This window comes from Chryseomicrobium palamuruense (assembly GCF_042649045.1).
Classification (GTDB): Bacteria; Bacillota; Bacilli; order Bacillales_A; family Planococcaceae; genus Chryseomicrobium; species Chryseomicrobium palamuruense.
The window spans coordinates 57,672-173,014 of the sequence record NZ_JBHSEF010000011.1 but is presented as its reverse complement, the minus strand read 5'-3'; the positions used below and the strand labels follow the sequence as shown (position 1 = coordinate 173,014).

Sequence of the window (115,343 nt, the reverse complement as noted above, 5' to 3'; positions counted from 1 at the left end):
CTGCAGCCATGATAACGTCGTCCTCATACCCTGGCATATAGGCAGGAATGGGTGCGAATTGTGCATTGATCGGTGAGGAGGATTGAATTTTTTGACAAAACGTAATCATTGGCTCTGCTTCCTCAAAAATAACGGATTGAATCAAGTCCGTCCGTATCTCTGTTGAAGATGGAGATGCACGATACCCCTTGTCCTCTAAAGCCGCTGCTGTAAAATATGCACCTTTCACAGCTTGCATCACCGTATGAGGAGCCATAAAGAATCCTTGATACATGTCTTGAAGGGTATGTAAAGAGGCCCCCGCCTCTCCCCCTATACCCGGAGAGGTCATGCGATAGGCACATTTTTCAATAATTGCTGCATTTCCTACGATATACCCACCAATTTTAGCAAGACCCCCCCCTGGATTTTTAATCAAAGAGCCTGCCATAAAGTCTGCCCCTACTTCAGTCGGTTCTAATTTTTCAACAAATTCACCGTAGCAATTATCAACAAATACTAGTGTCTCCGGACTATGGTTTTTAACGAATTGTATCATTTCCTTGATTTCTGCTATGGTAAAGGACGGTCGGTTCGCATACCCTCTTGAACGTTGGATAGCAATGACTTTCGGGTGAGTCATGCAGGCATGCTTCACTTCTTCCCAGTCAATTTGGTTATCTGTTGTCAAATCAATATGACGGTATGAAATTTGAAAATCCTTTAATGAGCCAGTATCCTGCTCTCCCCCATCTACAATAGAGGCTAATGTGTCGTAGGGTTTTCCTGTTATATAAACAAGTTCATCACCCGGACGCAAGATGCCAAATAATGCAATCGTAATAGCATGCGTTCCTGAAATAATTTGTGGACGGACTAGAGCGGCTTCTGATCCAAACACTGTTGCATATACATTTTCAAGTGTGTCTCGACCTTCATCGTCATAGCCATACCCAAAACTCGGCTTTAAATGGTGCTCACTTACTTGATGTTGCCAAAAGGCATCAAGAACTTTTTGTTGATTGTAAAAAGCAATCGCCTCTGCCTGTTCATGTTGACTCTCAATGCGTTGCTCTATATACTTCGCAAATGTTAATTGTTCTTCTGTTAAATACGTTCTCATGATGAAAATCCTCTCTTTACATAAAATAAAGCCCGTCCAACTGGACGAACTTAATTAATTTGTTATAGATAGATCGATACGTTTCGTTGGTGCAAATGTGGAGATAGCATGTTTGTAAATTAAATGCTGCTTACCATCTGACTCTAATAGAACCGTAAAATTGTCATACGATTTTATCAGGCCTTTTAACTGAAACCCATTCAATAAAAATACCGTAACAAATACCTCATTCTTTCGTAATTGATTTAAAAACACATCTTGCATGTTTGCGTTTGCCATTGTGAATCCTCCCTTTCCCCTACTTCTTCATACTATTCGCTATTTATTTTCATTTCCCTTTAAAAACTCGTTGCAACGCTCTACAATTTTTACATAATCTTCTTCCGGGTGCACCCACTCGACCGGTAGTTTATTCCGAAAATACGTAAATTGTCTCTTGGCATAGCGCCGCGAATTCTGTTGAATCTCTGCTATCATTTCTTCATGTGTCAGACGGCCTTCCAAATGGGAAATGACTTCTTTATATCCGATAGCTTGAAAAGCTTGTGCATCTTTTGGCGTGCGCTTTAAAAGTTCTTTTACTTCTTCGACAAGTCCATTCGCAATCATTAGATAGACTCGTGTGTTGATTCGCTGATAAAGTTCTTGGCGATCTCGTTCTAATCCAAAGATGACAAATGAATACAACGTATCTTTCCCTCTATTTTGTTCCGCTTCTTGCTTATTCACTCCAGAAGCTATCACTCGTTCAAGTGCACGTACGACGCGCTGTTTATTATTAGGGTGAATCTCCTGTGCAGCTTCTGGATCCTGCTCACTTAACTGGCCCCACAACTCTTCACTCGTAAGTTGCTCAAGTTGTTGGCGCAATTCCGTATCCACTGCTTGTTCTACGAATTGAAAATCATAAAGTACAGCTTGAATATAAAGACCTGTTCCACCTACTAGAATTGGGACGTGACCTCTAGACGTAATATCTTCAATGGTCATGCGGACAAGTTTTTGATACTCCGCGACAGAGAAAGCTTCTGAAGGCTCTCGTAATGAGAGAAGATGATGAGGAATTCCTTCCATTTCCTCTGTTGTAACTTTTGCTGTACCAATATCTAATCCCTTATATACTTGAAAAGCATCCCCATTGATTATCTCTCCGTTGAATCGCTTTGCCAGTTCAATACTTAAAGCAGTCTTTCCGGAAGCAGTAGGCCCTGCGAGTACCAATACTTTTTGTTTCTTCATTCTTCCAGTAGCCACCTTGTAATTTCATCGTAGACCGAAATTCTTTCATGACCATTTAAAATTTCATGACGATGATTTTCAATTAACACGAGCTTTACTTGTTCCATGCCGGATTTGGCAAAGTTTTTTGCTACGTCTCGAACACCTTTGCCGTAATTACCTACTGGATCTTCTGCTCCAGCGATTAGTAATACGGGTAAGTCTTTACGCATTTTTTCTAAATTCGTAGATGAGTGTATGGTGCGTAAACCCGTTAACAGGTCTTTATACAGTTTATTCGTTGAAACAAACCCGCACAATGGATCTTGGTCATAGGCTTGCACGACTTCCCCATCGGTCGATAACCAATCAAATTCATGAGAGACATTAGGAATTCGTTTGTTATAAGAACCGAACGTCAACTTGTTTAACTGATTCCCAGGGAGTTTAGCTTTTTCACCTCTTGAAGAGACTTTTGCAAGTTGCAATCCAACAAACCCCATTATTCCAGGGTCTCCTCCTGTTCCGACAAGAACTAACTTGGAGACTCCATCGGGATATTTCTGAACAAAACGTCGTGCGATAAAAGAACCCATGCTATGGCCAAGAAGAATCAGTGGTTTATCTGATAAACGACCTTTCAAAAGGTGGATCACTTCATTGACATCATCTGTCACTCGCTCAAACCCCTCACCATCGGAGAAATACCCTAACGTACCTTGTTTCTGTCCCGTTTCCCCATGTCCTCGGTGGTCATGGAGGGAGACACTGTAACCTTCGCTGATTAAATGGCGCGCGAAATCATCATATCGACCTGAATGTTCCGCAAGGCCATGAAGGATATGGACATGTCCCATACCCCTGTCATTAGAATAAAACCGAGTAAAGATTTCATGACCATCTGTCATAGTAAACCAAAATGTTTCCATTTCTACCTCACCTCTGCTTCTGCGAGAAGTCGTTCAAGTTCTTCTTCACCACGCTGCTTTTGTTCCTCACTTAATTGCAATTCATCGGTGAGTAGTTGACTAACATCACCATAGGTGGATTTCACTTTTTGAATATCAAAATATAAAAGACCTGTGCGTCGAACAAAGTAATCGGCAAGAGAGGTTACCATCTCATTTTGAATGGTGTAATAAAGCATGATTTTATCACTTAGATTTAATGAGGGTACATCCCATTTTTCAACATACGGAATATACCCTAACGCAAGTTCACAATTCTTCCCTAAAAATTTCACTAGATGTCTGGCTTCACTCAAGGATAGTCCATAGTAAATTAATTGTTTTGAACGTTCATAGATATATTCATCGTAATCAAGCAATCCGAAATCTCCGCCAGATAGAGGAAGATGTTTCGTTTGAGATGGAGGAAGTTGTTTTGTAAAGAATGACTGCAATTGATCAACGGTATCTTCCGCCATTTTTCGATAGCCTGTCAACTTTCCACCAGCGATGGTGATTAGACCGCTGTCAGATTTCCAGATTTCGTCTTTACGAGAGATTTCCGATGCGGATTTCCCTTCTTCTGATATCAATGGACGTACTCCTGCCCACGTAGATTCAACATCTGTTGAGGTCAACCCGACATTTGGAAACAAAGAATTCACAGCATTTAGTAAGTAGGATACATCTTCTTTTGTCGCAAGTGGATGAGTTGGATCTTGATCATAGAAGGTATCTGTTGTACCAACATACGCTTTTCCATCACGAGGTACTGCAAAAATCATTCGTCCATCTGGTACATCAAAATAAATGGCTTGTTGAAGTGGAAAACGTTGTTGATCGACGACGATGTGGACTCCTTTTGTCAATTGAAGATGTTTTCCATTATCGATGGAATCTTTCTTTCGCACATTGTCTACCCATGGCCCTGTCGCATTGATCACTGCTTTCGCTTCAATCGTTAGTTTGTCATTCGTCAACTGATCCTCGGCAACAACTCCTGCAATCTGTCCATGTGTATAGATAAACTCTTCCGCTTTCATATAATTCAGGCAAACAGCACCAAGTTCGATTGCTTTTTTTAACACTTCAATGGTCAAACGAGCATCATCTGTGCGGTATTCAACATAATGTCCCCCGCCACGAAGTCCTTTTTCTTTTAACAGAGGCTCAAGTTGCAAGACTTCTTGTTTAGAAAGCATCTCTCTGCGTTCTTCTTTTTTAACCCCCGCTAAATAGTCATAAACTTTTAACCCTACGGAAGTAGAGAGTGGACCAAAATTCCCTTTTTTGTAAAATGGCAATAACATCCATTCGGGTTCTGTCACATGCTTCGCGTTATTGTATACAATTTCTCGTTCTTTTCCTACTTCACTAACCATTTGTACTTCAAATTGCTTAAGATAGCGCAAGCCCCCGTGGACCAGTTTCGTCGAACGTGATGAAGTTCCTCCTGCAAAATCCTGCATTTCAATTAAAGCAACAGTGAGTCCGCGTGAAATGGCGTCAAGAGCTATTCCCGCTCCAGTAATTCCTCCACCGATGACAAGTACATCGAACGCATATGAATCAAGCGTGTCTTTTAAATAGGTCCGGTCAAGATAGGATTTCATTTGGCTTGCCCCTTTCGTGTCATTTTAAATGCGCGAGCGGCTGCAACCGCAATTTTCCAACCTTCATATAAGGATTCACTCTGCTCTTGATCCATACGAGGTTCATATGTTTGTTTTGTCTTATGAAGCTTGACAATTTCGTCTGTAGATTCCCAGAATCCAGAACCGAGTCCTGCCAAGTACGCTGCTCCGAGGGCAGTCGTTTCATTTAATCGAGCTCTTTCTACTCCCGCTTGTAACATATCGGACTGGAACTGCATGAGAAAATCATTTTCTACAGCACCACCGTCGACTCGAAGTGTCTCAATCGATATTTCAGCGGCTTCTTCCATGGCAAGCAATACATCTTTCGTTTGGTACGCGAGAGATTCAAGCACAGCTCGAATAAAGTGTTCTTTTTCGGTTCCTCGAGATAATCCAAAGATGGCACCACGAACGTCTGAATCCCAATACGGAGTACCTAGCCCTACAAAAGCCGGGACAACATATACACCCTCTGTTGAATCAACACGTGCGGCATACGCTTCCGAGTCGGCTACGTTTCTTAGCATGCGTAGACCGTCACGCAGCCATTGAATCGCTGACCCAGCTACAAAGACACTTCCTTCAAGGGCATACGTCACTTTTCCATCAATTCCCCAAGCAATGGTAGTCAGGAGTCCGTCATCTGAAGCCACTGCCTGGTCCCCTGTGTTAAGAAGCATAAAGCAACCTGTTCCATATGTGTTCTTTGCCATTCCTTTTTCAAAACAAGCTTGCCCAAATAAAGCAGCTTGCTGATCACCTGCTGAACCCGTTATCGGGATTTTTTTTCCGAAAAAGACGGAAGGATCCGTTACAGCGAGTTCACCTGAACAATCTATCACTTCAGCAAGCATGGAGGTAGGAATTTGGAAAGTCTGTAATAATTCCTCATCCCACTTTACGTCATGTATGTTAAAGAGGAGCGTACGTGATGCATTGGAATAATCCGTGACATGCGTAGCATTCCCACTCAATTTCCAAATCAACCAGCTTTCAATGGTTCCAAAAAGAAGGTCTCCTTGTTCAGCGGCATCACGTGCCCCTTCCACTTCATTCAAAATCCATGCGATTTTACTCGCTGAAAAATACGGATCGAGACGCAGACCTGTTTTTTCGATTACCATTTCCTCGTGTCCCGCTCGTTTCCATTCCTCGATAATGTCATTGGATTGGCGAGACTGCCAAACAATTGCATGATAGATTGGCTTACCCGTTTTTTTGTTCCACACAACCGTTGTCTCTCGTTGGTTTGTGATTCCAATGGCTTGAACTTGTTCAGGCTGAGCATTTGTTTCAGTTAAAACAGACGCGATACAGGATAAGACAGAACCCCAAATTTCTTGCGCATCATGTTCTACCCAACCAGATTTTGGAAAATATTGTTTGAATTCTCGTTGTGCGGAATGTACGATTTCACCTTGCTTGTTAAAAAGAATTGCTCTCGAGCTCGTCGTTCCTTGATCAATCGATAGAATGTATTCCACCTGAAGCACCCCTTTACATAATTCGTTTGAACATCTTCTCTGTGTCATAACTTGAAAAATGAATCGCAACAGGACGACCATGTGGACATGTATAAGGTTGCTCACATGTGCGAAGATCTTCAATTAATGCATGCATTTGATCTTTGGTTAAATAATGATTCGCTTTAATTGAAAGTTTGCAGCTCATTAAAATGGCTGCCTCTTCACGTAGTTTTGCAACTTGTATTTGTTTCTGATCAAGCACCAGTTCAATCATTTTTTCAATGACGATGCGTTCTTGATTCTTTGGGAACCATGTCGGATATTCTCTCACGACAAAGCTCGCATCACCAAACTCTTCCAACACCACTCCAACAGCTTCTAACTGCTCCCTATTCGCTTTTAAACGTACAGCTTCATCTAACGTGAAATGAAAGGTTAAAGGCAGTAAAAGTGTTTGACGTTCATGATGATTTACTTCCCCTACTTTATCTCGGTAAAACTCGTACTTGATTCTTTCCTGTGCCGCGTGCTGGTCCAGTAAGTAGAAACCGTCCTCGGCTTGTGCCACGATATAGGTACCATGAATTTGACCCACAATTTCAAGATACGGAAGTTGAGGAGCACTCGGAACGATGTCTTTAGCAGATAACTCTTCGCTTAATCTCTCCTCAATTATTGGTGAGCTGACTTCTCTAGAATTTATCGGCTCAGGATCTTGATGAATACTCTCTTTTATTTCATGTACAGCTTCTTGTTGGCCAGATGGAATCGATTCAAAGAAGTTGGGTTGAGATGACACAGTCTTAGGTTTTGGTATGACAACCTTTGGAATCTCTTGTTCTCCGCGAACGATGTCACGTAGCGTCTTAGTAATCAAAAGTTCTAACTCTTTTTCTTTACTTAACCGGACTTGGTGCTTTGACGGGTGCACATTGACATCCGTTAAAATTGGGTCCGTTTTAATAGAGAGCAGAGTAATCGGAAAGCGTCCAATGGGTAGAAATGTATGATACGCCTCTTCAATTGCTCGGATGATGCCAAAGTGACGAACCCATCTCCCATTGATGAAGAGACTTATGTAATTTTTAGATGCTCGGTTTACTGTTGGTTGTGATGTAAGACCAGAAACCTCAAAGTCTTCATTCGATGAATGAAACGGGACCATTTGCTTCGCTGCTGCAACACCATAAACCGAACTTGCGACTTGCTGAAGATTTCCTCTGCCAGTCGTCTGAAGAAGTGTTTGTTCATTATGGGTCAGCGTGAATGCAACATCCGGATGACTTAAAGCAAGACGGTTCATTAAATCAATACTATGGCCCAGTTCCGTTTGAATCGTTTTGACATATTTTAACCGAGCCGGGGTGTTGTAGAAAAGCTGTTCCACTCGAAATATCGTGCCCTTCCGTAACGGTCCGTCAGCGGTTTCTAAAAGCTTTCCACCTTCTATTCGCACAATAGTCCCTTGCTCTTCGCCAGTCGACGTTTGCATAAAAACTTTTGACACCGCTGCAATACTCGCTAACGCTTCCCCTCGAAAGCCGAGTGAACGGATACGAAACAGGTCATGTTCAGATAAAAGTTTGGATGTCGCATGACGCGAGAAAGCGAGAAGTGCATCCTCTCTGTCCATTCCCACCCCGTTATCCGTCACTTGAATTTTCATGAGGCCTGCTTCTACAAGATCCACCTGTATGGATGTACTTTTAGCATCGATGGCATTTTCCACAAGTTCTTTCACAACGCTTGACGGTCTTTCGACAACTTCTCCAGCAGCTATTTTGTTGGATAATCGCTCATCCATAATGTGTATATTCGGCATGGATTATCTCCCTTTCTGCACTTCCTTCTGCATCTTATAGAGGACATTCATTGCTTCAAGTGGCGTCATTTCCATTACGTTCAATTGTTGAAGTTTTTCGACCACTGGATGGAGAGTCTGTGGCTTGTGTACCGGTTCAACTCGTTCAAAGTCAAATATAGACAGCTGCCTATCTTCTTGCTCTTCATATCCTGCAAGTAGTTCCCTCGCTCGTTCCACGATACTTGGAGGGAGTTCTGCAAGCTCCGCTACGTGAATCCCGTAACTCTTATCCGCCGGACCTTCTTTTACTTTGTGTAAAAACACAACCTTTTGATCTTGTTCTGTCGCAGCGACATGAACATTTTTCAAGTGATCAAGATGTCCTTCAAGCTCTGTTAATTCATGATAATGTGTCGAGAATAATGTGTTCGCGCCGATATGGTCATGGATATATTCCATCATGGCTTGAGCTAGACTCATGCCATCATATGTAGAGGTTCCTCGACCGATTTCATCAAATAATAATAGACTATTCGCTGTAGCTCCGTTAATGGCGTTCCGTGATTCCACCATCTCGAGCATAAACGTACTCTGTCCACCAGCCAAGTCATCTGCAGCTCCAATTCGGGTGAAAATCTTATCTGTGATTGGAAGAATTGCTTCCTCAGCGGGTACAAAACTTCCCATTTGAGCCATAATAATTGTAATGGCAATTTGACGCATATAGGTACTTTTCCCTGACATATTTGGTCCAGTAATCAGTAGCATATTCGCTTTTTCAGTTAAGATACAATCGTTGGCCACGTAATGCTGATTATTCATCATTTTTTCTACAATCGGATGTCGTCCTTCTTTAATGATCATCTCTCGATTAGTCGTAAAAGTTGGACGTGTGAGCTGATACCGATTTGCACAGACGGCAAACGCTTGTAGAACATCAATTTCACTCAAACCATCCGCCGCCGCTTGAAGGTCAGCCATGTAAGACTGTACTTTCAACCGGACTTCTTCGAATAATTGAGTTTCGAGTAGAAGCGCTTCTTCCTGAGCGTTCAGTATGAGTGTTTCTTTTTCTTTTAGTTCTTCTGTAATAAATCTCTCAGCATTGGCAAGGGTTTGTTTACGAATATAGCGGGATTCATCTGCTAAGTGCACAACTGACTTCGTCAATTCGATATAGTATCCAAAAATTCGATTGTACCCAATCTTTAAATTTTTCGCTCCAAGACGCTCTCGCTCTTTTTGTTCAAGTTCGGCTAACCAATCTTTCCCGTTCGTTGCCGCATAGCGAAACTGATCGAGCTTTTCATGATAGCCGCTTTGAATGACGCCACCTTCTTTTAACGTTAGAGGTGGTTGCTCAGCGATAGCCTCTTCCAAAAGCTCTCGACAACCTAAAACATCTTTTAACCGTTCACCAAGTATTTGAAGCTCGTGGTGTGTGGAATTTTGAAGCAATTGTTTCAGTTTTGGAAGTTGTTGCAATGTTTTTCGTAATTGCGCGGCATCTTTACCGTTTAACGTCCCGAAGCTCACTTTACCGAGCAGTCTCTCCATATCGTAAACATGTGTAAGCAGCTCTTTAATTTCTTCATGCAAAAGAAAATCGTCTAGCAGGGCTTCCACTTGATTCTGTCTTTTTTCGATAGCCAACCGATTCGCCAGCGGTTGATGAATCCATTGTTTTAATTTTCTCGAACCCATCGCCGTTTTCGTTTCATCAAGAAGCCAGACAAGTGTCCCTTTTTCGTCTCCTGAACGAAGTGATTTTAAAAGTTCTAGATTACGTTTGGATGCACTATCTATGCTCAGAAATTGTTGCTGTTCGTAGTATATAAAATCTTGTAAATGACTGAGGGACCGCTTTTGTGTGGTCGTTATGTAGGAAAGTAATAATTGAGCCGCAAGACTGTCTTCCTGCACTTCTCTCTCTGGTAGATTCGTATGAACTGCTAGAGGAAGATCAAATGATTCCCCCAATTCCTCTAAAAGGATGGCATCTGCTTCTCCAACAACTAATTCTTTAATGTTAAGTTCTTGGGCTTTCGCAAATAACGTCTTATGAGAACCAGACAATATCGTTGCGTAGGCTTCTCCAGTGGCGAGGTCCACATAGGCAAGTTCAATCGGGTCTGTCAGGACGACTGCTCCGAGATAATGGTTCTCAGAAGAGGCAATCGTTTTTCCTTCGAGTAATGTACCCGGTGTAATAACTTGAACGACTTCACGTTTCACAATTCCTTTCGTGTGTTTCGGGTTTTCAACCTGCTCACAAATAGCGACACGGTAGCCTTTTGAAACCAGTGTTTCAATGTAGGAAGCAGCTGAATGATAGGGTACACCACACATGGGAATACGTTCTTTAGCTCCAGCGTCTTTTCCGGTTAGCGTGATTTCTAAGATAGCCGAAGCTTTCTTCGCATCTTCAAAAAAGAGCTCATAAAAATCACCCAATCGGAAAAACAGGAACTCTTCCGGATAATCTTTCTTAATGGATAAATATTGTTGCATCATTGGTGTATAGGTCACGTAGATTCCTGCTTTCTTAACGGTTTCATGTAGTGTAAGTATAGCAGACTTTCCGGAGCGAATAAAAAAAAGGAACCTGTGAGACAGGCTCCAAATTTCTTAAAAAGGGGAAGAACTTTCTTCCTTGTCGTGAAAATCAAATGACTCTACACAAACTGTTGTTTCACCGACCACTTCAATAAGTACGGAATGACATGTCTCAACGCATACTTTACCGTCCTCTTCAATAACGGCTTTTTCACATTCTGGATCGTCAATCGATTTGATGTAGACTTCATCTTTAGATAGAGAGGCATTTTCATAGTGAACATTGACATGTTCCTTGTATGAAATCACTTCTGCATGGACCGCCGTCTTTTTTGAGCCTCCGTGCGCGTACCAAATATTTAATTCAAAATGACCGGAGAGCTCTACATCATTTTTCTGTTTGCGAGCTTGGTAATGATGATTCACAATCCAACAACCTAAGATTCGATTAGGTCTTTGAGGCAAGCTAAGAGTAGTTTTCGTCTCTACCTTCTCTTTTCCTTTCCCAATAATCGCCTTCGTAATTATATGGCGATAGCTTTTCACATACACGCCTCCTTCTCTTCAACGTATGCGTCAAATTGAAAAACGTGCACTCAAAATGAGTGCACGCTGATAAAATTATGCGGTTGCTGGTTTTTTATCAAATTTATTTTTTGTCATGAATTGGATTGCAAGCAAGATAGCGAAGATGATTAATCCAATTGTGTCAGAAAGACCTTCTGGATAAATCAGTAACAAACCGGCAATAATCGCCACAATACGCTCGTACCAAAACACCTTGCGATACCAATATCCAATAACCCCTGCACCAATTGCAATCATTCCCGAAATGGCTGTAAAGAGAACCCATATTATTTCCGGTATAGTCGTATCAATCATTAACAATTGGGGTGAGAAAACTATCATATATGGAATGATAAATGCCGCAATTGCAAGTTTAGCTGCATTGACACCGGTCTTGATTGGATCTCCACCGGACACCCCAGATGCTGCAAAGGCAGCAAGTGCGACGGGCGGCGTGATATCTGCCACGATACCGAAATAGAACACAAAGAAGTGAGCAGATAAAGCAATAACAAGTGGTACTGCTGCGCCTGCAGGCTCATCCATCATTAGCAATGTAATAATGGCCGGTGCTGCAATGGTTGACGTAATTACGTAGTTGGCTGTTGTTGGAGAACCCATACCTAAAACAAGGGAAGCAAACATAGTAAATACAAGTGTTAATAAGATACTTCCACCTGCTGCATCAATTAATCCATTCGCAAGTCCTAGCCCTAGTCCTGTCTTTACGACTACCCCAACAATCATTCCAGCGGCTGCAGTAGCGGCTGCAACAGCAAGTGCAGTACGTGCTCCATCCACCAAGGCATCTACAATGTCTCTGAAGCCCATTCGTGTAGACTTATCTAGAGCACTTAATACGACAGCAAGTACAATACCCCAAAGGGCCGCTTGCATCGTGGGAATTCCTACAAATAGCATCACAATGATGGCAAGTATAGGAACGAGAAGATATAACTTTTTCAACACTTCTTTCCGGTCAGGCATTTCTTCTGGAGGAAGGCCTTCAAGTCCAACACGTTTTGCCTCAAAGTGCGTCATTATCCAAATTCCCGCAAAGTATAGGATAGCTGGAATGGCTGCGGCTTTTGCAATCTCCCAGTAGGTTACGCCACCAATAAATTCAACCATTAGAAAGGCAGCTGCCCCCATGATAGGTGGCATGATTTGGCCCCCAGTGGATGCAGCAGCCTCGACCCCACCAGCAAACTCTTTTCGATAACCAAGCTTTTTCATCATCGGAATTGTATAAGAACCTGATGTAACAACGTTGGCTACTGACGATCCAGAAATAGTACCTTGTAATGCACTCGAGAAGATGGCTACTTTGGCAGGTCCCCCTGTCAAACGTCCAGCAAACGATACAGCTAAATCATTAAAATACTGTCCTACTCCTGTTTTAACTAGGAAGGCACCAAATAGCAAGAAGACGAAGATAAATGTAGCTGAAACACTAATAGGTGTTCCTAAAATACCATCTGTTGTAAAGAACATAACTTGAACGATGGTGTCGATGTCTTGTCCACGGTGTGCTAAGAATCCTGGGAAATAACGCCCGTAATACGCGTAAACAAGAAACACAGCAGCGATAATGGTGATTGGTAACCCTACAGCACGTCTTGCCGCTTCAAGAGTTAACAAAATGGCAAGTACACCTACAATGAGGTCCACCGTGGATAGACTACCTGCTCTAAATACGATATCATCATAAAAAATTGGCCAATACAATCCTACAACAACAGAAAGTAGAGCTAACAAATAATCGTACCAAGGGATAGAAGGTTTATGTACCCAGATTCTTCTGGCTGGGAAAAGTAAGAAAATTAAAGAGAGCGCAAAACCTAAGTGAATCGAACGCTGGATATAGGCCGTGAACTGCCCATTAATTGCTGTGTATAATTGAAATAACGTAAAAGCAAGCAATCCAAAATAAACGACTTTCCTCATGATCCCTTGATGGTCCCGTGTATTTGATTCGGGATCATATTTTGCTAGAATGGCTTTTTGTTCTTCTTCAGAAAGCGTTTCCACTTGTTCTTTATCTGTATTCTGTTTATTTTCTTCCATTCAATTGTTCTCCTTTCATTCTAGAAATCCAAGAATACTCTTTAATTTGAATAAGATAGGAACCACCTGTTGGCAATTCATTCTTCAAATCGAAGATTCTATTATCGTATACTACTTCAAGTTTTTTGTGAATGGATGAATTATACAAAGTAAAAGACTCCATTGTCTGACCAAATGTAGTCAATACCCATTTTCCGTCAATCTTTTCAAACGTTTGGGTTTTTTCAGCAGCACCAGGCATACCAATTGCCAAATCTTCATAGATCATTTGATAAGGCTCAATCTCATTCGTTTGTGTAACTCTGTAAATCTCCTTGACATCTGAGAGATGAATCGAATGAGTAAATGTGAGAGAGAACTCGCGGTGTTCATTCAGAGGAATATAATACTGCTTACAACTTTCAGGTCGAGTCTGTTTAAACTCGATAACTTTTTCAATAGGTACAAATAGCAATATAATGGCCAAAATGCCTGTCCAAATAAGCACTATTCCCTTGTGCATCATGATCATCACCTTTAGGGACATAAGCCCAAATCCTAAACTAATTTACGAGTTTCGGCTTATGGCCTGTCTCATAGGTTGGAAAAAGCAATGGCCGAAACCATTGCTTTTTTTATATCTTATTGTTCGTCGAAGTATTTCTGTGCGCCAGGGTGTACATCAATACCAATTCCGTCTAGAGCTGTTTCTGCTTTGATGAATGCACCTTTTGCATGTGTAATTTGGTCTGTATTGCCATAGATAGCTTTCGTAATTTCATAAACGAGGTCCTCAGGAAGCTCATTTGATACTGCAAGCATTGCAAGTACAGATACAGTCGGTACATCAGCCGTTAAGCCGTATGTTCCTTCAGTAATCACGTCTTCTGCATAGTATGGATATTTTTCAATGAGCTCTGCAGCTTTTTCAGCTGATACAGGAATAATATTAACGCCTGCTACTGCATTCAATGCTTCAACGGCCCCTGTTGGTGTTCCTGAAGTTATGAAAGCTGCATCAATCTGTCCAGCCTGTAAGCTTTCTTGAGATTCACCGAAATCTAGTGCTTGAGCATCTATATCTTCCATTGTCATTCCGTGAATTTCAAGAATTTGTTCCGCATTTGCATACGTTCCTGAGCCTGGTGCACCAACAGAAACTTTTTTTCCAGCTAAATCTTCAACAGATTCAAGACCTGAATCTTTTAAAGTAACGATTTGAATAGTTTCAGGATATAGTGCGCCAATTGCTGAGATTGTATCAATGGCGCCGTCTTCAAACATGAATGTTCCTTCTGTTGCATAAAACGCCACATCTGTCTGAACGAAAGCGATTTCTGCATTGCCATCTTTAAGAGCTGTCATGTTCGCTGCAGATGCTTGTGACGATTCTGCAGTCGTTTTAATCCCTGTCTCTTCGGTAATTAAGTTAGCGAACGTTCCACCTAGTGGATAGTACGTTCCTTGTGTACCACCAGTAACGATACTTAGGAAATCAAAATCCTCTTTCGTTTTTTCACCGGAAGATTCTCCACCGCCTGCTCCTCCACACGCTGCTAGTAGCAGCGCTGAAGCTGCAACAGCTGTGCCCAGAAACTTAAACTTTTTGTTCATGTTGTTTCCTCCCTTTTCTCTTATAGGTTTTGGACCCGCTATCATTTTACCATAAATAAAAGGCAGTGTGTCGAACTAACTAAGACACACTACCTAAGCTATTTACAATAGAATTATTGGTTTTTTTTCATAGCTGAACCCGTAACTCCTTGAAGAAGGTCGCCACCTGTGGATTCAATAATTTCATTTGTTACTTTATTTGAAATCGAATGTGCTACGAGTTGAAGAAGATTATTTACTTCTCCTTGCGATTGTTTGAATTCCTGTACAATTGGAATCGCATCGATTTCTGCTTCTACATTAGCGATTTTTGACTCAATAAGTTTCAAAGCTTTTTCTTTTCCTAGATGTTGAAAATTCACGGCTTGTTTTTGAAGACTTTTCAAACTCGCTATTTTTTCTTTTACTTTTTGATTTTCATTAATTTGTGCTTCCGCACGTTTAAAGAAATCGACTTCTTCTGTTTGGGCAATCATGCTTGCAATTTCATGTGCTTTTTCAATAATTTGTTGCTTTGTATATTGACTCATACGAGTTCCACCTTTTCTGTTTCTGCGATTTCTACAAATTCACCTGTCAGTGACCATGTTTTCGCATCTGTAATTTTAACAAGGACGAGCTTACCAATCAATTCTTTTGGTCCAGTAAAGTTAACCAATTTGTTTTTGCGCGTGTAACCAGCTAACACATCGGCATTTTTTTTACTTTCGCCTTCAACTAATACTTCGACAATCTGATCTTGATACGCAAGCATTGCTTGGGCAGACATATCATTCACCAATTTATTTAAGCGCTGAAGTCTTTGTTTTTTTACATCCATCGGTACATTATCTGTCATTTTTGCAGCCGGTGTGCCATCACGTGGTGAATAGATATAGGTATACGCAATTTCAAAACCTACTTCTTTGTACAAAGAAAGGGTGTCTTCAAATTGTTCTTCCGTCTCATTGGGAAAACCGACAATTATATCTGTCGATAGGGTCAGGTTAGGAATTCGTTCTTTCATACGTTTTACGAGATCTAAGAACTGTTCGCGTGTGTATTTACGCGCCATAATCTTTAAAATGTCAGACGAACCTGATTGAACAGGTAAGTGAATGTGTTCTACTAAGTTTCCACCTTGAGCGAGAACATCAATGAGGTGATCATCAAAATCACGTGGATGACTTGTTGTAAAGCGAATACGTGGAATATCAATCTTGTGAAGGTCACTCATTAAATCTGCTAATCGATAAGTGATGTCCTCAAAATCTTTTCCATACGCATTCACATTCTGACCGAGTAACGTAATTTCCTTATAGCCAGCTGCAGCAAGTTCACGTACTTCTTGAATGATTTCTTCCGGACGACGACTCCGTTCCTTTCCGCGTGTATACGGAACGATGCAATACGTACAGAACTTATCACAACCGTACATAATATTGACCCATGCTTTGATTTGGCCTTTTCGTTTTCGAGGGAGATTTTCAATAATATCTCCTTCTTTCGACCACACTTCCACGACCATCTCTTTAGATAGATAGGCTTCGTTTAAAATATGTGGCAGTCTGTGAATATTGTGCGTCCCGAAAATCATATCCACTTGATCATAGGTTTTTAATATTTTGTTCACGACGGCCTCTTCTTGGGACATGCATCCACACACACCAATCAAGACGTCAGGATTCTGGCGTTTTAAATGCTTGAGATGACCCAGTTCCCCGAACACCTTATTTTCTGCGTTTTCTCGAATAGCACATGTATTCAATAAAACCACATTCGCATCTTCTACAGTATCGGTAGGTTCATACCCCAGATTCATGAAAATTCCTGCCATGACTTCAGTGTCATGCTCGTTCATTTGACATCCGTAGGTTCGTATATAGAATTTTCGGTTTTGTCCCATGCCCCGGAATTGTTCGTCGATCTGAAAATCATTGTGGTATTGAATCGCTTCTTTCCCACGTTTTTTTGCATTTTTTAACGAAGGTGGCTGATAGACCGTTTGAAAATACTGACTGTAATCCTTTTCTTTAGGCTGTTTCACTTGAGAGCTGTGCAATCTTGATTCTTCATTCATGTACACGCTACCCCTTTCCTAACGATGTCATCCATTTATTATACCGAATATGGTTGATGATTGAAACCGTGTTCACAGCTTTGTGCCAATCGAAAACCGCCCCAAAATGGGACGGCTGGATGATTATAGGAATTCAGCTTGTAAAGATTCAAATTGCTCTTTTGTCATTGTAAGGTTTTCTTCAAATAATGGCGTTTGTGCATAGGAATTTAATTGTTCTTGGTAGGATGGTGTTTCTTTATCTTGATAAATGATTCCGGTCACGAGTCCTTCCGTCTCCATAACCACTTTCATCGCTTGTTCTCTGCTTGTGAAATCATAATCTTCACGCTCTGAGAGCTTCACGAGATTTTCTTTAAACCAATCGTACGTATTGATTTTGTTATAGGTTACACACGGACTGAACACATTGATGAACGAAAATCCTTTATGTTGAATACCCGCTTCAATGATTGCTGTTAGTTCCTTGATATCGGATGAGAATCCTTGAGCGACAAATGTAGCACCTGCAGATAAAGCCATCTCCATAGGTTTCAACGAAGGTTCAATCGCACCGCCTGGAGTAGATTTAGTTTTAAAGCCTGCTGCCGAGCGAGGCGATGTTTGGCCTTTTGTCAGGCCATAGATTTGGTTATCCATCACGATATAAGTCAAATCGATGTTGCGGCGTAAGGAATGAATCGTGTGACCCATACCAATTGCAAACCCGTCACCATCTCCGCCAGAGGCAATGACATGTAGGTCGCGGTTCGCCATCTTAAGGCCTTGTGCAATAGGTAACGCGCGCCCATGAATCCCGTGGAATCCATAGGAATTAATATATCCTGAAATACGTCCAGAACAACCAATTCCAGAAACGACTGCCAGTTCATGTGGCTCTATTCCTACATTTGCAGCTGCCCGCTGAATTGCTGCTTGAACAGAGAAGTCACCACAACCTGGACACCAATTCGGTTTGACATTATTACGAAAATCTTTAAAAGTAGCCATTTAGAGCATCTCCTTCACTTGAGTTTCAAGTTGACGAGGTAAGAATGGGGTCCCATCATAGCGCAAGACCGATTGAATCTTGTGATGCGCACCTACATTCATTTTTAAAATTGAAGCCAGTTGACCAGTCGCATTGTTCTCCACCACTAACACTTTTTTCGCCGATTGTACATAGTTCATCATCTCTTCTGCAGGGAATGGTTGAATGAGACGAATGTGTGCATGGTTTGTTTTAATGCCTTGATCGTTTAACGAACGTTGTAGCTCTTCAAGTACACCTCGTGTCGAGTTAAATCCAACAAGTAGTATATCTGCTTCATCATGTGGAGCGTTAGCATAGACAGGTAAATTAAAACGTATATTTTCAAGCTTTTTCATTCGCTTGTCCATCTGTTTCTTACGGTTACCTGCTGCTTCCGACGGTTTTCCTGTTTCATCGTGTTCAACACCTGTTACATGATGAATCGCATGTTTCATACCTGGAAGGACACGTGGAGACACTCCGTCTTCAGTCACTTCGAAACGCTTGAAGTATGACTTCTCTTCCGCTTCAGGAAGGGATTCTCCAGATAGCAGTTTTCCTCGTGTGACTTGAATTGATTCATAATCAAATGGTTCAACCGTTTGTTTCCCAAGTGAAAGTTGTAAATCAGATAAGAGAATAACCGGACACTGTAATTCTTCCGCTATATTAAATGCTTGAATTGTATCATAAAATGCTTCTGTACCTGTACTTGGTGCAATGACGACTTTTGGAATCTCACCATGTGTCCCGTAAATCATCTGCATCAAGTCAGATTGTTCTTGTTTCGTTGGCAGACCTGTAGATGGCCCCCCGCGCTGTGTATCCACAATGACAAGAGGTTGCTCAGTCATACCGGATAGGCCGATCGCTTCCATCATCAAGGACAATCCAGGACCTGCAGATGCAGTGAATGCACGTACACCCCCATAGTTTGATCCGATTGCCATTGTTGCAGCAGCAATTTCATCTTCTGTTTGGATGACGGTTCCACCAAACAGAGGGAGTTTCTTAATCAAGTATTCCATAATCTCTGAGGCTGGTGTAATTGGGTAAGCGGCCATAAAACGCACACCTGCTGCGAGAGCACCAAGTGCGATTGCATCATTTCCAATCATATAAAGACGACGCTGCCCGTCAGCTGGTTCAAGCGCGTACGCTCCTGCTTTTTCTGGAACAAGTTCAAGAAGCTGTGCATATCCTTGTTCGATAGCCAGCATATTTTTAGCGACGACTTCATCGCCTTTTTTCGCGAAGATTTCCTTTACAACGGCTTCAAATACCGTTTTATCTAGTTGAATCAGAGCGGCAGTTGCACCAATTGCCACCATGTTTTTCATTAACGATGTGCCTAGTTCGGACGCAATCGTCGTAAATGGAATGGCAATGACAGGCGCTTTAGAATCTTCCGGTTGAACTGGTTCAAACTTGGCATCAGCTAAAATGATGCCGTTCTCCGTTAATTCTTTGTAGTTCACGTCAATTGTTTCTTGATCGAATGCTACCAATATATCTAAATCGTCCGGAATGATACGTACTTCCGTTGGGCGAACTGTAATTTTATTGTTGGTGTGGCCACCTTTAATACGTGAAGAAAAGTGACGGTATCCGTACAAGTAGTACCCAAGGCGATTCATGGCCATTGAGAAAATTTCACCTGTACTCTCAATCCCTTCACCTTGCTGCCCTCCTACTTTCCAAGCAAGCTGCTGCAACATAGTAATCTCTCCTTAATCGTTCCAATGTTTAATCCTTCATTAGTTTATCATGAAGGTTCTGTTTCCTCTATGTATAGTCCTTGAAAATCCATAATTTCAGTCTAATGGCGGAGAAACCCACAGAAAAAGCAGAGGAATCCCTCTGCCCAGATTGCTATTTTCTTTTTTTCTCCACCAGTAACTTTAAAGCGGTACGTTCTTCTCCACCTATTTCAATGTCTGCAAACGCTGGGGAACAAGATAGGTCATGACCACTCGGTGCTACGTAGCCTCTTGCAATGGCAATCGCTTTTACTGCCTGATTCAGCGCCCCTGCCCCTACGGCTTGCATTTCGACGAATCCTCGCTCCCGAATGACCGCTACAAGTGCCCCTGCCACTAAATTCGGATTGGATCGTGATGAAACTTTAAGTGAGTCCATTTCTCTTTCCTTTCTCTAGGTCCTCGGGGTAATGACCCCTAGTTAAGAGTATGAAATGGGTTTCTAAAGTAGACTAATTCTGAAAAGGTGTATCTTCATTAATATAAATCCGCTCTTGATGGACGGCTTTACCTTGCTCATTCAGTTCTACAAAATATCCACTGATGATCGCTCTGCCTCTCTTCGGTACTTCAAAACGAGCTGGCAAATTGGTTTTAAATTTATATAAAACACTTTCCTTATCCATCCCAAGTACCCCGTCATAAGGACCGGTCATTCCCACGTCTGTAATATATGCTGTGCCACCTGGTAGAATCCGATTGTCTGCTGTTTGTACATGTGTATGTGTGCCCACTACAACAGAGGCACGGCCATCTAAATGCCATCCAAACGCAATCTTTTCACTTGTGGCTTCCGCATGAAAATCGACGAAGATATATGGACTGTTCTTCTTTGCTTCCTCAACCATGTAGTCAACCATTTCAAATGGACAATCATGCGGAGGTAAAAATACGCGACCATGCAAATTCATTACAGTCAACGTTTTGCCATTCTTTGTTATCGTGATTTCACCCTTTCCAGGTGCTTCTTTTGAGAAGTTTGCTGGACGTATCAAATAATCTGCTTCGTCGATAAAATCAAAGATTTCTTTCTGATCCCAGGTATGGTTTCCCATCGTGATGACATCAACTCCCATAAATAGCAGGTCATCATAGATGCGCTTCGTAATTCCTCTTCCAGCTGCAGCATTTTCTCCATTCGCAATAATAACATCCGGTTGATATTTTCGTTTTAAGCGTGGGAGGTAATCTTCTAATGCATCTCGACCAATTGAACCGACGATATCTCCAATAAATAAAATCTTCATGTATTCCACTCGCCTTCCTTCACTTCCATAAGTATAGCGTAACATTATGACACAAGAAATTTTTAGATTTTTCGTACCACAAAAAAATGCATGCAAGAAACTCTTGCATGCATCCCCTTTATTTAGCATATTCGACTGAACGTGTCTCCCGAATAACGGTCACTTTAATGTGGCCAGGATAGTTCAATTCTTCTTCAATACGTTTGCGAATGTCGCGTGCGAGGCGATGCGCAGAAATATCATCAATAATATCTGGTTTGACGATGATGCGAATTTCTCGACCTGCTTGGACAGCAAATGATTTCTCCACTCCGTCATATGACTCGGAAATTTCTTCGAGCTTTTGTAAACGACGAATGTAGTTTTCAAGTGTTTCACTTCTTGCACCTGGTCGTGCGGCAGATAAAGCATCTGCTGCGGCAACTAGTACGGCGATAACAGATGTTGGTTCCGTATCTCCATGGTGAGAAGCAATACTATTAATTACAACTGAATGTTCTTTATATTTCGTTGCAAGCTCGACACCAATCTCAACGTGGCTTCCTTCTACTTCATGGTCAATCGCTTTTCCGATATCGTGAAGCAGTCCTGCACGACGCGCGAGTGTCACATCTTCACCTAGTTCAGCAGCAAGTAGACCAGCTAGGAAAGCAACTTCAGTTGAATGTTTGAGCACATTTTGACCATAACTCGTACGGTAACGTAATCGACCTAAAATCTTAATTAAATCCGGATGTAAATTGTGAATACCGACATCGAATGAAGTTTGTTCGCCGACTTCACGAATGTATTCATCTACTTCACGTCGAGATTTATCGACCATTTCTTCGATGCGTGCCGGGTGAATACGACCATCTTGAACCAATTTCTCAAGAGCAAGTCGCGCCGTTTCACGTCGAATTGGATCAAACCCAGATAAAATAACCGCTTCTGGTGTGTCATCAATAATTAAATCAATTCCAGTAAGTGTTTCAAGGGTACGAATGTTTCGACCCTCACGTCCAATAATGCGGCCTTTCATTTCATCATTTGGTAGATTCACGACAGATACTGTCGTTTCAGCCACATGATCGGCAGCAAAGCGCTGAAGGGCAAGTGATAAGATTTCTCTCGAACGTTTGTCGGCTTCTTCTTTGGCACGTGTTTCGAATTCTTTCGTCATCACAGCAATATCTGTTGATAATTCATTTTCAACTTCCTGCATGATGAGTGTGCGTGCTTCTTCTCGCGTTAATGCGGAGATTCGTTCTAGTTGAAGCTGCTGTTCTTGTACGAGCTCTTCCACTTTACTTTCTTTTTGTTCAATATGCTGTTGTCTTTCGGCTAACGCGTCTTCCTTCCGTTCGAGACTCGCCTCTCGCTTGTTAACTGTTTCATCTTTGCGGTCAAGGTTCTCTTCTCTCTGCAATAAACGATTTTCTTGTTTTTGCAGTTCAGAACGTCTTTCCCGGATGTCCGCTTCAGCTTCTGTACGCAATGTGTGTACTTCATCTTTAGCCTCTAGAAGAGCTTCTCTTTTCAGGGCTTCTGCTTCCCGCTTTGCTTCATCTAGAATAAGTTCAGAGGACTGTTTTGCTCCAGTGACTTTGGAATCATTAAGTTTTTTAAGATACCAATACCCAACAACGGCACCGACAAAAAGACCAATCAAAGCGGAGATGATGATTTCAACCATGCAAACACCTCCTCTTGCTATTTGTTGTTTTCAGTCGGCTGATCTTCGTCTGCCTGTTTTCGTTTCGCATGAAAATAAATTGAAAATACAAATTCATTGTATCGATACAAAATACCACTGTCAAGTTGACAAAAAAGCGCTTGTCCGGAGACAAGCGCACTTCATCCTATTCTTCTTTTAACAGTAGTTCGAAATCCTCATCTTCTTCTTCCTCTACATTCGCTGCAATTGTATATGAACTTGCTGCCATTCCAAGGGATTGACGAATCTGAGAAGCAATCGTTTGTTTGATTGACTCATTATCTTTCAAGAATTGTTTCGCATTCTCACGACCTTGACCTAAACGATCATCATTGTATGCATACCAAGAACCACTCTTTTGAACGATGTCGAGGTCAGCACCCATATCGATGATTTCCCCTTCTTGAGAAATCCCTTCACCGTACATGATGTCGACTTCCGCTGTACGGAATGGTGGAGCTACTTTATTTTTCACGACTTTAATCTTTGTGCGGTTTCCCATGATATCTGTACCTTGCTTGATTGCTTCTGCACGGCGAACCTCTAGACGAATCGTGCTATAGAATTTCAAGGCACGACCACCTGGTGTCACTTCTGGGTTACCGAACATGACACCGACTTTTTCACGAATTTGGTTAATGAAAATAGCGATCGTGTTCGATTTATTGATTGCACCTGAAAGTTTACGCAAAGCTTGAGACATCAAACGCGCTTGAAGACCTACGTGAGAGTCACCCATCTCGCCTTCAATTTCTGCTTTAGGTACAAGAGCTGCAACGGAGTCAATGACAAGAATATCAACAGCACCACTGCGTACAAGTGCTTCTGCGATTTCTAATGCTTGTTCTCCTGTATCTGGTTGAGATAAAAGTAGTTCATCAATATTTACACCTAATTTTTGCGCGTAAACAGGGTCAAGCGCATGCTCAGCATCAATAAAAGCGGCTGTGCCGCCCGATGCTTGTGCTTCTGCAATAGCATGCAAAGCAACCGTTGTTTTACCTGAGCTTTCTGGTCCGTAGATTTCAACAATACGTCCACGTGGATATCCACCCACACCAAGAGCCGCATCTAATGCAAGTGAGCCACTAGAAGACGTTTGTATTTCACGGTCAGTCTTCTCTCCAAGTTTCATTACAGAGCCTTTACCGAATTGTTTTTCTATCTGTTTGAGAGCCATATCTAAGGCTGCTTTACGATCTGCCAAATGAAATTCCTCCTAAGAAATCAAATGTTGTTTCTATACCTACTATACTCCTTTCAACGAAAAAATACAAGAAAAAAGCGAACGTTTATTCGTATTTTTTCACACAATGGCAAATTTGTAATTTGAAGTTTTGTACAAAATAAAAAAAATGAAGAGAAATGTCCCTTCAGTCTATTTTTCATCGCTATTTTTATATAAAAGAAGCTGCAGTAAATAATGTATAGCAAACTTGACGGCGCGGATTCGGTTTGTATTGCGCATGCCAGATAAATGAAGTTCATAGCTTGTCACTTGATCTTCAAAGGCAATTCCGATCCACACAGTTCCTGCAGGTTGGCCCCCGTGAGCATCCGGTCCAGCAGCTCCGGTAATTCCGACACCGATATCGGATCCGAAGATGTTTTTTGATTGGGTGGCCATTTCTTCAGCTACTTGCTTGCTAACAACTGAGTACTGATCAATCGTTTGTTGGGATACACCCAAGTTCTCCACTTTCACTTTTTCGTTATATGTGACCATGCCACCTACCAAGACTTCAGCCATTCCTGGAATAGCTGCGAGTTCCGCTTGGAAAAGTCCTGCAGTCATACTTTCCGCTGCAGAGATGGTCAGTTCAGCATCTGACAACTTTTGCTTCAGTTTCAATGCAAGGGAATCATTGTTATAGCCATAGACATACTTCCCGACACGGTTCAAAATCTCGGCTTGCACTTCTTTGATTTTGGACCATGCATCCGCTTCCGTTTCACCGACGGCAGTCAAACGAATCGTCACTTCGCCATCTGACGCGAGAGGAGCAATCGTCGGATTCGATTGGGTATCAATGAGATCTTCTAGTTCTGTCTCCAGTTCCGCTTCTCCAATTCCATAAAAACGGATGACATGCGAGAAAATTTGCTGGTTTTTAAAGATTTGCTTCGCAACTAAAGGCTTTGCTTCAAATTGAAACATAGGCTCCAGTTCTTTCGGTGGTCCAGGCAATAGAATATACGTATGGGAAGATGACTGGTAGAACATTCCTGGTGCCATTCCGTGGTGATTGGCAAGAACTTCCGCTCCTTCAAAAACGAGCGCTTGCTTTTTATTATTCTCTGTCATCGGTCGATTGCGCTTTTCGAAGAACTCGGTAATAAACTGCATGGCTTTCTCATCCGTGACAAGAGATAAGCCTAAATGCTGGGCGATGGTATCTTTCGTTAAGTCATCCTTTGTTGGTCCTAGACCGCCGGAAAAGAGAATAAGGTCTGCTCGCTTTTCGGCTATCTGAATGGCATCGCGTAAGCGGTCCGCATTGTCACCTACAACTGTATGGTAGTGAATGGAGATGCCCATCTCTGCCAGTTGTGTTGATAGGAACTGCGCATTTGTATTAACGATTTGTCCAAGCAGCAGTTCTGAACCAACCGCAATAATCTCTGCTTTCATAGCATTGCCTCCTATTTCGAATCTAAGAGTACACGACGGTTTAGATAGAAATAATCATATCCAGACCATAGAGTGAAGAAAAGGGATATATAAAGCATAATGGTCGCAAATGGGAATCCAATCATTTCAAAACCGATATTCCCTAGGAGTAATGCACTGATAGCTACTATTTGCGTCCACATTTTAATTTTTCCAAGCTGATTCGCTGCGACGACCTCTCCTCCACCTGCAAGGATGAGACGTAACCCAGTTACAGCAAATTCACGGCTAATGATTAAAATAACTACCCATGCTGGGGCTAGATCAAACGCCACCAAAATGATGAGCGCAGCAGAGACCAACAATTTGTCTGCAAGAGGGTCTAAAAATTTCCCCATATTTGTGACGAGGTTGTGTTTGCGTGCAAGATATCCATCTATAAAATCGGTAATTGAGGCGAATATAAAGAGGACGGCACCGATGATATGTTCGACTGGCAACGCTGCCCCGAGTAAAGTCACGGTCCCAAAACCAAAATCAACAAGCATGAAGAGCATAAAAACAGGTATTAAAAAAATGCGGAACATCGAAATTTTATTTGGTAAATTCATGTGTGAAACTCCTTTCCTTAAGAAAACAGGCCTTGCCCGAAGAGGACAAGGCACATGTTTATTGTGTCCAGTTAATATAGAGATTTTCTGAGTTCATTCCAGTTTGGAATGGCAGAGGTTCATCATTAATAAACACTTTTGAGTTAGCTGTAACTCCCAGGCGAATTCGGTACACGCCAGGCTCTGGCGCCTCAAACGTAAATGGGCTATCCGCGACAGAGTAGACTCGTTCAGAAGGTATCAATAGCTCCCCTCCGAGGTCATTACGCAGGATTGACAACCAAGATTCACCAGTAAACTCGATACGGACAGTCAATGCCTCTGTACCCGTTACGTCTATATATGCATTTTCACCCTGCGTCCGCGTAGGAGTAATCGTCACAGTTGGTTCAGGCTCGACTGGTTCTTCTTCCACAGTCTCTTCCTCTTCTTCGATAGGTGCTGCTGGCTCATCTTCTTGAGGTTGTGTTTCCAGAACAATTTCACTGTCTTCCGCTTCCTCGACAGGAGAATCTACCGGTGCCCGTTGCGATAATACGTAAGCAATCGCAATGATGGCAATAACAAACAGTGCTACGAGTATCATAGGGAAGATTTCCATAAATCTTCCACCCGAGCGATACCCTCTTCGACTCACTGTCGCTGCATTCATTTGAGTTGGTGTTGATTTTTGAGCAGCAGGCAACTCATCTTTATAATCATTTAATAATTGCTCTCCGCTTAACCCCACCGCATCCGCATATTGGCGTACAAATGCACGAATGTAGAATGGGCCAGGCATGGAATCATAATTGCCTTCTTCTATACCAATCAAGTATCGTTTTTGTATTTTTGTTATGGACTGAACATCATCAATGCTTAATCCTTTTTCTGTTCTCGCTTGTTGTAAGCGAGTACCCAGTTCTGACACATTCCTCACCCGCCTTTCTAAAATTCAAATCCACCAAATCCACCGAAGCCTCCGAAATCATTGTTTCCTTGATTTCTTTCCATCATTTCATACGTGATTTCTTCATCAGGTGAATGGCGCAGTTCGATAATATAATCAAAATCATCAATTGTATATTCTGAATGCTGAACAAACATGTCTGGATGTTCGACGACTTTGATTGTTGGCATTCTCATCATTTCTTTTACGAGTTGGTGATGTCGCTCGTCACTTGATTTTCGTGTCACAATTCCATCTAAAATGAAAATGTTTTGTTGACTGAACTCGTCCCCCATCAACTGACTGCGCACGGTCTGTTTAATCATCGTAGACGATAAGAAAATCCATTTCTTATTCGCACACACACTTGCTGCTACGACAGATTCCGTCTTTCCAACACGTGGCATCCCTCGAATGCCTATCAATTTATGACCGTCTTGTTTATAGATTTCCGCCATAAAATCAACGAGAAGTCCAAGATCGTCACGGACAAATCGAAACGTTTTGCGATCATCTAAGTCCCGTTGAATATAACGTCCATGTCGCACAGCTAAGCGATCACGTAATTTGGGCTCTCGGAACTTCGTTAATTGAATCGTTTCCATCGTGGAGATGATATGCTCAAAGCGATCAATACTTTCTTTATTTTGCGCATTTAATAACATGCCGCGTCGACCTTCATCGACACCATTGATGGTTACAATTGTAATTCGCAGCATACCTAGAAGAGAAGCGATATCTCCCAGTAGACCTGGTCGATTGATTTGAATTTCATACTCAAAAAACCATTCTGTCGTCATGCAGACCCCTCGCTTTCTTATCTTCTTCTATCATAGCGGATTTTATGTACAGAGTGAAGAATCTATCCAAGAAGATTCCATCCACCATCAACAAAAATTGCTTGACCCGTTATGTATCGACTATCCTCCGATAGAAGAAATCTAACAGCAAAAGCAACTTCTTCAGGCAATCCTGCTCGTTGTATGGGTATTTCACTTATTGTTAGTGTTATATCTTCCTCTGATAGATGTTGATGGATGTTAGAATAAATGAGCCCTGGACTCACCATATTGACACGGATCGGATAAGTAGCCCATTCTTTCGCTAAGCTTTTCATCATGCCAATCTGACCAGCTTTCATTGTACTGTACCAAGCTTCCCAAGATGCCCCAAGATGCCCAAAAATAGACCCAATGTATACGACGCTTCCACCTCTTAATTGGTTCTCTACTAGCTTTAAAATTAGGTACGGACCTTCCATATATTGATTAAATAAGGAGTGTCTCTCCTCGAAAGAGGTTTCGCCAAACTCCTTATACACGGTCGTTCCATGAGCGAAGACAACTGATGACAGTTCAAAAATAAAGGACAGGTCCTCTTTGGTCAACGTTTCTAATCGAAATTGATGGGCACTGAACCATTGAGCTGGGTACTGTGTAGTCAAACGGTCTACCAGTTCTATTGCCTTACTTTCCGAATGTACATAATGAATATAGACAGAGTACCCTGAGGCAGCAAGCAGCTCTACGATTGCAGAACCGATTGCTCCTGTGCCTCCTGTAACAAGAACAAACTTATTTTTTTCCATTTGGTAAAATGACGAACTGCGTATGGGCATCCGTGCTTTGTAATTGAGAGTATGCTGCTTTTAAATCGTCAATTGTCAGCGATTCAAGTACTGGCAATACTTGAAACAGGTCCATTTCATTCAACCGATAGCGCGTGAACTGGTTGGCAATATATTCAATGGAATTGAGGGCACGTAAAAAGGTGCCAATCTTACGTTTTTTCGTACGTTCTAATTGATCAGTTACTTGATTGAACTCCTCAAACGGAGTAGTTAAAAAATGACGTATTGCCTTGATCAGTTCCTGAGGCTTATCAGTATCTGAACCAATCATCGAGAATCCGTAACTGCTTTCCATAGAAAAGTCTGCTGAATAGGATTCATCGATAAAACCGTTTTCATAAGCCGTTGAATAAAAGGCGGATGCTCGACCAAATAGAATATCGATTGTCACTTGCATGGCGAGTTCATACTTTAACATATCATTCCCAGTCAATTGATGAACAGGAGCTTTTATCCCGTAAATGACTTTAGGTTGAACAACGTCCATTTGTAGTTCCCGGTAAGGAACAGCCACATGATCGGGTTCCTCGGGTAGCAAATGTTGGACTTCCGGTTTATCAGTAAAATGTTTCGATTCTTGATTCTTTCGCACAAGTTCCATAAATGCATCTGGTTCAACAGCTCCCACTGCAAATAGCACCATATTTGATGGATGATAGAATGTTTGATGACACAAATACAAATGTTCCGCTGTGATTTCTTGAATCGAATCAACTGTCCCTGCAATGTCGATTTTTACGGGGTGATGATGATACATATTTTCAATCGCACCAAAATACAAACGCCAATCCGGCATATCATCATACATCGTGATTTCCTGAGCGATAATTCCTTTTTCTTTATTCACTGTCGCTTCCGTAAAATAAGGAATCTGGACGAAATCGATTAATGTTTTCGTGTGGTTCTCGATGTTTTCAGTTGCTGAAAATAAATAGGCGGTGCGAGTAAATGAAGTAAAAGCGTTCGCTGACGCCCCTTCTTCACTAAACTTTTGAAAGACATCGCCATCTTCTTTTTCAAACATTTTATGTTCTAAGAAATGAGCAATCCCGTCAGGTACACGGACTTCTTGTTGCCCCGGTGGAATAAAATGATTGTCGATTGAACCGTATTTTGTTGTAAAAGTGACATAGGACTTTGAGAAGCCATTCTTTGGAAGAACATAAACTTCTAAACCGTTCTCCATTTTTTCGTAATAGAGGGATTCATTTAGTTGCTCAAAATGTAAGTGTTCCATTTAGTTCTCCTCCTTGCCAGCTAAAAAAAACGTATGGACTTTCCGGATGTCTTTCGCTAATTGTTGAATGGATTCCTTTGAAACATTTTCCCACTTAGAAGCCCATCCTTCAATTGTGAATTCTGGATCGATTTCATGATAGGAATCATACACTTCAATCATCCCTCGAGCAGAGTCGCGAATTTCAAGCAGCTGATTTTTTAACATGGATTTTGTTTGAACAAATTCTAAATCGGAAATATGACCTGAACGGATTTCCTCAAGCTGCGCATCTATTAGTTTTTCCGCTTTGTCTTTTTGGGCAGGTTCAATTCCACTGTTCGCAAATAGCAAACCGTAAGAAGAAGCAAACGAACTTGATGCGTAATACGCGAGACTCTCTTTCTCCCGGACATTCGTAAATAATTTCGAATGCGGGTACGCACCGAATATTCCATTTAGTAATTGCATGGTCGGGAATAGTGGCGATGAGCCGGTAACAGGAGTCTCATACGCCATATGCAATTTTCCTTGTTTCATCTCTTGAATTTCAGTGGTTGACCCTTCAGCCGTTTGAATTGTATCTATGTCAGAATGGATAACGAGTGAAGTTCGCGGATCAAAACCTAAATAGGTTGGGAGCAATTCGTTCCATTGCTGTTCGTCAATATCTCCCACTACATAAATGGAAATTTTATCTTCCTGTATCATGGAATGATAAGCTTCTTTGAGATCTTCTAATGTCATTCTTTCAATACGCTCTTTGTTTCCTGAGGCGGACATCGAAGCCGGATGATTCGGACGAATGATTTCAAGAAGACGTTGCTGAGCGAAGCGTGCTTTGTCTTCATATAAAGAGTCTAACCGACTAATCACTTGTTTTTTTTCTCTCGTAAAAATAGAGTCATCGAATGCATCTGTTAAAAAGAGAGGTTTACGTACGATGGCTTGAAGCAATTCACAAACCGCCTCCGTTACTGACGAACCGTTTAAATAGGAGTCATTCACAAAATCAGCATTTAAATGAAGATAATGACGTGCACCACGTTTTGTGGAGTCTAAATAAATGGAAGCACCATATAATTCATCCAGAGCTTGTCTGAATGCGGTATTGGTTGGTGTAAGCTGATTACTGAACTGAAGTATATTAGAAAGCACTGTCCGTCGGCCTGCGGCTTCCTCTGTCAGAGGTGCCTCGAATTTAATGGAAAGTGTGATGGTTTTAAACTGTTTAGTTGGAAGTGAGTAGAATGTCACTCCTTCTGAAAGCTTGCGTGCTGTAAACAAAATGACTGCCCCTTTCTCTAACGTTTAGTGTACCACTAACGTCTTGCTACGACTATCTCTAGTCAAGAATTCCACTGAAAAAGGCCTCCTATACGGAGGCCCTGAAAAAAATTATCGTTTTCCTTTAATATACGGTTTTCCGATTGCTTTTGGTGCACTTGCTTTTCCAATAAATCCAGCAAGAGCCAAGATCGTCAAGACGTAAGGTAATATATCCAGGTAAACTGATGGCACTTGATCGATGAAATCAATCGAACCACCTACAATTTTCAATGATTGAGCAAGACCAAAGAATAATGCTGCTCCCATCGCACCAAGTGGATGCCATTTACCAAAAATCATCGCGGCAAGAGCCATAAACCCTTGACCATTGATTGTTGAGTGTGAGAACTCATAAGAAATGGATTGAGCGTAAGCAGCTCCACCGATCCCTGCGAGCATCCCTGAAATAACAACAGCGATATAACGCATACGATTTACTTTGATTCCCATCGTGTCTGCTGCCATTGGATGTTCCCCTACTGAGCGGAGACGCAATCCAAATGGTGTCTTATAAATAACAAACCAAGCTAAGATGGCAATCGCAATCGCTAGAATCGATGTTGCATAGACATCATTAAAGAACATCGGTCCAATAACGGGAATATCTTTAAGTACTGGTATATCAAAGCGAATAAATTGTTGTGACACATAGTCAGTTTGACCTTTATCGTAAATAAGTTTCACTGCAAAAATAGCGAGTGCAGCCCCAAGCATGTTTATGGCAACACCAGAAATAACTTGGTCCGCTCGGAAGGTAATAGAGGCAACGGCATGTAACAATGAGAAAATCCCTGACACGACCATTGCGGCAAGTAATGCGAACCAGATTGTGGCTCCGCCTAATTGCTCGGCAAATGTTAAGTTAAAGACAATCCCGACAAATGCGCCCATTACCATGAGGCCTTCAAGTCCTATGTTAACTACACCGGATTTTTCCGAAAAGACCCCACCGATAGCTACAAAAATAAGTGGAGCTGCATAGGCGATTGAAACAGGAATAATAAAGTAGAGTGCATCTAAAAAGGCGCTCATTTATTTCGCCTCCTTTTTCTTGCTAATTTTCTCGAGGAATAGGCGAATGACATAGCCCGATGCTACAAAGAAAATAATGGTAGCGATAACAATTGAAACAATTTCCACTGGAACACCAGCTTGGTTTGGCATGTTTAAAGAACCATATTTTAATGCACCAAAGAGTGTTGCTCCAAATACAACTCCGAGTGGTGTGTTGGCTCCAAGTAAGGCGACGGCGATTCCGTCAAAACCGATCCCAGTAAACCCGCCTTTAACGTTAGCGTATTGGAATGTTCCTAACGCTTCCATCGCTCCGGCTAATCCTGCAAACATACCGGCAATAACCATAGACATAATAATATTGCGACTTACATTCATTCCTGCATATTCAGAAGCATGTTGGTTAAACCCAACCGCTTTCAATTCAAATCCTGTTTTGGTTTTCTCTAAAATAAACCACATGACAAACACCATAACGAGGGCAACTATAATTCCATAGTGGAGACGAGAGAAATCTGTTAAGCCTTGTAGGAATGGTGATGCAAGAGACGCACTTTCCGCTATACGACCTGTGTTGTCTCCACCGTCTGAGATGGAACGAATGAGCGCATTTGTTACGTAAAGGGCAATATAGTTCATCATGATCGTGACAATTACTTCATGGACGTGCAACTTCGCTTTAAGAATCCCAGGAATAAGTCCCCAAAATGCTCCAGCAAGTGCTGCCGCAATCAATGCGAGTGGTAAGTGTACAATAGCTGGTAGGTCTGTAAATGTGACACCAACCCATGCTGCAGCAAACCAGCCTACGATTAATTGACCTTCTACTCCAATATTAAATAGTCCCGTGCGAAAGGCGAATGCAACAGCAAGCCCAGCTAGGATATAAGGTGTGATTTGACGAATGGTTTCACCCATCGCATAAATATCTCCGAAGATGCCATTCCATAATGCTACGTATCCTTTGATTGGATCATAGCCACTTAAAACCATTATGATAGCTCCCACAATCAAACCCAATACGACAGACACAGCCGGTACGAGGATATTAATCAGTCTATTCGACATGAGCTGTCTCCCCCTGTTTCGTTCGTTTCTTCTTTGCTTGTCCGGCCATCAACAACCCAAGTTCTTGTTCTGTTGTCTGTTTTGGATCAAGCGTATCAATAATGTATCCATCATACATAACTGCAATACGGTCTGATACATTCATCACTTCATCTAATTCATAAGAAAGTAAAAGAACTGCTTTCCCATTATCTCGTTGCTCAATTAAACGTTGATGAATGAATTCGATCGCACCAACATCTAGCCCACGTGTCGGCAATGCAGCAATCAACAAATCTGGGTCCCGATATACTTCTCGCCCAATAATCGCTTTTTGCTGATTACCACCTGAAAGTGAACGCGCTAAAGCATCTTCACCAGTCGTACGCACATCATAATCGGCAATAATTTTTTTAGCTAGCTCTGAAACTTTTGAGTAGTTCATAATTCCATTCTTAGCAATTGGTTCTTGATAATATGTTTGAAGTGCAATATTGTGACCAATTGGGAAATCGAGAACCAATCCATGTTTATGACGATCTTCAGGGATGTGACCAATTCCACTCTCCGTCACTTTACGTGGTTTGAATCCTGTAATATCGTTTCCATTTAGAGTAATTGACCCAGACTTTGACTTTCGAAGCCCCGTAATGGCTTCAATCAGCTCACTTTGTCCGTTTCCGTCAATACCCGCAAGTCCAAGGATTTCTCCTTTACGAACTGTCAAATTTAAATTTTTCACTTTGTCAATTCCGCGGTAATCTTGAACAACAAGGTCTTTAATGACTAGCGTGTCTTCACCTGGTGTAGCCTCTTTTTTAATTGTCTTAAATTCAACTTGACGCCCTACCATCAGTGAAGCTAATTCATCCGGGTTCGTCTCTGCTGTAACAACAGTACCAATTCCCTTACCTTTTCGAATAACAGTTACTCGGTCCGATACATCCATGATTTCTTTTAATTTATGAGTAATTAGGATGATCGATTTACCTTCTGCAATTAAGCGTTTCATGATTTGGATCAAATCATCAATTTCTTGAGGAGTCAACGAAGCAGTTGGTTCATCAAAAATGAGAATTTCCGCCCCACGAAAAAGCGTTTTCAAGATTTCAACACGTTGCTGCATTCCTACAGAAATATCTTCAATCTTCGCAGTTGGGTCTACATCAAGTCCATATGTTTCTGAAAGCTCTGTTATTTTTCGGGCAGCCACTCGTTTATCAATGACGCCACCTCTTGTTAATTCATTCCCTAAGATAATATTCTCTGTAACAGTAAAGTTTTCAACGAGCATAAAGTGTTGGTGAACCATACCGATTCCTAAATCATTCGCAATATTTGGGTTAGCAATAGAGACTTTTTCACCTTTCACTCGAATTTCTCCACCTTCTGGCTGATAGAGACCAAATAACACATTCATCAATGTGGATTTCCCAGCTCCATTTTCACCAAGCAATGCATGAATCTCACCCTTTTTTAATTGAAGGGTAATATTATCATTTGCAACGAAGTTACCAAACTGTTTACGGATGTTGAGCATTTCGATAACATACTCCACTGATCTCACTCCAATTCTATCTAAATAACACATGAAAGATTTTGAACACAAAAATCTTTCATCTATTATTTGGATTTTAGCTAAAAAAAGATCATAAAGACCGATAGATATCGGTCTTTATGATTCTTGCATTCACTTACTCTACAGTTTCAGGTACTACGATGTCACCATCAACGATTTGTTGTTTGAACTCATCGATTTGAGCCATGATGTCATCTGGAATCGCACCACGAGAATCTGCAAGGGCTACACCTTCTTCAGCTAAACCGTAAACTGTTGATTCGCCACCTGGGAATTCACCGTTCTTAGCCGCTTCAGAGATACGGATGACTGCTTCATCAACACGCTTCAACATTGAAGTCAATGTTACGTTTGTATCGCCAACAGCACCTTCATCGTACTGGTCAGAGTCAACTCCGATTACCCATACGTTTGCGTTCGCATCTTTGGTTTTACGCTCTTTCGCTTCTGCGAAAACACCGTTACCCGTACCACCAGCAGCGTGGAAGATAATGTCTACGCCTGAAGAATACATACGGTTCGCAGTTGTTTTACCAAGTGACGCATCGTCAAATGAGCCAGTGTACTGTACATCTACTTCGATAGATGGATCAACTGCTGCTACTCCAGCAAGGAATCCTGCTTCAAAGCGCTCGATTACTGGAATTTCCATTCCACCAACAAAACCGATTTGTTTTGATTCAGACATAAGCGCAGCAGCTACACCCGCTAGGAATGCACCCTCTTGCTCTTTGAAAAGAACAGATGCTACGTTTGGCTGATCAACAACTGCATCAATAATAGCAAGTTGTGCTTCTGGTTGTTGTTGAGCGATATCATTTACAGCAGCTTCCATTAAGAAACCAATTCCAAATACCACGTCAAAGTCACGACGAACTAAGTTGTTTAAGTTTGTTACGTAGTCAGCATCTGAAGCCGATTGAAGGTAATCATAACCACCATCACCCTGAGCTAGACCGTTGTCTTCACCGAACTGTTTGATACCTTCCCAAGCAGATTGGTTGAATGACTTGTCGTCTACTCCACCAATGTCAGTAACCATCGCTACAGAAAAATCAGCTGTTTCTTCTGTATCTGTGCTACCTTCACCAGCGTTACCATTTGTTTCTGGTGTTTCTTCATCCGAACCACAAGCTGCAAGTAAAGTACCTGCTGCCAACATTGCTGAAAGACCTAAACCGTATTTGCGTTTTGACACGTTAATTACCTCCAAAATTAGTTTCTTATTAGTAGGAATTGATCGTTACACCCGCTTACGAATCACATGGAAACTGAATTTGTCTGCTCGGAAATAGTTTTTCGAGTACAGAACCACTCGGTCTTGTTCATCATAATGAAGCTGCTTTAACACAAGAAGTGCTGTTTCTGGCTCACAATTTAAAGTAGGCGATGCCACGTCATGATACCCCATCGGATCAATGAATGTCACTGCGTGCGATACACGTAACTCCCCAGATTGTTCAAGAGCAGAAAAGAGAGAACCCTCTTGCCGACTCAAATAATCTTCCGGAAGATATTTAGCGGGAACTTTGTCGACACAATAGACGACAGGATCACCGTTAGCTGTACGTACGCGCTCAATAGTAACAATCATATCTTCTTCTGAGCAATCAAATCGCTGCACGTCTTCTTCTGTTGGAAGCGATTGCAAAGAACTTAAATAAATAACTCCAGGCTCCATTCCTGCTTTTTTGATCATGGATGAAACACTGGATAACTGTTCAATGCCAGAAGTGAAGACGGGCTTTGAGTTCACAAATGTACCGACTCCGTGTCTTCTGACAATCACATTCTCCTCTTCGAGTAACCGAAGAGCTTCTCGCAAAGTTGCACGACTTACGCCGAGCATTTTTGCAAGTTCGAATTCAGAGGGAAGTTTTTCCTTCTCTTTGAATACTCCATTGTCGATATCTTTTTTGATACGATCAATCACCTGCAAGTATAAATGTCGCTGGTCAAGCTTAATTGACACTTAAAACACCACCAATAAACAAAGAGATCAGACCTCTGATGTAAAACATTCCTACTAATCAGTCATACTATACCATTTAAAAACTTAAAAATAAATAGTTTTTTCAGATCAAATGCAAAACTCTTAATCTTTTTGTAACCTTTTTGTCATACTTCTTCATTTTCATATGTCACACGATTCATTAGAACTTGGCGTGGTTTTGACCCTTCGTACGGTCCCACAATTCCTGCAAGTTCTAATTGATCAATAATCCGTGCCGCCCGAGAATAACCTACACGGAACCGTCTTTGAATCATCGATACTGAAGCTGTCTGCATCTCCATAACAAGTGTAGCAGCGTCATCAAATAGGTCGTCTCTTTCTTCTTGTGAAATTTGTTCTTCTGATTCTGATGGAATCATCTCTTCCACATAGTTTGCCTTCTGCTGTTCAATCACCGCATCTACGATTCGTTCCACTTCTGCATCCGAAACAAATGCTCCTTGCACACGTACCGGTTTTGAATTTCCAGACGGATGGAATAACATATCTCCTCGTCCAAGCAATTTCTCTGCTCCACCCATATCTAAAATCGTACGAGAATCGATAGCAGATGATACGGCGAACGCAATTCGAGAAGGAATATTGGCCTTAATAATACCGGTAATCACGTCGACACTTGGGCGCTGTGTGGCAATGATCAAATGGATGCCTGAAGCCCGAGCCATCTGAGCGAGACGGGTGATGGAATCTTCTACATCATTGGATGCAACCATCATAAGGTCTGCTAACTCGTCCACAAACACCACTATATAAGGAAGTTTGGCGTGTTGTTCTTCGTTTTCGCTATTCCATTTGTCCACGAACTGGTTATAGCCTTCCATATTGCGTGTACCCGTGTGTGAAAACAAATCATAACGGCGTTCCATCTCAGAGACAATTTTCTTAAGGGCTTGCGACGCTTTACGTGGGTCCGTTACTACAGGAGCCAGTAAATGAGGAATCCCGTTATAGACATTTAATTCCACCATTTTCGGGTCAATCATCATCATCTTGACTTCATGTGGCTTTGCTCGCATCATCAAGCTCACAATAATACCGTTCATACATACACTTTTCCCAGACCCTGTAGATCCTGCGACAAGCATATGAGGCATTTTATTCAGTTCTGCGATGACAGCATTCCCTGTAATATCGCGGCCAAGGGCTACGGTCAGCTTCCCAGAGTTTTCTGTTTGACTTTCTTCAAGAACTTCACGCAAACTCACCATTGCGACTTCTGAATTTGGAACTTCGATTCCGATGGCTGACTTTCCAGGAATCGGTGCTTCTATCCGAATGTCACGAGCGGCAAGGGCAAGGGCTAAATCATCACTTAGACTGACTATTCGGCTTACCTTCACTCCAACGTCTGGCAATACTTCATATTTTGTAACCGCCGGCCCTAGGTGAACTTGTGTGACCTTCGCTTTGACACCGAAACTCAAAAACGTTTGTTCCAACTTTTTGGCATTGGACTGAATGGCGCCTAGCTCTGAACTTTGATCGGCATGAGGAGAAGGTGTTAGCAAATCCATAGATGGCAGTATGTATGCTTCATTCTCCGCTTGTTCTTCTGCCAGATTTATCGCAATATCAGGTAAAGGTTCTTGATCCACTTCAGCTGTCTCTTCCACTTTCGGCTTTGGTTTTGGTCGCTCATTAAACGCGGAGATAATCGGTTCTCGATCGACCTGTTCTTCGTGAGAAGGTGTCTGAAGCGGCACGTCCACAAGTACAAGTGGTGATTCGACAGTAGCTACTTCTTTTTTCGCTTGATGTTTTGGTATTGGCTTTGGTTTGGACTTTCTCTCAACGAATTGTTGCTGAATTTTTTCATAAGCACTACCAGATACGGTAGCTACCTGTTTTCCTGCCCATGGTAAAAGAGCTCTCCCCGTAATCAAAATCAATCCGATGCTTATAAGAATCCAAGCAAATAGCACGGCTCCTCCCTCCGCCATCAATCCACGGCTGAATGCATACAATACACCACCAACTAATCCTCCGCCCTTATTAGCAGTCGCTGTATCACTAAAAAGAACATTCATCGTTTCTTTCATGACCGACGCGTCTACATCGAATCCGACTTCTTGACGTGCCGTAAACATGACATGATGACGTATGATAAGAATTCCTGAAACGACAATTATACTCCCACCAGTGATTCGATTGGTCCACTTCGGAATGGACTGCTTAATCATCATCCATAAGGCGAACAGAATGAAAAAGAAAGGCAATACAAAGTGAAGGTCCCCAAAGAGACTCGTACCGATAAAGTGAAGTCCTCTACCAAGTGGCCCGTATTCAAATATCGCAATAATGGCTAGGCCTATTAAAATTAGTCCAAAAATTTCAAATAGCAGCGGATGCAGCTGCTGTTTTTTGCGTTTCTTCGTTGATTTCGCTTTTGCTTTTCTCGACACGCTGCTTCCCCCTCTAATTGTGATAAAAAGGGTTCCCTCCCCGAAAGGTGGAAACCCTCATTCATTTTAATATTCCATAATGATAGGAATGATCATTGGTCGACGTTTGGTTTGTTGGAATAGATACGAATGTAATGTATCACGAATTTCTTGTTTAATATTCGTCCACTCAAACGAATCTTTTTCCGTGTATTTCTCGACCACTGTCTTTACTTTCTGTTGTGCTTCTTGAAGTAACTCTTCTGATTCCCGCACATAAACAAAGCCACGAGAAATTACTTCAGGACCGGAAGCAATTTTCCGCTTCTTACGGTCAAGAGTGACAACCACAATAAAGATTCCATCTTGAGATAATAGTTTACGATCACGGAGGACAATGTTTCCAACGTCCCCGACACCAATTCCATCAATTAAAACATTTCCAGCAGTAACACGACCACTCATGCGAACTTTGTTGTTTTTAAATTCCACAATATCGCCTTTGTCTGCTATAAAGATTTGCGATTTATGAAGTCCCACTTGCTGTGCAAGTTTCGAGTGCGCAATCAACATGCGGTACTCTCCTTGTACAGGGATAAAGTATTTAGGCTTCAATAAGTTGATCATCATCTTTAAATCTTCTTGACTGCCATGACCTGAAACATGAACATTTTTAGCAGACGTTAATACTCTCGCGCCAGCCTTCGCAATATTATTCATGCTGTGATACATGCTTACTTCCATTCCTGGAGAAGGAGTGAATGTAATTAAAACGGTATCGGTTTGAATGATTTTGATTTCGCGGTGCTGCTTTCGTACCATTTTTTCAAGTGCTTCGAGCGGCTCTCCTTGTGTACCGGAAACGATGATTACGAGTTTATCGTCATCTACAGAACTAATTTCCTTCAGCGGAACAAGGACATCTTCCCCTACATTCATATAGCCTAAATCAATAGCGATTTTCATAATCGTTTCTAATGTTTTTCCTACTAAAGCGACTTTTTTACCTGTTTCTTGAGCTTTATCGAGCACTTGTTGGATACGAATAAAATTTGATGCATAAAGAGCAACGATGACACGGCCTTTTGCTCCATAAAATGTATCGGATAGTTGATTGGATACCACAAACTCCGATGTTGTATATCCTGGGCGTTCTGCTTCTGTAGAATCAGAAAGAAGCATAAATACTCCTTGTTCGCCAAGAGCAGCGAGCTTCCCTAGGTCAGGAGCGTACTTTCCTTGTGCCGATTGATCAAACTTAAATTCACTTGTATAGACAATCGGCCCTTCCGAAGTATGGAACACAATTCCCAATGTGTCGGGAATACTATGTGTTACATGGAAGAACGTCACATGCGTACGTTGGAAATTCATGCGACTTGAATTCGTCACTTCAAAAAATTTGACTGGTTGCTTTGGTTTTAAATCTTTTAAGTGGGTCTTTGCAAGAGCTAATGTTAATTTAGAACCATAGACAGGTGCCGAAATTTTCTGTAGCAAGTAGGCTACAGAGCCAATTGCGTCTTCATGACCATGTGTTAGAAAAATTCCTTTCACTCGGTCTTTATTTTCTTCTAAATACGTTAGGTCTGGAATGACAATGTCGATGCCGAGCATTTCGTTCTCTGGGAACATCAAGCCACTATCCACGACAAAAATCTCATCATCGATTTCAACTACGTACATTGCCTTTCCGATTTCTCCTACTCCGCCAAGCGGAATTACGCGTATTAATTCATTTACTGTTTTCAATTGATTTCCTCCTAAAATAAGTACCCGTACCTTCTCACTATTTTTCATTATAGCTTACTGCCACCGTTTTAGAAAGTACCACTACACCAAGAAAAAAAGACTGAGCTAAGCTCAGCCTTTCGCATTTTCAACGAGGTTATTCCATTGATCTTTAAAATCATCCCAAATCGAGTCAAATTGCTTCTTTTCATCCTCAGATAGACTTAGTAAAGGCAATCTTACAGCATCATGAAAACTTGCTACTTTAGAGAGGGCATATTTGACAACAGTCGGATTAGGTGATGTAAATAAAGCTTCAAATACGGGCAAGAGGAGCTGGTGCATGTGAGCCGCTTCCTGGACATTGCCCTGTTCAAACTTTTCTATCATTAGGGTCATTTCAGGACCCACTACATGTGCGGCAACTGATACTGTGCCACTTGAACCAATACTAAGTAGTGGAAGAGTCAGTCCGTCATCACCTGAATAGACTTGCAATGAAGAGGCGCTCTTTCTCATCACTTCTGAAATCTGGTTTAAGTTCCCGCTTGCTTCTTTCATCCATAAAATATGCGGATGCTGACTCAAGGTAACTGTTGTCTCAGTGTCCATATTGACTACCGAACGTCCTGGTATGTTATAGAGCATGATCGGCTTGGTTGCCACATCTGCAATCGCCGTAAAATGAGCAACCATACTTCGCTGATTCGGTTTATTATAGTACGGAGCAACAAGCATGGATCCATCAACACCTACTTGCTCGACTGCTCGAGTGAAATCAATGGATTGTTGTGTATTGTTGGATCCAGTTCCCGCAATGACAGGTACTCTTCCTGCTACATGTTGAACGGTAGCTCCAATTAGCTCTATTTTTTCTTCACCTGAGAGTGTTGGTGATTCTGCAGTCGTTCCATTGACGACGATGGCTGTTGTCCCTGTAGACAGTAGATGATCAATGAGTCTAGGAAGTTCCGTATAATCAATTGTAAGTTCTCTTGTAAACGGAGTTATCATCGCTGTCGGTAATTTTCCGAGGTTCATTCCTGCACCTCTTTTACGAGCCCAAGCTCAATCATTTTTTCGGCGATTTGAATCGAATTCAATGCCGCACCTTTCAATAAATTGTCTGCAACAATCCACAGGTGTATGCCTGTTGGTGTATGAGGGTCTTTACGAATACGGCCGACATAGACAGGGTCTTGATCTTCCGCATAAAGCGGCATTGGATACAATTGATTTGCAGGGTCATCTTGTAAAACAACACCCTCTGCCTCCGCTAAAACTTGGCGGATTTCATCTAGAGATAATTCTTTTTCTGTTTCGACATAAACCGATTCGGAGTGACCTGTCACTACGGGCACACGAACACATGTGGCCGCAATTTCCAAATCCGGAAGCTCCATAATTTTCTTTGTTTCATTCATCATCTTGAGTTCCTCAAATGTAAATCCATTGTCCTCAAATACATCAATCTGTGGCAATAAATTTCCAGCAATCGGATAATGCTTCTCTAAACTCTTCACTGGTAGGACAGAAGGATTAGGTGTCACTTCTCGCAATCCTCTACTTTCCTTTTCCAATTCATCAATGGCAGCTGATCCTGCACCTGAGACCGCCTGATATGTTGACACAATTACCTTTTTAACGCCTGCTTTTTTGCGAAGAGGTTCAAGTGCACAGACCATTTGAATGGTTGAGCAGTTGGGATTTGCAATAATTCCTGAATGTTGAGCAAGTGCTTGCGGATTCACTTCAGGTACGACAAGAGGCGTGTTCGGATCCATTCGGAATGCACTTGTATTATCTATGACAATCGCTCCGCGAGCAGCTGCTTCTTTCGCAAGGACTTTTGATACGGCTCCTCCTGCTGAGAAAAATGCAAATTGGACCCCTTCAAATGCTTCCGGTCTGGCTTCCTCCACAGTTACGGGATGTCCATTATAAGAAAGTTCAGTCCCTGCTGATTTCGCAGATGCTAATAGTTTGATTGATTTAACTGGAAAGTCCCTCTCGGCTAACTTCTCTGCTATTTTCCGGCCAACCGCTCCGGTGGCTCCTACAATGGCTACTGTATATCTTTTACTCACGTGTGAACTCTCCTTCCGTAATACATAATGGCGCTATTGTAACACAGGATGCATGAAAATTCATCCGGTTTGTGAAATAATTATTACTTATATTTGATTTAGTTATAACTAATAAATAAAGGCTGTAATTGCTTTCCATCTAACGCTTCTTCAACAGTTCTACTAATTTGATTAAAATCAGCTACAAGAGATGTCGGTTTTTTAATCGGGTCATCTTGACCAAGCGGTACAAGATACACGTGTTTCGCTCGCATTAGATTCATGAGATTCGTTCCATTTAACCCTAAGGCATCATTCGTAGAAACGGCAATTACGACAGGCTTACGATTTCGGAGTGTGGCTTTCGCTGCCATTAAGACTGGAGAGTCGGTCTGTGCATTGGCTAATTTACTGAGTGAACTTCCTGTAAGCGGGGCAATCACCATGCAATCAAGTGGAATGATCGGTCCAAAGGGTTCTGCATCTGCAATCGTGGATACTACGGACCGTCCACACAACCCTTCAATTTTTTGAATCCATTCTTCCCCCGTCCCAAATCTCGTGTTCGCATGAAGGACTGAATACGTGACGACAGGATGAACTTCAGCCCCTTCGTCAAGCAATTGAGTGATCATGGCTTCTAGTTCCGGAAAAGTACAGTGTGAAGCTGTCACACCAAATCCAATTCGTTTTCCACTAAGCGTTCCCACGCAAAATCCCCTTTCGTATCAGTAATCGTAGAAATTCAAACGCTGCATCTTCCGGATAGATTTTCCCAGGAAGTGATAGCAACGGATAATAATTCGCTTGCGCATCTTGCATCAGACACCCTGGTGCAGAGGCGAGGTCTAAAATGAGAGTAAGATTCTCAGCTTGTTGGCTCGATAACCAAGGTGCTGGAATTGTATTAATACATATAGAATTTTTAAAAGGTGCATCTAAATTTTTTGCATCAAATTGATGAAGCCTTGCTTCTGCTTGCTGACTTTTAGAGCGTGTACGTATGGACACATCAGCCCCTAAGAGATATAACTTTCGTGCCACTCGTTTTCCTACTCGTCCATAACCAGCAATATCAAAAGAGTAGCTTGCGATTCGCTTCTCTAAAGTGGGAATTAACCATTTTAAAAATGAATCAGCTGTCAGTTCCGCGTTACTCCATAGCCAATCCTCGTCTTCTGTATAGTGGAATAGCAATGTATTCGTTGTTCTGTGAAGTGGTTGTCTACTTCCTGACCATACATGTTTGACTGTACTAGGAATAGCAAGTTCATTTTGATTTACTAACTTGCCGATTGGTAAAAATAATAAGTCAATAGGCGCGGAACAATCGTCACTTGATGAAAAGTCTTCCCATGATTGAAAATAGGAAACATTCCCATAGGTTTGCAAAAGGACTGCTAAATGCTCATACCGGTCATCTGTTCCAATAATAACAATCTTCATGTCTCATCTCTTTCAAACAACACATATTCTTTTCCGATTACTTGAATGCTCTCCCATGGAACAAAGAAAAGCGTTTCCTGCTTTTTCGCACGCCATGATTTAGGACTTTTCACTTCAATGCCTTGCAATCGACCCGTGACTGGATCCACCACAAGTTCCGCTTCTTGAAGCAATCCATATTTTTTTCCATCCCGCATACCTGCCAGTTCCTTCTGAGTTAATTCGGATAAACGCATAAAACCCCCCTCCCGTTACTATATGCAGTAGCAGGAAGGGAGTTTCATTTAGCTCGGCAGGATAAGAGATTTCGCACTTTTTTGTATAAACAGCTGGCTCACTTGTTCAATATCATGGAGAGTGACCTGTTGATAACGGTTCACGTATTCATCTATCGACTTTTGATAGCCATAAAGAATTTCGTTTCGAGCCAGGCGGTTCATCCATGTCGTTGAATTTTCTAATGATAAATAGATGTTTGAAATAATTTGATCTTTGGCATTCTCAAGCTCTATCTCTGTAAATCCTGTTTCTAATAGGTGGTTCACGCTCTCATGGATAGCAGCCTCGAGTTCTTCTAACTGCTCAGGCGACGTTCCTCCGTAGATAGCAAAGACACCCTGATCAATATATGACGTATGGTACGAATATATGGAATAAGCTAAGCCCCGTGTTTCACGAATTTCTTGGAACAACCTTGAGGACATCGAACCTCCAAGCATCGTTTGCAGTAAAACTGTGGCATAGATTTGTTCATCCTTGACTCCGCTTGAAGGCCATGCGATGGTCAAATGGGCTTGTTCCACTTCTTTTGTATTTCTTACCTCAGTAGCATGAAAAAGAGCCGGCTGGAGAACTGATTTTTGGGGTTCCTCCCAAGAGACCTGTCCAAACACTTGTTCAAGATAAGGGATCATATCATCCTCGATATTTCCTGCAAGTGACACGATAATTCGGCTTGGGTGATAGGCATCCTTATAGAAAGCTAACACATCATCTCTTGAAAAAGATGCGAGTGTCTCTTTCGTTCCTAAGATCGAATGGCCAAGTGGATGATCTGGGTACATCGCTTCCCATAAATATTCATGGACACAATCATCTGGTGTATCTTCGACCATATGAATCTCTTCGATGATCACCTGCTTTTCTCGTTCCATTTCTTCCTCATCAAATACCGAGTTCCACAGCATGTCGGCTAATAAGTCGATCGCTTCTTTGGTATACCGGTCAAGAACACGAGTGTAATAACAGGTCTGTTCTTTAGATGTATACGCATTGCTATTTCCACCAATACGGTCAAATGCAATGGCTAGATCTTTCGCACTTCGCGTTTGTGTGCCTTTAAATAGCATATGTTCAATGAAATGAGCCATTCCAGCTTGTTCGGCTGTTTCATGACGTGATCCAGCCTCGATCCAAACTCCGATTGATACTGCACGTGTATGTGACATGGGATGCACAATGACCCGTACACCATTTTTAAGTATATGTTTTGTCATATTGTTCTTTACCCTCTCTAACGTTAGAAAAAGCTGCATGCCGGGGCATGCAGCTGGGACTTATTGTTGTTCTGCGCGTTCTTTTTCTTCTTTCAAGACGATTTTACGGGATAGATTGACGCGACCTTGATTGTCGATTTCAATAACTTTCACGAGTAGCTCGTCTCCCATTTTCAACACGTCTTCTACGTTCTTTGTACGTTCTTCTTGAATCTCTGAAATGTGCAACAAGCCGTCTTTACCTGAGAAGATTTCTAAGAAAGCACCGAATTTTTCAATGCGTCTCACTTTCCCCATGTAGTACTCACCGACGACTGCTACGCGGACGATGTCTTCGATCATCTTACGTGCTTTTGCAATCATTTCTTCATCAGACGATGCGATATAAATTGTCCCATCTTGTTCTGTATCAATTTTTACACCAGTTTCATCAATAATCTTGTTAATGACTTTACCGCCAGGTCCAATGACATCGCGGATCTTGTCCGGATTAATTTTGATGACATCAATTTTAGGAGCATACGCAGATAATTTTTCACGAGACGCCGGTAGTGTTGCAAGCATACTTTCTAAAATCTGCATACGTCCACTCTTGGCTTGTTCAAGCGCTTCTTGTAAGATTTCACGGGAAAGTCCGTCAATTTTAATATCCATTTGAAGGGCTGTTACCCCTTCGGCAGTACCTGCCACTTTAAAGTCCATATCTCCAAGATGATCTTCCATTCCTTGAATGTCAGTTAGTACTGTATAGTGTTCACCTTTTTTGATAAGTCCCATTGCAATACCAGCAACTGGCGCTTTGATTGGTACCCCTGCATCCATCATCGCAAGCGTCGATGCACAAATACTTGCCTGAGAAGTCGAGCCGTTGGACTCAAGAACCTCAGAAACTAAACGCATGGTATATGGGAATGTTTCTTCATCTGGAATGACGGCTTCAAGAGCGCGTTCACCAAGAGCCCCGTGACCAATTTCACGACGACCTGGCGCACGAATCGGTCCAGTTTCACCGACACTAAATAACGGGAAGTTATAGTGATGCATGAAACGTTTTGATTCTTCCACACCTAGACCATCGATGATTTGGACGTCTCCGAGAGGGCCAAGTGTACAAATACTTAACGCTTGTGTTTGCCCACGTGTAAACAGACCAGAACCATGCGTACGTGGAAGAATGCCCACTTCAGAAGATAATGGACGGATTTCGTCTTGTTTACGGCCATCTGGACGGATTTTTTCTTCTGTAATTAAGCGACGTACTTCTTCTTTAACGAGCATATCGACTGTTTGACGAACTTGTTTTAGTGTATCGTCATTTGCTTCTTGCGCTTCGAATGTCTCAATCACACGTGTACGAACTTCATTGATCGCTTCATCGCGCGCATGTTTTTCTGCAACAAGTACAGCAGTATTCACATCTGCCTCTGCCATTGCGCGAACTTGAGACACTATCATCTCATCCAATTGGTAGAGAGTAACTTCTGTTTTTGGCTTCCCAATTTCAGCCACAATCTCTTCTTGGAAAGCAATTAATTTTTTGATTTCATCGTGACCACACATGATCGCTTCTAACATGATTTCCTCTGAAACTTCTTTTGCTCCCGCTTCTACCATGTTGATTGCATCTTTTGTTCCTGCAACGACTAGATCCATTAATGAATTTTCCATTTGCTCCGTTGTCGGGTTGATGATAAACTCTCCATCTACATACCCTACTTGAACACCAGCGATCGGCCCTTCAAATGGGATATCAGAAACAGAAAGAGCTAGAGAAGAACCAACCATTGCCGCCATTTCAGATGAACAGTTTTGGTCCACGGACATAACAATCGAAATCACTTGAACTTCGTTACGGAATCCATCCGCAAATAACGGACGAATTGGACGGTCAATCAAACGACTCGTTAGAATCGCTTTTTCAGACGGACGTCCTTCTCGCTTGATGAATCCACCCGGAATTTTACCTACTGCATAAAGCTTTTCTTCATAGTTCACTGTTAATGGGAAGAAGTCAAGGTTCTTCGGTTGTTTAGAAGCCGTCGCTGTAGATAACACCGTAGTATCCCCATAACGAACTAAAACTGCTCCATTTGCTTGTTTTGCTAATTGGCCTACTTCAATTGTTAACGGACGGCCAGCCCATTCATACGTATACGTTTTCTTTTCGGTCATTAATTTGTTCTCCTCTCAACATCCAGATCCTTTATATGTACCCTCTTGTAGTGTATCAAACTATACAGCTACATGAGAAGAACTTTCTATTCGTAGAAAAACTCAACTCGCCAGATGACAAGTTGAGTTTTTGTAAGTGACTATTAAAATTAGCGGCGTAAGCCTAATTTTGCAATCAATTCACGGTAACGTTGAACTTCTGTTTCACGAAGGTATTTCAAAAGGTTACGACGACGTCCTACCATTTTGAAAAGACCGCGACGTGAGTGGTGATCTTTTTTGTGAGTACGTAAGTGCTCGTTTAAAGAGTTGATCTCTTCAGTTAAGATAGCAATTTGGATTTCTGGTGAACCCGTATCACTTTCGTGAGTGCGGTACTCATTGATCAGTTCATTTTTGCGTTCTCTTGTAATTGCCATGTTGGTTTCCTCCTAATAGTTAAATATCCCCTGTACCTGAGCAATCGTTGGAGAATCGAAAAGCCAAGATAAGGTTAAGTACAAGACGTACTAAATTAGTATAGCAGATTAGGGTCTTTCCGGCAAGGAGAGACTTCCTAACAAGGCAATCGCTTGTTCTTTATCGCGTTGAATTTGTTGTTTTAAAGCGTCGAGTGACGGAAACTTCTGTTCTTTGCGGATGGGCGCATACCATAATACCCGAACTTGTTCACCGTAAATATCATGATCAAAATCAAACAAATGGACTTCAATCGATAGTTTCTTGATGTCTTGAACGGTCGGTTTATAGCCCACATTGCAAACTCCGTCTACCCATTTATTTTGGACAAACATCCGCACAGCATACACACCATTTGCTGGAATATACTGCTCTTCATCTGTTGCAATATTGGCCGTTGGAAATTGAATCGTTCTTCCCCGTTTATCACCGTGCACGACAATTCCATCTAGCTGAAAAGGTCTTCCGAGTAGATCACGCACGTTATCTACATTGCCCTCTGTCAACTCTTTGCGTATTCGGGTCGAACTAACTTTGTCTTCTTCAAGTGTGAATTTTGGGATTGTCATCACCTGAACTTGGCCGGCAAGATAAGATGTCATGTGTTCCATATCACCTTTCCCAAATGCCCCGAATGAAAAATCAAATCCTGCTATAACGTGATGTACATTAAGCTTTAAGATAAACTCATCCATAAATGTTTCTGGTGATAGACGAGCAAAATCAGAGGTGAACCGAACAACAAAAACATCATCTACATCCATATCACGTAACAATTCTAGCTTCTGTTTCAAAGGCGTAATGTAATGAATGTCTGTTTTCTTCCCACTCAATACAACGGATGGGTGTGGATCAAAAGTCATCACAGCAGCACGTGTTTTTGATCGTTTTGCTTGTGACACGGCTTCTTGTATTAACTGTTGATGTCCTCTATGTAGTCCATCAAAAAAACCGATGGCAAGTGAATAACCTTGATCACAGTGCGATGGCATCTGCGTAGGGTATTGGATATCGTGTACCTTCATGATTGTTCCAACTCCGGACGTATAAACATTTTTTCAGGTTTCATGTAGCCTTCCTTTTCAGGATGATTGATGTAGACGGCATGAGCAATCCCCTGTTTTCCTACGACAATCTTATCATGAACGTCAAGGTCTGTGTGTGCAGGAAGTGTTTGTCCATTGGCAAATCCTTTTTCAAGCGACTGTGGAATTTCATAATATGGCCATTCCGTTAATGCCCGTTCAATAGGTTGTACAATTGACTGAAACTTATTTGATTGAACCAGTTGTTCCACTTCTGCAAGTGTAAATGCTTCTTTTGAATGAAATCCACCGGCTTCTGTGCGAACTAACTTCTTCATATGAGCAGGGACACCTAATTTTTCGCCAATTTGAACAGCTAACGTTCGTATATAAGTCCCCTTACTACAAGCCACTTCAATCTCAAATTCAATCGATTTTCCTTGCCATTCTTGTTCGGGTGAAAGCAAATCTAAACGATGAATCGTCACTTCTCGAGAGGGACGATCAATCACTTTTCCTTCACGCGCGTATTCATACAGCCTACGTCCGTTAACTTTGACCGCAGAATACATGGGTGGTGTTTGTATGATAGTGCCAGTTAGCTCAGCAAGAACATCCGCCAACTGCTCACGTTGAAGAGTTAATGACTCATTAGCCGTATCAATTATTTCACCAGATGCATCTTCCGTTGTGGTGGCGGTTCCTAGTGAAACAACGGCGCGGTACTCTTTTCCTTGCGACATCACATATTCAGCTACTTTCGTTGCTTGGCCTAGGCAGATAGGTAGAACCCCTTCGACATCTGGATCCAGTGTACCGGTGTGACCAATTCGTTTCATTTTTAAGATTTTTCTTAGCTTAAAGATGCAATCATGACTTGTCATGCCGGTTTCTTTCCATAGTGGTAAAATCCCTTCGAATGACTCCACGTTCCCACTCCTCTCATAAGAAAAAGCCTGCCTCTTATGAGGCAGGCTTTCCATTAGTTATTACTTTTTAATTGACGTAAAAGGTCATCAATATGATTTCCATATGCAATTGACTCATCAATTTGGAAAGAAAGCTCAGGAGTTTTACGCAAACGAATACGTGTTCCTACTTCAGAACGAATGATTCCCTTTGCTTTATCTAACCCTTTAAGCGCTTCTTCTTGTTTTACTTGTTGTTCTAGCACGGTCACATAAACCGTTGCTTGTTGCAAGTCACCTGTTACTTCTACGTCTGTAACTGTAACAAACTCGACTCGTGGATCTTTTACTTTGCGTTTTAAGATATCCGCGATTTCTTTCTTCATTTGTTCAGCCACTCGGTTTGCTCTCATTGCCATCGTCTCACCTCACCTATCGTTCGTCTATCTGGTACGTTAGGCATTCCCATTCTGAATTGGATTCAAGAAAGTTTAGGACCATGCGTAATTCACGTTCACTGTGTCGTTTGTCGGAAGAAACGATAGCGACACCTATCAAGGTTCGCTGCCACAGATCTTGATAATCCAGTTCTCCGACAGAGACATTGAACTTTTGTCTCGTGCGTTTAATCATTCGCTGGAGTACAGCACGTTTTTCTTTTAGCGTGTGTACATTTGGCAAGATAAATTCACACTCGAGGTAAAGAATCATTAGCGCTTAATTTCTTCCATGATATATGCTTCGATGATATCAGCTTCTTTCACATCATTGAATCCTTTGATCGTGATTCCACACTCATATCCACGTGCAACTTCTTTCGCATCGTCTTTAAAGCGTTTTAATGTATCAAGCTCACCTTCAAAAATGACGATGCCGTCACGGATGACACGTACACCACTATCGCGTGTAATTTTACCTTCCGTTACATATGAACCAGCAATGGTTCCAACTTTTGACACTTTAAATGTTTCGCGAACTTCCGCTTGGCCGATAATCTTCTCTTCAAATTCAGGGTCAAGAAGACCTTTCATAGCGAATTCAATTTCTTCGATTACTTTATAGATTATTCGGTGTAGACGAATATCTACGCCTTCCTCATCTGCTGCACGTTTTGCATTCGTATCTGGACGTACATTAAATCCGATAACGATTGCATTCGAAGCAGCAGCAAGAGAAATATCTGATTCTGTAATCGCTCCAGCGCCTGTGTGAATGATACGCACGTTTACGCCTTCCACCTCGATTTTCATAAGAGCGGCAGCCATAGCTTCCACTGTCCCTTGAACATCGGCTTTTACGATTAGATTTAGTTCCTTCATTTCCCCTTGTTTCATTTGATCAAACAAATTATCAAGAGTCACTCGAGTTTTTTCAGAACGCTGTTCTTGAATCGCCGTTGATGCACGGGATTCACCGACTTGACGAGCTGTTTTTTCATCTTCAAAGACAACAAAACGATCTCCAGCAAGTGGTACTTCATTAAGACCTGTGATTTCAACTGGAGTGGATGGACCGGCTTCTTTTAAACGACGACCCGTCTCATTCACCATCGCACGCACTCGACCGTAAGCATGTCCTACGACAATCGGATCTCCAACGCGAAGTGTTCCATCTTGTACAAGAAGCGTTGCGACAGAGCCGCGACCTTTATCAAGTTGAGCTTCAATTACTGTACCGATTGCTTTACGTTTCGCATTTGCTTTAAGTTCGGCTACTTCAGAGACGAGAAGAACCATTTCAAGTAACGTATCAATTCCGTCTCCTTTCAATGCTGAAATCGGTACGAAAATGGTATCGCCACCCCACGCCTCAGGAACTAAACCATGCTCTGTTAATTCTTGCATGACGCGGTCCGGATTCGAAGATGGTTTATCCATCTTATTGACAGCTACAATGATTGGCACTTCAGCCGCTTTTGCGTGGTTGATAGCTTCTACCGTTTGTGGCATGACTCCATCATCTGCAGCAACAACAAGAATCGTTAAGTCTGTCACCTTCGCTCCACGTGCACGCATCGTTGTAAACGCAGCGTGACCTGGTGTATCTAAGAATGTGATTTTCTTACCATTCTCATCCGTAACTTGGTATGCACCGATATGCTGGGTGATACCGCCGGCTTCGCCTGAAGTAACTTTTGAGTTACGAATGGAATCAAGAAGCGTCGTTTTCCCGTGGTCAACGTGACCCATGATCGTCACAACTGGTGGACGTTCTTTCAAGTCCGCTTCATTTTCTTCTTCGTTTTCAAAGTGCACTTCAAGGTCCGTGATATCTACTTTGATTTCTTCTTCTACTTCAACACCATAGTCTGCACAGATCAGTTCAATTGTATCTTTATCTAGCTCTTGGTTAATATTTGCCATGATTCCCAGCATGAATAATTTTTTGATGAGTTCTGCTGGTTCTCTACCTAATTTTTTTGATAGTTCCTGAACTGACAAAGACTCAGTGAACGTAATTTTTGTTGGTAATTCGCGCTCTTTACGTGGTACGGGTGGTTGAACTGGGGTTGAATTTTTCTTGCGTCGGTGTGGACGATTTCCACCCGGACGCCCTTGGAATCCACCACGGTTCCCGCCTGGACGGCCACCTTGTGCAGGTCCGCGGTTTTGACCTTGACCAGCTGGACGCTGTTGTGAAGAACCTGTATTTTGACCGCCTTGTGGACGGTTCTGACCTTGTCCGCTTTGTGGACGGTTCTGGCCTTGACCGCCTTGTGGACGGTTCTGACCTTGTGCCCCTTGTGGTCGGTTTTGACCTTGACCGCCTTGTGGACGGTTCTGACCTTGTGCCCCTTGTGGTCGGTTTTGACCTTGACCACCTTGTGGACGGTTCTGACCTTGACCACCTTGTGGACGGTTCTGACCTTGACCACCTTGTGGACGGTTCTGACCTTGTCCACCTTGTGGACGGTTCTGGCCTTGACCGCCTTGTGGACGGTTCTGGCCTTGTCCGCCTTGTGGACGGTTCTGACCTTGTGCCCCTTGTGGTCGGTTTTGACCTTGACCGCCTTGTGGACGGTTCTGACCTTGTGCCCCTTGTGGTCGGTTTTGACCTTGACCGCCTTGTGGACGGTTCTCGTTATTTTGTGGTCGTTGAGAAGATGTTGTATTTGCAGGTTTTGCTCCACCATTAAACTTCGCATCTAATTTCGACACTGTATCTGACTCAATAGTCGACATGTGATTCGTTACTTTAACATTTAATTTTTCAAGCTCTGTAATGACATCTTTGCTTGATTTATTTACCTTTTTGGCGTATTCATGAACTCTGATTTTCGTCATTCGCTCACCTCCGGTTATATTCGTTGATTAGTGATGCTAATTTTTTCGCAAAACCATGATCCATAATTGCAATGACAACACGTGCTTCTTTGCCAGTTGCATGGCCCAATTCGTATCGATCTCCAAAGACACCTAAATCAACGTGAAACGATGCACACTTGTCTCTTACTTTCTTTTCCGTATTAGCGGATGCATCATTCGCTAATATGACGAACTTGGCTTGTTGTCTTCTAACCTCTCTGATGACAAGTTCCTCACCAGAAACTGTTTTTCGTGCACGTGTGGCTAATCCCAATAAATTGATGATTTGCTGTTCGAGTGTCATTTGAGTTTTTCACGCTCAATAAACACGATTAGCTCTTCATAAACTGACTCAGGAATGGTCGTTTCTAATTGCATTCCGAGAGAGTTTTTCTTTTTCGCAGCTTCTACAGCTTCGCGAGTTTTTGATAGATACGCTCCTCGGCCAGATTTTTTACCAGACGGGTCTACAGATACTTCCCCTTCTTTGGAACGTACCACACGAATCATTTCTTTCTTTGGAAACATCTCGTTGGTTGCTACGCATTTCCGCATAGGGATTTTTTTTTGAGTTGCCATGTGCAGACACCTTCTTTACTTAATCTTTATAGAAATCGAAGTCTTCCGCTTCTTCAAAATCCACGAAATCTTCGTCATCTTGTGATTCATCATACGCACGTGGATAAATACCCATTTCGCGTGCATCTGTTTCGCTCTTGATATCAATTTTCCAACCTGTCAGTTTAGCAGCAAGACGTGCATTTTGACCACGCTTCCCGATGGCTAGTGAAAGTTGGAAATCTGGGACAACAACTGTTGTTGATTTATCATCATCGTTCACTTGAACATCCAATACTTGTGACGGACTAAGTGCGTTCGCGACAAATTGAACTGGGTCTTCAGACCACTCAACGATATCAATTTTTTCGCCACCAAGTTCATTCACGATGGTCTGTACACGGGCACCTTTTGCTCCTACACATGAACCGACTGGATCGACATCTTCATGATGTGCAACAACTGAGATTTTCGAACGATCGCCTGCTTCACGAGCAATTGATTTGATTTCAACTGTTCCATCATAGATTTCCGGAACTTCCATCTCAAACAAACGACGGAGAAGTCCAGGGTGTGTGCGAGAGACAAACACTTGTGGTCCTCTTGTCGTACGCTCCACTTTCGTGATAAATACTTTGATACGATCGTGTGGACGGTAAGTCTCAGAAGGAATTTGTTCGTTTGCAGGAAGAACTGCTTCGACTTTCCCTAGACCCACATAAATATTACGAGCATCTAATCGCTCGACAATGCCATTGACGATATCTTCTTCACGGTCTACATACTCTTCGTAGATTAACCCACGTTCTGCTTCGCGAACACGCTGTGTAACCACTTGTTTCGCTGTTTGAGCAGCAATACGACCGAAATTGCGAGGCGTGACCTCTTCTTCAATCACGTCACCCACTTGATAGTGAGGATTGATTTGATGCGCGTCTTCCAAAGATACTTGCAAACGCTCATCTTCCACTTCCTCCACTACATCTTTACGAGAGTAGACAATCATAGAACCTGTCTCCAAGTTAATGTCGACACGAACATTTTGTGCTTGGTTGAAATTACGCTTATAGGCAGTGACAAGTGCCGCTTCAATAGCTTCGATTAAAACATCCCGTTTAATACCTTTTTGTTGTTCCAGTGCGGTTAACGCATCTAATAGTTCACTGCTCACAGTGTTCACTCCTTATTAACAATTATGCTGAAAAATCAATCGCAAGACGCGCAAGCGCAACCTTTTCTACAGGAATCACAATTTTCAACTTTCTCGTTTTCACTCGGTATTCCACAGTCAGGCCTTCTTCTTTTGAATACGAAGTTAAGGTTCCTTCAAATTCTTTACGACCATCTAATGGTTCGTAAGTTTTGATGAATACATGAGAGCCTACAGCTTGAATGTAATCTTCTTCTTTTTTAAGTGGGCGTTCTGCCCCAGGAGAAGAGACTTCTAGGAAGTAGTTCTCCTTAATTGGATCTTTAGCATCGAGCATTTCACTGACACGCTCGCTTACACGTGCACATTGCTCGATATCAATACCACCACCTGGGACATCTACATAAATGCGAAGGAACCAGTCTCGACCTTCTTTTACGTACTCAACATCTACGAGTTCTAAATTCATTTCTTGTACAATGGGTGTAACCATCTCTTCGATTTGTTTGACGATATCTTGCATAATTTCCTCCTCACTTTTGGCCTTAAACAACAGAAAAGAGCGGGAAATCCCACTCTTTGCGCAAAAGTTATACAACATTCGTATCATTAGTATACCATATCTCGAGGTAAGACGCAAATTGTAGCTAAAATAGTGACAATTGATTGGCGTCCGGCATTCCTTCTAAGCATCCTAATGAATCGAGATAATCAATAATGGTTTGTGAGACCTTACCTCGCTGCTTTAAATCTTCTTTCGATAAGAACTCTCCGTTCTCTCTCGCTTTCACTATCTGCAACGCAACGTTTGTACCAAGACCCGGAACTGCGTTAAATGGCGGAATTAATGTATTGCCTTCAATTACAAATTCAGTGGCCTTCGATTTGTAGAGATCCACCTTCTGCATACGAATCCCACGTTCCGACATTTCAAGTGAGATTTCCAGAACGGTCAACAAGCTTTTCTCTTTCGGACTCGCATCCAGTCCCTTCGCATTGATTTCATTCAATTTCGCCCGGATTGTTTGGGACCCATTGATCATGGCTTGTAAATCAAAATCTGATGCGCGGACAGTAAAGTATGCTGCATAATAAAGGATCGGGAAATGGACTTTGAAGTAAGCAATACGCACGGCCATCAGTACATAAGCAGACGCGTGTGCTTTCGGGAACATATACTTGATCTTTTTACATGATTCAATATACCAACCCGGAACACTGTTCTTCTTCATTTCTTCTTCGAACTCAGGTGTTAACCCTTTTCCTTTACGAACGGATTCCATAATTTTAAAGGCGAGTGACGGCTCTAAGCCTTGATAGATAAGATACACCATGATGTCATCTCGACAACCGATAACGTCACTCAGTTGGCACGTTCCTGCTTGGATTAACTCCTGAGCATTCCCTAGCCATACATCTGTTCCATGAGAAAGCCCAGAAATCTGAACCAGCTCAGAGAAGGTTGACGGTTTTGTCTCTTCAAGCATTTGTCGAACAAACCGAGTACCAAACTCCGGAATTCCGAGAGTCCCTGTCTTGCAATCGATTTGTTCTTCTGTCACCCCAAGTGATTCTGTGCCACTAAAGATTTTCATCACTTCCGGGTCGTCTGTTGGAATCGTTTTTGGATCAATACCAGATAAATCCTGCAACATCCGGATCACCGTTGGATCATCGTGACCTAGAATATCAAGTTTCAACAAATTATCATGAATCGAATGGAAGTCAAAATGCGTTGTCTTCCAACTAGAATCTTGTGCATCTGCAGGGAACTGAATCGGCGAGAAATCGTAGATGTCCATATAATCTGGGACAACAATAATTCCCCCTGGGTGCTGCCCTGTCGACCGCTTGACTCCTGTACAGCCTTTCACAAGACGATCGGTTTCTGCACCGCGCATGATGAGGTTGTGATCACTCGCGTAGCCTTTAACATACCCATACGCTGTCTTTTCTGCAACCGTACCAATCGTACCTGCTCGGAACACATTGTCTTCACCGAACAGCTCTTTTGTATAGTTGTGCGCCGTTGGTTGATATTCTCCACTAAAGTTCAAATCGATATCGGGAACTTTATCTCCTTTAAAGCCAAGGAACGTTTCAAAGGGAATATCTTGCCCATCTTTTCGGTAGGCAGTCCCGCATTCCGGACAATCTTTATTCGGCAAATCATATCCCGATCCAACAGATCCATCCTGAAAGAACTCCGCGTGCTTACATGAGGGACAAACATAATGTGGAGGCAGTGGATTCACTTCTGTGATATCCGTCAGTGTCGCTACGAGTGAAGAGCCGACCGACCCCCGTGAACCAACCAAATACCCGTCATCCAAAGACTTTTTCACGAGTTTGTGAGAAATCAAATAAATAACTCCGAATCCGTGGCCCAAGATAGAGGTTAATTCTTTTTCAATACGTTCGGTCACAATCTCTGGCAGTTCCTCACCATAAATTTTACGGGCACGCGTATACGTCAGTTCCGTAATTTCCTCGTCGGCTCCTTCAATTTTAGGAGCAAACAGATCATCTTTGATCGGCTTAACGTCTCCAATTCGATTCGCAACCTCTTGCGAATTTTTCACGACAATTTCATAGGCGGTTTCTTTTCCTAGAAACTCAAATGCATCGAGCATTTCATTGGTCGTCCGGAAATGGACGTTTGGAAGTTCATGACGATTGAGTGGATTCGCCCCACCCATACCACTCACTAAAATTTTTCGGTAGATAGCATCGTTTTCTTCCCGGTAATGAACATTTCCTGTAGCAACGACTGGTTTGTTGATCCGTTTTCCAAGTTTTATCATTTTCCGAATGATATCTTCTAAGTTCCACTCATCTCGAACAAGCTCCAGTTCAATGAGATGCTGGTAGACCTCTTTCGGATGAACTTCCAGATAGTCATAGAATTTAGCGATTTGTTCCACTTGTTCAAGTGGTTTTTGCATCAACCCTTCAAACACTTCCCCTTTGTCACATCCGGAACCAACCAGTAATCCTTTGCGATACTTCTGCAGAGTGGAACGGGTAATACGCGGTACACGGTAAAATGTATGGATATGAGAGATACTGACTAAATGGAACAAATTCTTTAACCCTTCATCATTCACAGCAAGGATTGTGCAGTGAGAAGGGCGACCTCTCTTATAAGCATCGCCTTCTCCAATAAAGTCGTTTAATTGATTGTGATTTTGGATGCCTTTTTGTTCTGCTTCTTTTAACAGATGCATCAATAAATATCCGGTCGCTTCGCAGTCATAAATCGCTCGGTGGGCTTGGGTCAGCTCGATATTAAATCGCTTAGCTAGCGTCCCTAACCGATGATTCTTAAGTTCCGGATGAAGGAATCGTGCGAGTTCCAATGTATCGATGACAGGATGATCATTCTTGTCAATGCCCGTCTGACGATACGCTTCATATAGAAAGCCCATATCGAATGAGGCATTATGCGCAACGACAATTGCATCCCCAATGAATTCATGGAATTCGCGAGTCACTTGAGAAAGTTCCGGTGCATCTCGAACCATGTCATCGGTTATCCCCGTCAGCTCGATGGTGGTTGCCGATAATGTTTGGTGAGGATTGACGAATCGCTCAAACTTATCGATGATGTTGCCATCATGAATTTTAACAGCCGCAAGTTCAATGATTTTGTCATAGGTCGCGGATAAACCCGTTGTCTCCACGTCAAAAACAATATACATCGCATCAGGAAGCGTTTGATCAATAGGATCATAAGCAATCGGAACCCCGTCATGAACCAGATTCGCTTCCAGTCCATAAATTACTTTAATATTGTTCGCCTTTCCAGCAGCATATGCATCTGGGAAGGATTGTACATTTCCATGATCCGTAATTGCGACTGCAGGATGGCCCCATTTTGCAGCTTGCTTGATTAATTCTCCGACTGGCGTGACAGCATCCATCGCACTCATCGGGGAATGCATATGGAGTTCCACACGTTTTTGACCTTCCGGTGCGGTATCTTGTTTCACGAACGGTCTTACTTCTACCATATCTTGAGCCATCATAATTAAATCGCGGACAAAGGTATCATTTTGGACAGAACCACGTGCACGGATCCACATCCCTTTCTTCAGACGATTCATCATGTGCACATCTTCTTTATCACGAGAGAACATCTTCACTAAAATAGAATCCGTGTAATCAGTTACTTTCGCAGTCAATAATGAACGTCCACTGCGAAGTTCTTTAATTTCCACATCAAATACATATCCTTCTATCGTAAGGCGACGTTCCTCATCTTGAATACGTCGGATTGCTGTCGTGACTTCGTCGGGTTTGATTCCTACACCTAATTGGAACGGACCATCTGCCTCACTTAGTTGTGCAGCAGAAGACTCACGTTTCTGTTGATCTTCAAGAGCTTTACGGCTCAGTGCTTCTTCTTCAGCAAGTTTTTGTTCCATAAACTGCCGCTGCTGTTCAGCGAGCGCTTCTGTATTTTCTTCCATAATACAATCAAACCGTAATGATCCAAGACCGATTTTTTCATAGGCTGACGCAAGTAGTGGAAAATATTTACCTTGTAAAGTTCGTAGTTCTAGCTCTTGCGCGCATTTCACTTTCACCAGTTGCCCTTCGACATGTGGAATTTGTGAAGCAAGCAGTTGTTTCAGTGGAGGACTCATTTCTTGAAACGATTCGACCACATCCAACCAGTAGGCAGGAACAAACTCTGTAGCATCGGCAGGAGAGGTTAACTCAACAGAAAAATCGACGACCGCAATGCCTTGAAATCGTTCATTAAGCCGTCTTTTAAACTGACGAAAGATATCTCCAGATAGCGGTTGTTCACCTTTCAATTGAAAGTCCCAGATGCGATGTTTCTTATGGACTGTCAATTTAGCCAATTCGTATGTTTCAAATGCTTTGATATATGTATCTTCTTCGAGCTCCAATTGTTGCAAAAGTAACATCATCTTCATTTTGCCTGTTTGCACATTTCTTCCCCCTTTCATTGAAAAAGAAAGGAAAGTTCAGCTAGTGAACTTTCCCGACATGTATTAGAAGAAAAAGCGTTGTATATCGTTCCAGGTGACTACAATCATCAGTACCATTAGTAGCATGATACCGACAAAGTGCACCATTCCTTCTCGTTGCTTGTCAATCGGACGTCCACGTATGGCTTCAAAACCGAAGAATAAGAGACGACCACCGTCTAGAGCAGGAAGTGGAAGCAAATTCATGATTCCCAAATTGATACTCAACATGGCTGTCCAGTTCAACAAGTTGAAGATACCAAACTGTGCCACCGTTTCAGTAGCCTTATAAATGCCAACGGGTCCAGATAAATCATCAATGGAGAAGCTTCCCGTCAACAAGTTTCCGAGCAAAGTAAAAATTAAAACTGTGAAGTCGTATGTTTGAGTCGCTCCATATACAAATGATCCAAAGAAAGATTTTTCAAATGGCGCTTGTACACCGATTTGACCAATCGTTTCTTCACCACTTTGAATACCGTCTGGCGTAATCTCTGTCGTCACGGTTTGTCCGTCACGGTCGATTTCAAAAGATAACGCTTGATCCGGGCTCTGTTGAATCACTGTTACGAGTTCAGTCCATGTCCCTACTGCTTCACCATCTATCGCTATAATACGATCACCTTGTTGTAAGGCTGCTTCTGCTGCAGGAGTGTTATTTACTACTGTACTTATCACAGGTTCATCAACAGGAATACCTCGTAATAATGCAATGACCGTAAATAGAATAAACGCGAGAATAAAGTTAAACAAAGGTCCGGCAAAAATCGCTAGAGAACGTTGACCCACTGTCTTTGAGTGGAATTGACGGTCATAAGGGGCAATAAGTGATTCCCTTCCTGCTTCATTTACTTTGGCATTCCGAGAAATCGAATACTTTACGTGTGTTTCGCTCTCATCATAGCCTTCAATAAACATCTTATTCATTAAATCAGCTTTTTCGATTTCGATAAACTGCATATCTGGAAGATAGTTTTTTTGATTCAATACAATATAATCAACTTCGTCTTGTGCATTTAATCGAACACCTACACGGTACCCCGGTTGCAATTCTATAGCATCAAGATCTTCGCCCGCCATCCGGACATATCCACCAATCGGCAATAGACGAATCGTGTACACTGTTTCACCTTTAGTGTAGCCAAGCAATTTCGGCCCCATCCCAATCGCAAATTCCCGCACCATGATTCCTGCGCGTTTGGCAAAAATAAAGTGACCAAGTTCATGGAAAAAAACGATGGAACCAAAAATTAATATAAACGCAATTGCAGTTTCCAAGTTACCCCACCTTCATTTCAATCAGTGCTCTTAGTGTACCATGTTTTGAACAAATCTTCTTGTTTCATTATCTGTCGCAAGTATCTCTTCAAGTGACGGTGTGGCAATGATGGAATGTTGTTCCAGTGCTTTTTCAATCATCTCATCAATTGCTAGAAATGATATCTGTTTTTTAAGGAATAAATCGACTGCAGCTTCATTTGCTGCGTTTAAAACTGTCGTAGCAGTTCCACCAGCTTTTCCAGCTTGGATAGCTAGATCGAGCGCCTTATATCTTTCGTAATCCATTTTCTCAAAATGAAGTTTACCTATCTCCGTTAAGTCGAGTGATTTGCCACTCCCCATCGGAAGTCGGTCTGGATACGTGAGGGCATATTGAATGGGTACACGCATGTCCGGTGTCCCTAGTTGTGCCATGACACTTGTATCTACGAATTCAATCATGGAGTGAATAATACTTTCTTTGTGCAGGACTACTTCGATTCGATCATAAGGCATTGAAAAGAGTACATGGGCTTCGATGACTTCTAGCCCCTTGTTCATCATAGTGGCCGAGTCAATTGTAATCTTACTCCCCATAGACCAGTTCGGATGGTTGAGAGCATCCTCTACAGAAACCCCTTCCAGTTCCTTCCGCGTCTTATCCCGGAAGCTCCCACCAGAAGCAGTGATAACCAGTTTTTTAATTTGTTTTGGATTTTCACCATTCAGCGCCTGGAAAAGAGCTGAATGTTCGCTATCTACAGGTAGTATTGGCACATTGTACTTTTTAGCAGCAGCCATGACAAGATGCCCTGCAGTCACAAGTGTCTCTTTGTTTGCTATAGCGATCGGAATTCCTTTTTCGATGGCTTTTAAAGTCGGTTGCAAGCCTACACTTCCGAGAACTGCATTGACTAATACATCTGCACCAGACTCCGAGGCAACGGCCTCAAGACCCTCTGCTCCAGTTAATACCTGTGCAGCAGGAACTGCGTTCTTGACTGTTTGCACATCGCTTTCATTTGCGACAGATATAAGTGGAACGTGAAATTCAGATGCAATATGAATCGCTTGCTCCACATTTTGTCCCACAGAAAAAGCCACCAGTTGAAATTGGTCAGAATGGGCACGAATGACATCTAAAGTTTGTTGACCAATGGATCCCGTGGCCCCAAGTAAACTGATTTTCTTCATTAAATTTCTCCTGTCTGCGTCCCTTTAAGGGATAAAGTGTAAAAAGTGTAAGAGTGGTACGACAAATAGTAGTGAATCAAATCGGTCAAGCATTCCGCCATGCCCAGGAAGTAACGTCCCGGAATCCTTAACATGGTAATGGCGTTTGATAGCTGATTCTGCCAAGTCTCCAAATTGACCGATGATAGAAGCTGCAATCGTAACAAAAATTAATTGAAGCCATGTGTCGGCAAATGGGAAAACTACATTCAATAACACGGCAAAGATAATTGCAGCTAGTATTCCCCCGTAAAAACCTTCGATCGTCTTATTCGGAGAAATTTCTGGCCACAACTTTTTCTTCCCAAATTTCCTTCCGGCAAAATATGCCCCTGAATCTGTCGTCCACACAATAAGTAAGGCAAATAGTACATAGATTAAGTCGACTAGACGTGTTTCAATCAGATAGTAGAACCCGATTCCTATATACATCATGCCAAAAAAAACAAACGCTGCGTCATCATACGTAAATGTGTTTTTCACAAGTACTGCATACAGAAGCAACATAAAGACAAGGACAAATACGAGTGTCATCCGGTCATGGCCAGTCCAGCCGATGAGGGACGACTCATATTGTTGTGGCATTAGCATGATATAAAGATTTATAAGAGCAAGTGCTCCCGGAATCGAAACGAGACGAATCTGCTTCATCCGGAGAATTTCATAAAGCGCAACTGTAGCAATAAAATAAACGGCAAGTGTAAAAGCAATTCCTCCGTACAAGACGACGGGAACAAATAGTGCGAGCGCAATGATGGCCGTAATGATACGCTGTTTCATTTCGACTCCCCCTCTAGCCCGCCATATCTACGATTCCGTTTTTGAAACACTTGAATTGCTTCATTTAAACAGGCTTCATCAAAGTCTGGCCACAATACGTCTGTAAACCAAAATTCCGTGTAGGCAAGTTGCCACAACATAAAATTGCTCAGTCGGACTTCCCCACTTGTACGGATCAATAAATCGGGCTCCATCAAATGTTTCGTCATCAAATGTTCTGCTATACATTGGTCAGTGACATCTTCCGGTTCTAGCTTCCCTTGCTTCACCGCATGAGCAATGGCTTTCATGGCTTGAACAATTTCCGCGCGACTACCATAGTTAAGTGCGAAATTTAAGATGAGGCCTGTATTATCTTTTGTTTCATCCATTGCTTTTTGGACGGCTCTTTGCGTATGGGTGGGAAGCGAATCAAAATCTCCCATAATCTGAACGCGCACATTACGTTCAACTAATTCGGGTAAATACGTTCCTAAAAATTCTTCAGGTAATCGCATTAAGAATTCAACTTCTTTTTTAGGCCGCGTCCAGTTTTCTGTTGAAAACGCATAAAGCGTCAGTACTTTAACACCGAGGTCATTTGCATGGCGCGTGATCTTTCGAACCGTTTTCATGCCTTCATGATGACCTGCGATTCGGGGTAACGAACGTTTGGTCGCCCAGCGTCCATTCCCATCCATGATGATGGCGATATGTTCTGGAATCAGACCCAATCCGGTAAGTGGGTGGTCAGCTTCGTCAGGCTGACTTTGCTTTTGACTAAAAAGCTTTTTAAACATGTATAATTTCCTCCAAACGCTCGTATCAAGACATATATATCCTATCATACCAAATTTCATGTGGCATTGAGTTGGTTTTTTTTCTCCATTAACGGAACGTTTGGTGATAGGGAAGGTTCCTTGGGGTTGGGAGGAGGAAACATTCATTTGATTTTCTTTATTTTGATGTTAGATTAGCGTCCCGCACAGGAGGGAAGTGCAAACCACTTCAGTCGTGACGGTTTTCGCACTAGTGGAGGTCGAATTCGCACCAGTCGACCGGGTCCGCACGAGTGGACGCGTTTTTCGTACCAGTGGGCGTGAAATTCGCACCAGTCAAATCATCTTCCGCACCAGTGACCACAAACCACTAATAGATTAAACCATTCCCCACCCATCTCCACACGATTCACATCAATACAATTTGATTGCTATTATTCCAATCCACAAAAAAAGCACCCTCCAAAAAGGTGCTCGGAAACTTAGACTTCCATAATCTCGTTTTCTTTCGCTTTCGCCAGCTCATCGATTTTCGCGATATACTGGTCTGTCAACTTCTGCACGTCTTCTTGGAAGGTGCGAAGATCGTCTTCCGTGATGTCCCCGTTTTTTTCAAGTTTCTTAAGATCTTCATTCCCATCACGACGAACATTGCGAACGTGTACTTTCGCGTCTTCTGCTTCTTTTTTCACAAGCTTCGCAAGATCCTTACGACGCTCTTCTGTTAAAGCAGGGATCGCCAAGCGAATGACAGATCCATCATTGGATGGAGAAATGCCTAGATCGGATTTCATGATGGCTTTTTCAATATCCCCTAATGCCGTTTTATCATAAGGTTGAATAACTAGCAACCGAGCTTCCGGAGTAGATACGCCTGCTAATTGGTTGATTGGTGTCGGTGCTCCGTAATAATCTACCGTGATTTTATCAAGTAGAGATGCGTTTGCACGGCCCGCACGAATTGAAGCAATCTCACGTGAGAATGCCTGTACCGATTTTTCCATTTTATCTTTTGTTTGGTCAATCACTTGTTTCGTCATTATGAATTCCTCCTCACGACAGTCCCAATCGTTTCACCTAGTGCCGCTTTTTTAATATTACCATTTTCCATAATTGAGAATACAATAAGATCAATATCGTTGTCCATACATAACGTTGATGCCGTCGAATCCATTACTTGAAGGCCATTTTGAATAACTTCTAAGAAAGATAAGTTTTCATATTTTACAGCTGACGGATCGACTTTTGGATCTGCAGAATACACACCGTCCACATTATTTTTCGCCATTAAAATAACATCTGCTTCGATTTCAGCAGCACGTAACGCAGCAGTGGTATCCGTTGAGAAATACGGATTTCCTGTGCCTGCAGCAAAGATTACAACGCGTCCTTTTTCAAGGTGACGAATGGCTTTTCGGCGAATATACGGTTCCGCCACCTGGCGCATTTCAATCGACGTTTGTACACGGGATTCAACGCCTTGTTTTTCCAGCGCATCTTGAAGAGCAAGTGAGTTCATCACTGTTGCAAGCATTCCCATGTAGTCAGCTGTTGCCCGGTCCATACCCATTTCACTTCCCACTTTGCCGCGCCAAATATTGCCGCCTCCTACTACTACAGCTACCTCAATATCTAAATCTACTACGTCTTTCACTTGTTCCGCAACAGATTTAATGATAGTTGGAGATAAGCCAAAGCCTTGCTCACCGGCAAGTGCTTCTCCGCTCAGCTTCAATACGATTCGTTTATATGGTGGTGTTGTCATGTGTATCCTCCCAGATTTTGTCTTGAAAAATAGGGAACACACGAGTGTGTCCCCTATATCTATTTCGTATCTAATTAGTTACCTTTAACTTGGCTCATAACTTCTTCAGCAAAGTTATCTTCACGTTTTTCGATACCTTCACCAACAGCATAACGAGTGAATGAAACAAGTTCTCCACCAGTTGCTTTCACGAAGTCGCGAACTTTTTGATCTGGGTTTTTAACGAATGCTTGGTCAAGAACACAAACATCTTCGAAGTATTTGCTTAGTCGACCTTCTACCATTTTCGCAACGATGTTCTCTGGTTTGCCTTCGTTTAGAGCTTGCTCAGTTAATACTTTGCGTTCACGCTCTACTTCTTCAGCAGAAACTTCGTCACGTGAGATATATTGTGGGTTTAAAGCAGCGATGTGCATAGCTACATCTTTTGCTGCCGCTTCGTCAGTTGTTCCTTCAAGAACCGCTAAAACACCAATACGTCCACCCATGTGTAGGTAAGGTCCGAAAGCATCTGCGTCTGTTTTTGTTTTGATGTCGAAACGACGAAGGGTAATTTTTTCACCAATTTTAGCAACCGCATTTGAAATGTGGTTCTCAACTGTAGAACCGTTGTCCATAGTTGAAGCAAGTGCTTCTTCTACTGAAGCTGGCTCAGTTGTTAGTAAGTGAGTAGAAATTTCTTTTACTAACTGTTGGAAGTTTTCGTTTTTTGCAACGAAATCTGTTTCTGCATTAATTTCAACTAAAACTGCTTTGTTTCCATCAACTTCGATTGCTGTTGTTCCTTCAGCAGCAATACGGTCTGCTTTTTTAGCTGCAGATGAAAGACCTTTTTCACGTAGAAAATCAATAGCTGCTTCCATATCGCCATTTGTTTCTACTAGTGCTTTTTTACAGTCCATCATACCTGCGCCTGTTTTTTCGCGTAATTCTTTAACCATTTGAGCTGTTACTGCCATGATTAATTCCTCCTATACCGAATACTTTTCTTAAAAAAAGGTGATAAGTGGATGGGCCGCTTATCACCTGTTCGTTTTAATAATTACTCAGCTGCTACTTCTTCAGTAGATTCAGCAAGTTCTTCACCTTGTTTTGCTTCAAGTAAAGCATCTGCCATTTTACCAGTTAGAAGTTTTACAGCACGGATTGCATCGTCGTTTGCTGGAATTACATAGTCAATTTCATCTGGATCACAGTTTGTATCAACGATACCTACGATCGGGATGTGCAACTTGATTGCTTCTGCGACAGCGATACGCTCTTTGCGCGGGTCTACAACGAACATAACGTCCGGTAGTGATTTCATATCACGAACTCCACCTAGGAATTTCACTAAGCGCTCGTGTTCTTTTTTAAGTTGAACTACTTCTTTTTTAGGAAGTACAGCAAATGTACCGTCTTCTTCCATTTTTTCAATTTGCTTCATACGAGCAACACGTTTTTGAATTGTACCGAAGTTAGTAAGTGTTCCACCTAACCAACGTTGGTTGATGTAGTAGTTACCTGAACGTTCAGCTTCTTCTTTGATTGCTTCTTGAGCTTGTTTTTTTGTACCAACGAATAAGACTTTACCGCCTTCTTCGCCAACTTGACGCATATAAGAATATGCCTCTTCTAATTTTTTCACCGTTTTTTGAAGATCGATGATGTAGATGCCGTTACGCTCAACGAAGATATATTTCTTCATTTTTGGGTTCCAGCGGCGAGTTTGGTGACCGAAATGTACACCAGCCTCAAGTAGTTGCTTCATAGAAATTACTGACATGATATTTCCTCCTATTGGTTTAAACTTCCGCCGTTCTTCCTGTGATTAAACGACCCAGTGGGCACCTGCTTAACCATCAGAACAGCGTGTATAATCATACCGTCTTATAATGTACCATACTTCCAGAGCAGTCGCAAGCATTTCACAAAGTAAAAACCGAACGTTTTCACGTCCGGCTTGAAATAATTAAAGCTTCATATTTTCTAGTTCTTCTAAGAACTTATTGTTTAGAACTTTGATGTACGTTCCTTTCATTCCTAAAGAACGAGACTCGATAACACCAGCAGATTCTAATTTACGTAAGGCATTGACGATAACCGAACGAGTGATTCCCACACGATCTGCAATTTTCGATGCGACGAGTAAACCTTCATTTCCGTTTAATTCTTCGAAAATATGTTCAATTGCTTCTAGCTCACTATAGGAAAGTGAATTGATTGCCATTTGAACGACTGCCTTGCTTCGTGCTTCGAGTTCAATCTCTTCTGATTTCTCACGTAGGATTTCCATACCCACAACTGTAGCGCCGTATTCAGCTAGAATTAAATCATCATCACCGAACGCATCTTTAATGCGCGCTAAGATGAGGGTACCTAAACGTTCTCCACCACCATTGATTGGCACAATTGTTGTCAGACCATCTTTGAATAAATCTTTATTTTCAACTGGGAATGCAGTGAATTCACTTTCCACATCCAAGTTTGAAGAAGTTTCTGTTAGTTTGAAAAGGTTTTTTGTATAGACTTCTGGGAACTGACGATCCTCTAACATACGAATGATACGATCGTTATCAATTTGTTGATTAATATCAAACCCTAATAACTTACCTTTACGACTAACGATAAATACGTTACACTCAATTACTCCTGATAATGATTCAGCCATTTCTTTAAAATTCACTTGTTGTCCTGCAGATGCTTGCAACATCGAATTGATTTTGCGTGTTTTGTCTAATAGATTCATTGTGAACCTCCACTTTTAATTTTTTCTATTTATAAAATATTCTAAAGGTTTTTAATTGTTTTTGATACTAAAATGTATTAATTATAAGATGAATTGTGACAAATCTTTGTTTTTTACTATACTTTTCAGTTTGCTATCGACAAATGCAGGCGTAATATCGATATGTGCAGGTGCAATATCCGAAGCTTCGTACGATAAATCCTCCATCAACTTCTCCAATAGTGTGTGCAATCTACGCGCTCCAATATTATCTGTTTCCTGATTTACTTCAAAAGCAAGCTCTCCGAGACGTTCAATTGCATCATCTGTAAAGGCAATTTCAATACCCTCTGTTTCAAGTAACGCTGTGTATTGTTGAATCAAGGAATGATTGGGCTCTTTTAAGATGCGGACAAAATCTTCTTTTGATAACTTCTCAAGTTCTACACGAATTGGAAAGCGCCCTTGAAGTTCTGGAATTAAGTCCGATGGTTTCGCCATATGAAAAGCACCAGCAGCAATAAATAGCATATAATCAGTTCGAACTGCGCCGTATTTGGTCGTTACTGTTGAACCTTCGACAATCGGAAGAATGTCTCGTTGGACGCCTTCTCGAGAAACATCTGCTCCGTGGCCTGATTTAGCAGCAATCTTATCAAATTCATCAATAAAAATGATTCCATCTTGTTCTGCTTTTTCAATTGCTGCTTGATTAACTTCATCGGTGTCTAAGAGCTTCATTGCTTCCTCTGCTGTCAGCGCACGACGTGCATCTTTGACTTTCATTTTTCGCTTTTTCTTCTTTTTCGGTATGAGACTCGACAGCATGTCCTGCATCTGAGCACCTTGTCCTTGGTCTGCACCTGGCATCATGTCAAAGAAGGAAGGTGTCGTTTCTGTCACTTGAATGGTTACTTCTTGTTCTTCAAGTTCCCCTGCTCGTAGCTTTTCAGCAATCTCACTACGTTTTATGCGTACAGAAGAATCTTCTTCTTCTTCGGGTTCTTGTCGACCGCCGAGCAACGCTTCGAACGGATTTGTTGGTGTTGTTTTTTTCTTAAGAGAAGGAACTAAGTGTTTAATTAACTGCTCTTCCGCTAATCGTTCTGCTTGAGGTCGAACCATTTCCATTTTCTCTTCTTTTACAAGGCGTATGGACGCTTCCACCAAGTCTCGAACCATCGACTCAACATCCCGCCCGACATAACCTACTTCTGTAAACTTAGTCGCTTCGACTTTTATAAATGGCGCACGCGTCAATTTTGCAATCCGGCGAGCAATCTCAGTTTTCCCGACACCAGTCGGCCCAATCATCAACATATTTTTCGGAACAATTTCTTGTTGCATCTCTTGTGATAAAAGTTTTCGACGGTACCGATTACGAAGCGCAATCGCGATGGCTTTTTTTGCCTCTTCCTGACCAATGATGTATTGATCCAAGTAGGCTTTCGTCTGTTTTGGGGTCGTCTCTTTAACCATGATCGATAGCCTCCAATACAATATTATGGTTAGTGAAGACACAAATATCTGCAGCCGTTTCAAGAGCCGCTTGAGCAATCTCTTTGGCTGTCAGTGCATCCCCACTATATTTCTTTAAAGCACGGCCGGCTGCAAGCGCATAGTTCCCACCAGAACCAATCGCTAAGATGCCATCATCGGGTTCGATCACCTCGCCCGTTCCTGATACTAATAGTAATGTGTCTTTGTTCATGACAAGCAGCATGGCTTCTAGTTGGCGTAGCATCTTATCCCCACGCCATTCTTTCGCGAGCTCAACAGCAGCGCGTTGCAGGTTGCCATTATACATTTCGAGTTTCGCTTCAAACTTCTCAAAGAGCGTAAAGGCATCCGCTACGGAGCCTGCAAATCCTGCAACGACTTGATTGTTAAAGAGGCGGCGCACTTTTTTAGCAGTATGCTTCATCACCACTTGATTGCCAAGTGTGACTTGACCATCGCCAGACATGGCACATTGTCCTTTATGCTGGATCGCAAATATCGTAGTAGCATGAATTGACATGGAAAGTCCTCCTAAGCGCGCGGATGCGCATTTTTATAAACGGATGCTAAATGATCCTTTGTGACATGTGTATAAATTTGTGTGGAATTCAAACTGCTGTGTCCCAGTAATTCTTGCACCGTTCGCATATCAGCTCCACGATTTAATAAGTGTGTGGCAAACGTATGTCGAATCATGTGGGGGTGAATAGATTTTGTTAGTGTACTTTTCTTCACGACTTCCGTCAGAATATGGCGGACTCCCATATCGGTTAGTGGATCCCCTCTGTGATTCACAAAAACAGAGGGATGCTGCTTGTGCTTCATTAAGCGAGGACGTGCATCTTGTAAATAAGTTTCAAGTGCTTCTGTTGCAAAGCTCCCCATCGGAATATAGCGCTCTTTTCTTCCTTTCCCCATCACCCGAACAATTCCATACGGCAAGTCGAGTGCAGAAAGTTGGAGTGCAGTAAACTCACTAACACGCATCCCTGTTGCGTACAGAAGTTCCAATAGAGCCATATTTCGCTGATCAAGAGGCGTAGGCCCAGCAGCTGCGATAAACAATTGTTCAAGTTCTTCTTCGTAGAAGAATTTCGGCAATTTCTTCTGCTGCTTGGGGTGGTAGAGCGCTTGGAAAGCTTCAGTTGTTACATTATGCTCTTTTGAAAGAAATTTAAAAAAAGAACGAATAGCAGATATCTTCCGGGATATCGTCGTTCTCGCAAGTTGTGCATCGTAAAGTTGTGTCGCATACAACCTTGCATGCAAATATTCAACCTCGTCAAAACGAGAGACGGATTCGTTTGCTAAAAAAGCTAAAAAGTGAGTTAAGTCTGTATCATATTCTTTTACAGTATGTGGCGAGTAATTTTTTTCAAGCTGAATAAATTCAAGAAATAACTTTAGTTGCTGTTCACCCATATATGTCTCTCCTCCATAAGTAAAAGCCCCTAAGATTATATCAATCCATAGGGGCTTCCTGCAATTAAATCGATTCAGTCGTCACAAAATTTCGAATTGTTGTAAGTGCTCGATCGGCTAATTTCTCTGCTTTTTCTTTTTTATCACGAATTTTCTGTGGAAGATTCGGGAAAAGACCGAAATTGATGTTCATCGGTTGGAAGTTCTTTGAATCAGCTTCTGTAATATAACGAGCCATGCTACCGAGTGCAGTCTCCTTAGGGAACACCACAAGGTCCTCTCCTTTTACAAGGCGTGCTGCATTGATTCCCGCAAGTAGGCCGCTACCAGCGGATTCTACATAGCCTTCAACACCCGTCATTTGACCCGCAAAGAAAATCTGTTTGTTCGCTTTCAACTGATACGTTGGTTCTAAAACAGTCGGTGAATTAATGAAGGTGTTGCGGTGCATGACACCGTAACGTACAATCTCCACATTCTCTAGACCTGGAATAAGTTGCAGCACTTCTTTTTGTGGCCCCCATTTCAAATGAGTCTGGAAACCAACGATGTTATATAGAGTTCCTGCCGCATCATCTTGGCGAAGTTGAACGACAGCAAATGGCCGTTTCCCTGTTTTCGGGTCCTCAAGACCAACCGGTTTCATGGGACCAAACAGAAGTGTTTTGCGTCCACGTGTTGCCATGACTTCAACAGGCATACATCCTTCAAAGTAAATTTCTTTTTCGAATTCCTTAAGTGGCACTACTTCTGCTTCAATCAGCGCATTGTAAAAACGATCAAATTCTTCTTCTGTCATTGGACAGTTGAGGTAGGCGGCTTCTCCTTTATCGTACCGGGATTTTAAATACACTTTCTCCATATCGATACTATCTTTTTCTACAATTGGTGCAGCTGCATCGTAGAAGTATAGATAGTCTTGACCTGTCAGCTCTTTCACTTTCTCAGCAAGTGCTGGAGAAGTAAGTGGGCCTGTTGCAATAATTGTGATACCTTCAGGGATTTCCGTCACCTCACCCGGAATGATTTCAATATTCGGGTGATTGCGGATCGTATCCGTGACGCGTCCTGCGAAATCATGTCGGTCAACAGCTAACGCGCCACCAGCAGGCACAGCACTATTGTCTGCGGAATGGATAATCAACGAATCGAGCATACGCATCTCTTCTTTGATTACACCTACCGCGTTTGTGATTGTATTCGCACGAAGTGAATTGGAACAAACCAACTCTGCAAATTTATCTGTGTGGTGAGCCGGTGTTTGCTTCACCGGTCTCATTTCATACAATTTCACTTGAATGCCACGTTTGGCAATCTGCCACGCTGCTTCCGAACCTGCTAAACCAGCGCCTATTACATTTACTACTTGCGTCATGACAATGCCTTCTTTCTAACTTTGTACTTCTTCTTTATAGTCACAGGAAACACATTGGATCTGGATTCCTTTTTTCAATTTCTTTTCTACGAGTAATTCTTCACACTTCGGACATGGACGGTTGATCGGTTTATCCCATGATACAAAATCACACTCTGGGAATTGATCACAGCCATAGAAGATGCGTTTCGTTTTGCTCTTACGTTCCAGAAGTTGTCCTTTTTTACATTTCGGACATCCGACACCAATTTCTTTTACAATGGCTTTTGTGTTACGGCATTCTGGGAAATTGCTGCACGCCATAAACTTCCCGTAACGTCCAAGTTTGTACACCATCGGAGACCCACATATTTCACAATCTTCACCTGTAGGCTCATCTTTGATTTCAATTTTCTCCATTTCTACATCCGCATGTTTCACGTGCTTTTCAAAATTTCCGTAGAACTGGTCGATCAAATTGACCCATTCAATTTGACCCTCTTCAATCAAATCAAGGTCTTTTTCCATTTGTGCCGTGAATTCAATGTTGATGATATCTGGGAAAAATTCCACCATCAATTCATGAACAATTGTTCCAAGTTCGGTGGGAATAAAACGTTTGCTCTCTAGTGTTACATAGCCTCGCTTTTGAATGGTATCGAGTGTCGGCGCATATGTGGATGGGCGACCTATGCCTAGCTCTTCTAGTGTTTTTACCAAGCGCGCCTCAGTAAAGCGTGGCGGTGGCTGTGTGAAGTGTTGCTTTGGTTCAATGGATGTGGCTTTTACCTTCTCCCCTTCTTCAAGGTCCGGAAGTAATTTGTCTTTATCATCCACTTGATCATCTGATCCTTCTACATACACTTTCATGAACCCAGGGAATTTCACTTGAGAACCTGTTGCGCGGAAGATAACGCCTTGGTTTTCAAGGTCTACACTTACGGTGTCTAAAATTGCAGAAGACATTTGGCTCGCAATGAAACGCTCCCAAATAAGCTTGTACAGGCGGAATTGGTCTCGTGAAAGAATGGCTTTCACTTCATCTGGAGAACGAAGAGCGCTTGTTGGGCGAATGGCTTCGTGAGCATCTTGTGATTTCTTCGAAGTTTTCGCTGGAGCCGCAGTTGACAAGTAATCACTACCATACTTCTCTTCAATCAAACCTTTTGCTTCAGATTTTGCTGTATCTGAAATACGTGTGGAATCTGTACGCATGTAGGTGATCAAACCAACAGTCCCTTGTTTTTTCCCAAGGTCAATCCCTTCATACAGCTGTTGTGCGAGCATCATCGTCTTTCGTGCACGGAAATTTAATTTACGTGCCGCTTCTTGTTGAAGAGATGATGTCGTGAATGCAGGTGATGGGTTCCGCTTGCGTTCTTTCTTGATCACTTTATCTACTGTGAAGTTTTTACCTTTTATATTTTTCAGGACGGCATCGACATCTTCTTTCGATGAAAGCTTTTGCTTCTCAGAAGAAGTTCCGTAGAACATCGCATCAAATGGCTTCTTGTTTTTTTCAAAGAGCCCTTCGATCGACCAGTATTCTTCCGGTACAAAACTTTTAATTTCATTTTCACGATCAATGATAAGACGTAGTGCCACCGACTGTACTCGACCTGCTGAGAGGCCTTTCTTCACTTTCTTCCATAGAATAGGACTGATATTGTACCCAACGAGGCGATCCAACACGCGACGTGCTTGTTGTGCATCGACGAGGTCTCGGTTTAATGGTCGTGGATGCTTGAATGAATTGATGACAGCCTCTTTTGTAATCTCATTAAAAACAACTCGACAGTCAGAATCCGCATCGATGGAAAGCGCATTTGCTAAATGCCAGGCAATCGCTTCTCCTTCTCTGTCGGGGTCAGCCGCGAGATAAACTTTTTTAGCTTTTTTGGCTGCCGTTTTCAGTTCTTGTAATATGGGGCCTTTGCCGCGAATCGTAATATATTTTGGTTGGTAGTTATTCTCTACATCCACACCCATTTGACTGCGTGGTAGGTCAATAACGTGACCAACAGATGCTTTTACTTTATATTTTTTCCCCAAGTACTTCTCAATTGTTTTTGCTTTTGCTGGGGACTCGACAATGACTAGATAATCTGACATACATTGGCCTCCTCTAAATAGAAGGTAATCCGCTTCCGATAAAAACAAATACCTGAAGCAAAATGTATAACAGTTTTGCTTCGAATGCAAGGGTTTCCTTTTTTGGTGCGTCAGATCCGGTCTAAAAAATCCCTAAAATCTGTCGTGCTCTGGATGAGTTGTGCGCCTTGTTGTATCAGCAAATGAGGACCCATTGACAGAGGTGAAAAAACCTGTCCTGGAAACGTAGCAACATCTTTTCCTGCGTCAATCGCAAAATCCGCTGTCGACATCGTACCGCTTTTTTCGGCAGCTTCAGTAATAACGACTGCTTTTGAGAGTCCACTAATTAGTCGGTTTCGGGCAATAAACTGATGAGGCATGGGCGGTGCATTGGGTGGATACTCGGTGAGGACGAGGTCCGTTTCACATAATTTGTTAAACAATTTTTCATGTTGTTTCGGATAGATGAAATGAAAGCCGTTCCCGAGAATAGCAACCGTTGGAACGGGTAATGAGAGAGCTGCCTGATGAGCCATACCATCCGCTCCTAAAGCCATACCGCTGCAGATTCCGTACCCTCTTTCTCGGATGGCAGGAAGGAGCAGGTTGATGCAGCGCTCTGAATACGTAGAAGCCTTCCTTGCACCCACAATGGCGATATAGGGATAGCGTAAATGATGAAGATTCCCTTTTGCATAGACGACAGCAGGTGGGTCATGCAACTCTTTCCAATCGGACGGATAGTCAGAGTCAAAAATGGTGATGGGACGAATCTGTTGTTGATGATAATAGCGCTCAAAATTAAAATGTTCAACGCGTTTCCAGTCGCGTAAGAAATTTTCAGGCAAGAATGGTTTGATCATAGTTGGTGAGAGTAGATAAGTGTACAGAGGTTGAAGCTGTGGCCACGGTCTCGGATAGAGGCTGTGCAGGGCAAGCAAGGTTTGACGGTTCGACAATAAGCACCTCAGTTTGTAGGATTTGGGGATATAAAAAAGATACGGCGTCTGCCGTACCTTCTAGTTTAATGTGTTTTACAAGCGTCGTAAAGACCTGCTTCTTTGATTGCTTCAATCAGTGTTTCTCCGATAACTGATGGAGTAGCTGCTACTTTCATACCAGCATCTTTCATCGCGCTGATTTTACCTTCAGCAGTCCCTTGACCACCAGAGATAATTGCACCAGCGTGACCCATACGTTTACCAGGAGGTGCTGTTTGTCCACCGATGAAGCCGACAACAGGTTTCTTCATGTTCACTTTGATCCATTCAGCAGCTTCTTCTTCTGCTGTACCACCGATCTCACCGATCATAACGACTGCATATGTGTCTTCATCCTCGTTGAACTCTTTTAATACATCGATAAAGTTTGTCCCGTTAACTGGGTCTCCACCGATACCTACAGCTGTTGTTTGGCCAATACCAGCTTGAGTTAATTGGTGAACAGCTTCATACGTTAATGTACCAGAGCGTGAAACAACGCCTACGTGACCTTTTGTATGAATGTATCCAGGCATGATGCCGATTTTACACTCATCTGCCGTGATAACACCCGGACAGTTGGGTCCAACTAAACGTGTTTTCTTACCTTCCATATAACGTTTCACATTTACCATATCTAGAACTGGAATGTGCTCAGTGATACAGATAGCCATATCAAGTTCTGCATCAACAGCTTCTAAAATAGCATCCGCAGCAAATGGAGCTGGGACGTAAATAACAGAAACATTTGCGCCTGTTGCTTTAACAGCTTCTTCAACAGTATTGAAAACAGGAACGCCTTCGACTTCTGTTCCACCTTTACCAGGTGTTACACCAGCAACGATTTTAGTTCCGTACTCAATCATTTGTTTTGTATGGAAAAGAGCAGTTGAGCCCGTGATCCCCTGAACGAGTACCTTAGTATCTTTATTAATATATACGCTCATTTTATCTCCCTGCCTTTCTTATCCTACAAGTTTCACGATTTTTTGTGCGCCGTCTGCCATAGAATCCGCCGCAATAATATTTAGGCCTGATTCATTCAGCATCTTCTTACCTAGGTCAACGTTTGTACCTTCAAGACGAACAACAAGCGGTACTTGAAGCCCTACTTCTTTCGCAGCGATGATAACACCTTCCGCGATGACGTCACACTTCATGATCCCACCAAAGATATTCACGAAAATACCTTTTACGTTTTTGTCAGAAAGGATAATTTTGAATGCTTCTGTAACTTTTTCAGCAGTCGCACCGCCCCCAACGTCAAGGAAGTTCGCGGGTGATCCGCCGTAGTAGCTGATCGTATCCATAGTTGCCATGGCAAGACCTGCACCGTTAACCATACAACCGATATTTCCATCTAAAGAAATATAGCTTAAGTCATATTTGGACGCTTCAATTTCTTTCGCATCTTCTTCATCATAATCACGCATTTCCATGATTTCTGGATGACGGTACAATGCGTTAGCATCAAAGTTGAATTTCGCATCAAGAGCAATAACTTGATCATCACCCGTTACAACAAGTGGGTTAATTTCAACGATTGCCGCATCTTTTTCAACGTATACTTTGTAAAGACCCATCATGAACTTCACAGCTTTGTTCACAAGTTTCGCAGGGATGTTCATGTTGAACGCCATACGACGTGCTTGGAAGCCTGTAAGACCCACTACTGGATCGATTTCTTCGTAGAATAAACGCTCAGGAGTGTTTGCTGCCACTTCCTCGATGTCCATTCCGCCCTCTTCAGAGCCCATAAGTGTAACACGAGAAGTTGCACGGTCTAGAACAAGTCCGATGTAATATTCTTTTTGAATATCACTACCCTCTTCGATATAGATACGTTTTACTTCTTTTCCTTCAGGACCCGTTTGGTGCGTCACCAATACTTTACCTAAAAGTTCTTTCGCATAGTCACGGACTTCATCAAGCGTTTTAGCGATTTTAACACCGCCAGCTTTCCCGCGTCCTCCAGCATGAATCTGAGCTTTTACTACTGTCACGGCTGAGCCTAATTCTTTCGCTGCTTTAACTGCTTCTTCAGGTGAGAAAGCAACGATTCCGTTTGGCACGGCAACTCCATATTGACGTAGCAATTGTTTTCCTTGATATTCATGGATATTCATTGTGCGTCCTCCAATCGAACGAATTGAGTTTACTACCTTCCCCATTGTATAAAACCTGTCACAATCTGTCCACAAAAGTTGAATATTTGCAGGAAACAGCGAATTTTCAAAATTCTCAGCGCTTCTTGTCGAGACTTTTAATCGGTTCGAAGGAATGACGATGTTCTGGGCAAATACCTACACTTGCAATGGCCTCCAGATGCTGAGGCGTCCCGTATCCCGCGTGTTGATCAAACCCGTAATCCCGATAGGATTTATGCAGTCCATTCATATACTCATCTCGTGTGGTTTTCGCAAGAATGGAAGCCGCTGCAATCGACAAACTCTTTGCATCTCCTTTGATAATGGAATGACATGGCATGTCGACCGGAATCTGCATGGCATCTGCCAAAACATAATCTGGTTTTATCTCTAGTGACTCCACAGCTTTTTTCATCGATTGTTTCGTGGCTTCATATATATTGAGTCGATCAATCTCTCCCGCTGGTTGGATATGTATAAAATAACTGAGTGCGTGCGTCCGAATGATTTCAGCAAGTCGTTGTCTCTTTTCTCTGGATAACTGCTTTGAATCGTTCACGTCGATAAAAACAGTTGTATCGGCTGGCAAGATGACTGCTGCTGTAACTACAGGTCCTGCGAGAGGTCCTCGTCCTGCCTCATCTACCCCTGCGATGATTCCTTCACCAAAGGAAAGGTCAAAGTTTACACGGTCCAAGTATTCTTCCCATGCTTTTATTTTCTTTTGTTGACGGGAGTCCCAACTTTTAATCAACTTTTGGACACCCAACCGCTGATCGGTTCGAAGAGTGGTGAACCATTCATTCTCACTCTCTAATGTTTTTAACTTTTCTTGAATCACCTTCACACTTTCCATAGTTCCCACTCCTAAAAAAACCCTCTAGCTTAGGCTAAAGGGTTACTGTTGTTCTTCTGTAAAATCAAAGGTTAACCGGCCAAGATATTCGTTGCGAATGTCACGAACAATCAGCTCTGCTACTGCATCATAATCAACTTCTCCACCTGTAGAAAACGTCTTCCGTAAGGTGCCGATATGCTGGAACACCGCTTCTAAATCTTCACCTACAGTTTTCAGTTGATAGCGTTCTTGAAGTCGTTCTGGATAATGTGCTTCTAAAAATCGAAGGCCATAAACAGCAAGATCTTCCATGCGAACAACTGCATCTTTAATGGCACCTGTAAGAGCCAGTTTATAGCCAATCTCTTGGTCTTCAAACTTCGGCCAGAGAATACCAGGCGTATCTAGAAGTTCAAGCTCTTTGGCAATCTTTATCCACTGTTGTGATTTTGTGACACCCGGTGTATTTCCAGTTCGTGCAATATTCTTTTTCGCAAAACGATTGATTAGTGTAGACTTCCCAACGTTTGGAATGCCTAGAATCATCGCACGGATGGCTCGTGGCTTCATGCCGCGCGCTTTCATACGATCGAATTTAGGCTGTAGTAATACTTTTGTTTCTTTCAATACTTTTTGAAGGTCACGTCCTTCAAAAGAATTGATGGCTACGGCTTGAATACCTTGTTCACTAAAGTGGTGAATCCATTTAGCAGTTTGATGTTCATCCGCCATATCTGCCTTCGTTAAAATCATTAATTTGATTTTCTGATGAACGATTTGTTCAAGCATCGGATTTCGTGAAGATACCGGTAAACGTGCATCCACCAGTTCAAATATAATATCCACAAGCTTTAAATTTTCGGTTACTTCTCTTCGGGCTTTTGCCATATGCCCAGGGAACCACTGAATGGTCATACACCCACCTCTATTCTACAATCGTGATATCTTGAAGGGGCCAAAAGACCAGATTCGTTGTGCCAATGATTTCTTCTTCAGCAATTAATCCAATATGTCGGCTATCTTTGGAGTAACGACGATTGTCACCCATCACAAAGAAGTAGCCCTCTGGAATCTCACTTAATTGTGTTAACTCTTCAAGTGTAAAGTCTTCTGTCAATGTACCTTCAGAAATTTGATTTTTAAATTCCTCTAAATGAGGTTCCGGAATGGCTTTCCCATTGATGTATAGTTGATCGTTTTGATAGGCAACGTGGTCACCTGGTAAGCCAATAATGCGTTTAATGTAATTTTTTTGTTCAGGCGCATGGAAGACGACAATTTCAAATCGGTCGGGTTCACCTAGCTCATAACCAATTTTGTTCACTACCATGCGGTCGCCATGATGAAGTGTTGGCATCATGGACTCTCCGTCCACGACAATCGGTGTAAATAAGAAGAAACGGATAATTGCTGCAATACTAAATGCGATCAAGATCGCCTTTGCCCATTCCCAAACTTCATTTTTCTTTTTAGTGGTTTCCATTTTCTCGCTCTCCCCTCAACTACTATAGTACAAAAAAAACGCGCGAACCTCTAGCGAGAGCTCTAAGTAAAAGAAAAAACTGCACGCCGTCAACAGACGACATGCAGTAATCGGATTAGCGAAGTTCTTTGATGCGTGCTGCTTTACCACGTAGGTTACGTAGGTAATACAATTTCGCACGGCGTACTTTACCGCGACGAACCACTTCAAGACGTGCAATCTTTGGTGTGTGAACTGGGAATGTACGCTCAACGCCTACACCAGATGAAATTTTACGCACTGTAAACGTTTCACTGATTCCGCCACCACGACGTTTGATGACTACACCTTCGAATACCTGTAAACGTTCACGAGTACCCTCGACAACTTTAACGTGTACACGTACAGTGTCTCCAGGACGGAATGTTGGTAGGTCAGAACGAAGCTGATCTTTTGTGATTTCTGAAATAATGTTTTGCATAATCATTTCTCTCCTTATACGAATGCTCTTACACCCTCTAAACGCTGCAGCGGAACACCCAAAATAGATGCTTTCTAGGAAAGCACATCAATCATCATATCACACAGTTTGACAAGTTGCAATACTTGTCACCTAGATTTCTAGCTTCTTTAAGAATGCGCGATCTTCCTCTGTTAGCTCAGCAGTCTCAAGTAAATCAGGCCTTCTCTCAAGCGTCCGACGTAATGACTCATCACGTCGCCATTTTTCAATTTTTGCATGATTCCCTGACAATAAGACCTCAGGTACCTTTAACCCGTTAAAATCGGCAGGACGTGTATATTGGGGGTGTTCTAATAAGCCTGTGGAAAACGAATCGTCTTGATGCGACACTTGATTGCCAAGAACATCCGGAAGTAGTCGTACGACACTATCAATGACGGTCATGGCAGCAAGTTCCCCACCAGTTAATACGAAATCTCCTAAAGAAATCTCATCCGTCACCAAGTGCTCACGGATACGCTCGTCATATCCTTCATAGTGACCACAAATGAAAAGGAGAGAGTCTTCATTCGCTAGTTCTTCCGCTTTCTTCTGAGTAAAACGTTCTCCTTGGGGACACATTAAAATTACTCGAGGTGGCTTTTCCGCTTTGGCTTTTAGATCTTCGACCGCCGCGAAAAGCGGCTCTGGCTTTAATACCATGCCTGCTCCTCCACCGTAAGGATAATCATCAACTTGCTTATGTTTATTCGTCGAGTAGTCTCGAAAATTCGTAACAGCTAGTTCGACTCGCCCTTGTTCTTGTGCTTTGTTTAATATGGAATGACCGAAGACACCTTCAAACATTTCCGGAAAAAGAGAGAGGATCTGGATCTTCATTCGGAAAGCATTCCTTCCATGACATCAATCACAATCTTCTTCTCTTCAATATCAATCTCTTGGACGACTTGTGCGATGTACGGGATGTAATGCTTTTTCCCTTTTGAAGGAGTGACTTCCCATACATCATTTGCTCCAGTAGCGAGAATTTCCGTTACTTCGCCAATTTCTTGACCTTCCGTAGAAACGACTCTGCATCCCATGATCTCATGATAATAGTATGCATGATCTTCTAATTCATTTAACTGATCTTTATTTACTTTTAAAAAATGATTTCGGAATTTTTCTACGTCATTGATGTTTGTCATTCCCTCGAACGTCAGTAAATCAAAATTTTTGTGTGTTCGATGTGACGTCACCTTCAACGTCATCAGCAGCTTCTCACCATCAAATAAAGCAAGCTCACTGCCTTTTTTAAAACGCTCCTCAGGAAAGTCTGTGGACGACATAACGCGAACTTCTCCACGAATCCCATGAGTATTGACGATTTTTCCTACATTCAACCATTCTGTCATTCAATTCATTCCTTTCGGTCAAGAGAACGAACAAAAAGGAAGAACCGGTAAAAGTTCTTCCTCTTTGATCAATCCATAATATCGACAAAAACTCGTTTTGCTTGGTGACTGCTGGCGGCTGAATACACAATCGTTCGAATAGCTTTCGCTACACGTCCCTGTTTTCCGATGACTTTACCCATATCTTCCGGATGAACGGAAAGTTTATAGACGACACGGTTTCCAGAAACTTGTTCATGAACCTGAATCGCTTCAGGAAAATCTACAAGCGGTTTAACAATCGTTTCAATCAGCTGCTTCATCATGCCACCTCCGATTATTTAGATAATTTTGCGTTATGGAATTTTTCCATGATGCCTTGTTCAGAGAACAAGTTACGTACTGTATCAGATGGTTTCGCACCATCTTGAAGCCATTTCAATGCTAGTTCTTCATTGATTTTCACTTCAGCTGGTTTTGTAAGTGGGTTGTAAGTTCCCACTGTTTCGATTTGACGACCGTCACGTGGTGAACGTGAATCAGCTACTACAATACGATAGAAAGGAGATTTTTTAGCTCCCATACGTTTTAAACGAATTTTTACTGCCATTTGTTGTTGCACCTCCGAATAGTTTCACACAAGATAGTATATTACCAAGGATTTTATGGTTTGTAAAGTGTTTTTTCTTAACACTACATAAAGTTATTTAAAAAGGCTGTCCATGCCTGGGAAATTCATCTTTTTCTTACCTTTTTGTTGCATTCCAGACATCTGTTTCATCATCTTTTTCATATCTTCAAACTGCTTCAGAAGACGATTGACTTCTTGAATGGATGTACCTGAACCTTTGGCAATTCGTTTCTTACGACTGCCGTTCATGATCTCTGGGTTCGTCTTTTCTTGAGGAGTCATCGCGTAAATGATAGCCTCAATTCGCCCCATCTGTTTTTCATCCACTTTCGCATTTTCTAAGCCTTTAATTTTACCTGCTCCAGGGAGCATTTTTAAAATTTCATCAAGCGGTCCCATTTTTTTCACTTGTTGTAGCTGTTCGATAAAATCATCAAATGTGAAAGACTGTGTACGAATTTTCTCTTCGAGTTCTTTCACTTTGGACTCATCTACTTCTGTCTGTGCCTTTTCAATAAGAGATAAGACATCTCCCATGCCAAGGATACGAGAAGCCATACGGTCTGGATGGAACTCTTCCAGCGCATCCATTTTTTCACCCATCCCGACGAACTTTATCGGTTTTTGAGTAACGGAACGAATAGATAGTGCGGCTCCACCACGCGTGTCCCCATCAAGTTTCGTGAGCACCACACCAGTAATTCCTAGGGCGCCATCAAAACTCTGCGATACGTTTACGGCATCTTGACCAGTCATCGAATCGACGACTAAGAAAATTTCATCCGGCTCTTTGATAGCACGAATTTGTTTTAGTTCATCCATTAGTATTTCATCGACATGTAAGCGGCCAGCCGTATCGATGAGAACCACATCATGATGTTCTTGTTTTGCGTGCTCAATGGCCTGTCGAGCAATCTCTACAGGAGAAACTTCTGTACCGAGGGAAAAGACCGGTAAAGACAATTGCTTACCGAGCGTTTCGAGCTGCTTAATGGCAGCTGGACGGTAAATGTCCGCAGCCACTAAAAGTGGTTTCTTATTGTATTTTTTGCGCAAGACAGAAGCAAGCTTTCCTGAAGTTGTTGTCTTCCCAGCCCCTTGAAGCCCGACCATCATAATAATGGTAGGGGGACGAGTAGAGAAGCTGATTTTACTTTGTTCTCCCCCCATTAACTGAGTTAACTCGTCTTTAACAATCTTAATGACCTGTTGACCAGGGGTTAAACTTTTCATGACATCTTGACCGACGGCACGTTCAGAAACTGTTTTGACGAACTCTTTTACAACTTTTAAGTTCACATCTGCTTCAATTAACGCAAAGCGAACTTCACGCATCATTTCTTTGACGTCGGCTTCGTTGATTTTTCCTTTGCCTTTAATTTTTTGCATCGTCCCTTGGAGACGTTCTGCTAAACCTTCAAATGCCACGCGTATCTCCTCCTATTCGACGCTTTTCAATTGTTCAATGATTTCTCCAAGCTGAGCTGGTGACTGACCTTTTTGAATACGCTCTTCGAGTTCAAGAATCAATTGCTGACGCTGTTGGAATTTTTCAAATAAATTGAGCTTTGTTTCGTATTCTTCGAGCATCATTTCCGTGCGGCGAATATTATCGTAGACAGCTTGTCTAGAGATTTCATACTCTTCCGCAATTTCTCCCAGAGAAAGATCATCTAAATAATAGAGTTCCATATAGGAACGTTGTTTGTCTGTTAATAGAGACTGATAAAAATCGAAAAGAAAGTTAATTCGCGTTGTTTTCTCAATCATCTTCTCGCTCCTTATCTATACTCATCTAGTCTACGTGCAGTGAATTATACTGTCAAGTAATTTTACTTGTCTTCTGATTCAGACGCTTCCTCGAGTTCAAGCCCTTCTGCAAATAATCCATACACATATTTCTCTGCATCAAACGGTTGTAGGTCATCCATTTTTTCTCCCAGTCCTACAAATTTAACAGGGATACCGAGTTTATTGCGAATCGCAAGAACGATTCCGCCTTTTGCTGTGCCATCCAGTTTGGTTAAGACAATTCCTGTTACATTGGTTGCTTCTTTAAACGTTTGTGCTTGAATTAAGGCATTTTGACCAGTTGTTGCATCTAGCGCAAGCAAGACTTCATGGGGTGCCTCGGGTACTTCACGAGAAATGACACGGTGGATTTTTTCGAGTTCATTCATCAAGTTCACTTTGTTTTGTAAACGTCCAGCGGTATCACAAATCAACACGTCAACTCCGCGGCTCTTGGCAGCCCGAATGGCATCGTACATCACTGCTGCTGGATCTGAACCTTCTGCTTGCTTGATGACTTCTACGCCCACACGGTTCCCCCATTCCTGGAGTTGATCAATAGCTCCTGCGCGGAATGTATCCCCTGCTGCTAGCATCACAGTTTTGCCTTGTTCTTTTAATTGATGTGCAAGCTTTCCGATAGTGGTTGTTTTCCCCACACCGTTGACACCTACGAATAAGATGACCCCTAGTCCTTCTTCAGGAAGGTTGAGTGTATTTAATTCTTCTTGTCCACTTTCGTAGATCTCGACCAACTTCTCGGAGATCACCGATTGGATTCCAGAAGTATCTTTGATGTTTTTCCGCTGTACTTCATAACGAAGTTTGTCCATCAGTTCCATCACTGTTTCGAAACCAACATCCGCTTGCAAAAGCAGTTCTTCGAGTTCTTCAAAGAAATCCTCATCGACTTTGCGGTATTTTGCCACAAGATCATTTACTTTTGAAGTAAATTGCTCACGTGTTTTTGTTAGTCCACCTTTAAACTTTTCGGTAATTGATTGTTTTTCAATTTGTTCTTCAGGTGTACCGCTCACCTTTTCTTTTAACCTCTTAAAGAAACTCATTTTTTTCACCCTTTATACATATTCTTCAAGCTTCACTGACACCAATTTGGAAACGCCGGATTCTTGCATCGTCACACCATATAATACATCTGCACCTTCCATTGTTCCTTTTCGGTGAGTAATCACGATAAACTGAGTCTCTCCTGAAAATTGGTGCAGGTAGTTACTATACCGAACGACATTTGCCTCATCAAGCGCCGCTTCTACTTCATCCAGTATACAGAATGGTACAGGACGCGTTTGAAGGATAGCAAATAATAAGGCAATGGCTGTCAGGGCTCGTTCTCCCCCAGACAACAGACTCAGGTTTTGTAGTTTTTTACCCGGAGGCTGTGCGACAATTTCGATTCCGGTTTCAAGCATGTTCGAAGGATCGGTCAGAACTAAATCCGCCTGACCTCCGCCAAACAGTTTCCGGAATACGCTGCGGAAATGCTCCTGTATCGCAAAGAACGTCGTTGAGAACCTTTCTGTCATTGCCATATCCATCTCGGAAATGGCGTCGTGGAGTGTTTCTTTGGCGGCGAGCAGGTCTTCTCGCTGTTCATGTAAAAAGTCATAACGCTCCTTGACCTGTTCAAATTCTTCCACGGCACTTATGTTTACTGGCCCGAGTTCGTCAATCGATTTTTTAAGTAACCTTATTTTGGCACGTTCTCTGTCCAGATCATCCGGTTGTGTAAAAGTAGTAAGGGCCTCTTCATAGGTTGTTTCATAGCGATCTTCTAAGAGTTCGTGACCCTTAGTAATCAATTCCTGACGTTGTTTGCTGTGGAACTGCAGCTTTTCAATTCTGATTGTCGTTTCCTGTTGCTGGTCTCCAATTCGTGTCTCTTCTAGTTCAAGTGTTCGAATCGACTGGTGGAGCTGTTGACGACTGGAGCGAAGCGCTGTAATTTCTTCACCTAGTTGTTGTTTTTGAAGTTTTAGTATTTCGATTTGCTTTTCAACATCCGGAAGAGATTGGCCCTCGGAATCATTTTGGTACCATTCAAGTTCTTGTTTCCACGTATGGATTTGTGCTTGAGCTTTTACCATGCTTTCTGTTGTCATTTGTTGATCACGTTCAAGCTGATGAATTTGCTCACTTAAAACAGCAATCGTTGTCATTAACTCACCCAACTGGTTCTGGATGGTGTCGCGATGTTTGACCGACTGCGATTTTAAGTTGTTTAACTCTTCAATTTGCGATGAGAGCTCTTTTCCTGATGTTAGATAATCAGCAAGCTGATTGGCAATGACTTGTATACGCTGCTGAGCCTCTAAATGGTCACTACCTTGCTCTTCTTGTTGAAGTGAGTATCTTGTATAGCGGTCGCGCAAACGGTCCGCAGTGGACACTGCTGCAGTCCAGTCACTTACCATTCGCTGCTGTTCAGATCGCAGTTTTTCTCCAGTTTCACGGAGCGATTCAAGATCAACTTCTTTCGCTGACTTTTGCTCTTTCAATAAATGGACTGTACTTTCTGCTTTCTGGAGGTCTTTTTCTAGCTTCTCTACAGAACCTACAAGTTTCGTCAGCTCTGTTTTTCTTGTGAATACCGAGCTCTGCTTCTTCAAGGCTCCCCCTGTCAATGACCCTCCAGGATTCACAACATCTCCTTCAATGGTTACGACACGGTAAGAGAAATTCAGTAGTTTGGCAATTTCATTTGCGCCTTTTAATGACTTGGCAATAACAATGTGACCTAAGAGATGATCACGAATGGATACAAAGCGTGGTTCAGTTTGCACCAATGTATTTGCCGTAGCGATAAAATCGGAATGCTGTTCAGCAAGTCGAAGTGAATTCGGTTGAACGAAGCGAGGTTTCATCGTATCTAACGGTAAGAAAGTGGCTCTACCCAAATGTTTTGTTTTTAAGTAGGCAATCGCTTGTCTTGCGCTTTTAGCGTCCTGCATCACAATATGCTGGGCTTGTCCTCCAATGGCTGTATCAATGGCTTGCACATAATCTGGAGGAATCGTTAGGAGTTCCGCAACAGCGCCTTCCACACCTGGCATTTCCTTCTTGTCACGCAATTTTAAAAGCTCACGGACACCCTGGAAATAGCCAGTGAACTCTGCTTCTAAATCTTCTAACGAATCCCGTCTCGCCTTAAGTCCCTGAAGCTGTTGATAGCCTTCAAATAAAACTTGTCTTTTTGTTTCATACGTATCCGTCAGTTCATTTAATTCGTTTTTCTTTTGTTTGTACTGGTCCAGCGCTTTCTCTAGTTTTTCTTCAGCTTGTTCTTTTACAAGGCGAAGAGATACTTCACGTTCTTCTGCTTGCTGAAGCTCATGTTTTACTGTTTGCCCTTCTTGTTCCACACGTTTCCATTGAAAGCTTTGTTTTTCAACTTGCGCTTCAAGCATGCGTTGTTCGTTCTTTAAAGCTGCTTCCTCATTTAATATTTCTATGTAGTCCGCTTTTAATTGATCGATTTGAACTTCCAGTTCATCCTCTGACGTGTGAAGCAATTGTTCTAAACGCTTTCTTTCCAAACGTTTTTCTGAATGAATCCGTTGCTTTTCTTGAAGGGCATTCACAATCTGCAGATGACGTTGTTCGAGTTCAGTAAGTTCAAGTTCTGCTGTGCGAATGGCTTCCTGCAATTTATTCGCTTGTTGATGAGCATTCTGTTCTTTTTCCAGTAAGACCAGTTTACGACCTTCTTGCCGTTCTAAGTCGCTCGTAACATTTACAGCAAGATCTTGTTTTTCATCAAGAAGCTGTTCTTTTTGCGCAAGTTCTTCTCGTAATTTAGCCAACTGTTGAGAAAGGCTTCGTCGGTTGTTAGCAATTTCATCTGATTGTTGTTGGAGTGATTCTAGAAGTTGATTTTCGCTTGTGACGTTTTTCATTGCTTCCGACATATCAAAAATTGTGACATTGACTTCTCTGTCTTTCAGCTCACTCGAGAAATCCAGATAGTCTCGTGCAATCGATGCCTGAATTTGAAGCGGTTCAATCCTTGCTTCTAGCTCATGCAAAATATCACGAACTCGACTTAAATTGTCATCGGTTTCAATCAATTTGTATTCCGCTTTTCTTTTGCGTTGTTTGTATTTTAAAACACCGGCTGTTTCTTCGAAAATGGCTCGGCGATCTTCTGCTTTGCTATTTAAAATCTCGTCAACTTTCCCTTGAGAAATGATGGAGAATGCTTCTCTTCCAAGACCCGAATCCATAAAAAGCTCCGTAATGTCTTTTAAGCGACAATTTTGCCGATTGAGTAGATAGTCTGAATCGCCAGAGCGGTAGACACGACGCGTGACACTGACTTCTTCGTATTCGGTTTGTAATACGTTCTGACTGTTATCGAGCACCAATGTCACTTCTGCAAAATTCAGCTGTTTTCGGCTTGCACTACCTGCGAAAATAACGTCTTCCATTTTACTTCCGCGAAGAGATTTTGCTGACTGTTCTCCGAGAACCCAACGAATCGCATCCGTAATATTGCTCTTCCCACTTCCATTCGGTCCGACTACAGCCGTTACACCTGGAACGAAATCCACCGCGATTCGTTCTGCAAATGATTTGAAGCCTACAATTTCCAGCCTCTTTAAAAACATGGTCAATCCTCCGATTTCAATTTCACAATAGCCAGCTGAGCTGCTTGTTGTTCTGCTTCTTTTTTCGAACGTCCGCTTCCTTCTCCAAGCATTTGTTCGTCAAGAGATACTTGAGACACAAAGATTCGATTATGCGCAGGGCCCTTTTCTTCAATAATGTCATATTTTAGTTGACCTGCATTATCTTGTTGCACAAGTTCTTGTAATTGACTCTTATAATCGGTCACTTTTGAAAAGGCGCCGATTTCCACTTTCGGGAACATCACTTTTTCAAGCAATTCAATAACTGGATCAAGACCCTTATCTAAATAGAGAGCTCCTACAAGTGCTTCAAACACATCTGCAAGTAGAGCAGGCCTCTGGCGTCCACCCGTGTTTTCTTCGCCTTTTCCAAGCAAAATATAGGTACCTAGTTGCAGTTCATTCGCCAAATGAACAAGGGACGGTTCACAGACTATAGAAGCTCTAAGTTTCGTCAACTCTCCCTCGGTCATTTTAGGATATCTGTGAAACAAATATTGCGAGACGGCAACTTCTAAAACGGCGTCTCCTAAAAATTCTAAACGCTCATTGTCAACAAATGCTTTGCGTCTATGTTCATTGACATACGAAGAATGAGTAAATGCCTCAAACAGTACTGCTTCATTTGAAAAACGGATTCCACTATCTTGTTGAAATGCTTCCATTCGTTTTTTTGCATCTTGGCTATATAAAGGGCGTTTTTTTGATTCCTTCATTCGGTCTCAGCCTTTCTAAATATGAGTCTATCCTTACTAGTTTACTTGTTATTTTGTGACTTGCATAGTCTCAGCAAAAGAAAAGGAACACTAGAGAAGTGTCGATTTTACACGTCCTCTAAGTGCTCCCATTCCTTATTCGCCTATCTTGCTTTCAATATAAGTAACTGCAGAACCTACAGTTGAGATGTTTTCAGCTTCTTCGTCTGAAATTTCCATGTCGAACTCATCTTCAAGTTCCATCACAAGTTCAACTACGTCTAATGAATCTGCACCTAGATCCTCACGGAAAGACGCTTCCATTTTCACTTCGCTTTCATCGACACCAAGACGGTCGACGATTACTTTTGTTACGCGTTCTAATACTGTTGACATTTAAGTCACCTCCCCTCAAATAAGTATACGAAATATTTAGTGGTCTGACCAGATTACATATACATTCCGCCGTTAACGTGTAGCGTCTGCCCTGTAATATATCCCGCTTCATCTGAAGCGAGAAATTCAATAGCAGCAGCGATATCTTCCGGCTTTCCGAAATGTTGAAGAGGAATTTGCGCAAGCATGGCCGATTTAATATCTTCCGGCAATTGTTCTGTCATTTCCGTTTCAATAAAACCTGGAGCCACCGCATTTACTGTAATGCCGCGGGACGCCAATTCTTGCGCTACAGACTTCGTCATCCCGATGACACCAGCCTTTGCAGCGACATAGTTGGTTTGTCCTGGGTTACCTGTTGCGCCAACAATTGACGATACGTTAATGATGCGGCCTTTACGCTGTTTCATCATCTGTCGTGCCACAGCCTTCGTCGTTAGGTACACTCCCTTTAAATTCGTTGAGATGACATCTTCCCACTCATCATCCTTCATACGCATGAGGAGATTGTCACGCGTAATCCCTGCATTGTTGACAAGAATATCAATAGAACCAAACTGATCCATCGTTTCTTTCATTAGTCGCGTGACGTCGTCCGCACTCGCTACAGAAGCTTGAACCGCAATGGCCTCACCACCAGCAGATTTAATGTTTTCAACAACCTCTTTCGCTTTCGCTTCGCTTCCACTGTAGTTCACAACAACCTTTGCCCCTTTTTCTGCTAAGTGCAAGGCGATGGAACGGCCAATGCCACGGGACGCGCCAGTGACGACCGCAACTTTTCCAGATAAACTCATATTGTTTCCCCCTTTAGGGCTTGAACTGTTTTCTCTAAACTTGCCGGATCAAACACCGAATGAACGGTAACTGAACGGTCAATCTTTCGAACGAGTCCGGAAAGGACATTTCCTGGCCCACATTCAATAAACGTATCGACACCTAACTCAATCATTTGGCGAACAGAATCTTCCCACCTAACCGGAGAAGATACTTGATCTATTAATAATTGACGAATTGTCCTGACATCCCCCACCGGAAGAGCCGTAACATTTGCCACGACCGGCATTTTGGGCGGGTGCATGGACACGAGAGTGAGTTCCACACCAAGCTTAGCTGCAGCGGGTCGCATCAACGAAGAGTGAAATGGACCACTGACAGTAAGAGGTATAGCACGTTTTGCACCCGCCTCTTTCGCTAGAGCGGAAGCCTTATCTACACCTTCTGCCGTTCCTGAAATGACAATTTGGCCTGGGCAGTTCAAGTTGGCGATTTGTACAGAATGACCTTGTTCCGTCACTGCATCGGTTACTGGCTTCAACTTCTCTGCATCCAATCCTAAAATAGCGGCCATCGCGCCTTCACCAGCGGGAACTGCTTCATTCATGAACTTCCCTCGCTTGTTGACAACGGCTGCCCCGTCTTTTACAGAGAGAGTTCCTGCCATCACAAGAGCCGAGTATTCTCCCAGGGAATGACCCGCCACATAATCTGGCTCGATCCCGTTCTCCATAAGTAGGGAAGCTGCAATCGTGCTACTAAGTAATAGAGCAGGTTGGGCGTGATACGTTTTTGTCAGTTCTTCTATCGGTCCATTGAACATCAAATTGGAAATCGAATAGCCGAGTGCTTCTTCTGCAACATCTAAATACTTTTGGTATTTTGGGTATTCTTCAACAAGTTCTTTTGCCATACCGACACTTTGTGAACCTTGTCCCGGAAAAATAAATGCAAGTTTCATATCAACTTTCCTTTCCAATCGTTTCTTGGATGACGTCACTTACTTTCCATTCCGTCATCGTTCGGGCTTGGCGAATGGCATGGAAAATCGCATTCTCATTCGAGGATCCATGTGCTTTGATGACTGGAGCATTTAATCCAAAGAGTCCTGCCCCTCCGTATTCTGTATAATCCATGAGCCCTTTTAAATCAGATAGATCACTCTTCACTAATGCAGCGGCAAGCTTTGTTTTAGTTGATTTCATAAACGTCTGTTTTAACATCTTGAATAAACTACCTGCTGTACCTTCAATCGTTTTCAATACCATATTTCCTGTAAATCCATCTGTCACGACAACATCAGCTACACCATCTAATAGGTCACGTGCTTCTACGTTTCCGATGAAATGAACATCTGCTTGTTGCAATAGCTCATATGCTTGTTTCGTCAGCTCATTCCCTTTACCCGGCTCCGTTCCGATGTTTAATAGACCGACACGTGGCCGTTCAATGGACCGGACATTTTTTGCGTAAATCGAACCCATAATCGCGTACTGCACCAAATGTTCTGGTTTCGCATCAGCATTCGCTCCAAGATCTAGCATGACAAATCCTTTTCCGTCAATGGTTGGTAAAGTAGGCGCAAGTGCTGGGCGGTCGATTCCGGGAATGCGGCCCACAATAAATAGTCCTGCAGCCATAAGAGCTCCCGTGTTTCCTGCTGATACACAAGCGTCAGCATGCCCTTCTTTTACAGCTTGGGCCATGCGCACCATAGATGCATCTTTCTTGCGGCGAATAGCACGCACCGGTTCATCTTCCGCATCTATTTTTTCTGTAGTTGGGATAACGGTTAAACGAGGATGCTCTTTTAAAAAAGGAGCCATCTGTGCTTCAATGCCATAGAGTTGAATTTCGAGATCTGTGAATTCCTCCAGTGCTCGGTAAGCACCTTTAATAATTTCACCTGGTGCGTGATCTCCACCCATTCCGTCGAGTGCTAATTTCATTCAATCACCTTCTTCTTTGTCTTTGTATTTGAACTATGGTACATATCAAATTCTCCCTCAAACACGGTCTCTTGATTGACTTTACTAACGACATGAATCAACGAGTTCGTCTCGGAGCGTTGTTCTTTTACAGTTGCTTTAGCGATGACACGGTCCCCTATTTTTACTTGTTTTATAAAGTGTACTGTAGAGGATTTTGTCAGCGCCAACTCATCATCTAAGATAGCAACGGCTAGAGAATTGGCTTGGGCAAATAAATGATGCCCTCTCACGATGTTTCGTTTTTTAAAGACATGCTCTTGTCCAACTTCAAGAAGTGAGATTGCCGATTTGCCTAGTGTCAAATCAACAATTTCACCGATGACATCCGCTTCTGTCAATGATTTCACTGTTTCCAAACGATCATTTGCAACATGTCGGATACGCTCTCGTAGCTCAGGAATCGCGAGCTCCATGCGGTCAAGTCGGATCGTTTGAACACTTACACGAAACATTTCAGCTAATTGTTCATCCGTGATAAACGGTTGCTGGTTCAGCTTTTCCATTAACTGTGATTGACGTTCTTTCTTTGAATACCGCACTTTAATCACCTCAATTAGCACTTGGTACTAATATCAGTATATAAATAGAAAAAAAAGAATGCAAGAACTGTTTCGTTCCTGCATTCTTAATCAATACGTCCGCCATCGATAATCCCAGAAGCCTCAAGTTGTCCACGATACCATCGCCATTCCTCAGAATGCCAAAAATGATGGGACTCCACGAGCTTTTCCGCATCTTCCCTAGCAGTCTGTAATGCTCGGTAATCATGAACAAGATCAGCGATTTTAAATTCCGGCATCCCGCTTTGTTTTCTACCGAAAAAGTCACCTGGACCTCGAAGCTCTAAATCTTTCTCAGCGAGCACAAACCCGTCTGTCGTTTCCGTCATCGATTGCATTCGCTCTTTACCCACTTCGGTCTTTGGGTCCGCAATGAGAACGCAATAGGATTGATGTTCTCCTCGACCTACACGTCCTCGTAACTGGTGAAGCTGGGCAAGTCCAAAGCGTTCCGCATCGAAGATCATCATAAAAGTTGCATTCGGGACGTTCACTCCAACTTCGACAACTGTAGTCGAGACGAGTATGTGACTTTCATTATCTGCAAACCGCCGCATGACGAGATCTTTTTCATCGGAAGGCAATTTTCCGTGCATTAAATCGACTTTAAAGACTGGTTCATAAAACTGCTGAAGCTGGTGGTAAATTTCAAGCACGTTTTGAAGCTCCAGTTTGTCAGACTCTTCAATTAGGGGGCAGATGACATAAGCCTGCCTTCCTGCATCAAGCTCTTTTCTTAACCGCTGAAGGAGAGCGGGCACTTGCTGTTCTTTCATCCAATACGTCTCTATTGGTTTGCGTCCAGCTGGCATCTCATCGAGGATGGTGACATCCATTTCTCCGAATGCTGTAATGGCTAGCGTTCGTGGAATAGGGGTGGCCGTCATGAACAAAACATCTGGTTCTAACCCTTTCGTTTTCAAGACCCTACGTTGCTCGACTCCGAACCGGTGTTGTTCGTCAGTGACGACAACTCCAAGCTGTTTGAACTGGACATCAGGCTGGATGAGCGCATGAGTACCAATGACGACATGGATGTCGCCACTTGCCAACCCCTCAAGAATCAATCGCCTTGCTTTTGTTTTTGTTGAACCAGTTAGTAGAGCAACTTTCATACCAAACGGCTCTAACCAGTCAAAAAATGAATTCGCATGTTGTTCTGCTAGAATTTCCGTTGGGGCCATAAGGGCTCCTTGTAGACCCGCACTAAATGCTGCAACTAAAGCAATTGCTGCGACGACAGTTTTACCGGACCCCACATCTCCTTGTAAGAGACGGTTCATTTGAAACGGGGCTCTCAAGTCTCGTAGAATTTCCTCGGTTGCCCGTGTTTGTGCACCTGTTAATTGATATGGTAGAGAGGCAACAAACTGATTCACGACGAGTGGGTCATAAGTGACCGTTTGTCCAACACTTGCTTCTTTACGAAACTTTTTCAACGCCTGCATTTTGAGTTGGAACTGTAAGAGCTCCTCATATACAAAGCGACGCCGAGCATTTTTTGTAAGCATTTCATCTTCGGGAAAATGAATCGCTTTTAATGCTTCATACAATTCCGGAAGTCGGTATGGTTCCCGTACCGATTCTGGTAGGGGGTCTACGAGTTGAGTACTCACCTGCTCAAATATCTGAGCCAGAATTCTTCGAAACACTTTCTGAGTGACGCGACCTCGCAAGGCATAAACCGGTTCAAAATCATGCGTATCGGTTCGTGGCCCCATCTGATGGTTCGACGCTTGAATGACCTGTCGTCCTTTGTCCCATTTCCCAGAAATCGTGACAATCTCACCCGGAATCAATTTGGATTTTAAGTACGGTTGATTAAAAAATACAGCTTTGATTAAGTGACGCCCTGTTAATATTTTGACTTGTAATCTAGACTTCTTGCCCATAAATAAAATAGTGGGCTCACTCTCTACGCGTCCTTCGACAGTCACTCGTTCATTATGATCAGTGAGTGTCAAATCTTTTAAACGAAAGTCTTCGTGACGGGTCGGAAACGTGAACAGGACATCTTCCCATGTGGAGATGCCCAGTTCTTGTAATGCCTCTGCTGTTGCTTTTCCCACACCCTTTAAAGAAGTGATAGACTCTTGCGCTAAATCAGCTTTCACGGTCAACTACCGCACCACCGAATATTTTTGCTTCTAACCAACGACCGGTTGGTGTCGCAGCTAGACCGCCTTGTGCTGTTTCTTTTAAAGCAGTCGGCATCGTTTGACCGATTTTGTACATGGCATCAATGACCTCGTCACAAGGTATGCGGCTTGTCACACCAGCAAGTGCCATATCTGCTGCGACGAGTGAGTTTGCAGCTCCCATGGCATTTCGTTTTACACACGGTACTTCCACTAATCCTGCCACAGGATCACACACTAGACCTAACATGTTTTTCAATGTAATTGCAAATGCTTCTGAACATTGTTGTGGTGTTCCACCCGCCATTTCGACAATGGCTGCCGCTGCCATTCCTGCAGCAGAGCCAACTTCTGCTTGACACCCACCAGCAGCTCCAGAAATCGAAGCATTGTTCGCCACTACAAAACCAAATGCGCCAGAGGTAAATAAATAGCGAATCATTTGCTCTCGTGTCGGATTCAACTTATGAATGACCGCAAAAAGGGTTCCTGGAACAACTCCAGCTGATCCTGCTGTCGGGGTTGCACAGATCGTTCCCATTGCAGCATTTACTTCATTTGTTGCTACAGCTTTACTAACAGCGTCTAAAAGTAAATCACCTGATAATGTATTTCCTTTTGCCATATATTCTTGAATAAGAACGGCATCGCCGCCCGTTAATCCTGACGTGGACCGAACACCCTGCAATCCTTTTTCCACGGCTTCTTCCATGACTGTTAAATTGCGATCCATTTGGACCATGATATCATCGCGGCTGCGATTAGTAATCATCATTTCTTGCTCAATCATAATTTCTGAAATTAATTTATTTTCATTTTCTGCACGTTCGACAAGTTCGCGTACATTTCGAAATAATACGTCCATGCTGTTTCCTCCTAGTCTGCAATACGTGTCACTTGTGTGATGTGAGGTAACGCAGCAATTTCTGTTAACACTTCCGGCCCCACGACTTGATCGACTTCAATGACCATCAAGGCCATATTCCCTTTTTCTCTACGTGAAACTTCCATATGCCCAATATTGATCTGTTGATCAGCCAGACACTTGGCCACACTTGCTATACACCCAGAACGGTCGTCATGGACGACAAGAATCGCTGAAAGTCCTCCAGATAGACGAAGTGGGAAGCCGTTTAGTTCAACAAGTTCTACTTTCCCCCCACCAATTGAAATACCGACCATCGACAGCTCTTGTTCATCGTCTCCAATTACAATTCGGGCTGTATTCGGATGTTCCGTGTGAGCTGTTTCGGGAATAAACTCATAGGAAAGTCCCAATGCATCTGCTTGTTCAAATGCTGTACGAATGCGTTCGTCATCTGTGTCGTAATCTAAGAGTCCACCAATTATGGCAACATCAGTTCCATGACCTTTATATGTTTCTGCAAATGAGCCATATAAGTAAATTTTCGCCCATTTCGGTTGTTTCCCAAATAAATCTCGTGCAATCCGTCCAATACGTGCAGCTCCTGCTGTATGTGAAGAGGATGGCCCAATCATGACTGGACCAATTATGTCAAATACGGATTTAAACTTCATCGATATCCCCCCAATTTCTAAGCTCTTTTCCCCAATTCCTTATCCTTACTAGTTTACTATGAAAACGCTTTGATTTCTACTACAGCAAAAAGAAACAGCACTCTCATATAGAGAGCGCTGCGTCTTTATTCAACAGAAATGATATAAGGATAGAGTGGTTGTTTCCCGTTATAGACTTCAACTTCAAGGTCTGGGTAGGTTTCTTCTAACCAATCACTTAAACTTTCGGCATGATCTTCAGTTGTTTCTTCACCATAAAGGATTGTGATGAGTTCTGAGTCTTCGTCAATCATGCTCGAAAGCAAATCTTTCGATGCTTGATCTAAATCTTGTGTAGAAAGAATAATCTTGCCTTCTGAAATGGCCATATAGTCATCTTTTGATATATCTACGCCGTCAATCGACGTATCACGCACTGCAAACGTAATCTGCCCTGTCTTTACATGAGCGAATGCTTGCGTCATGCTCACTTGATTGGCTTCAACTGATGCTTCCGGATTAAAGGCTAATATAGCAGCCATTCCTTGTGGCACGGTTTTCGTCGGAACAACAGCCGCTTGGATATCGAGAAGTTCTGCTGCTTGTTCAGCTGCCATGATAATGTTCTTGTTGTTTGGCAAAATCAGTACACGTTCTGCGCCTACAGCTTCAATTGCTTTCACAATATCCTCTGTAGATGGGTTCATGGTCTGTCCGCCTTCGATGACAGCAGAAGCTCCTAAACTCTTAAGAAGTTCACTGACACCTTCACCCATTGCTACCGTGACTATGGCGTAGGGATGGGTAGCTGCTTTTTTAGCTTTTGGCTTTTCACCTACGATATCCGTATGTTGCACGCGCATATTTTCAATTTTAATTTTAATCAGTTCTCCGTATTTTTGACCGTACGAAAGAACTTCTCCCGGTTGCTCAGAGTGAATATGAATTTTCGCCACTTCATCGTCTGCGATGACTAGTAAGGAATCTCCATAGACACTTAAATCATTTCGGAAAGTTTCTTCCACAAATGGTTCTTTCGAGTCGTCCAGACGGACCATAAATTCTGTACAGAATCCAAATTCAATATCCGCTGTATCCATAAAACCTTGGATCGCCATGTGATGCTCTGCACTAACCATATCATCCATAGCTGCGGCCGATGTTTTTTCAGGAAGTTCCTGGCCAGTCAATGATGCTAGAAAACCTTCATAAACATAAACCAGCCCTTGACCACCACTATCGACAACTCCTACTTCCTTCAATACAGGTAATAGATCCGGTGTACGTTTCAAAGAAGCTTTGGCCTCTTCTAAAATCACTTTCATGAGTTCATCGATCGCATCGATTTCTTTTGCGGCTTCTACTGCTTTTTTAGCAGCATCTTTAGCAACCGTCAAAATCGTACCTTCAACAGGCTTCATGACAGCTTTATAAGCTGTATCCACCCCGTATTGAAGTCCGGCAGCAAACTGCTCAGCTGTTAATTCAGCATAGCCTTCAACAGACTTTCCAAAACCTCGGAAAAGTTGAGAGAGAATAACGCCGGAGTTTCCGCGTGCTCCCATAAGTAATCCTTTCGCAAGTGCCCCCGCAGTCTTTCCTAAATGTTCACTTTGCTGTTTTGCTGATTCAGTTGCTCCTGATGTCATCGATAAATTCATGTTCGTTCCCGTATCTCCATCCGGAACAGGAAAGACGTTGAGTGCATCCACATAGGCTGCATTTTGCGATAAATGGTGTGAACCCATCTGTACCATTTCCGCAAATTGAATTCCATTAATCGTTTTCATTGGTTTCTCTCCCTTACATAGTTGCGACGCGAACGCCTTGCACGTAGACATTCACCGAATCAACAGCCATGCCTAAAGATTTGCCAAGCGTATACTTTACTTTTGATTGCACTTGGTAGGCAATCTCTGAGATTTTCGTTCCGTAACTTACGATGATGTACATATCAATATTTACCTTGCCATCTTTTTCTCGAACAATGACACCTTTTGTGAAGTTTTCCCGACGCAAAATATCAGATAATCCGTCTTTCACTTGATGTTTTGATGCCATACCGACAATCCCATAACATTCAATCGCAGCTCCCCCAGCTAGTTGAGCAACTGCATCTTGTGAGATTTCAATCTGACCAAATTCATTTTTTATCTCAATCGACATCTCGAATCCCTCCTAAAGTCAAAGTTGACTACCATACATTGTACTATACGTTCTGTGTCCTGAAAAGAAACGTTTTTGTTAGACACTGTAAAGGTTTTTTTCTTGATAATACTTGCAAGGCCTAAAATAATGTGGTATCTTATTCAAGTATGTGAAATATCGAAGTTAAAACAATAAGCATGGCTTTTTGTTGTGAGGAGGGAATTTAGTATGCCTAAACAATGTGCTATTACTGGCCGCAAAGCTCGTTCTGGAAACACTCGTTCACACGCAATGAACGCTTCTAAGCGTACATGGGGTGCTAACTTACAAAAAGTACGTATTCTTGTAGATGGTAAACCGAAACGCGTATGGGTTTCTGCTCGTGCATTAAAATCTGGTAAAGTTGAGCGCGTATAATCGCTCATCTCTATAAAAAAACACAACAGACTTTCAAGTCTGTTGTGTTTTTTTATTTGTGGTGACGATGCTTCCTATTATCCTGTGAACGCAAAATCCAACGTAGAAAACTTGTTATACTTTTTGGTAACTGAAAGGTAAAGACTCTCATCTACTCCCCACTTTCCTCGCGACTCTGTATACATAAACATATGCCCGAAGAAAACTGGATAGACCCAAATTCATCGATGATTTCATTGCTCGTAAAGCGTGACGTTCCCACTTGGATGGCTTCCATGTGAACGGGATATTTAAATCCAGTTAGTGTGACGCCCGTGACGTCTTCATCAAACGCATAGAAAGAGCAGTACTGGTAAGAGTTTGCTGCTAGATGATGCCGTCCTGGAGTTAAAAAACGAATGACGTTCCACTGATCTCGAATCGAAAAGTGAATAGATGGATAGTCTTTTTGAAAAGACAGCAGATCGTGTAGTACAGCATGATAGTGATCCAACCTTCCTCCTGTGACACCCACGAGTTCAATTTGTGTTGGCAATAGATCGGCAGCTTTTTGTAGAGCAAGAAAGGTATCCGTCTCATCTTTTTCTGTAGGCACTTTCACTGCAGACTTCAATTCCATTTCCCATTTTGCAGCATCGTTTGAACGGATGGAATCTAAATCACCTGTAATATAGTTTGGGATGATATTCATTTGCAATAAATGTACTGCTCCACTGTCCGCTCCGATAAAATAATCCGCACGGAGATCCTTTGGGACCAAATCCACTGGCCCCCCTCCACAAACAATGACTTTCACTTAGTTCGTTCCCTTGATCTTTTTTAGTGCTGCTTCTTTATCAGTGGCACCATAGATGGCAGAGCCGGCCACGACAACTGTTGCGCCTGCCGCTACACAATCCTTTACCGTCTCACTGTTCACACCACCATCGATTTCAATATCAAACTGTAGACCTTTTTCTTCTTTAATTTTTGCAAGAGCTGCTACCTTTTGTAGAACGCTTGGAATAAACGCTTGACCGCCGAAGCCAGGGTTCACAGTCATAAACAAGACGACATGTACGTCTTCTAACACATGTTGAATCGTCTCAATAGGTGTGTGCGGATTCAATACGACACCCGGCTTACATCCTAGAGAGCGAATATGTTGAAGTGTACGGTGTAAATGTTTGCATGTCTCCACATGTACTGTAATGATATCAGCGCCTGCTTTAACGAAGGATTCTGTATATTGGTCCGGGTTCTCAATCATGAGGTGAACATCTAGTGGAAGCTTGGTATGCGGACGAATTGCATCGACTACTAATGCCCCCATCGTGATATTTGGTACGAAGTGACCGTCCATGACGTCAATGTGGATCCAATCTGCTCCTGCACGTTCAACAATTTCGATTTCGCTTTGTAGATTCGCAAAGTCTGCTGCTAAGATGGATGGTGCTACTTTTACCATAATTAGTACCTCGGCTTTCTATCTGTAATTTCCTCTAAAAAATGCAAGTAATGGTCATATCGGTGCGTGGCAATTTGACCTTGCTCCACCGCTTCCTTCACTGCACATCCTGGTTCTTTCACATGCATACAGCCTCTAAATTTACAGCTATACCTACTCATTTCGGTAAAACAAGAAGAGAGGTCTTCTTTTTCGATGTGATCCATTTCAAATGTACTAAATCCGGGCGTGTCAGCAAGTAGTCCCTCAGCAACTTCAATCAGTTCGACATGACGAGTCGTATGCTTTCCACGACCTAGTGCGTTTGAGATCTCCCCCGTTTTTAAGGACAACGTCGGAAGCAGTGTATTAAGTAATGTCGATTTCCCAACACCCGATTGACCGGCTAGCACACTCGTCTGCTGTTCAAGAATCGGGTGTAGTCGATCCTTTAGGGACACATCCCCTTTATATGTATAAAGAAGAGTATACCCAATCGATTCATAGTAACTTGCTTGTTTTTTTACTTCTTCGAGTTGTACTTCTTCAAGTAAATCTACTTTTGTTAAAATGAGTACCGGTTCTACTTCATAACCCTCAATCACTGTGATAAAACGATCAAGGAGGTGAAGATTGAAATCAGGCTCTGTTACTGAAAAGACGAGCAATGCTTGATCAATATTTGCAATTGGAGGCCGTACCAACTCATTTTTCCTAGGCTCTATTTCTGTAACTGTACCATCATTTTCTCCTTCAATGGTGTACGTTACAAAATCTCCGACAAGTGGTGATTGTCCGCGTTTGCGGAAAACCCCTCTCGCACGGGTTTGAACGAGTTGGCCTCCGTCAAAGATATAGTAATAACCGCTTAATGCTTTACGAATTTGTCCAGTTGGCATCCCATTCCTCCTTACGGTAGGTCTTGATAGTTAATAGTTTCTTGTTTGATCACCACATTGTCGACTTCGATACGGTATGCCCCTTTGCTTCCCTCTTCAATCTCTAGCTGCAACCTGCGCGTTTCAGTTTGAGTGCTTTCAAACTCTTCAATGGGTTCGGCAAGAGTTCGTGTCTTATCTTGAACAAAGATTTTAACATTTTGCGGAACAGGTTCGGTTTCATTCGGCTCTTGTTCTTCATCTTCCGTTCCAGGTTCCGGTTCTTCCGGTTCATTCGTGTATGGAATTTCTACAGATACGACATAGAGTTTCGTAGCTGCCGCTCTAGGGCCATTCGAGACCACTACCGCAACTTCTGCACCTGCTTCTAAACGTGTTCCGGCAGATGGGTCTTGTCGTAAAACTTCCCCAGCAGGTACATCTTCTGAATTTTCCCGGCTGCGAACCGTTATTTTAAAACCGGAAGAGCGTTCATATGCTTCTAAAGCGCGTTCGTTATAGCCTGTTAAATCGGAAAGTTCGATGAGCTGACGGCCTTTACTAACAGTAAAGACGAGATTCGTCTCTTGAACGTTGACTTCTTCCCCTGGAGCTGGGTTTTGGTCAAGTATTGTTCCATCTGGTTCATCTGAAAATTCTTCAACCGTTTCAATCGAACGAAATTGATTCGTCAATAAATCCCGAACTTGGTCAATGTCTCTGCCACGGTAATCACTCATTTCTGCCAACTCACTCCCGAGAGACACAAACAAGCTTATTTCTGTTTCTGGATCACGGAGTCGCCCAGCTTCTGGTGTGCTCCGAATGACAATTCCAGGTTCAACTTCATCCGAAAATTCTTCTCGAATGTCACCGACGGCAAAATTATTGGCTTCTATTTCTTCAATCGCTGCTTCTTCCGTGAGACCCACTAAATTAGGCACTTCAATTTTAGCAGGTTTGAAAAGACCTGGAAACGCCACAATGATCAATATGGCAAGAAAGAGAATAGCACCCAGGATTGATGCAATGATCACGCCTGTTTTGCGTTTTTTCTTATTAGGTGGTGGAGCTGGTCGAACAGGCTCCTCCACTTTTTTCTCAATAGCCTTTGTCTGGATGAGGTCCTCAGATTTGGCCGGTTCTTTTATAACAGGCATCACTTTCGTTGCATCATCGTCATAAGTTGGCGCATACTTTGGTTCGTTCACACGGTCTGGATCGAGCGCTGTACTTATTTGTTGACGCATCTCTTCGACAGACCGGTAGCGATCTTCAGGCTTCTTGGCAGTCGATTTTAAGACGACATTTTCAAGACTTTGAGGAATCGCTGGATTGATGGCTCGAACAGATGGCGTCTCTGCCTGTAAATGTTTCAGCGCAATCGATACTGCTGATTCACCTTTGAACGGTAATTGGCCTGTGAGTAGTTCATAAAAAACAATCCCAAGTGCATAGATATCAGATTTTTTCGTTGCTGTTCCCCCACGTGCCTGTTCTGGCGACAAATAGTGAACAGTTCCAAGGACTGAATTTGTTTGCGTAAAGGATGTTGCTGACAAAGCCATTGCAATGCCAAAATCAGTTACTTTTACGTTGCCTTGTTCATCCATGAGAATGTTTTGTGGCTTAATATCTCGATGGACAATGTGATGTTCATGGGCATGTTCAATAGCTGATGTTAGCTGTTTCATAATTTGAACAGCTCGTGTTGGTGAAATCGGTGCGTGCTCAGCTATGTATTCCTTCAACGTATTGCCGCGCACATGTTCCATCACAATGTAATGAACATCTTCATCTTCCCCTACGTCATAAATCGTGACAATATTGTCATGGGTCAGAGACGTTACAGACAGCGCTTCTCGCTGGAATCTTCGGTTCAATTCATCTTCATTTGAAAAGTCATAGCGTAAAATTTTGATAGCCACATCGCGATCAAGAATCATATCATGCGCAAGGTAGACGTTAGACATTCCGCCCCCACCGATATGCTTCTCAAGCTTATAGCGTCCACCAATTCGTTTTCCGATCAACATGCTTCTTCACCTGCTTTCATACAGCAGAGAATAATTGAAATATTGTCCTCCCCACCCTCAGCATTGGCAAGTTGCACAAATGCATCGACTTTGGCTTCGAGGGACACACTTTCTGAAAGAATGTGAACCATCTGCTCCGGCGTTACCTTATTGCTCAGCCCATCTGAACACATAAGAATGATTTCGCCTTGTCGAAGCTTTATTGAAAGTATATCTGGGTCAATGTTTACTTCTGTACCTATAGCTTTCATTAACATATTTTTCTTTGGGTGATTTCTTGCTTGTTCTTCATTGATTTCTCCTGAATCAAGTAGCACATTGACGTAAGAGTGGTCTTTCGTCAATGGTTTGATTTCCCCTTTAGAGAACAAGTACACTCTACTGTCTCCGATATGGGCAAAAGTCACTTGATTTGCTTGAAAAACAGCTGCAATGAGTGTTGTCCCCATACCTTTACAACTTGGATCACTCTCCGCGATTCGGTTTATGCGCTCATTAGCTCCTTCGTACGCTTCCTTCAGCCACATCGACACGAGATTAGCTTCACTGTCTGCACGAAGATCTGATTTTTGAAATCGGTCTGTCAGAAAGCGGACAGCCAGTTCGCTTGCGACGTCTCCTGCGTTGTGTCCACCCATTCCATCTGCTAAAACGGCAAGATGAAGCTGTTCAGCTTTCTCTGTAACCTCTAAATAATCTTCATTGATATTTCGCTTTTTACCTACATCTGTACGATGAACAAATTCCATTCCCTCACCCCTGTATGTGTTAGATCGCGCGTTTTGTCAACGTGGCTAGATAAAAGCCATCTCCGTCCGCATACGGGAGGATTTGAATTCCTGGTCCCTCCGAAAGGTGTGGCAATTTCTCTAAAATGACTGGTAAATCAATTGATTCCATATCCGGATGTTGAGATAAGAAGGCCTCCACAACCTGCTGATTTTCTGTTGGCTCTATTGTACACGTGCTATAAACAATTGTACCACCAGGTTTTAACAATACGTAGGCTTCTTCCAGAATCGCAGACTGAATTTCAGCGAGTCGGGCTGCATCCGTAGGCTGCTTTGTATATTTCATATCGGGCTTTCTGCGAATGACACCATACCCACTACATGGTGCGTCAATTAAAATGCGATCAAATAGGGCTCCATTGACTATCTCGCCTGCTTGTCGTGCATCCCCTACGAGTGGTTCAATTGTTGTTAACCCGAGACGTTCGGCATTTTCACGAATCAGTTTTACTTTATGCGGATGCAGGTCAAGAGCAATAACGTTCCCAGTATCCCCCATCAACTGAGCGATATGTGTAGTTTTTCCTCCAGGAGCCGCACACATATCCAATACACTCAAACCTTGTTTGAGTTGTAACGCATGAGCTGGCAACATTGAGCTCTCATCTTGAATTGTCAGAAGACCTGTTTTAAAGAGTTGTGAAGAGGCAGCTGGTTTACCGGAAACATGTAAGGACTCTTCTACAATTCCTTTTCGAACACTAAATCCTTCTTCTTCTAATGTGGCGATGGCATCTTCACGGCTGACTTTTACCGTATTAACTCGTACAGTTTGAGGTGGTGCTGTATTGTTCTGTTCTGCAATTTCACGTGCTTTCTCAAATCCATAGCGGTCAATCCAGTCTTTCAGTAACCACTCCGGATGACTCGTCTCAACAGCAAGGCGTTGAAGTGGGTCTGCAATTGTCTCTGTCGAACGTGGACCTTCACGAAGGAATGAACGCAACACACCATTTACTAAACCGGAGATTCCTTTGTGACCACGTTTTTTTGAAATGGCGACCGCTTCATTGACCACCGCATGTTCTGGAATACGATCTAAAAATACAAGCTGATAGATGGACAGTCGAAGAAGAACTCGTACCCACGTTTCAATTTTTCCTTTAAGAAAGGGTGCAAGCAGAAAATCGAGCTTCGTTTGGTGTTGAAGTGTTCCGTAAGCAAGTTCAGTCATAAGTCCACGGTCTGGACCTTCTAGTTTATACTCTTTGATTTTTCGTGAGACGAGTAAGTTGCTATAGGCTTGATTTTTACTCACTTCGAGTAGCACTTCAAGAGCGGCATCGCGTGGATTACCGATTAATTTTTTGGTCATTCAAATCTTGCCCCTAACGTATAAGTCGAACCGACGCCACGTAAAAATTCATCGATTGATAGTTTTTTCTTCCCGGCAGGTTGTATTTCATAGATGGCAAGTGCTTCCCCATCACCTGTTTGGATGACGAATTCTTTATCGTTGCGGATGATTTCGCCAGGTTTAGCACCAGTTTTCCCTTTTACTCGTTTCGCCCGCCATACCTTAACGTTTTGGCCTTCAAAGGTCGTGTAAGCTCCTGGCCATGGATTTAATCCACGAACTTGATTCCATAGAGTAGTCGATGTATTCGTCCAGTCCATACGCTCCTGTTCACGGGAGATGTTTCTCGCATATGTAACTAATGACTCATCTTGCGGAACTCGCTTATTCGTGCCGTCTATAATGAAAGGTAATGTATCTTTCAGTAAGTTTTTCCCAGCCAGACTTAATTTATCAAAGAGAATACCGGTTGTATCGGTATCTTCGATAGCTACTTCGACTTGGGAAATGATATCTCCTGCATCGAGCTTTTTGACCATATACATGATGGTCACGCCTGTATGACTCTGTCCATCCATCACTGCTTGATGAATTGGTGCGCCTCCACGGTAAGCAGGAAGTAATGAAGCATGAACATTAATACAACCAAGCTTTGGAAGCTCGAGTACGCTCTCCGGTAACAACTGTCCAAAAGCTGCTGTCACAATCAAATCAGGCTGAAGTTCGACGAGTCGCTGTTCTTCTAAACTTCCAGATAACTTCTCAGGTTGCAATACTTCAAGACCATGTCTTAGTGCCTCTACTTTTACCGGAGGAGGAGTTAACACTTTCTTTCTTCCTACTGGGCGGTCAGGTTGAGTGACAACAGCGAGCACGTTGTACCCCTCTTCCACAAGCATTTCAAGAATTGGTGCAGAGAAGTCAGGAGTCCCCATAAATACGATGGATGTCATTCCTCTTCCTCCTCCTCCAAGAATTCTTCTGGGCTCACATAGCGTATGATTTTCTCCGTGAATAAAATACCATTCAAATGATCGATTTCATGCAAAATCGCACGTGCCTCATAATCCTCTGCCTCTAATTCATACAGATTTCCTGAGCGGTCTTCTGCTTCTATTTTCACGTAGAAAGGACGCTCAACTTCTCCATAAAGGTCTGGAAAACTTAGACAACCCTCTACTTCAATTTCTTTTCCGCCGATTGCCACAACTTCCGGATTAATCATTTCGATGATGTCTTGCCCTTCACCTAAATCGACAATGGCCACTCGTTTGGAGATGCCTACTTGCGGTGCTGCAAGACCAATTCCGTCTGCAGCAACCATCGTTTCGTACATATCATCAAGTAATGTTGCTAGTTTTTGATCAAACGATTTTACTTCTTGTGCTGGCGTTGTTAAAATTTCGTTCGGATGTTTCACAATTGGTAGAACAGTCATTAACTTTCCTCATTTCTAAACAAGAGTTGAAGGATGCAAATCGATACCGATTCGCACGCCTTGCTTTTCCCATTCACTACGCGTCAGTTTTAACAACTGATGTAGTACAGGAATAAGATTTGGTTCTTTTTTATATTTTATAATGCACTGATACCGGTATCTGTCCTGTATTCTACTGATTGCAGATGCAGTTGGTCCGATTACAGTCGCTTGGTTGGATAGTTCATCACGTAGCCAAGATGCCACTTTATCCGCATACTCAGCTGTTACCAGCACATCGGGATGACTGATTTGAATATGCGTCAAATAGTAGAACGGAGGATACTCATACACTTTACGGATTTGCATTTCTTTTGTGTAAAAAGCTACGTAGTCATGCATTTTGGCATACTCAAGAGCATAATGATCCGGGTCATACGTCTGGACGATGACTTTTCCTTCTTTTTCATGACGGCCTGCACGACCACTGACTTGAGTGATTAGCTGGAACGTCTTTTCAGCGGCTCGGAAATCGGCGAGGTGCAACGATGTATCTGCATTTAGAACGCCTACAAGCGTCACATCAGGAAAGTCGAGACCCTTGGCAATCATTTGTGTACCTAGTAAAATTTCTGCTTGTTTCTGTCCAAAGTGATGTAGGATGCGCTCGTGTGCTCCTTTTGTCCGCGTTGTATCTACATCCATACGAAGCGTGCGAGCTTCCGGAAAGAGACGAGTCAATTCTTCCTCTACTTTTTGTGTTCCCGTTCCAAAGAAACGAATGTGTTCACTTTTACACTGAGGACACTGTGTAGGGACTTGTTCCTCATAGCCACAGTAGTGACAGCGAAGCGCCTCCCCCATACGGTGGTACGTCAAGCTGATATCACAATTCGGACACTGGACGGTCGAACCACAATCGCGGCAGAGAACGAAAGAAGAGAAGCCACGTTTATTCAAGAACAACACAATTTGTTCTCTTTTTGCAAGTCGGTCTCGTATTGCATCGGCAAGTTCGATACTGAACATCGAACGGTTTCCACCTTTTAATTGTTCACGCATATCGATCAGTTCCACAGGTGGAAGTGGTTTTGCATTGGCTCTCCCTGGTAGTTTTACGAGGTGATAGACGCCTTTCGTCGCTCGTGCATACGATTCAATCGAAGGTGTGGCACTACCTAAAATGACGGGACAATGAGCAAATTCTGCACGCCACTTCGCAACTTCGCGCGCATGGTAACGTGGAGAGTCTTCTTGTTTATAAGATGACTCATGTTCTTCATCTAAAATAAGTAGTCCAAGATTTTCAAAAGGAGCAAAGATGGCTGAGCGAGCGCCTACGACGACTTTTACTTCCTTTCGAATGACTTTCCGCCACTCGTCATATTTCTCTCCGATTGATAAGCCACTATGCATGACGGCTACTTGCTCACCAAATCGCATTTTAAAGCGCAATACCATTTGTGGAGTAAGTGCAATTTCTGGTACCAACATGATGGCCTCTTTGTTTAAAGATAATGTATGTTCAATGGCATGTAGATAAATTTCTGTCTTTCCACTTCCGGTAATCCCGTGTAACAAAAAGACGTCACTTTGCTGTTGGTCAGCCGACGTGATGATTTGACTCAGCACATCATTTTGCTTATCTGTCAGCTCGACGACTTTGTCTGTAGACGCATCCCCAAGCATCTCGATTTCTCGGTAGATTTCTTGCTTTTTCTTCGTCAAATACCCTTTTTGCACCATCGCCTCCACTACTGCTCCCGTGACCGAAAAATCCTGTTGAAGTTGAGGAAGTGTAAAGAAAGATACTTGCTTTTCTCTAATCCACTCAAGGACTTGAAGCTGCTTCTTCGCATTCCCTCCTATTTCTTCAGGGACACTAGCCACGTGATACACAGTTTGTTTTTTAGGAGTGGAGCGCTGACGTATCCGCGTTTCGATTTCTGCTAGTTGATTTTGTAAAAGGTGTTTTAATTCAGGCAACAGTTTTGCTTTTTCTATCTGTTGAAAGTCAACTTCCCTATCCTTTGAAAGAAGACTCTCAAATTTTTGAGAGAGGCTTACGGATGAGTCGACATGAACAATTTTTGAATACGCTGCACGCAGTGCTGCGGGTATCATCACTTGAAGGGCATCGTTATAAAAGCATAACGTATCATCTTTCAACCACTTTGCAAGTTCTAATAATTCCTTTGTAAGGACAGGCTCCACATCAATCACCGACTGCAGGGGCTTTAATTTTGCAGACTCCACCTGGCTAGTCTCATCAATACCAATGACAAATCCTTGCACTTTGCGTGGACCAAAGGGAACATGTACCCGAACACCCGGTTGAATGAACGCTTCCCATTCTTCAGGAACTTGATAATCAAACGGTCGGTCAATCGCAGCTGTCGAAACATCGACAATCACTTTGGCAATCACGATTGCCACCCCTCCTGATTCGCAATATACGCTAATAACTCGTGAGCGAGTGCATGTTTCGGAAGCATCGGAAATTCTTTGATTCCATCTTTAGATACAAGTGTTACTTGATTGGTATCTGTTCCAAATCCTACGCCTTCTGCCGTTACATCATTCGCCACGATATAATCAGTATTTTTCTTTTCACGTTTACGAGTTGCATATGTGATCACATCATTCGTCTCAGCAGCAAACCCCATGATGACTTGGGTCGTTTTCCGTAGCCCCATCGTCGCTAGAATGTCTTTTGTTCGCTCCATCTCTAAAGCTGTATCACTGTCTTGTTTCTTGATTTTTTGATTGGCTTGATGTTTTGGTTTATAATCCGCAACAGCAGCCGTCATGATTAACAGATTGGTTTGATCAAAGCGTACTGAAACGGCTTGATACATGTCTTCGGCACTTTCCACATTGATTCTTTCTACATTGGGAGGTGTATCTAAATGAACGGGTCCAGCGATAAGTGTCACATTTCCACCAAGTTCCACTGCCGCTTGTGCCATTGCAAACCCCATTTTTCCAGATGAGAAATTGGAGACGTAGCGTACAGGGTCGATGCGTTCCCGGGTTGGTCCAGCTGTGATGACAATTTTCTTTCCTCGTAGTGGCAATTCTTTTGGAGCGAAAAACTCGGAAACCCGTCCCACAATCTGCTCAGGTTCTTCAAGTCGTCCTTTCCCTACATATCCACATGCAAGATACCCTTCAGAAGGTTCGATAAAGCGAATGCCTCGCTTGTAAAGCGTATCAATATTTTCTTTTACCGCTGGATGATCATACATATGCACATTCATAGCTGGAGCCATCCATACAGGTTTAGTCGTAGCAAGTAAAGTCGTCGTAATCATGTCGTCTGCTATACCATTCGCATATTTGCCGATCGTATTCGCAGTAGCCGGAGCAACCACAATAAGGTCTGCCCAGTCTGCTAAATCAATATGGGCAATGACTTTTGAATCTTTTTCATCAAATGTATCTGTATAGACATCATTTCGGGACATCGCCTGAAATGTAAGTGGTTGGACAAACTGTTGGGCGGACTCACTCATGATGACGCGGACGTCATACCCTGCCTGAGTCAGTTTACTGACAAGCGCGACCGCCTTATAAACTGCAATACCGCCTGTTACACAGAGCAAGATCTTTTTCATCTAAAAATCCCCTTTTATACAGAATGACCTCCCAAAGAAAATCTTTGGGAGGTATGTTTTACACTTCGTCTTCGTATACGACGTTCTGGTCAGCCGCTTCGTTAATTAAAACGCCAGTAGCGACTTCTTCTAATGCTTTCCCTACGTATTTATCCGAAACATACTTTGGTAAACGCATACTTTTCTCTTCCTGCATTTGGCGAGCACGTTTTGAAGCAATACTTACCAACGAGTACTTTGAATCAACTTTTTTCTTTAATGAATCCACTGATGGATATAACATTTAGAGTTCTCCCTTCAACATGGCTATGTACCGTTGTTCAACGCGGTCACGTCGACAATGTTCAGCCGTAACAATTGCATTAATTTTATCACACGCGCGATCAACTTGATCGTTTTCTACCACATAATCATACAAGTCCATCATCGCAAGCTCTTCACGAGCGGCGGCAATTCGTGCTTCGATGACTTCTTCTGTTTCCGTTCCACGTCCAACAAGACGACTTTCGAGTTCTCGAAGACTTGGCGGTGCGAGGAAAATGAATAACGCATCCGGTGCTTTTTCTCGAACAAGTCGTGCGCCTTGTACTTCAATCTCTAAAAAGACATCGCGGCCTGCATCCAGGGTCGCATTGACATAATCCAGTGGGGTTCCATAATAGTTCCCTACGTAGTTGGCATATTCAAGGAGACGACCTTGTGCAATAAGTTCTTCAAACTCTTTTTTCGATTTAAAAAAATAATCAACACCGTCAACTTCACCTTCGCGAGGAGCCCGTGTTGTCATCGAAATCGAATATTCATAGTTGGTTTCCGGTGTCGAAAACAGCTCTTTTCGCACCGTGCCTTTGCCGACACCCGAAGGTCCGGAGAGGACGATTAAGATTCCGCGTTCTTTATACATAGTAACTCCTTCACATTCAACATACTTACTTGATTATAGCACATCATGTTAGAATAGAACAAAACGTTTTGAAAGAGGAATTAAAATGGCATTTGACGGATTATTTACAGCAGCAATCGTACACGAATTACAAGCGCTCGTCAGCGGACGCATCACTCGGATCCACCAGCCGAACGCACAAGAACTGATGCTTCACATTCGCTCGAACGGGCAGAATCATAAGCTTCTTTATTCCATTCATCCGTCGTATGCTCGCATGCATCTCACTTATGAATCGATTGACAACCCAAAGACACCACCCCTCTTTTGCATGATGATGCGGAAGCACATCGAAGGCGGGTTTATTGAAAAGATTGAACAGTACGGGGCCGACCGCGTCATTCAGATGACCATTCGCAGTAAAGACGAGATTGGTGATGACACAAACCGTATCCTCATCATGGAAATTATGGGTCGCCACAGTAATCTCTCCTTAATTAACGGAGACACTCAAAAGATTGTGGAGACGATGAAACACCTTCCTCCTTCAATGAACTCATACCGCACGATGATGCCAGGTCAAACCTACATCTATCCGCCCAAACAAGAGAAAGACAATCCCTTCTTGTTGACTCCAGAACATTCACTTCCGGAAACGAAAGAAGACTGGATGAGTCATTATCAAGGGGTGGCAAAGCTTCACGCAGAAGAGCTAGCAAGTCGGGGTGGTCAAAGTTCGTATAACTACCTCATGAGTTTCTTGCGAGGCGGCGATTCACCTGGAAGTGTGGAAGTGAAAGGAAAAACGTTGTTCTCTGCTTCAAAACTCGAGCATGTGGCTGAGGAATGGCAACCTGCGGCTTCACTTGGTCATTTATTAGACCGCGTGTATTACCAAAAAGCAGAACGTGACCGCGTGAAACAGCAAGCTGGCGATCTTGAACGCTGGTTAGTCAATGAACGAAAGAAGTTAACGACAAAGCTGAAAAAGTTGCAGGCAGACTTAACGCGCGCCGAAAATTTACAGGAAGATCAGAAAAAAGGCGAGCTATTAATGGCGAACCTTCACTTGCTGGACCGCGGGATGAAAGAAGTTGACGTGATTGATTATTACGATGAAAATCAAGCGATGGTTACAATTTCTCTGGACCCGAAGAAGTCTCCCTCTCAGAATGCGCAAAATTACTTCCATCGATACAACAAAGCGAAAACAGCACTTCTTGAAGTAAAAACGCAAATGAAGAAAACAGACCAAGAACTCATTTATTTAAACGAAATCATGCGTCAACTCGAACAAGCTTCTCCTTCCGATATTGAAGAAATTCGAGAAGAGTTGATGGATCAGGGGTACTTGAAGAAGCGGGCGAAAGCCAAGCAACAAAAGGAATCGAAACCAAAACCAGAAGCATTTGTAGCGTCAGACGGCACGCCAATCTCTGTTGGAAAGAACAATAAACAAAATGATTATTTGACGTTCAAATTAGCGAAACGAACAGACACATGGCTTCACACTAAAGACATTCCGGGGTCGCACGTCGTTATTCATTCTTCGGAACCGTCAGAAGAGACATTACAGGAAGCCGCTGTCCTAGCTGCCTACTTCAGTAAAGCACGAGATTCGTCTTCCGTTCCTGTGGACTACACCGAGATACGTCACGTGAAGAAGCCGAACGGTTCGAAACCTGGGTTTGTTATTTATTTTGAGCAAAAGACACTTTATGTAACTCCGGATCAGGAGACGGTTCGGGCGCTGCAGAAATAATAATTGGCGTATGATTTATGGGCTGCTAAGATATCGTGAGATGAGGTGTGGACGTTGGTGCGGTTTTCGCACTAGTGCATCTGATTTCCGCACCAGTTGAGGGGTTTTTCGCACCAGTCAACCCGTATCGCACGAGTGGACGCAACTTTCGCACGAGATTCCGTGTTTTTCGCACCAGTTGAGGGGGTTTTCGCACCAGTTGAGGGGTTTTTCGCACCAGTCAACCCGTATCGCACGAGTGGACGCGCTTTTCACACGAGTTCCCAGTATAAGAAAAGAGACCGGACAGTTTCCTGTCAGGTCTCTTTTTTGTGCCTCGCGTCAGCATTTTCACGCATTCTTCTGTTTTAATCCCTCATGCCAGTTCGTGATTTCCAGCATTTGCGACTGGCTTAACTTGCCATCGTCGCCTGCTTCACTTAGGAGCTCTTCCAAATTCGTCAGCGAGTAGTAAGGAATGCCAATTTGGTCAAATGCTTGCTGTGCTTTTGGGAGACCGTATGAGAAGATGCTAACCACGCCTAATACTTCGACACCTTTTTGACGCAACGCTTCGACTGCTGTCAAGCTACTTCCGCCTGTCGATATCAAGTCTTCAATGACAACGACTTTGTCGCCTTGATTGACACGACCTTCAATCTGATTGCCTCGGCCGTGTTCTTTCGCTTTTGAACGTACATATAGCATAGGACAATTCAGAAGTGTGCTTACCCAAGCCGCATGGGGAATCCCCGCGGTAGCAGTTCCAGCGACAACTCCTGCTTCTGGAAACTTTTCTTTAATAAGTTGCGCTAGCTCATGAGCAACGCGTTCACGAAGTTCCGGGTATCCCATAAGTAAACGATTGTCGCAGTAAATCGGCGACTGAATGCCCGATGCCCATGTAAACATAGGGTCCGTTGAAAATTGAACGGCCGAAGCCTTGAGTAACGCTTTTGCTGCTGCTACAGTCACTGTAAATTCCTCCAGTCTGCTACGAGTTGTT

Annotated in this window: 109 protein-coding genes (2 of these 109 cut by a window edge); 3 read left to right on the top strand and 106 right to left on the bottom strand. The window is 42.6% G+C overall.

All coding sequences use genetic code 11. From position 1 onward, the window contains the following. From ACFO0S_RS05360 to ACFO0S_RS05085, 56 genes are all read right to left on the bottom strand, one after another. Window positions 1-1,102: the 5' portion of a methionine gamma-lyase family protein gene (locus ACFO0S_RS05360; RefSeq protein WP_378140783.1), read on the bottom strand. The gene continues 137 nt to the left of window position 1, outside the view; only the first 1,102 of its 1,239 coding nucleotides appear in the window; its start codon is at window positions 1,100-1,102; the stop codon falls past the left edge of the window. A gap of 54 nt (window positions 1,103-1,156) precedes the next feature. Further along, complete coding sequence (gene hfq, locus ACFO0S_RS05355) at window positions 1,157-1,381, bottom strand: RNA chaperone Hfq (RefSeq protein WP_378140782.1); 225 nt, start codon at window positions 1,379-1,381, stop codon at window positions 1,157-1,159. A 39-nt stretch (window positions 1,382-1,420) separates the two neighbouring features. Further along, window positions 1,421-2,341: a tRNA (adenosine(37)-N6)-dimethylallyltransferase MiaA gene (gene miaA, locus ACFO0S_RS05350; RefSeq protein WP_378140781.1), complete on the bottom strand. Its 921-nt coding sequence runs from the start codon at window positions 2,339-2,341 to the stop codon at window positions 1,421-1,423. Further along, window positions 2,338-3,249 (bottom strand): alpha/beta fold hydrolase, encoded by a 912-nt coding sequence (locus ACFO0S_RS05345; protein ID WP_378140780.1) that lies wholly within the window; start codon window positions 3,247-3,249, stop codon window positions 2,338-2,340. The genes miaA and ACFO0S_RS05345 overlap by 4 nt, the downstream gene beginning before the upstream one ends. Window positions 3,250-3,251: 2 nt before the next feature. Next, window positions 3,252-4,880 (bottom strand): glycerol-3-phosphate dehydrogenase/oxidase, encoded by a 1,629-nt coding sequence (locus ACFO0S_RS05340; RefSeq protein ID WP_378140779.1) that lies wholly within the window; start codon window positions 4,878-4,880, stop codon window positions 3,252-3,254. Next, entirely contained in the window at window positions 4,877-6,436 is a 1,560-nt protein-coding gene (gene glpK, locus ACFO0S_RS05335; protein ID WP_378140960.1) for a glycerol kinase GlpK, read from the bottom strand. The genes ACFO0S_RS05340 and glpK overlap by 4 nt, the downstream gene beginning before the upstream one ends. Then, entirely contained in the window at window positions 6,402-8,192 is a 1,791-nt protein-coding gene (mutL, locus tag ACFO0S_RS05330; RefSeq protein ID WP_378140778.1) for a DNA mismatch repair endonuclease MutL, read from the bottom strand. Before mutL ends, glpK begins: the two co-directional genes overlap by 35 nt. Window positions 8,193-8,195: 3 nt before the next feature. Beyond that, a complete protein-coding gene (mutS, locus tag ACFO0S_RS05325; RefSeq protein ID WP_378140959.1) occupies window positions 8,196-10,688 on the bottom strand; it encodes a DNA mismatch repair protein MutS in 2,493 nt (830 codons plus the stop codon). Window positions 10,689-10,802: 114 nt separating this feature from the next. Continuing rightward, entirely contained in the window at window positions 10,803-11,276 is a 474-nt protein-coding gene (gene cotE, locus ACFO0S_RS05320) for an outer spore coat protein CotE (RefSeq protein ID WP_378140777.1), read from the bottom strand. A gap of 75 nt (window positions 11,277-11,351) precedes the next feature. Next, on the bottom strand, window positions 11,352-13,364 hold the full coding sequence (locus ACFO0S_RS05315; protein ID WP_378140776.1) for a TRAP transporter permease: 2,013 nt from the start codon (window positions 13,362-13,364) through the stop codon (window positions 11,352-11,354). Beyond that, window positions 13,351-13,869: a DUF1850 domain-containing protein gene (locus ACFO0S_RS05310; RefSeq protein ID WP_378140775.1), complete on the bottom strand. Its 519-nt coding sequence runs from the start codon at window positions 13,867-13,869 to the stop codon at window positions 13,351-13,353. Before ACFO0S_RS05310 ends, ACFO0S_RS05315 begins: the two co-directional genes overlap by 14 nt. Before the next feature lie 116 nt (window positions 13,870-13,985). After that, window positions 13,986-14,957, bottom strand: a complete 972-nt coding sequence (locus ACFO0S_RS05305; protein ID WP_378140774.1) for a TAXI family TRAP transporter solute-binding subunit — start codon at window positions 14,955-14,957, stop codon at window positions 13,986-13,988. 113 nt (window positions 14,958-15,070) lie between these two features. Next, entirely contained in the window at window positions 15,071-15,487 is a 417-nt protein-coding gene (locus ACFO0S_RS05300; protein WP_378140773.1) for a YlbF/YmcA family competence regulator, read from the bottom strand. Further along, entirely contained in the window at window positions 15,484-17,016 is a 1,533-nt protein-coding gene (gene miaB, locus ACFO0S_RS05295; protein ID WP_378140772.1) for a tRNA (N6-isopentenyl adenosine(37)-C2)-methylthiotransferase MiaB, read from the bottom strand. Before miaB ends, ACFO0S_RS05300 begins: the two co-directional genes overlap by 4 nt. A gap of 123 nt (window positions 17,017-17,139) precedes the next feature. Next, entirely contained in the window at window positions 17,140-18,006 is an 867-nt protein-coding gene (locus tag ACFO0S_RS05290; protein ID WP_378140771.1) for a 2-oxoacid:ferredoxin oxidoreductase subunit beta, read from the bottom strand. Further along, window positions 18,007-19,746, bottom strand: a complete 1,740-nt coding sequence (locus ACFO0S_RS05285) for a 2-oxoacid:acceptor oxidoreductase subunit alpha (RefSeq protein ID WP_378140770.1) — start codon at window positions 19,744-19,746, stop codon at window positions 18,007-18,009. A 154-nt stretch (window positions 19,747-19,900) separates the two neighbouring features. Continuing rightward, window positions 19,901-20,167, bottom strand: coding sequence for a stage V sporulation protein S (locus tag ACFO0S_RS05280; protein ID WP_378140769.1), 267 nt, complete (start codon window positions 20,165-20,167; stop codon window positions 19,901-19,903). A gap of 73 nt (window positions 20,168-20,240) precedes the next feature. Next, a complete protein-coding gene (locus tag ACFO0S_RS05275; RefSeq protein WP_378140768.1) occupies window positions 20,241-21,035 on the bottom strand; it encodes a TIGR00282 family metallophosphoesterase in 795 nt (264 codons plus the stop codon). 118 nt (window positions 21,036-21,153) lie between these two features. Then, window positions 21,154-22,710 (bottom strand): ribonuclease Y, encoded by a 1,557-nt coding sequence (gene rny, locus ACFO0S_RS05270; RefSeq protein WP_378140767.1) that lies wholly within the window; start codon window positions 22,708-22,710, stop codon window positions 21,154-21,156. A gap of 166 nt (window positions 22,711-22,876) precedes the next feature. Next, the gene (recA, locus tag ACFO0S_RS05265) at window positions 22,877-23,938 is read right to left on the bottom strand and encodes a recombinase RecA (protein WP_378140766.1); all 1,062 of its coding nucleotides are present in this window, start codon (window positions 23,936-23,938) and stop codon (window positions 22,877-22,879) included. A 171-nt stretch (window positions 23,939-24,109) separates the two neighbouring features. After that, window positions 24,110-25,363 carry a competence/damage-inducible protein A gene (locus tag ACFO0S_RS05260; RefSeq protein ID WP_378140765.1) on the bottom strand — a complete coding sequence of 418 codons (1,254 nt, stop codon included), beginning with the start codon at window positions 25,361-25,363 and terminating at the stop codon, window positions 24,110-24,112. 11 nt (window positions 25,364-25,374) lie between these two features. Next, window positions 25,375-25,953 (bottom strand): CDP-diacylglycerol--glycerol-3-phosphate 3-phosphatidyltransferase, encoded by a 579-nt coding sequence (gene pgsA, locus ACFO0S_RS05255; protein WP_378140764.1) that lies wholly within the window; start codon window positions 25,951-25,953, stop codon window positions 25,375-25,377. A 58-nt stretch (window positions 25,954-26,011) separates the two neighbouring features. Next, complete coding sequence (locus tag ACFO0S_RS05250) at window positions 26,012-26,863, bottom strand: helix-turn-helix domain-containing protein (RefSeq protein ID WP_378140763.1); 852 nt, start codon at window positions 26,861-26,863, stop codon at window positions 26,012-26,014. Window positions 26,864-26,880: 17 nt separating this feature from the next. Beyond that, a complete protein-coding gene (locus ACFO0S_RS05245) occupies window positions 26,881-27,681 on the bottom strand; it encodes a DUF3388 domain-containing protein (RefSeq protein ID WP_378140762.1) in 801 nt (266 codons plus the stop codon). 62 nt (window positions 27,682-27,743) lie between these two features. Continuing rightward, the gene (locus tag ACFO0S_RS05240) at window positions 27,744-28,469 is read right to left on the bottom strand and encodes an SDR family NAD(P)-dependent oxidoreductase (RefSeq protein WP_378140761.1); all 726 of its coding nucleotides are present in this window, start codon (window positions 28,467-28,469) and stop codon (window positions 27,744-27,746) included. Continuing rightward, window positions 28,456-29,748, bottom strand: coding sequence for an EF-P 5-aminopentanol modification-associated protein YfmH (yfmH, locus tag ACFO0S_RS05235; protein ID WP_378140760.1), 1,293 nt, complete (start codon window positions 29,746-29,748; stop codon window positions 28,456-28,458). Before yfmH ends, ACFO0S_RS05240 begins: the two co-directional genes overlap by 14 nt. Continuing rightward, window positions 29,749-31,014 carry an EF-P 5-aminopentanol modification-associated protein YfmF gene (gene yfmF / locus ACFO0S_RS05230; RefSeq protein WP_378140759.1) on the bottom strand — a complete coding sequence of 422 codons (1,266 nt, stop codon included), beginning with the start codon at window positions 31,012-31,014 and terminating at the stop codon, window positions 29,749-29,751. 111 nt (window positions 31,015-31,125) lie between these two features. Next, window positions 31,126-32,088: an ABC transporter permease gene (locus ACFO0S_RS05225; protein WP_378140758.1), complete on the bottom strand. Its 963-nt coding sequence runs from the start codon at window positions 32,086-32,088 to the stop codon at window positions 31,126-31,128. Continuing rightward, a complete protein-coding gene (locus ACFO0S_RS05220; protein WP_378140757.1) occupies window positions 32,089-33,138 on the bottom strand; it encodes an ABC transporter permease in 1,050 nt (349 codons plus the stop codon). Next, window positions 33,128-34,675, bottom strand: coding sequence for an ABC transporter ATP-binding protein (locus tag ACFO0S_RS05215; protein WP_378140756.1), 1,548 nt, complete (start codon window positions 34,673-34,675; stop codon window positions 33,128-33,130). Before ACFO0S_RS05215 ends, ACFO0S_RS05220 begins: the two co-directional genes overlap by 11 nt. 136 nt (window positions 34,676-34,811) lie before the next feature. After that, the gene (locus ACFO0S_RS05210; RefSeq protein ID WP_378140755.1) at window positions 34,812-35,894 is read right to left on the bottom strand and encodes a BMP family lipoprotein; all 1,083 of its coding nucleotides are present in this window, start codon (window positions 35,892-35,894) and stop codon (window positions 34,812-34,814) included. Window positions 35,895-35,939: 45 nt separating this feature from the next. Next, window positions 35,940-36,668 (bottom strand): GntR family transcriptional regulator, encoded by a 729-nt coding sequence (locus ACFO0S_RS05205; protein ID WP_378140754.1) that lies wholly within the window; start codon window positions 36,666-36,668, stop codon window positions 35,940-35,942. 146 nt (window positions 36,669-36,814) lie between these two features. Continuing rightward, window positions 36,815-39,112 carry a DNA translocase FtsK gene (locus ACFO0S_RS05200; RefSeq protein WP_378140753.1) on the bottom strand — a complete coding sequence of 766 codons (2,298 nt, stop codon included), beginning with the start codon at window positions 39,110-39,112 and terminating at the stop codon, window positions 36,815-36,817. 66 nt (window positions 39,113-39,178) lie between these two features. Beyond that, window positions 39,179-40,891, bottom strand: a complete 1,713-nt coding sequence (locus ACFO0S_RS05195; RefSeq protein ID WP_378140752.1) for a ribonuclease J — start codon at window positions 40,889-40,891, stop codon at window positions 39,179-39,181. Window positions 40,892-40,954: 63 nt separating this feature from the next. Then, window positions 40,955-41,863, bottom strand: coding sequence for a 4-hydroxy-tetrahydrodipicolinate synthase (gene dapA, locus ACFO0S_RS05190; RefSeq protein ID WP_378140751.1), 909 nt, complete (start codon window positions 41,861-41,863; stop codon window positions 40,955-40,957). Beyond that, on the bottom strand, window positions 41,860-42,909 hold the full coding sequence (locus ACFO0S_RS05185) for an aspartate-semialdehyde dehydrogenase (protein WP_378140750.1): 1,050 nt from the start codon (window positions 42,907-42,909) through the stop codon (window positions 41,860-41,862). Before ACFO0S_RS05185 ends, dapA begins: the two co-directional genes overlap by 4 nt. Before the next feature lie 98 nt (window positions 42,910-43,007). Further along, window positions 43,008-43,598, bottom strand: a complete 591-nt coding sequence (locus ACFO0S_RS05180; RefSeq protein ID WP_378140749.1) for a dipicolinate synthase subunit B — start codon at window positions 43,596-43,598, stop codon at window positions 43,008-43,010. Continuing rightward, entirely contained in the window at window positions 43,585-44,334 is a 750-nt protein-coding gene (locus ACFO0S_RS05175; RefSeq protein ID WP_378140748.1) for a hypothetical protein, read from the bottom strand. The genes ACFO0S_RS05180 and ACFO0S_RS05175 overlap by 14 nt, the downstream gene beginning before the upstream one ends. Continuing rightward, window positions 44,331-44,570 carry a YlmC/YmxH family sporulation protein gene (locus ACFO0S_RS05170; RefSeq protein ID WP_378140747.1) on the bottom strand — a complete coding sequence of 80 codons (240 nt, stop codon included), beginning with the start codon at window positions 44,568-44,570 and terminating at the stop codon, window positions 44,331-44,333. Before ACFO0S_RS05170 ends, ACFO0S_RS05175 begins: the two co-directional genes overlap by 4 nt. 48 nt (window positions 44,571-44,618) lie before the next feature. After that, entirely contained in the window at window positions 44,619-45,830 is a 1,212-nt protein-coding gene (locus tag ACFO0S_RS05165) for a M16 family metallopeptidase (protein ID WP_378140746.1), read from the bottom strand. A 60-nt stretch (window positions 45,831-45,890) separates the two neighbouring features. Further along, the gene (gene pnp / locus ACFO0S_RS05160; protein ID WP_378140745.1) at window positions 45,891-48,002 is read right to left on the bottom strand and encodes a polyribonucleotide nucleotidyltransferase; all 2,112 of its coding nucleotides are present in this window, start codon (window positions 48,000-48,002) and stop codon (window positions 45,891-45,893) included. 149 nt (window positions 48,003-48,151) lie between these two features. After that, the gene (gene rpsO / locus ACFO0S_RS05155) at window positions 48,152-48,421 is read right to left on the bottom strand and encodes a 30S ribosomal protein S15 (RefSeq protein ID WP_378140744.1); all 270 of its coding nucleotides are present in this window, start codon (window positions 48,419-48,421) and stop codon (window positions 48,152-48,154) included. A gap of 108 nt (window positions 48,422-48,529) precedes the next feature. Next, window positions 48,530-49,486, bottom strand: coding sequence for a riboflavin biosynthesis protein RibF (gene ribF / locus ACFO0S_RS05150; protein WP_378140743.1), 957 nt, complete (start codon window positions 49,484-49,486; stop codon window positions 48,530-48,532). Next, a complete protein-coding gene (truB, locus tag ACFO0S_RS05145; protein ID WP_378140742.1) occupies window positions 49,483-50,415 on the bottom strand; it encodes a tRNA pseudouridine(55) synthase TruB in 933 nt (310 codons plus the stop codon). Before truB ends, ribF begins: the two co-directional genes overlap by 4 nt. A 53-nt stretch (window positions 50,416-50,468) precedes the next feature. Beyond that, window positions 50,469-50,813 (bottom strand): 30S ribosome-binding factor RbfA, encoded by a 345-nt coding sequence (gene rbfA, locus ACFO0S_RS05140; protein ID WP_378140741.1) that lies wholly within the window; start codon window positions 50,811-50,813, stop codon window positions 50,469-50,471. A 13-nt stretch (window positions 50,814-50,826) separates the two neighbouring features. Next, window positions 50,827-51,105, bottom strand: a complete 279-nt coding sequence (locus tag ACFO0S_RS05135) for a DUF503 domain-containing protein (RefSeq protein ID WP_378140740.1) — start codon at window positions 51,103-51,105, stop codon at window positions 50,827-50,829. After that, window positions 51,105-53,678 (bottom strand): translation initiation factor IF-2, encoded by a 2,574-nt coding sequence (gene infB, locus ACFO0S_RS05130; protein WP_378140739.1) that lies wholly within the window; start codon window positions 53,676-53,678, stop codon window positions 51,105-51,107. Before infB ends, ACFO0S_RS05135 begins: the two co-directional genes overlap by 1 nt. Window positions 53,679-53,682: 4 nt before the next feature. After that, entirely contained in the window at window positions 53,683-54,003 is a 321-nt protein-coding gene (locus ACFO0S_RS05125) for a YlxQ family RNA-binding protein (RefSeq protein WP_378140738.1), read from the bottom strand. Continuing rightward, a complete protein-coding gene (gene rnpM / locus ACFO0S_RS05120; protein WP_378140737.1) occupies window positions 54,000-54,278 on the bottom strand; it encodes an RNase P modulator RnpM in 279 nt (92 codons plus the stop codon). Before rnpM ends, ACFO0S_RS05125 begins: the two co-directional genes overlap by 4 nt. Window positions 54,279-54,297: 19 nt before the next feature. After that, window positions 54,298-55,428 carry a transcription termination factor NusA gene (nusA, locus tag ACFO0S_RS05115; protein WP_378140736.1) on the bottom strand — a complete coding sequence of 377 codons (1,131 nt, stop codon included), beginning with the start codon at window positions 55,426-55,428 and terminating at the stop codon, window positions 54,298-54,300. A 22-nt stretch (window positions 55,429-55,450) separates the two neighbouring features. After that, on the bottom strand, window positions 55,451-55,930 hold the full coding sequence (gene rimP / locus ACFO0S_RS05110) for a ribosome maturation factor RimP (RefSeq protein WP_378140735.1): 480 nt from the start codon (window positions 55,928-55,930) through the stop codon (window positions 55,451-55,453). A 124-nt stretch (window positions 55,931-56,054) separates the two neighbouring features. Beyond that, the gene (locus ACFO0S_RS05105) at window positions 56,055-60,386 is read right to left on the bottom strand and encodes a PolC-type DNA polymerase III (RefSeq protein ID WP_378140734.1); all 4,332 of its coding nucleotides are present in this window, start codon (window positions 60,384-60,386) and stop codon (window positions 56,055-56,057) included. Window positions 60,387-60,431: 45 nt separating this feature from the next. Then, complete coding sequence (gene rseP / locus ACFO0S_RS05100) at window positions 60,432-61,685, bottom strand: RIP metalloprotease RseP (protein ID WP_378140733.1); 1,254 nt, start codon at window positions 61,683-61,685, stop codon at window positions 60,432-60,434. 30 nt (window positions 61,686-61,715) lie between these two features. Beyond that, window positions 61,716-62,861: a 1-deoxy-D-xylulose-5-phosphate reductoisomerase gene (dxr, locus tag ACFO0S_RS05095; protein WP_378140732.1), complete on the bottom strand. Its 1,146-nt coding sequence runs from the start codon at window positions 62,859-62,861 to the stop codon at window positions 61,716-61,718. Between the two features lie 24 nt (window positions 62,862-62,885). Further along, complete coding sequence (locus ACFO0S_RS05090) at window positions 62,886-63,680, bottom strand: phosphatidate cytidylyltransferase (protein ID WP_378140731.1); 795 nt, start codon at window positions 63,678-63,680, stop codon at window positions 62,886-62,888. Then, window positions 63,677-64,459 (bottom strand): isoprenyl transferase, encoded by a 783-nt coding sequence (locus tag ACFO0S_RS05085; RefSeq protein ID WP_378140730.1) that lies wholly within the window; start codon window positions 64,457-64,459, stop codon window positions 63,677-63,679. The genes ACFO0S_RS05090 and ACFO0S_RS05085 overlap by 4 nt, the downstream gene beginning before the upstream one ends. Before the next feature lie 196 nt (window positions 64,460-64,655). Between ACFO0S_RS05085 and ACFO0S_RS05080 the strand changes: the two genes are divergently transcribed. Beyond that, window positions 64,656-64,820: a hypothetical protein gene (locus ACFO0S_RS05080; protein ID WP_378140729.1), complete on the top strand. Its 165-nt coding sequence runs from the start codon at window positions 64,656-64,658 to the stop codon at window positions 64,818-64,820. A gap of 100 nt (window positions 64,821-64,920) precedes the next feature. Here the strand turns inward: ACFO0S_RS05080 and frr are convergent, their stop codons facing one another. From frr to ACFO0S_RS04900, 36 genes are all read right to left on the bottom strand, one after another. Continuing rightward, entirely contained in the window at window positions 64,921-65,478 is a 558-nt protein-coding gene (gene frr, locus ACFO0S_RS05075; RefSeq protein WP_378140728.1) for a ribosome recycling factor, read from the bottom strand. Continuing rightward, window positions 65,478-66,203, bottom strand: a complete 726-nt coding sequence (pyrH, locus tag ACFO0S_RS05070) for a UMP kinase (protein ID WP_378140727.1) — start codon at window positions 66,201-66,203, stop codon at window positions 65,478-65,480. The genes frr and pyrH overlap by 1 nt, the downstream gene beginning before the upstream one ends. A 74-nt stretch (window positions 66,204-66,277) precedes the next feature. Then, window positions 66,278-67,162, bottom strand: a complete 885-nt coding sequence (tsf, locus tag ACFO0S_RS05065) for a translation elongation factor Ts (protein ID WP_378140726.1) — start codon at window positions 67,160-67,162, stop codon at window positions 66,278-66,280. Between the two features lie 83 nt (window positions 67,163-67,245). Continuing rightward, entirely contained in the window at window positions 67,246-67,968 is a 723-nt protein-coding gene (gene rpsB / locus ACFO0S_RS05060; RefSeq protein WP_378140725.1) for a 30S ribosomal protein S2, read from the bottom strand. A gap of 186 nt (window positions 67,969-68,154) precedes the next feature. Next, window positions 68,155-68,931 carry a GTP-sensing pleiotropic transcriptional regulator CodY gene (codY, locus tag ACFO0S_RS05055; protein ID WP_378140724.1) on the bottom strand — a complete coding sequence of 259 codons (777 nt, stop codon included), beginning with the start codon at window positions 68,929-68,931 and terminating at the stop codon, window positions 68,155-68,157. Between the two features lie 81 nt (window positions 68,932-69,012). After that, entirely contained in the window at window positions 69,013-70,389 is a 1,377-nt protein-coding gene (gene hslU / locus ACFO0S_RS05050; RefSeq protein WP_378140723.1) for an ATP-dependent protease ATPase subunit HslU, read from the bottom strand. Further along, complete coding sequence (hslV, locus tag ACFO0S_RS05045; RefSeq protein ID WP_378140722.1) at window positions 70,382-70,930, bottom strand: ATP-dependent protease subunit HslV; 549 nt, start codon at window positions 70,928-70,930, stop codon at window positions 70,382-70,384. Before hslV ends, hslU begins: the two co-directional genes overlap by 8 nt. An 11-nt stretch (window positions 70,931-70,941) precedes the next feature. Beyond that, window positions 70,942-71,832 carry a tyrosine recombinase XerC gene (gene xerC, locus ACFO0S_RS05040; RefSeq protein WP_378140721.1) on the bottom strand — a complete coding sequence of 297 codons (891 nt, stop codon included), beginning with the start codon at window positions 71,830-71,832 and terminating at the stop codon, window positions 70,942-70,944. 64 nt (window positions 71,833-71,896) lie between these two features. Further along, on the bottom strand, window positions 71,897-73,207 hold the full coding sequence (gene trmFO, locus ACFO0S_RS05035; protein ID WP_378140720.1) for an FADH(2)-oxidizing methylenetetrahydrofolate--tRNA-(uracil(54)-C(5))-methyltransferase TrmFO: 1,311 nt from the start codon (window positions 73,205-73,207) through the stop codon (window positions 71,897-71,899). Window positions 73,208-73,222: 15 nt separating this feature from the next. Next, window positions 73,223-75,298: a type I DNA topoisomerase gene (gene topA / locus ACFO0S_RS05030; RefSeq protein WP_378140719.1), complete on the bottom strand. Its 2,076-nt coding sequence runs from the start codon at window positions 75,296-75,298 to the stop codon at window positions 73,223-73,225. Window positions 75,299-75,408: 110 nt separating this feature from the next. After that, the gene (gene dprA, locus ACFO0S_RS05025; protein WP_378140718.1) at window positions 75,409-76,239 is read right to left on the bottom strand and encodes a DNA-processing protein DprA; all 831 of its coding nucleotides are present in this window, start codon (window positions 76,237-76,239) and stop codon (window positions 75,409-75,411) included. A gap of 65 nt (window positions 76,240-76,304) precedes the next feature. Then, window positions 76,305-77,207: a succinate--CoA ligase subunit alpha gene (sucD, locus tag ACFO0S_RS05020; RefSeq protein ID WP_378140717.1), complete on the bottom strand. Its 903-nt coding sequence runs from the start codon at window positions 77,205-77,207 to the stop codon at window positions 76,305-76,307. A gap of 18 nt (window positions 77,208-77,225) precedes the next feature. Beyond that, window positions 77,226-78,386: an ADP-forming succinate--CoA ligase subunit beta gene (gene sucC, locus ACFO0S_RS05015; RefSeq protein ID WP_378140716.1), complete on the bottom strand. Its 1,161-nt coding sequence runs from the start codon at window positions 78,384-78,386 to the stop codon at window positions 77,226-77,228. 115 nt (window positions 78,387-78,501) lie between these two features. Beyond that, window positions 78,502-79,263: a ribonuclease HII gene (locus ACFO0S_RS05010; protein ID WP_378140715.1), complete on the bottom strand. Its 762-nt coding sequence runs from the start codon at window positions 79,261-79,263 to the stop codon at window positions 78,502-78,504. A gap of 42 nt (window positions 79,264-79,305) precedes the next feature. Beyond that, a complete protein-coding gene (gene ylqF / locus ACFO0S_RS05005) occupies window positions 79,306-80,160 on the bottom strand; it encodes a ribosome biogenesis GTPase YlqF (protein ID WP_378140714.1) in 855 nt (284 codons plus the stop codon). Window positions 80,161-80,170: 10 nt separating this feature from the next. Continuing rightward, complete coding sequence (gene lepB, locus ACFO0S_RS05000; RefSeq protein WP_378140713.1) at window positions 80,171-80,728, bottom strand: signal peptidase I; 558 nt, start codon at window positions 80,726-80,728, stop codon at window positions 80,171-80,173. Between the two features lie 115 nt (window positions 80,729-80,843). After that, entirely contained in the window at window positions 80,844-81,188 is a 345-nt protein-coding gene (gene rplS, locus ACFO0S_RS04995) for a 50S ribosomal protein L19 (protein WP_378140712.1), read from the bottom strand. Window positions 81,189-81,320: 132 nt separating this feature from the next. Next, entirely contained in the window at window positions 81,321-82,049 is a 729-nt protein-coding gene (gene trmD / locus ACFO0S_RS04990) for a tRNA (guanosine(37)-N1)-methyltransferase TrmD (protein WP_378140711.1), read from the bottom strand. After that, on the bottom strand, window positions 82,046-82,564 hold the full coding sequence (gene rimM, locus ACFO0S_RS04985) for a ribosome maturation factor RimM (protein ID WP_378140710.1): 519 nt from the start codon (window positions 82,562-82,564) through the stop codon (window positions 82,046-82,048). The genes trmD and rimM overlap by 4 nt, the downstream gene beginning before the upstream one ends. Before the next feature lie 68 nt (window positions 82,565-82,632). After that, window positions 82,633-82,866 (bottom strand): KH domain-containing protein, encoded by a 234-nt coding sequence (locus tag ACFO0S_RS04980; RefSeq protein WP_378140709.1) that lies wholly within the window; start codon window positions 82,864-82,866, stop codon window positions 82,633-82,635. Window positions 82,867-82,880: 14 nt separating this feature from the next. Further along, the gene (gene rpsP, locus ACFO0S_RS04975; RefSeq protein ID WP_342525848.1) at window positions 82,881-83,153 is read right to left on the bottom strand and encodes a 30S ribosomal protein S16; all 273 of its coding nucleotides are present in this window, start codon (window positions 83,151-83,153) and stop codon (window positions 82,881-82,883) included. 93 nt (window positions 83,154-83,246) lie between these two features. Further along, window positions 83,247-84,602, bottom strand: coding sequence for a signal recognition particle protein (ffh, locus tag ACFO0S_RS04970; RefSeq protein ID WP_378140708.1), 1,356 nt, complete (start codon window positions 84,600-84,602; stop codon window positions 83,247-83,249). Window positions 84,603-84,614: 12 nt separating this feature from the next. Further along, on the bottom strand, window positions 84,615-84,944 hold the full coding sequence (locus tag ACFO0S_RS04965; protein ID WP_378140707.1) for a putative DNA-binding protein: 330 nt from the start codon (window positions 84,942-84,944) through the stop codon (window positions 84,615-84,617). Between the two features lie 62 nt (window positions 84,945-85,006). Then, window positions 85,007-86,032, bottom strand: a complete 1,026-nt coding sequence (gene ftsY, locus ACFO0S_RS04960; RefSeq protein ID WP_378140706.1) for a signal recognition particle-docking protein FtsY — start codon at window positions 86,030-86,032, stop codon at window positions 85,007-85,009. Between the two features lie 12 nt (window positions 86,033-86,044). After that, window positions 86,045-89,590, bottom strand: coding sequence for a chromosome segregation protein SMC (gene smc, locus ACFO0S_RS04955; protein ID WP_378140705.1), 3,546 nt, complete (start codon window positions 89,588-89,590; stop codon window positions 86,045-86,047). 2 nt (window positions 89,591-89,592) lie between these two features. Beyond that, window positions 89,593-90,276, bottom strand: coding sequence for a ribonuclease III (gene rnc / locus ACFO0S_RS04950; protein WP_378140958.1), 684 nt, complete (start codon window positions 90,274-90,276; stop codon window positions 89,593-89,595). A gap of 186 nt (window positions 90,277-90,462) precedes the next feature. Then, window positions 90,463-90,702 (bottom strand): acyl carrier protein, encoded by a 240-nt coding sequence (gene acpP, locus ACFO0S_RS04945; RefSeq protein ID WP_378140704.1) that lies wholly within the window; start codon window positions 90,700-90,702, stop codon window positions 90,463-90,465. A 53-nt stretch (window positions 90,703-90,755) separates the two neighbouring features. After that, complete coding sequence (gene fabG / locus ACFO0S_RS04940) at window positions 90,756-91,499, bottom strand: 3-oxoacyl-[acyl-carrier-protein] reductase (protein ID WP_378140703.1); 744 nt, start codon at window positions 91,497-91,499, stop codon at window positions 90,756-90,758. Continuing rightward, the gene (gene fabD / locus ACFO0S_RS04935) at window positions 91,496-92,440 is read right to left on the bottom strand and encodes an ACP S-malonyltransferase (protein WP_378140702.1); all 945 of its coding nucleotides are present in this window, start codon (window positions 92,438-92,440) and stop codon (window positions 91,496-91,498) included. Before fabD ends, fabG begins: the two co-directional genes overlap by 4 nt. A 1-nt stretch (window position 92,441) precedes the next feature. Beyond that, the gene (plsX, locus tag ACFO0S_RS04930; protein WP_378140701.1) at window positions 92,442-93,428 is read right to left on the bottom strand and encodes a phosphate acyltransferase PlsX; all 987 of its coding nucleotides are present in this window, start codon (window positions 93,426-93,428) and stop codon (window positions 92,442-92,444) included. Then, window positions 93,425-94,015, bottom strand: coding sequence for a transcription factor FapR (gene fapR, locus ACFO0S_RS04925; RefSeq protein WP_378140957.1), 591 nt, complete (start codon window positions 94,013-94,015; stop codon window positions 93,425-93,427). Before fapR ends, plsX begins: the two co-directional genes overlap by 4 nt. Before the next feature lie 80 nt (window positions 94,016-94,095). Beyond that, entirely contained in the window at window positions 94,096-96,144 is a 2,049-nt protein-coding gene (gene recG / locus ACFO0S_RS04920; protein ID WP_378140956.1) for an ATP-dependent DNA helicase RecG, read from the bottom strand. After that, complete coding sequence (gene sdaAA, locus ACFO0S_RS04915) at window positions 96,134-97,033, bottom strand: L-serine ammonia-lyase, iron-sulfur-dependent, subunit alpha (protein ID WP_378140700.1); 900 nt, start codon at window positions 97,031-97,033, stop codon at window positions 96,134-96,136. Before sdaAA ends, recG begins: the two co-directional genes overlap by 11 nt. A gap of 11 nt (window positions 97,034-97,044) precedes the next feature. Then, window positions 97,045-97,707 (bottom strand): L-serine ammonia-lyase, iron-sulfur-dependent subunit beta, encoded by a 663-nt coding sequence (gene sdaAB, locus ACFO0S_RS04910; protein ID WP_378140699.1) that lies wholly within the window; start codon window positions 97,705-97,707, stop codon window positions 97,045-97,047. A gap of 125 nt (window positions 97,708-97,832) precedes the next feature. Then, window positions 97,833-99,476: a DAK2 domain-containing protein gene (locus tag ACFO0S_RS04905; protein ID WP_378140698.1), complete on the bottom strand. Its 1,644-nt coding sequence runs from the start codon at window positions 99,474-99,476 to the stop codon at window positions 97,833-97,835. 13 nt (window positions 99,477-99,489) lie between these two features. Beyond that, complete coding sequence (locus tag ACFO0S_RS04900; protein WP_378140697.1) at window positions 99,490-99,852, bottom strand: Asp23/Gls24 family envelope stress response protein; 363 nt, start codon at window positions 99,850-99,852, stop codon at window positions 99,490-99,492. Window positions 99,853-100,062: 210 nt separating this feature from the next. Here ACFO0S_RS04900 and rpmB point away from each other — a divergent pair, with 210 nt between their 5' ends. Then, window positions 100,063-100,251 (top strand): 50S ribosomal protein L28, encoded by a 189-nt coding sequence (rpmB, locus tag ACFO0S_RS04895; RefSeq protein ID WP_378140696.1) that lies wholly within the window; start codon window positions 100,063-100,065, stop codon window positions 100,249-100,251. A gap of 151 nt (window positions 100,252-100,402) precedes the next feature. Here the strand turns inward: rpmB and ACFO0S_RS04890 are convergent, their stop codons facing one another. Genes ACFO0S_RS04890 through gmk form a run of 12 tightly spaced genes read right to left on the bottom strand, consistent with a single transcriptional unit; the run spans window position 100,403 to window position 112,617 of the window. Next, on the bottom strand, window positions 100,403-101,047 hold the full coding sequence (locus ACFO0S_RS04890; protein ID WP_378140695.1) for a thiamine diphosphokinase: 645 nt from the start codon (window positions 101,045-101,047) through the stop codon (window positions 100,403-100,405). Then, window positions 101,048-101,698 carry a ribulose-phosphate 3-epimerase gene (gene rpe, locus ACFO0S_RS04885; protein WP_378140694.1) on the bottom strand — a complete coding sequence of 217 codons (651 nt, stop codon included), beginning with the start codon at window positions 101,696-101,698 and terminating at the stop codon, window positions 101,048-101,050. It abuts the gene before it with no gap. A 2-nt stretch (window positions 101,699-101,700) separates the two neighbouring features. Next, entirely contained in the window at window positions 101,701-102,576 is an 876-nt protein-coding gene (gene rsgA / locus ACFO0S_RS04880) for a ribosome small subunit-dependent GTPase A (protein WP_378140693.1), read from the bottom strand. 11 nt (window positions 102,577-102,587) lie between these two features. After that, window positions 102,588-104,591, bottom strand: a complete 2,004-nt coding sequence (gene pknB / locus ACFO0S_RS04875) for a Stk1 family PASTA domain-containing Ser/Thr kinase (protein ID WP_378140692.1) — start codon at window positions 104,589-104,591, stop codon at window positions 102,588-102,590. Next, the gene (locus ACFO0S_RS04870; protein ID WP_378140691.1) at window positions 104,585-105,340 is read right to left on the bottom strand and encodes a Stp1/IreP family PP2C-type Ser/Thr phosphatase; all 756 of its coding nucleotides are present in this window, start codon (window positions 105,338-105,340) and stop codon (window positions 104,585-104,587) included. The genes pknB and ACFO0S_RS04870 overlap by 7 nt, the downstream gene beginning before the upstream one ends. Window positions 105,341-105,359: 19 nt before the next feature. Next, complete coding sequence (gene rsmB / locus ACFO0S_RS04865) at window positions 105,360-106,697, bottom strand: 16S rRNA (cytosine(967)-C(5))-methyltransferase RsmB (protein WP_378140690.1); 1,338 nt, start codon at window positions 106,695-106,697, stop codon at window positions 105,360-105,362. Next, a complete protein-coding gene (gene fmt / locus ACFO0S_RS04860; RefSeq protein ID WP_378140689.1) occupies window positions 106,694-107,632 on the bottom strand; it encodes a methionyl-tRNA formyltransferase in 939 nt (312 codons plus the stop codon). Before fmt ends, rsmB begins: the two co-directional genes overlap by 4 nt. Then, window positions 107,629-108,117 carry a peptide deformylase gene (gene def / locus ACFO0S_RS04855; protein WP_378140688.1) on the bottom strand — a complete coding sequence of 163 codons (489 nt, stop codon included), beginning with the start codon at window positions 108,115-108,117 and terminating at the stop codon, window positions 107,629-107,631. The genes fmt and def overlap by 4 nt, the downstream gene beginning before the upstream one ends. Window positions 108,118-108,132: 15 nt before the next feature. Continuing rightward, window positions 108,133-110,532 carry a primosomal protein N' gene (gene priA, locus ACFO0S_RS04850; RefSeq protein ID WP_378140687.1) on the bottom strand — a complete coding sequence of 800 codons (2,400 nt, stop codon included), beginning with the start codon at window positions 110,530-110,532 and terminating at the stop codon, window positions 108,133-108,135. Next, window positions 110,520-111,713: a bifunctional phosphopantothenoylcysteine decarboxylase/phosphopantothenate--cysteine ligase CoaBC gene (gene coaBC / locus ACFO0S_RS04845; RefSeq protein ID WP_378140686.1), complete on the bottom strand. Its 1,194-nt coding sequence runs from the start codon at window positions 111,711-111,713 to the stop codon at window positions 110,520-110,522. Before coaBC ends, priA begins: the two co-directional genes overlap by 13 nt. 58 nt (window positions 111,714-111,771) lie before the next feature. Continuing rightward, window positions 111,772-111,996: a DNA-directed RNA polymerase subunit omega gene (gene rpoZ / locus ACFO0S_RS04840; protein ID WP_378140685.1), complete on the bottom strand. Its 225-nt coding sequence runs from the start codon at window positions 111,994-111,996 to the stop codon at window positions 111,772-111,774. Then, on the bottom strand, window positions 111,997-112,617 hold the full coding sequence (gene gmk / locus ACFO0S_RS04835) for a guanylate kinase (protein ID WP_378140684.1): 621 nt from the start codon (window positions 112,615-112,617) through the stop codon (window positions 111,997-111,999). An 85-nt stretch (window positions 112,618-112,702) separates the two neighbouring features. Between gmk and ACFO0S_RS04830 the strand changes: the two genes are divergently transcribed. After that, window positions 112,703-114,358, top strand: a complete 1,656-nt coding sequence (locus ACFO0S_RS04830) for an Rqc2 family fibronectin-binding protein (protein ID WP_378140683.1) — start codon at window positions 112,703-112,705, stop codon at window positions 114,356-114,358. A gap of 330 nt (window positions 114,359-114,688) precedes the next feature. Here the strand turns inward: ACFO0S_RS04830 and pyrE are convergent, their stop codons facing one another. Next, window positions 114,689-115,312: an orotate phosphoribosyltransferase gene (gene pyrE / locus ACFO0S_RS04825; RefSeq protein ID WP_378140682.1), complete on the bottom strand. Its 624-nt coding sequence runs from the start codon at window positions 115,310-115,312 to the stop codon at window positions 114,689-114,691. Further along, window positions 115,309-115,343 carry the 3' end of an orotidine-5'-phosphate decarboxylase gene (gene pyrF, locus ACFO0S_RS04820; RefSeq protein ID WP_378140681.1) on the bottom strand. The gene runs 667 nt beyond the window's last position, so 35 of the gene's 702 nt are visible here — the last part of the coding sequence; its start codon lies off the right edge, out of view; it ends in the stop codon at window positions 115,309-115,311. The genes pyrE and pyrF overlap by 4 nt, the downstream gene beginning before the upstream one ends.

Excerpts from the sequence above, each read along its gene's own strand:
- hfq (WP_378140782.1), bottom strand. The coding sequence starts at position 1,381 with ATGGCAAACGCAAACATGCAAGATGTGTTTTTAAATCAATTACGAAAG.
- miaA (WP_378140781.1), bottom strand. The coding sequence starts at position 2,341 with ATGAAGAAACAAAAAGTATTGGTACTCGCAGGGCCTACTGCTTCCGGA.
- ACFO0S_RS05345 (WP_378140780.1), bottom strand. The coding sequence starts at position 3,249 with ATGGAAACATTTTGGTTTACTATGACAGATGGTCATGAAATCTTTACT.
- ACFO0S_RS05340 (WP_378140779.1), bottom strand. The coding sequence starts at position 4,880 with ATGAAATCCTATCTTGACCGGACCTATTTAAAAGACACGCTTGATTCA.
- glpK (WP_378140960.1), bottom strand. The coding sequence starts at position 6,436 with ATGACACAGAGAAGATGTTCAAACGAATTATGTAAAGGGGTGCTTCAG.
- mutL (WP_378140778.1), bottom strand. The coding sequence starts at position 8,192 with ATGCCGAATATACACATTATGGATGAGCGATTATCCAACAAAATAGCT.
- mutS (WP_378140959.1), bottom strand. The coding sequence starts at position 10,688 with ATGATGCAACAATATTTATCCATTAAGAAAGATTATCCGGAAGAGTTC.
- ACFO0S_RS05315 (WP_378140776.1), bottom strand. The coding sequence starts at position 13,364 with ATGGAAGAAAATAAACAGAATACAGATAAAGAACAAGTGGAAACGCTT.
- ACFO0S_RS05310 (WP_378140775.1), bottom strand. The coding sequence starts at position 13,869 with ATGATGCACAAGGGAATAGTGCTTATTTGGACAGGCATTTTGGCCATT.
- ACFO0S_RS05305 (WP_378140774.1), bottom strand. The coding sequence starts at position 14,957 with ATGAACAAAAAGTTTAAGTTTCTGGGCACAGCTGTTGCAGCTTCAGCG.
- ACFO0S_RS05300 (WP_378140773.1), bottom strand. The coding sequence starts at position 15,487 with ATGAGTCAATATACAAAGCAACAAATTATTGAAAAAGCACATGAAATT.
- miaB (WP_378140772.1), bottom strand. The coding sequence starts at position 17,016 with ATGAATGAAGAATCAAGATTGCACAGCTCTCAAGTGAAACAGCCTAAA.
- ACFO0S_RS05290 (WP_378140771.1), bottom strand. The coding sequence starts at position 18,006 with ATGGCTACTTTTAAAGATTTTCGTAATAATGTCAAACCGAATTGGTGT.
- ACFO0S_RS05285 (WP_378140770.1), bottom strand. The coding sequence starts at position 19,746 with ATGTTGCAGCAGCTTGCTTGGAAAGTAGGAGGGCAGCAAGGTGAAGGG.
- ACFO0S_RS05280 (WP_378140769.1), bottom strand. The coding sequence starts at position 20,167 with ATGGACTCACTTAAAGTTTCATCACGATCCAATCCGAATTTAGTGGCA.
- ACFO0S_RS05275 (WP_378140768.1), bottom strand. The coding sequence starts at position 21,035 with ATGAAGATTTTATTTATTGGAGATATCGTCGGTTCAATTGGTCGAGAT.
- rny (WP_378140767.1), bottom strand. The coding sequence starts at position 22,710 with ATGGTTGAAATCATCATCTCCGCTTTGATTGGTCTTTTTGTCGGTGCC.
- ACFO0S_RS05260 (WP_378140765.1), bottom strand. The coding sequence starts at position 25,363 with ATGAAAGCAGAGATTATTGCGGTTGGTTCAGAACTGCTGCTTGGACAA.
- pgsA (WP_378140764.1), bottom strand. The coding sequence starts at position 25,953 with ATGAATTTACCAAATAAAATTTCGATGTTCCGCATTTTTTTAATACCT.
- ACFO0S_RS05245 (WP_378140762.1), bottom strand. The coding sequence starts at position 27,681 with ATGACGACAGAATGGTTTTTTGAGTATGAAATTCAAATCAATCGACCA.
- ACFO0S_RS05240 (WP_378140761.1), bottom strand. The coding sequence starts at position 28,469 with ATGGAAAAAAATAAGTTTGTTCTTGTTACAGGAGGCACAGGAGCAATC.
- yfmH (WP_378140760.1), bottom strand. The coding sequence starts at position 29,748 with ATGGAACACTTACATTTTGAGCAACTAAATGAATCCCTCTATTACGAA.
- ACFO0S_RS05225 (WP_378140758.1), bottom strand. The coding sequence starts at position 32,088 with ATGAGCGCCTTTTTAGATGCACTCTACTTTATTATTCCTGTTTCAATC.
- ACFO0S_RS05220 (WP_378140757.1), bottom strand. The coding sequence starts at position 33,138 with ATGTCGAATAGACTGATTAATATCCTCGTACCGGCTGTGTCTGTCGTA.
- ACFO0S_RS05195 (WP_378140752.1), bottom strand. The coding sequence starts at position 40,891 with ATGAAAAATAGTGAGAAGGTACGGGTACTTATTTTAGGAGGAAATCAA.
- dapA (WP_378140751.1), bottom strand. The coding sequence starts at position 41,863 with ATGAACCTCGGAAAATTACCGACAGCGATGATAACTCCGTTTACAAGA.
- ACFO0S_RS05175 (WP_378140748.1), bottom strand. The coding sequence starts at position 44,334 with ATGAAGATTGTTATTATTGGAACAGATGACCGGTATGAGCATTTAGCA.
- ACFO0S_RS05170 (WP_378140747.1), bottom strand. The coding sequence starts at position 44,570 with ATGCGTTTATCCGAATTAACTCAGAAGGAACTGGCAGGTATGCGGGAT.
- ACFO0S_RS05165 (WP_378140746.1), bottom strand. The coding sequence starts at position 45,830 with ATGACAAAACATATACTTAAAAATGGTGTACGGGTCATTGTGCATCCC.
- pnp (WP_378140745.1), bottom strand. The coding sequence starts at position 48,002 with ATGACCGAAAAGAAAACGTATACGTATGAATGGGCTGGCCGTCCGTTA.
- rpsO (WP_378140744.1), bottom strand. The coding sequence starts at position 48,421 with ATGGCAATTACAAGAGAACGCAAAAATGAACTGATCAATGAGTACCGC.
- ribF (WP_378140743.1), bottom strand. The coding sequence starts at position 49,486 with ATGAAGGTACACGATATCCAATACCCTACGCAGATGCCATCGCACTGT.
- rbfA (WP_378140741.1), bottom strand. The coding sequence starts at position 50,813 with ATGGCAATGAGAGCAAACCGAGTGGCTGAACAAATGAAGAAAGAAATC.
- ACFO0S_RS05135 (WP_378140740.1), bottom strand. The coding sequence starts at position 51,105 with ATGATTCTTTACCTCGAGTGTGAATTTATCTTGCCAAATGTACACACG.
- infB (WP_378140739.1), bottom strand. The coding sequence starts at position 53,678 with ATGACGAAAATCAGAGTTCATGAATACGCCAAAAAGGTAAATAAATCA.
- ACFO0S_RS05125 (WP_378140738.1), bottom strand. The coding sequence starts at position 54,003 with ATGACACTCGAACAGCAAATCATCAATTTATTGGGATTAGCCACACGT.
- rnpM (WP_378140737.1), bottom strand. The coding sequence starts at position 54,278 with ATGGCAACTCAAAAAAAAATCCCTATGCGGAAATGCGTAGCAACCAAC.
- rimP (WP_378140735.1), bottom strand. The coding sequence starts at position 55,930 with ATGCAAGATATCGTCAAACAAATCGAAGAGATGGTTACACCCATTGTA.
- ACFO0S_RS05105 (WP_378140734.1), bottom strand. The coding sequence starts at position 60,386 with ATGAAAGGGGGAAGAAATGTGCAAACAGGCAAAATGAAGATGATGTTA.
- dxr (WP_378140732.1), bottom strand. The coding sequence starts at position 62,861 with ATGAAGAAAATCAGTTTACTTGGGGCCACGGGATCCATTGGTCAACAA.
- ACFO0S_RS05090 (WP_378140731.1), bottom strand. The coding sequence starts at position 63,680 with ATGAAACAGCGTATCATTACGGCCATCATTGCGCTCGCACTATTTGTT.
- ACFO0S_RS05085 (WP_378140730.1), bottom strand. The coding sequence starts at position 64,459 with ATGTTTAAAAAGCTTTTTAGTCAAAAGCAAAGTCAGCCTGACGAAGCT.
- frr (WP_378140728.1), bottom strand. The coding sequence starts at position 65,478 with ATGACGAAACAAGTGATTGACCAAACAAAAGATAAAATGGAAAAATCG.
- pyrH (WP_378140727.1), bottom strand. The coding sequence starts at position 66,203 with ATGACAACACCACCATATAAACGAATCGTATTGAAGCTGAGCGGAGAA.
- tsf (WP_378140726.1), bottom strand. The coding sequence starts at position 67,162 with ATGGCAGTAACAGCTCAAATGGTTAAAGAATTACGCGAAAAAACAGGC.
- rpsB (WP_378140725.1), bottom strand. The coding sequence starts at position 67,968 with ATGTCAGTAATTTCTATGAAGCAACTACTTGAGGCTGGTGTACATTTC.
- codY (WP_378140724.1), bottom strand. The coding sequence starts at position 68,931 with ATGAATCTATTAGACAAAACACGCAAAATCAATTCGATGTTGCAAGCA.
- hslU (WP_378140723.1), bottom strand. The coding sequence starts at position 70,389 with ATGGTTAAAGAGACGACCCCAAAACAGACGAAAGCCTACTTGGATCAA.
- hslV (WP_378140722.1), bottom strand. The coding sequence starts at position 70,930 with ATGTCAATTCATGCTACTACGATATTTGCGATCCAGCATAAAGGACAA.
- xerC (WP_378140721.1), bottom strand. The coding sequence starts at position 71,832 with ATGGGTGAACAGCAACTAAAGTTATTTCTTGAATTTATTCAGCTTGAA.
- trmFO (WP_378140720.1), bottom strand. The coding sequence starts at position 73,207 with ATGACGCAAGTAGTAAATGTAATAGGCGCTGGTTTAGCAGGTTCGGAA.
- topA (WP_378140719.1), bottom strand. The coding sequence starts at position 75,298 with ATGTCAGATTATCTAGTCATTGTCGAGTCCCCAGCAAAAGCAAAAACA.
- sucD (WP_378140717.1), bottom strand. The coding sequence starts at position 77,207 with ATGAGCGTATATATTAATAAAGATACTAAGGTACTCGTTCAGGGGATC.
- sucC (WP_378140716.1), bottom strand. The coding sequence starts at position 78,386 with ATGAATATCCATGAATATCAAGGAAAACAATTGCTACGTCAATATGGA.
- ACFO0S_RS05010 (WP_378140715.1), bottom strand. The coding sequence starts at position 79,263 with ATGGAAAGTGTGAAGGTGATTCAAGAAAAGTTAAAAACATTAGAGAGT.
- ylqF (WP_378140714.1), bottom strand. The coding sequence starts at position 80,160 with ATGACCATTCAGTGGTTCCCTGGGCATATGGCAAAAGCCCGAAGAGAA.
- lepB (WP_378140713.1), bottom strand. The coding sequence starts at position 80,728 with ATGGAAACCACTAAAAAGAAAAATGAAGTTTGGGAATGGGCAAAGGCG.
- rplS (WP_378140712.1), bottom strand. The coding sequence starts at position 81,188 with ATGCAAAACATTATTTCAGAAATCACAAAAGATCAGCTTCGTTCTGAC.
- trmD (WP_378140711.1), bottom strand. The coding sequence starts at position 82,049 with ATGAAGATCCAGATCCTCTCTCTTTTTCCGGAAATGTTTGAAGGTGTC.
- rimM (WP_378140710.1), bottom strand. The coding sequence starts at position 82,564 with ATGACAGAATGGTTGAATGTAGGAAAAATCGTCAATACTCATGGGATT.
- ACFO0S_RS04980 (WP_378140709.1), bottom strand. The coding sequence starts at position 82,866 with ATGAAGCAGCTGATTGAAACGATTGTTAAACCGCTTGTAGATTTTCCT.
- rpsP (WP_342525848.1), bottom strand. The coding sequence starts at position 83,153 with ATGGCAGTAAAAATTCGTTTAAAACGTATGGGAGCTAAAAAATCTCCT.
- ACFO0S_RS04965 (WP_378140707.1), bottom strand. The coding sequence starts at position 84,944 with ATGATTGAGAAAACAACGCGAATTAACTTTCTTTTCGATTTTTATCAG.
- ftsY (WP_378140706.1), bottom strand. The coding sequence starts at position 86,032 with ATGAGTTTCTTTAAGAGGTTAAAAGAAAAGGTGAGCGGTACACCTGAA.
- smc (WP_378140705.1), bottom strand. The coding sequence starts at position 89,590 with ATGTTTTTAAAGAGGCTGGAAATTGTAGGCTTCAAATCATTTGCAGAA.
- rnc (WP_378140958.1), bottom strand. The coding sequence starts at position 90,276 with ATGGAAGCATTTCAACAAGATAGTGGAATCCGTTTTTCAAATGAAGCA.
- acpP (WP_378140704.1), bottom strand. The coding sequence starts at position 90,702 with ATGTCAACAGTATTAGAACGCGTAACAAAAGTAATCGTCGACCGTCTT.
- fabG (WP_378140703.1), bottom strand. The coding sequence starts at position 91,499 with ATGAGTTTATCTGGAAAAGTTGCGGTCGTCACTGGCGCGTCCCGTGGC.
- fabD (WP_378140702.1), bottom strand. The coding sequence starts at position 92,440 with ATGAAACTTGCATTTATTTTTCCGGGACAAGGTTCACAAAGTGTCGGT.
- plsX (WP_378140701.1), bottom strand. The coding sequence starts at position 93,428 with ATGAAATTAGCACTCGACGGAATGGGTGGAGATCACGCACCAGGTGAA.
- sdaAA (WP_378140700.1), bottom strand. The coding sequence starts at position 97,033 with ATGGACGTATTATTTCGAAATGTACGCGAACTTGTCGAACGTGCAGAA.
- sdaAB (WP_378140699.1), bottom strand. The coding sequence starts at position 97,707 with ATGAAGTTTAAATCCGTATTTGACATAATTGGTCCAGTCATGATTGGG.
- ACFO0S_RS04905 (WP_378140698.1), bottom strand. The coding sequence starts at position 99,476 with ATGAAAACGATTAATGGAATTCAATTTGCGGAAATGGTACAGATGGGT.
- ACFO0S_RS04900 (WP_378140697.1), bottom strand. The coding sequence starts at position 99,852 with ATGTCGATTGAGATAAAAAATGAATTTGGTCAGATTGAAATCTCACAA.
- rpmB (WP_378140696.1), top strand. The coding sequence starts at position 100,063 with ATGCCTAAACAATGTGCTATTACTGGCCGCAAAGCTCGTTCTGGAAAC.
- rpe (WP_378140694.1), bottom strand. The coding sequence starts at position 101,698 with ATGGTAAAAGTAGCACCATCCATCTTAGCAGCAGACTTTGCGAATCTA.
- rsgA (WP_378140693.1), bottom strand. The coding sequence starts at position 102,576 with ATGCCAACTGGACAAATTCGTAAAGCATTAAGCGGTTATTACTATATC.
- pknB (WP_378140692.1), bottom strand. The coding sequence starts at position 104,591 with ATGTTGATCGGAAAACGAATTGGTGGACGCTATAAGCTTGAGAAGCAT.
- ACFO0S_RS04870 (WP_378140691.1), bottom strand. The coding sequence starts at position 105,340 with ATGGAATTTGTTCATCGTACAGATGTAGGTAAAAAGCGAAATATCAAT.
- rsmB (WP_378140690.1), bottom strand. The coding sequence starts at position 106,697 with ATGACCAAAAAATTAATCGGTAATCCACGCGATGCCGCTCTTGAAGTG.
- fmt (WP_378140689.1), bottom strand. The coding sequence starts at position 107,632 with ATGACATCCATCGTATTTATGGGGACTCCTGACTTCTCTGCACCAATT.
- def (WP_378140688.1), bottom strand. The coding sequence starts at position 108,117 with ATGACTGTTCTACCAATTGTGAAACATCCGAACGAAATTTTAACAACG.
- coaBC (WP_378140686.1), bottom strand. The coding sequence starts at position 111,713 with ATGAAAAAGATCTTGCTCTGTGTAACAGGCGGTATTGCAGTTTATAAG.
- rpoZ (WP_378140685.1), bottom strand. The coding sequence starts at position 111,996 with ATGTTATATCCATCAGTGGATTCATTAAAGAAAAAAGTTGATTCAAAG.
- gmk (WP_378140684.1), bottom strand. The coding sequence starts at position 112,617 with ATGTATAAAGAACGCGGAATCTTAATCGTCCTCTCCGGACCTTCGGGT.
- ACFO0S_RS04830 (WP_378140683.1), top strand. The coding sequence starts at position 112,703 with ATGGCATTTGACGGATTATTTACAGCAGCAATCGTACACGAATTACAA.